The organism is Proteus myxofaciens ATCC 19692 (assembly GCF_001654855.1).
GTDB classification, from domain to species: Bacteria; Pseudomonadota; Gammaproteobacteria; order Enterobacterales; family Enterobacteriaceae; genus Proteus; species Proteus myxofaciens.
The window spans coordinates 1-82,340 of the sequence record NZ_LXEN01000155.1 but is presented as its reverse complement, the minus strand read 5'-3'; the positions used below and the strand labels follow the sequence as shown (position 1 = coordinate 82,340).

Annotated in this window: 73 protein-coding genes and 2 tRNA genes; 39 read left to right on the top strand and 36 right to left on the bottom strand. The window is 36.0% G+C overall.

Annotation, left to right across the window (positions count from 1 at the left end):
• The first annotated feature begins 209 nt into the window (after positions 1-209).
• Positions 210-767: an Ail/Lom family outer membrane beta-barrel protein gene (locus M983_RS15995; protein ID WP_066753312.1), complete on the top strand. Its 558-nt coding sequence runs from the start codon at positions 210-212 to the stop codon at positions 765-767.
• A gap of 499 nt (positions 768-1,266) precedes the next feature.
• On the opposite strand, the gene M983_RS15990 is transcribed toward M983_RS15995, so the two are convergent.
• Positions 1,267-2,886: a peptide ABC transporter substrate-binding protein gene (locus M983_RS15990; RefSeq protein ID WP_066753309.1), complete on the bottom strand. Its 1,620-nt coding sequence runs from the start codon at positions 2,884-2,886 to the stop codon at positions 1,267-1,269.
• A gap of 225 nt (positions 2,887-3,111) precedes the next feature.
• Here M983_RS15990 and tpx point away from each other — a divergent pair, with 225 nt between their 5' ends.
• Positions 3,112-3,615 (top strand): thiol peroxidase, encoded by a 504-nt coding sequence (gene tpx / locus M983_RS15985; protein ID WP_066753305.1) that lies wholly within the window; start codon positions 3,112-3,114, stop codon positions 3,613-3,615.
• A 57-nt stretch (positions 3,616-3,672) separates the two neighbouring features.
• Here the strand turns inward: tpx and tyrR are convergent, their stop codons facing one another.
• The 8 genes from tyrR to pspA all read right to left on the bottom strand — a co-directional run bounded on the left by tyrR (position 3,673) and on the right by pspA (position 10,404).
• On the bottom strand, positions 3,673-5,238 hold the full coding sequence (gene tyrR / locus M983_RS15980) for a transcriptional regulator TyrR (RefSeq protein ID WP_066753302.1): 1,566 nt from the start codon (positions 5,236-5,238) through the stop codon (positions 3,673-3,675).
• A gap of 164 nt (positions 5,239-5,402) precedes the next feature.
• Positions 5,403-5,819, bottom strand: a complete 417-nt coding sequence (locus tag M983_RS15975; RefSeq protein WP_083954621.1) for a hypothetical protein — start codon at positions 5,817-5,819, stop codon at positions 5,403-5,405.
• 482 nt (positions 5,820-6,301) lie between these two features.
• Positions 6,302-7,372, bottom strand: a complete 1,071-nt coding sequence (locus tag M983_RS15970) for a YcjF family protein (protein WP_066753299.1) — start codon at positions 7,370-7,372, stop codon at positions 6,302-6,304.
• Positions 7,369-8,763, bottom strand: a complete 1,395-nt coding sequence (locus tag M983_RS15965; RefSeq protein ID WP_066753296.1) for a YcjX family GTP-binding protein — start codon at positions 8,761-8,763, stop codon at positions 7,369-7,371. Before M983_RS15965 ends, M983_RS15970 begins: the two co-directional genes overlap by 4 nt.
• Positions 8,744-8,998, bottom strand: coding sequence for a peptide permease (locus M983_RS15960; RefSeq protein WP_066753290.1), 255 nt, complete (start codon positions 8,996-8,998; stop codon positions 8,744-8,746). Before M983_RS15960 ends, M983_RS15965 begins: the two co-directional genes overlap by 20 nt.
• A 114-nt stretch (positions 8,999-9,112) precedes the next feature.
• A complete protein-coding gene (pspC, locus tag M983_RS15955) occupies positions 9,113-9,463 on the bottom strand; it encodes an envelope stress response membrane protein PspC (RefSeq protein WP_066753287.1) in 351 nt (116 codons plus the stop codon).
• A 5-nt stretch (positions 9,464-9,468) separates the two neighbouring features.
• Positions 9,469-9,699: an envelope stress response membrane protein PspB gene (gene pspB, locus M983_RS15950; protein ID WP_066753284.1), complete on the bottom strand. Its 231-nt coding sequence runs from the start codon at positions 9,697-9,699 to the stop codon at positions 9,469-9,471.
• 36 nt (positions 9,700-9,735) lie between these two features.
• The gene (pspA, locus tag M983_RS15945; protein WP_066753275.1) at positions 9,736-10,404 is read right to left on the bottom strand and encodes a phage shock protein PspA; all 669 of its coding nucleotides are present in this window, start codon (positions 10,402-10,404) and stop codon (positions 9,736-9,738) included.
• A gap of 215 nt (positions 10,405-10,619) precedes the next feature.
• Between pspA and pspF the strand changes: the two genes are divergently transcribed.
• From pspF to gstA, 9 genes are all read left to right on the top strand, one after another.
• On the top strand, positions 10,620-11,630 hold the full coding sequence (pspF, locus tag M983_RS15940; RefSeq protein ID WP_066753272.1) for a phage shock protein operon transcriptional activator: 1,011 nt from the start codon (positions 10,620-10,622) through the stop codon (positions 11,628-11,630).
• Positions 11,631-11,890: 260 nt separating this feature from the next.
• Positions 11,891-13,576, top strand: coding sequence for an ABC transporter substrate-binding protein SapA (sapA, locus tag M983_RS15935; protein WP_066753269.1), 1,686 nt, complete (start codon positions 11,891-11,893; stop codon positions 13,574-13,576).
• Between the two features lie 3 nt (positions 13,577-13,579).
• Entirely contained in the window at positions 13,580-14,545 is a 966-nt protein-coding gene (gene sapB / locus M983_RS15930; protein ID WP_066753266.1) for a putrescine export ABC transporter permease SapB, read from the top strand.
• Positions 14,532-15,425 (top strand): putrescine export ABC transporter permease SapC, encoded by an 894-nt coding sequence (sapC, locus tag M983_RS15925; RefSeq protein WP_066753263.1) that lies wholly within the window; start codon positions 14,532-14,534, stop codon positions 15,423-15,425. The genes sapB and sapC overlap by 14 nt, the downstream gene beginning before the upstream one ends.
• On the top strand, positions 15,425-16,426 hold the full coding sequence (gene sapD, locus M983_RS15920; RefSeq protein ID WP_066753260.1) for a putrescine export ABC transporter ATP-binding protein SapD: 1,002 nt from the start codon (positions 15,425-15,427) through the stop codon (positions 16,424-16,426). The genes sapC and sapD overlap by 1 nt, the downstream gene beginning before the upstream one ends.
• Positions 16,416-17,225, top strand: a complete 810-nt coding sequence (gene sapF, locus M983_RS15915) for a putrescine export ABC transporter ATP-binding protein SapF (RefSeq protein ID WP_066753257.1) — start codon at positions 16,416-16,418, stop codon at positions 17,223-17,225. Before sapD ends, sapF begins: the two co-directional genes overlap by 11 nt.
• A gap of 193 nt (positions 17,226-17,418) precedes the next feature.
• Complete coding sequence (fabI, locus tag M983_RS15910; protein ID WP_066753254.1) at positions 17,419-18,207, top strand: enoyl-ACP reductase FabI; 789 nt, start codon at positions 17,419-17,421, stop codon at positions 18,205-18,207.
• A gap of 212 nt (positions 18,208-18,419) precedes the next feature.
• Positions 18,420-19,121: a DUF3592 domain-containing protein gene (locus M983_RS15905; protein ID WP_066753251.1), complete on the top strand. Its 702-nt coding sequence runs from the start codon at positions 18,420-18,422 to the stop codon at positions 19,119-19,121.
• Between the two features lie 204 nt (positions 19,122-19,325).
• Positions 19,326-19,937, top strand: coding sequence for a glutathione transferase GstA (gene gstA / locus M983_RS15900; protein ID WP_066753247.1), 612 nt, complete (start codon positions 19,326-19,328; stop codon positions 19,935-19,937).
• A 105-nt stretch (positions 19,938-20,042) separates the two neighbouring features.
• On the opposite strand, the gene pdxY is transcribed toward gstA, so the two are convergent.
• The 4 genes from pdxY to anmK all read right to left on the bottom strand — a co-directional run bounded on the left by pdxY (position 20,043) and on the right by anmK (position 24,251).
• Positions 20,043-20,912: a pyridoxal kinase PdxY gene (gene pdxY, locus M983_RS15895; RefSeq protein WP_066753243.1), complete on the bottom strand. Its 870-nt coding sequence runs from the start codon at positions 20,910-20,912 to the stop codon at positions 20,043-20,045.
• Between the two features lie 117 nt (positions 20,913-21,029).
• Positions 21,030-22,304: a tyrosine--tRNA ligase gene (gene tyrS / locus M983_RS15890; RefSeq protein WP_066753240.1), complete on the bottom strand. Its 1,275-nt coding sequence runs from the start codon at positions 22,302-22,304 to the stop codon at positions 21,030-21,032.
• Between the two features lie 138 nt (positions 22,305-22,442).
• Positions 22,443-23,096, bottom strand: a complete 654-nt coding sequence (gene pdxH / locus M983_RS15885; protein WP_066753236.1) for a pyridoxamine 5'-phosphate oxidase — start codon at positions 23,094-23,096, stop codon at positions 22,443-22,445.
• A gap of 42 nt (positions 23,097-23,138) precedes the next feature.
• On the bottom strand, positions 23,139-24,251 hold the full coding sequence (anmK, locus tag M983_RS15880; RefSeq protein ID WP_066753233.1) for an anhydro-N-acetylmuramic acid kinase: 1,113 nt from the start codon (positions 24,249-24,251) through the stop codon (positions 23,139-23,141).
• A gap of 216 nt (positions 24,252-24,467) precedes the next feature.
• Between anmK and M983_RS15875 the strand changes: the two genes are divergently transcribed.
• Complete coding sequence (locus tag M983_RS15875) at positions 24,468-24,935, top strand: outer membrane lipoprotein (protein WP_066753230.1); 468 nt, start codon at positions 24,468-24,470, stop codon at positions 24,933-24,935.
• Positions 24,936-25,149: 214 nt separating this feature from the next.
• Here M983_RS15875 and slyA read toward each other — a convergent pair whose 3' ends face one another.
• Together slyA and M983_RS15865 are read right to left on the bottom strand one after the other, a co-directional pair.
• Entirely contained in the window at positions 25,150-25,578 is a 429-nt protein-coding gene (gene slyA / locus M983_RS15870; protein WP_066753227.1) for a transcriptional regulator SlyA, read from the bottom strand.
• Between the two features lie 477 nt (positions 25,579-26,055).
• A complete protein-coding gene (locus M983_RS15865) occupies positions 26,056-26,295 on the bottom strand; it encodes a DUF1289 domain-containing protein (RefSeq protein WP_066753224.1) in 240 nt (79 codons plus the stop codon).
• A 184-nt stretch (positions 26,296-26,479) separates the two neighbouring features.
• On the opposite strand from M983_RS15865, the gene gloA reads away from it, so the two are divergent.
• Together gloA and rnt are read left to right on the top strand one after the other, a co-directional pair.
• Positions 26,480-26,887, top strand: a complete 408-nt coding sequence (gene gloA / locus M983_RS15860; RefSeq protein ID WP_066753221.1) for a lactoylglutathione lyase — start codon at positions 26,480-26,482, stop codon at positions 26,885-26,887.
• A gap of 97 nt (positions 26,888-26,984) precedes the next feature.
• The gene (rnt, locus tag M983_RS15855) at positions 26,985-27,623 is read left to right on the top strand and encodes a ribonuclease T (RefSeq protein WP_066753218.1); all 639 of its coding nucleotides are present in this window, start codon (positions 26,985-26,987) and stop codon (positions 27,621-27,623) included.
• Positions 27,624-27,714: 91 nt separating this feature from the next.
• Here the strand turns inward: rnt and M983_RS15850 are convergent, their stop codons facing one another.
• Entirely contained in the window at positions 27,715-28,053 is a 339-nt protein-coding gene (locus tag M983_RS15850; protein WP_066753216.1) for a Grx4 family monothiol glutaredoxin, read from the bottom strand.
• 737 nt (positions 28,054-28,790) lie between these two features.
• Positions 28,791-29,519 carry a hypothetical protein gene (locus M983_RS15845; protein WP_066753214.1) on the bottom strand — a complete coding sequence of 243 codons (729 nt, stop codon included), beginning with the start codon at positions 29,517-29,519 and terminating at the stop codon, positions 28,791-28,793.
• A gap of 188 nt (positions 29,520-29,707) precedes the next feature.
• On the opposite strand from M983_RS15845, the gene M983_RS15840 reads away from it, so the two are divergent.
• The 3 genes from M983_RS15840 to M983_RS15830 all read left to right on the top strand — a co-directional run bounded on the left by M983_RS15840 (position 29,708) and on the right by M983_RS15830 (position 31,197).
• On the top strand, positions 29,708-29,923 hold the full coding sequence (locus tag M983_RS15840; protein WP_066753212.1) for a hypothetical protein: 216 nt from the start codon (positions 29,708-29,710) through the stop codon (positions 29,921-29,923).
• Positions 29,924-29,945: 22 nt separating this feature from the next.
• On the top strand, positions 29,946-30,761 hold the full coding sequence (locus M983_RS15835) for a hypothetical protein (protein WP_066753208.1): 816 nt from the start codon (positions 29,946-29,948) through the stop codon (positions 30,759-30,761).
• Between the two features lie 232 nt (positions 30,762-30,993).
• Positions 30,994-31,197: a hypothetical protein gene (locus M983_RS15830; protein WP_066753204.1), complete on the top strand. Its 204-nt coding sequence runs from the start codon at positions 30,994-30,996 to the stop codon at positions 31,195-31,197.
• A gap of 611 nt (positions 31,198-31,808) precedes the next feature.
• On the opposite strand, the gene rlmF is transcribed toward M983_RS15830, so the two are convergent.
• Positions 31,809-32,774, bottom strand: a complete 966-nt coding sequence (rlmF, locus tag M983_RS15825) for a 23S rRNA (adenine(1618)-N(6))-methyltransferase RlmF (protein WP_167348694.1) — start codon at positions 32,772-32,774, stop codon at positions 31,809-31,811.
• Positions 32,775-33,122: 348 nt separating this feature from the next.
• Entirely contained in the window at positions 33,123-34,016 is an 894-nt protein-coding gene (locus M983_RS15820) for a LysR family transcriptional regulator (protein ID WP_210433257.1), read from the bottom strand.
• Between the two features lie 126 nt (positions 34,017-34,142).
• Here M983_RS15820 and M983_RS15815 point away from each other — a divergent pair, with 126 nt between their 5' ends.
• Together M983_RS15815 and M983_RS15810 are read left to right on the top strand one after the other, a co-directional pair.
• Positions 34,143-35,345 carry an MFS transporter gene (locus M983_RS15815; protein ID WP_066753195.1) on the top strand — a complete coding sequence of 401 codons (1,203 nt, stop codon included), beginning with the start codon at positions 34,143-34,145 and terminating at the stop codon, positions 35,343-35,345.
• A gap of 106 nt (positions 35,346-35,451) precedes the next feature.
• A complete protein-coding gene (locus M983_RS15810; protein ID WP_066753193.1) occupies positions 35,452-36,558 on the top strand; it encodes an alpha/beta hydrolase in 1,107 nt (368 codons plus the stop codon).
• A gap of 415 nt (positions 36,559-36,973) precedes the next feature.
• On the opposite strand, the gene M983_RS15805 is transcribed toward M983_RS15810, so the two are convergent.
• Positions 36,974-38,137 (bottom strand): pyridoxal-dependent decarboxylase, encoded by a 1,164-nt coding sequence (locus tag M983_RS15805; RefSeq protein WP_066753190.1) that lies wholly within the window; start codon positions 38,135-38,137, stop codon positions 36,974-36,976.
• Positions 38,138-38,942: 805 nt separating this feature from the next.
• On the opposite strand from M983_RS15805, the gene sodB reads away from it, so the two are divergent.
• A complete protein-coding gene (sodB, locus tag M983_RS15800; protein ID WP_066753187.1) occupies positions 38,943-39,521 on the top strand; it encodes a superoxide dismutase [Fe] in 579 nt (192 codons plus the stop codon).
• Between the two features lie 481 nt (positions 39,522-40,002).
• Positions 40,003-41,028, top strand: a complete 1,026-nt coding sequence (gene purR, locus M983_RS15795; protein ID WP_066753184.1) for an HTH-type transcriptional repressor PurR — start codon at positions 40,003-40,005, stop codon at positions 41,026-41,028.
• Positions 41,029-41,045: 17 nt separating this feature from the next.
• Here purR and punR read toward each other — a convergent pair whose 3' ends face one another.
• A complete protein-coding gene (gene punR / locus M983_RS15790) occupies positions 41,046-41,948 on the bottom strand; it encodes a DNA-binding transcriptional activator PunR (RefSeq protein WP_066753181.1) in 903 nt (300 codons plus the stop codon).
• A 118-nt stretch (positions 41,949-42,066) separates the two neighbouring features.
• Here punR and punC point away from each other — a divergent pair, with 118 nt between their 5' ends.
• Together punC and cfa are read left to right on the top strand one after the other, a co-directional pair.
• Positions 42,067-43,284, top strand: coding sequence for a purine nucleoside transporter PunC (punC, locus tag M983_RS15785; RefSeq protein ID WP_066753179.1), 1,218 nt, complete (start codon positions 42,067-42,069; stop codon positions 43,282-43,284).
• A 300-nt stretch (positions 43,285-43,584) separates the two neighbouring features.
• Positions 43,585-44,739, top strand: coding sequence for a cyclopropane fatty acyl phospholipid synthase (cfa, locus tag M983_RS15780; RefSeq protein WP_066753174.1), 1,155 nt, complete (start codon positions 43,585-43,587; stop codon positions 44,737-44,739).
• Between the two features lie 155 nt (positions 44,740-44,894).
• On the opposite strand, the gene M983_RS15775 is transcribed toward cfa, so the two are convergent.
• Entirely contained in the window at positions 44,895-45,542 is a 648-nt protein-coding gene (locus M983_RS15775; protein ID WP_066753171.1) for a riboflavin synthase, read from the bottom strand.
• Between the two features lie 306 nt (positions 45,543-45,848).
• Between M983_RS15775 and M983_RS15770 the strand changes: the two genes are divergently transcribed.
• The 4 genes from M983_RS15770 to pykF all read left to right on the top strand — a co-directional run bounded on the left by M983_RS15770 (position 45,849) and on the right by pykF (position 49,451).
• Positions 45,849-47,222 (top strand): MATE family efflux transporter, encoded by a 1,374-nt coding sequence (locus tag M983_RS15770; RefSeq protein ID WP_066753168.1) that lies wholly within the window; start codon positions 45,849-45,851, stop codon positions 47,220-47,222.
• Between the two features lie 156 nt (positions 47,223-47,378).
• Positions 47,379-47,455: transfer RNA gene (locus tag M983_RS15765), tRNA-Val, on the top strand.
• 36 nt (positions 47,456-47,491) lie between these two features.
• Positions 47,492-47,568, top strand: a tRNA-Val gene (locus tag M983_RS15760).
• Positions 47,569-48,038: 470 nt separating this feature from the next.
• The gene (pykF, locus tag M983_RS15755; protein WP_066753165.1) at positions 48,039-49,451 is read left to right on the top strand and encodes a pyruvate kinase PykF; all 1,413 of its coding nucleotides are present in this window, start codon (positions 48,039-48,041) and stop codon (positions 49,449-49,451) included.
• Positions 49,452-49,689: 238 nt separating this feature from the next.
• On the opposite strand, the gene gadC is transcribed toward pykF, so the two are convergent.
• Positions 49,690-51,237 (bottom strand): glutamate/gamma-aminobutyrate antiporter, encoded by a 1,548-nt coding sequence (gene gadC / locus M983_RS15750; protein WP_066753162.1) that lies wholly within the window; start codon positions 51,235-51,237, stop codon positions 49,690-49,692.
• A 102-nt stretch (positions 51,238-51,339) separates the two neighbouring features.
• On the bottom strand, positions 51,340-52,737 hold the full coding sequence (gene gad, locus M983_RS15745; RefSeq protein WP_066753159.1) for a glutamate decarboxylase: 1,398 nt from the start codon (positions 52,735-52,737) through the stop codon (positions 51,340-51,342).
• 581 nt (positions 52,738-53,318) lie between these two features.
• On the opposite strand from gad, the gene M983_RS15740 reads away from it, so the two are divergent.
• Both M983_RS15740 and M983_RS15735 read left to right on the top strand, forming a co-directional pair.
• Complete coding sequence (locus M983_RS15740; RefSeq protein ID WP_066753156.1) at positions 53,319-54,377, top strand: linear amide C-N hydrolase; 1,059 nt, start codon at positions 53,319-53,321, stop codon at positions 54,375-54,377.
• Between the two features lie 265 nt (positions 54,378-54,642).
• On the top strand, positions 54,643-54,882 hold the full coding sequence (locus tag M983_RS15735; protein ID WP_066753153.1) for an Lpp/OprI family alanine-zipper lipoprotein: 240 nt from the start codon (positions 54,643-54,645) through the stop codon (positions 54,880-54,882).
• A gap of 96 nt (positions 54,883-54,978) precedes the next feature.
• On the opposite strand, the gene M983_RS15730 is transcribed toward M983_RS15735, so the two are convergent.
• From M983_RS15730 to ydiJ, 11 genes are all read right to left on the bottom strand, one after another.
• Positions 54,979-55,698, bottom strand: a complete 720-nt coding sequence (locus tag M983_RS15730; RefSeq protein WP_066753150.1) for a hypothetical protein — start codon at positions 55,696-55,698, stop codon at positions 54,979-54,981.
• A 165-nt stretch (positions 55,699-55,863) separates the two neighbouring features.
• Positions 55,864-56,778 (bottom strand): L,D-transpeptidase family protein, encoded by a 915-nt coding sequence (locus tag M983_RS15725; protein WP_066753147.1) that lies wholly within the window; start codon positions 56,776-56,778, stop codon positions 55,864-55,866.
• A 116-nt stretch (positions 56,779-56,894) separates the two neighbouring features.
• A complete protein-coding gene (gene sufE / locus M983_RS15720; RefSeq protein WP_066753145.1) occupies positions 56,895-57,323 on the bottom strand; it encodes a cysteine desulfuration protein SufE in 429 nt (142 codons plus the stop codon).
• 21 nt (positions 57,324-57,344) lie between these two features.
• Positions 57,345-58,583, bottom strand: a complete 1,239-nt coding sequence (gene sufS, locus M983_RS15715; protein WP_066753142.1) for a cysteine desulfurase SufS — start codon at positions 58,581-58,583, stop codon at positions 57,345-57,347.
• Positions 58,584-58,593: 10 nt separating this feature from the next.
• Positions 58,594-59,901, bottom strand: coding sequence for a Fe-S cluster assembly protein SufD (sufD, locus tag M983_RS15710; RefSeq protein ID WP_066753139.1), 1,308 nt, complete (start codon positions 59,899-59,901; stop codon positions 58,594-58,596).
• Complete coding sequence (sufC, locus tag M983_RS15705; RefSeq protein ID WP_066753137.1) at positions 59,876-60,622, bottom strand: Fe-S cluster assembly ATPase SufC; 747 nt, start codon at positions 60,620-60,622, stop codon at positions 59,876-59,878. The genes sufD and sufC overlap by 26 nt, the downstream gene beginning before the upstream one ends.
• A 46-nt stretch (positions 60,623-60,668) precedes the next feature.
• Positions 60,669-62,174, bottom strand: a complete 1,506-nt coding sequence (gene sufB / locus M983_RS15700; RefSeq protein WP_066753134.1) for a Fe-S cluster assembly protein SufB — start codon at positions 62,172-62,174, stop codon at positions 60,669-60,671.
• 17 nt (positions 62,175-62,191) lie between these two features.
• Complete coding sequence (gene sufA, locus M983_RS15695; RefSeq protein WP_066753131.1) at positions 62,192-62,560, bottom strand: Fe-S cluster assembly scaffold SufA; 369 nt, start codon at positions 62,558-62,560, stop codon at positions 62,192-62,194.
• 365 nt (positions 62,561-62,925) lie between these two features.
• Positions 62,926-63,564 carry a hypothetical protein gene (locus M983_RS15690; protein WP_066753128.1) on the bottom strand — a complete coding sequence of 213 codons (639 nt, stop codon included), beginning with the start codon at positions 63,562-63,564 and terminating at the stop codon, positions 62,926-62,928.
• Positions 63,565-63,729: 165 nt separating this feature from the next.
• Positions 63,730-64,143 (bottom strand): hotdog fold thioesterase, encoded by a 414-nt coding sequence (locus M983_RS15685; RefSeq protein WP_066753125.1) that lies wholly within the window; start codon positions 64,141-64,143, stop codon positions 63,730-63,732.
• Positions 64,140-67,196 carry a D-2-hydroxyglutarate dehydrogenase YdiJ gene (ydiJ, locus tag M983_RS15680; RefSeq protein WP_066753122.1) on the bottom strand — a complete coding sequence of 1,019 codons (3,057 nt, stop codon included), beginning with the start codon at positions 67,194-67,196 and terminating at the stop codon, positions 64,140-64,142. The genes M983_RS15685 and ydiJ overlap by 4 nt, the downstream gene beginning before the upstream one ends.
• Before the next feature lie 213 nt (positions 67,197-67,409).
• Here ydiJ and ydiK point away from each other — a divergent pair, with 213 nt between their 5' ends.
• A complete protein-coding gene (gene ydiK, locus M983_RS15675; protein WP_066753119.1) occupies positions 67,410-68,522 on the top strand; it encodes an AI-2E family transporter YdiK in 1,113 nt (370 codons plus the stop codon).
• A 453-nt stretch (positions 68,523-68,975) separates the two neighbouring features.
• On the opposite strand, the gene ppsA is transcribed toward ydiK, so the two are convergent.
• Positions 68,976-71,348: a phosphoenolpyruvate synthase gene (ppsA, locus tag M983_RS15670; protein WP_066753116.1), complete on the bottom strand. Its 2,373-nt coding sequence runs from the start codon at positions 71,346-71,348 to the stop codon at positions 68,976-68,978.
• 214 nt (positions 71,349-71,562) lie between these two features.
• On the opposite strand from ppsA, the gene ppsR reads away from it, so the two are divergent.
• The 9 genes from ppsR (at position 71,563) to M983_RS15630 (ending at position 82,144) form a co-directional block, all read left to right on the top strand.
• Positions 71,563-72,429: a posphoenolpyruvate synthetase regulatory kinase/phosphorylase PpsR gene (gene ppsR, locus M983_RS15665; protein ID WP_066753113.1), complete on the top strand. Its 867-nt coding sequence runs from the start codon at positions 71,563-71,565 to the stop codon at positions 72,427-72,429.
• 121 nt (positions 72,430-72,550) lie between these two features.
• On the top strand, positions 72,551-73,600 hold the full coding sequence (locus tag M983_RS15660) for a 3-deoxy-7-phosphoheptulonate synthase (RefSeq protein ID WP_066753110.1): 1,050 nt from the start codon (positions 72,551-72,553) through the stop codon (positions 73,598-73,600).
• Between the two features lie 317 nt (positions 73,601-73,917).
• A complete protein-coding gene (hemP, locus tag M983_RS17175) occupies positions 73,918-74,100 on the top strand; it encodes a hemin uptake protein HemP (protein WP_074388192.1) in 183 nt (60 codons plus the stop codon).
• A gap of 81 nt (positions 74,101-74,181) precedes the next feature.
• A complete protein-coding gene (locus tag M983_RS15655; protein ID WP_066753108.1) occupies positions 74,182-76,326 on the top strand; it encodes a TonB-dependent receptor domain-containing protein in 2,145 nt (714 codons plus the stop codon).
• 72 nt (positions 76,327-76,398) lie between these two features.
• A complete protein-coding gene (locus M983_RS15650) occupies positions 76,399-78,426 on the top strand; it encodes a TonB-dependent hemoglobin/transferrin/lactoferrin family receptor (RefSeq protein ID WP_066753104.1) in 2,028 nt (675 codons plus the stop codon).
• Between the two features lie 42 nt (positions 78,427-78,468).
• Positions 78,469-79,518: a hemin-degrading factor gene (locus M983_RS15645; protein ID WP_066753101.1), complete on the top strand. Its 1,050-nt coding sequence runs from the start codon at positions 78,469-78,471 to the stop codon at positions 79,516-79,518.
• A gap of 15 nt (positions 79,519-79,533) precedes the next feature.
• A complete protein-coding gene (locus tag M983_RS15640; protein ID WP_066753098.1) occupies positions 79,534-80,349 on the top strand; it encodes a heme/hemin ABC transporter substrate-binding protein in 816 nt (271 codons plus the stop codon).
• Positions 80,349-81,353 (top strand): FecCD family ABC transporter permease, encoded by a 1,005-nt coding sequence (locus M983_RS15635; protein WP_066753095.1) that lies wholly within the window; start codon positions 80,349-80,351, stop codon positions 81,351-81,353. Before M983_RS15640 ends, M983_RS15635 begins: the two co-directional genes overlap by 1 nt.
• Positions 81,350-82,144 carry a heme ABC transporter ATP-binding protein gene (locus M983_RS15630; protein ID WP_066753093.1) on the top strand — a complete coding sequence of 265 codons (795 nt, stop codon included), beginning with the start codon at positions 81,350-81,352 and terminating at the stop codon, positions 82,142-82,144. The genes M983_RS15635 and M983_RS15630 overlap by 4 nt, the downstream gene beginning before the upstream one ends.
• Positions 82,145-82,340 lie beyond the last annotated feature (196 nt).

Below are 82,340 nucleotides of genomic sequence, written 5' to 3'. Positions count from 1 at the left end.
ATAAAAAGTATGAGCTATTATTTAAAATAAACAATAATTTTTATTTTTTTTACACATTTATTAACTTATAAAATAAACAATAAACTTTTTATTTATAGACAAAAATAAGTCAGCTAAGTATTTTTAAGAGTGATTTTAATTAATTCATATTGAAATAAACACTGTGTTTGATAAAAATGATTTCACCTTAAATAAACTAGAAATCTACAATGAAAAAATCCATTATTGCTATGTGTTTTATCCTTACTTGCCCTTCTACACTTTCTGCTTTTGAAAATACTCACACTTTTTATAGTGGCTATATCTACGGCAAAATCAAAGAAAATAAAGCTAATGGAGTTATTATTAGCTATCGTTACGAACCTGAAGAAAAATGGGGGCTATTGGCCTCTATACTTTATATGAAATCAGATTTTAAACAATTTATTGATGAATCACGTTTTAAAACACTGTCTATTCATAATCAAAAAAGTAAAATAACCGCTTTATTAATTGGACCCACCTACAGAGTTACACCTTATTTATCACTGTTTATACAAGCAGGTCCCAAAAAAATCAACTATAAAGAAAGTATTTATCATCCAGAAATAAATACAACAGATTCTACTTTTATTGAAAGTACCAATATGCTAGGTCAAGTCGGTATTGATTTTAATCCGCTAAAAAATATTGCTGTTAACTTGGGCTATTTTTATTCAAATACTACAGTACAACGACGTCATATTGAATTGAATAGTTTACAGTTGTCTATTGGTTATCGTTTTTAATAATTTAAATAAAAGTCTAGTATAATCATTAAAACTACTTAATAGAGAGAGAAATCTCATCGCCTTATATCTATTTATTTTTTAGAAACAATAGATATTAAAATACTTAACAAAAAGAACCAAATATACGATAAAAACAGACTAATTTTTTCAGCACTGCACAATTAGTCAAAACAATGTTGTTAAATTACATTAACATTATTTTTGCAATGTTTATTCCTTTTGAGTCTCCTTCTGTTTTCATAACAGAGGGATTTTTTTTATATATATATTTTATTAATGCATGTAACAGTTTGATACAACAAAAAAGATGCAAATGTCACCATTAAGCGATACCTTTAGAACAGAAATAATAAGCCCCCTTATAGGCATCATTTGCTACCCCCCTTTTTAAAGGGGTTCTTTTTTAGCATTTTCATACTTAAATAAAAAAACACTCAATTTACATTGAGTGCCCTATTATATTTTTTAATGTAGTGCTACATCTATAAATTAGCCGTCAATGTTTGATAATATAAAGCATATGGCTGTAGGCGACATCTTCAGGATTTTCAATAGGATAGCCCTTAAGCCAAGGCTTGATTAATCTTCCATTAGTATATTGATAAATGGGTGCAATAGGCGCATCTTCAGCAATCATTTGCTCAGCTCGATTATAAAGTCGATTTCTTTCATTACTCTCTAATGCCATTGCTGATTGTGCTAATATTTCATCATATTGTGAATTTTGATATTTAGAAATATTTCCAGCATGCTTAGACCCCAACAATGAAAGAAATGTTGATGGTTCATTATAGTCACCAATCCAAGATGCGCGGATAACGTCAAAATGTCCTGAATTACGGCTATCTATATATGTTTTCCATTCCTGATTTCGTAGTTCAACTTTTACACCTAATTTCTTTTTCCACATTGAAGCTACCGCAATGGCTATTTTTTGGTGATTTTCAGAGTTATTATATAAAAGTGATAACTTTAAGGGATTATGAGGCCCATAACCTGCTGCTGATAATAATATTTTAGCCTGCCCATCAAGCTCATCTTGGCTATATTCATCATACAGCGTAAGCTCAGGCGTAAAATTTGCCGTCACATCAGGTGTAAAACGATTTGCTGGTTTTTCACCTGTTCCTAATACTTTTTGTGTAATAATTTTTCTATCTATTGCCATCGCCAACGCTTTGCGTACTCGTAAATCTTTTGTTGGGCCTGATTGTGTATTAAAAGCATAATAATAAGTACCTAATTGCTCGGGTATATAGACTTCATTGGGTATCTCTTTCATTAGCTTCTTATACAGATTTTTAGGGAATGACTCTGTAATATCAATATCATTGGCTAAATAACGTTTTGTTGCTTGAGATTCATGATTAATAGGTACAAACGTCACCTTCGTTAAAATTGTATTTTTATGATCCCAATAATAAGGATTTGGCGTTAATACAATTTTTTCATTAACAACGCGTTCAGATAATTTAAATGCCCCATTACCTACTAAATTATCAACATTAACCCAATTTACACCATACTTTTCAACAATATGCTTAGGCACCGGATATAATGAAAAATTGGTTGTTAAACTTGGAAAAAATGAAACAGGCCGCTCTAACGTTATTTTCAATGTTTTTTGATTAATGACTTCAATACCTAATGCACTTGGTTTTAATTTTCCATCAATGATTTTTTGCGCATTTTCAATAGATGCTAATGAAGCATACCATGCAAAAGGCGATAAATTTTTAGGATCAACTAATCGTTGCCAGCTATAAACAAAATCGTCTGCCGTGACAGCGTCACCATTTGACCATTTTGCATTATCGCGTAACGTAAATACCCAAACACGATTATCCTCTGTATTCCAAGACTCTGCGACACCAGGAATAGGACGCCCATGGGCATCTTCAATCGTTAATCCTTCAAATAAATCTCTTTGCACCTGCGCTTCTGTTAAACCTACAGCTTTGATGGGATCTAATGAGGCTGGCTCATCTTTTAAATGCCGAACAACTTCTTGTTTTTTATCGAGTATCGTTCCTTGAGGTATCACTGCAGCATAAGGTTGCGCTATGAATAAGCCTTGAACGACAAGTGCACATGATATAACGAATGTTTTGCGCATGTCTGTTTCGTCCTGTAATCTATAAGAGAATAAACATAATAATTATAAGAGCCTAAAAGAAAGGCACAATCACAGATTGCAATTATTTTATGAAATTTTGCTTTTTTACTGAAACACTTAAAAATAGCCATAAAATTTAATAATGATTAAACGTTGAACAAAATGAATGATTAATCATTTAGTACAAATAATAGTTAGTCTGATAACAAATAGAGGAGAACTACAATGGCACATCAAGTCACATTACAAGGAAATCCAATCACCCTAGGTGGAAAATTTCTGACTGTTGGCGAAAAAGCACCTGCGTTTTCTTTAGTAGATAAAGATCTTAATGATGTTTCATTAGCTAAATTTGCGGGTAAGCGCAAAGTGCTAAATATTTTCCCAAGTGTTGATACTGGTGTTTGTGCAGCAAGTGTTCGCCAGTTTAACAAAGTCGCTAATGAATTGGATAATACTGTTGTTTTGTGTATTTCTGCTGATTTACCTTTTGCTCAAGCACGTTTTTGTGGTGCTGAAGGTTTAGATAATGTTGTTACACTATCTACAATGCGTGGTGCTCAATTCAAAGAAGATTATGGTGTTGCGATAACATCAGGCCCATTAGCGGGTCTTGCTAGCCGTGCAGTTATCGTTTTAGATGAAAATGATAATGTTATTTATACTCAGCTAGTTGATGAAATAACAACAGAGCCTAATTATGATGGTGCATTAAAAGCGCTAAAATAATAATAATATTGAAATAAAAACGGGCCTAATGCCCGTTTTTTATCAGTATGAACAAGATTAGCTTTCGCTGTCCTCGTTTTTCTTATTGGTTAAATTATACTCTCTCAACTTATTTGCAATCGCTGTATGTGATATTCCTAAACGTTTAGCTAATTTACGAGTACTAGGATAATCACGATATAAACGAGCTAAAATAGAAGCCTCAAAACGTTTTGTCATTTCATCCAAAGAACCTTCTAAAAGCTCTTCATCAAACAGCGTTTCTGCTTTCTGTTCTGGTAGTGTAATATCTTGCACACGTAAAGTATTACCTGTTAGTTGTGCCATTGCTTGATATATTGTATTGCGAAGCTGTCTTATATTACCAGGCCAGGTATACTGTGCTAAATAGGATGATAATTCCGGTGAGAAAAGTGGTTTTGTCACTTTCTGTTCATTGCAATATTGGCTAACAAAATAAGTAACTAATGGCATTATATCTGCCTTTCTATCACACAATGGTGGCAATGTTAATGTTAATACATTTAATCGATAATAAAGATCTTCTCTAAATAAACCTTTTTGTACTAATTCCCATAGATTCTTTTGAGTGGCACAAATAATTCGAATATCAACCTTAACTTCATGCTCTTCACCGACTCGACGAAAGGTACCATCGTTTAAGAAACGTAATAATTTAATTTGCATTTGTGGTGACATTTCACCAATTTCATCCAGTAAAACGGTGCCATTATTCGCTTGTTCAAAAAATCCTTTTTTGCCTTCAATTGCATTAGGATAAGCACCCGCTGCATAACCAAATAATTCATTTTCAACAACATCATCAGGTAAAGAAGCACAATTTAGACCAAGGAATGGATATCTTGAGCGATTACTGAGTAAATGACAGGCTTTAGCAAAAATATCTTTACCCGTACCCGTATCACCCACAAGCAATAATGGTGCATCCATTTTTGACATTTTCTTTGCTTGCTCAACAATTTGTTTCATTATAGCGCTAACAGCAATAATTTGATTAAATCCACTATCATCATGAGTAATTAAAGATGCATGCTCATGCAATATATCACTGTATTTCAATAAAACGAACGCACCCACACAATGATAATATTGTTCATCATCGACTAATTTGATAGGCACAATTTCCATATCAAATTTTTGTTTTTTAAATGTGAGTGGAATTATTTCAGCATGAGGATCTTTTTGTTCTAACCAACGATAAATATTAAAATTAGGAATTAATTGGTTAAATGATTTTTCGCTGTTATCATCCACCGGTATATCAAAAAGGTGGCGTGTCGCTGGATTTAATAGTTTAATATGGCCTTTGATATTAATAGAAAAGACGGGAACTGGAACAGACTCAAGCAAAGTCCACATTGCCTTGTGTTCTTGTTCTGAAGGCATAAATGTAACAGTACGTACATCTGTAACTCCATTAATTCGTCTTATCTCTGCCATTAATGGCTGGAATATATCGAAATCTATTTGTGAAAAATTCAAATATATTAAGCCGATAGGTAATATTTCTATTCCTCGTAAGTCGATATTTTTTAAAACAAGCAGATCTAATAATTCACGGGTTAACCCGATGCGATCTTCACAAGTGACTTCTAAACGCATTTTCAACCTTCTTAATACTGGTGACCCTGAACTAATTTTAGATATTATACATAAATATCAACTAAATAAAGAGTCTTGTCAGCAAAGGTTGACACTACTAGCATTTATTTTTGCACAAATGAATTAGCTTTCAAATTATACACAAAAATAAATTATAATTTTATTTATCTCCAAAAAGTGAACTTTAAAGGTTTAATTACTTTTTTTAGCTCAAAATCAATAAGATGTTCGATTTTTTTTATTAATGGCATCATTTCTTGTCTAATGACACTTTTAATTGTTTTACACCCATTTTCAAAACAGAATAAAAGGTAATCTAATGAATTGATTGCAGCTTCTTTCTTTTCTTTATCAGTCAAGCATACAAATAATTGTGATGTTTCTCTGATTAGTAATTGCTTCGCGTGATTTTGTTGATAATTTTGCTGATTTTTTTTAATTTCAGCAATAGTCTCATTTAAAATAGGAATAAAAGCACCTAGATGATTTACCAAATTTTGCTGATTAAAAGTGGAACAAACATAGAGTTTACGTCTTTGTTTAGTTAATTTTTTTATCGCTTTCACCTCTATTTTTTTCATGGTATGCTTTCCTTTATTATTAATAATTCATATACCTAATTATAGATAAGTATAAAAGTATTTTTATAATCTTACCGTTAGAATGTAAATAAAACATTTTTATAAAGTAAAATTAAACTAATTTTCCCACTTGAAGTATATATAATTAAAGTAGTATGCTTATGCTGTGTTTGATACTATTTATCATACTAAAATTAATATACATTTCTATCAAAAAACAATTTTTATTAATTTTTTGTTTTTTTAAATAATAAATTGGAATTATTATATTTTTTACAATACCTTATTTTATTGATTCTCTAAGGGTTAAGTCGATAATTTATATCTAAATAAACTTTTTTATTATTTAATAATATTAATTACCCACTTAAAAATAAATTCTATTTTCATAAATTAGTTTGTTTTATATAATTTTATTGTTTTTTTCGTCATTAAAAAAATAGCCATAGGTAATATCTATGACTATTTTTTGAAATTTTTTATTATTCTTTTCTCTTTCTATTTAGTGTATTTTTTAATTGACCTATAAGTTCTTTTCTAAAATCGCCTAATTTTGGTTTATCACCATCAATCCAGGGTAATGGCCTACAAAGTTCCATCGCTTTTATGCCTAACCTTGCCGTTAGTAATCCAGCACCAATACCTTGAGCCGCCCTTGTTGACAAGCGTGCTGCGATATCTTGTGAAAGCCAATCCATACCCACTTCCCTCACAAGCTCTGTTGCACCTGCAAAAGCAATATTAACTAGCACTAAGCGAAATAGTTTTAATCGACTGTAATATCCTAACTCGATACCATAAATTTGTGCAATCTCATTAATCAAACGAATATTACGCCAGCCGATAAAAGCCATATCAACCATAGCTAACGGACTCACTGCAATCATAAGTGTAGATTCTGCAGCTGAACGACTTATTTCGGCTCTTGCCTGTTTATCTAAAATAGGTTGAACTAATTGGCTATAAAGTTCTAAAACTTCTTTGTCATTATGAGTATCATGTAGCGTAGTTTGCCAATGAATAAAAGCAGGATGTTGTGGCATAATACCCGCTTGTTTAGCTAAGTTATCACAAAATGATTTTCCTTTGCCGATTCCATGACTATAGAGTAGCTCTTTTGCTTCATCCCGTTCATCAGCTCGTTGTCGTAAACGATAAATACGACGCCATTCTGTGATTACTGAGCCAAATCCCGCAATGACAATTAATCCACCAGCACTAGCAGCCCCCAAAGCTATCCAATCAGAATTTATCCAAGAATCATAAATCCATTGTCCAGTCTGAGCGATAACACTAACACCTAATATTGCTGTAGCTGTTTTTAATAAACTTTTCCATAAGCTTTTTTTCGGTTTTAAAATTGTTTGTACTTCGTTTTCTATACGCCCTTCAATCTCTACTTCATCAAGTTGTGGGTTATATGCAATAAACTGCTCATCTTCGTTAAAGTCGATACTTTTTTTAACGCTAATTTCTTCATTATTGTTATAGGTGACGTTGTCACTATATAGCGTTTCATTAAAATCGATTCTCGATTTAATGGGTTCACTCATTTTAGTTTATCCCCTAACAAAAATTCCATTACACTATCCATTCGTATATGAGGTATCGCATTGTCTCTTGAAATTTGTTGTGGTCTGAATGACTCAAAACTAAAACCTTGTTTTTGCCAAAAATCTGCTTTTGGTAATCGTTTAGGCACTTCTCCAGGAAAATAGACTAATGGTTTATTATCTGATAAACGATAACCTTTTAAAGCAGGAATTTTTTCGCCATGGCTGTCGACTATTCCACTTTCAGTCGCACAAATAGAAGCAAGCCCCATACAATCAATACTAATACCTTCAAATATCGCATTTTGTTTCGCTTCTTGAATAATTTGCTGAAGTAGTGACACTAAATTTTCATGTTGGTCAGCAGTAATATGATCAGCCTTTGTTGCAGCAAATAAGAGTTTATCAATACAAGGTGAAAATAAACGTCTCAATAGTGTTCTTTTACCATAATGAAAACTGTGCATTAATTGTGTCAATGCTTGTCGCATATCATTAAAGACTTCGGCGCCTTGATTGAGAGGCTGTAAGCAATCCACAAGAACGATTTGTCTATCAAACCCTTGAAAATGATCCCGATAAAATCCTTTAACAACATGTTGTCCATAATATTCATAACGTTGTTTTAACACGCCAATATTTGAACGTTTATCTGCATTTTTAAATTTGGCGAAATCGCTTGATGATAAATTCGGCCATGGAAAAAACTGCAATACTGGCGCACCTTCTAATTCGCCAGGTAATACAAAACGACCTGGTTGAATAAAATGAAGCCCTTCTTTCTTACAGGCTAATAAATATTCTGTATATGCAGCTGCTATATCTGCTAATAATGTTTCATCAACAGGCGCAAAAGGATCGCATTTTTTAACGAGCATTTGCCATTGTTGTTCAGGCGTTATTCGTTGCCGATTAATAGCATTCATTTGCTCAGACCATGCAAAATAGTCCTGCTCTAACATAGGTAAATCTAATAGCCATTCACCTGGATAATCGACAATTTCTAAATAAAGTGATGAAGTATCTTTAATAAAGCGACTTAGTGATTCATTAGAGCGATAACGAAGCTGTAGGCGAATTTCACTGACACCTTTAGTTGGCTGGGGCCACTGTGGTGGCATGTGGTAAAGCGATGCCATAGATTCGTCATAGGTAAAACGAGGAATATTTAAATGGTGCTGAGGAATCCGTTTTATGCCCAATAATTGTTTATTACGTGCAGCTGAAAATAAAGGCAAGCGCGCCCCACTGTGAATATTGATTAATTGATTAACCAATGAAGTAATAAAAGCCGTTTTACCGCTACGGCTTAATCCTGTTACAGCGAGACGCAGATGCCTATCTATTCCGCGGTTAATAAAAGCAGTTAATTCATTTTGTAGGCGTTTCATGTTTCTCCCAAGACACGTGACGCGATAGCTTATTTACACCCGCCTTGATAATAGGCTCAGCTATCAATAGAACCAACCAACGTAAAGGCTTACTGCTTATACGTTTTAAAATACCTCCCGTTATAGCGGCAGGTCCTAATAAAGTGAATAGCATAAAGCCGAATGTTAACCCTTTTTTGGCAATTTGGGTGAGATTATTTGTTTTTAAGGTTACTACAGCGGGAGTATTTTTCATTGCATTCTCCTCAATAACATCTGATTTTTAAATGTTCGTGCATAGAATTAATATGCGTTTTAAAGAAAGACGCCCCAAGAATGGAGCGTGTTATCAGATGAAATATCAAAAAAGTTACAGATCTCGAAAGCGTTTATTTAACTGATAAGTTGAAGATGTGATATAACGTTCAATTTGTTGTAAACGTTTTTCTTCTCGGATCAACTGGTTATCAACGCTACTTAAAATCTCTTTTAAATCTTCTTGTTGTTCATAATTTTGTAAATAGTTATCAGGAGCGGGCTCCATAAAGAAACTTAAAATAAAATAAGCAACAAGAGTAAAACCAAAAAAACCAGCAAAAAGAGCAATTACCGCAATAACTCTGACAAGCAGAACAGGAATATTAAAGTAATGGGCAAGCCCAGCGCATACACCACGGATCATGCCCTCTTGTGGCATACGATACAGTTGTTTATTTTGCATCGACACTATGATTGCCTCCAGTTAGGATGTTCTGCATCAAGTATTGATTCTAAGGTTTTGATGCGTTCTTGCATTTGCTGAGCTTTATCTACCAGCGCGCTCAGTCGCTGCATTTCTTGTTGGGTTAGCTGACCATTACTCACACCTTTTTTACCGCTATAGTGTAACCACAGCCAAATAGGCAGAACAAATAAGATAAAAATCGTCAGTGGTATTCCCAGAAATATATAGCCCATTACATATCCTTTATAAGGTAGTTATTACGTTTGCTGTTACTCTTTATTAGTATTAATTTTAGCTTTTAATGCAGCTAATTGCGCGCTAATTTCGTCATCCGCTTTTAATTCAGCAAACTGTTGCTCTAATGACTTTTCTTTTCCTAATCCGTAGCTTTGTGCTTCACCTTCCATATGGTCAATACGGCGTTCAAATTGTTCGAAACGCGCCATTGCTGCGTCCATTTTTCCACTATCTAACTGACGACGTACTTGACGTGATGAGTTAGCGGCTTGATGACGAACAACTAAAGATTGTTGTTTTGCACGCGTTTCTGTCAGTTTATTTTCTAATTCATTAATTTCACCTTTTAGACGTTCTAAGGTTTCATCAATAATAATTAATTCGTGCTTTAATGTGTCACAGACTGATGCTACACGTTGCTTCTCTATCAAAGCAGCTCTCGCTAAATCTTCTTTTTCTTTAACTAAAGCAAGCTCAGCTTTATCTTGCCAATCTTTTATCTGTTTTTCGGCTTGTTCGATACGACGTTCTAAGCCTCTTTTTTCCGCTAGAGTACGTGCTGATGTCGTACGAATTTCGACTAGCATGTCTTCCATTTCTTGGATCATCAAACGGATCATTTTTTCAGGATCTTCCGCTTTATCTAATAAAGAAGCGATATTGGCGTTAATAATGTCGGCAAAACGTGAAAATATACCCATGTTGTCATCCTTAATAGCTATGATAAATAGTATTGTTTAATTGTTTCATTAATTGCGTCACTTTTAATAACGCTGTCTACTGTAGTTAATACAATTTACGTGCCAACTTTTTCAATTACCATAACATACTAATAAATAAAGATTTATTAAATTAGTATATTTTTCGACCCACTGCTAGAATAGTAAAAAATACCTCAATATGGTGAATTTAACCAATGAATGAAAATACAGAAAATATAATCGGAATAGATAGCCAATTTATTGATGTATTAGAGCAAACATCTGCTCTTGCTCAATTGAAAAAGCCTGTCTTAATTATTGGTGAACGAGGGACAGGTAAAGAGCTGATTGCACATCGATTGCACTATCTTTCGCCTTGGTGGCAAGGGCCTTTTATTTCTATTAATTGTTCTGCGCTTAATGAAAACTTGCTAGATTCTGAGCTTTTTGGCCATGAAGCTGGTGCATTTACTGGTGCTAAAAATCGCCATCAAGGTCGCTTTGAGCGCGCTGATGGGGGGTCTTTATTTCTCGATGAACTTGCAACAGCACCTATGTTAGTGCAAGAAAAATTACTAAGAGTTATTGAGTATGGCCATTTAGAGCGTGTTGGTGGTAGTCAATCACTTCATGTTGATGTAAGACTTATCTGCGCAACCAATGCCGATTTACCTACTATGGCTGAAGAAGGTAAGTTTAGAGCTGATTTGCTAGATAGGCTCGCATTTGATGTTATTAAAATCCCACCTTTAAGAGAACGCCCTGCTGATATTATGTTATTAGCTGAAAACTTTGCTATCGCAATGTGTCAAGAATTAGGTCTTGCATTTTTTCCAGGATTTAGTGAAGAGGCTCAGCAAGTATTATTAGATTATTCATGGCCTGGCAATATTCGTGAGCTTAAAAATGTCGTTGAACGCTCTGTTTATCGCCATGGCACAAGTGATAGTGAACTTGATAATATTATTATTGATCCCTTTGCAAGATTGAAATCATCAACTGTAATAACGCCTATCACGAAAAAAGAGCCTAACTCAAATCACATTATACTTCCTAAGCTACCTTTAGATTTACGCCATTGGCAGAGTGAGACTGAAAAAGAGATAGTAGAACACGCATTAAAAGCAAGCCGCTATAACCAAAAATTAGCGGCTAAAAAATTATCATTAAGCTATGACCAATTACGTGGGTTGATTAAAAAACATGGTATTAGTGCGAATGAATAATTGAAGAGATAAATAATAGATAAAAAAAAGCCAGCACCCGAGCTGGCTAGTAAAAAAATACTGGAAGCAATGTGAGCAATGTCGTCCCTTCAAGCGGAAAACCTCTTACCGCTGAAGGACAATACGGATGATAATCCTTATCATTAGCATTTGTAAAGCGTTTTATTACGAATTTTCCTCAATATGTGTTTCCGCACTATTTTGGGATAGCTCGGTTTTTAAGTTACAATGAGCAAATCGTTCCTCGAAAAGATATTATTATGCGCCCTATTATACTTGCTAGTACTTTGTTATTAGCCGTTGTAAGCATGACTTGCTCTGCTGATATTACTCCAATGACGGAAGTGTTATCTGTTGAGCAAGAGCCAACACAAATTCAACAAAATGGTTTTGTCTATTGTGTTGATGGCAGCGTAAATACATTTAATCCACAACTTTCTAGTAGTGGACTCATTATCGATCCACTTGCAGCACAGCTTTACGATCGCCTATTAGATGTTGACCCTTATACTTATCGACTTATTCCTGAAATTGCAGCACGCTGGGAATCTCTTGATAATGGCGCAACTTATCGTTTCTATTTACGAAAAAATGTCCCATTTCAAAAGACAGATTGGTTTTCACCCACACGTAAGTTAACCGCTGATGATGTTATTTTTAGTTTTGAACGCATGTTTTCAAACGAAAATTCTTATCATCAAATTAACGGTGGCAAATATCCTTATTTCGATAGTTTAAGTCTTGCTGATAATATTAAGTCGATTAAAAAATTGGGACCGTATACCGTTGAATTTAGTTTAAAAGAACCTGACGCTTCTTTTTTATGGCATCTAGCCACTCATTACGCTCCTATTCTTTCGTATGAATATGCTCAATCATTAGAGGCAAAAGGGGAACAATCTCAAATTGACTGGAAGCCTGTTGGTACAGGACCTTTTTTATTAGATGAATATCAACCAGGTCAATTTGTTCGTTTATTTAGAAATAATGACTATTGGAAAGGTCAGCCTAAAATGCAACAAATCGTTATTGATACTGGTGCTGGTGGTACAGGACGTATTTCTAAATTATTAACCGGTGAATGCGATGTACTGGCTTATCCTGCTGCAAGCCAGTTAAAAGTCTTACGTGATGATCCACGTTTAAGATTAACACTGCGTTCAGGCATGAATATCGCCTATTTAGCGTTTAATACAAGTAAACAACCGCTCAATAACCTCAAAGTTCGCCAAGCCATTGCTTACGCAATAAATAATGAACGATTAATGGAATCAATTTATTATGGTACTGCGGAAACAGCGGCTTCTGTTTTACCTCGTGCATCATGGGCCTATGATAATCGAGCAAAGATTACAGAATATAATCCAGAAAAAGCCAAACAAATTCTTAAAGAGCTTGGCCTTGAAAATATGACATTAAGTCTGTGGGTTCCTAGTGCTCCTCAATCTTATAATCCTAGTCCATTAAAAATGGCTGAGTTAATCCAAGCTGATTTAGCTCAAGTCGGTATAAAAATGGATATACGTCCTATTGAAGGTCGTTATCAGGATACTAGTTTAATGGATAGAACGCATGATATGACGTTGTCAGGTTGGTCTACTGATAGTAACGATCCTGATAGCTTTTATAGACCTCTTTTTAGCTGTGCTGCAATTGGGTCTCAAACTAATTTAAGTCATTGGTGTCTTCCTTCTTTTGACACTGTTTTACAAAAAGCGCTTAATAGTCAACAACTCGCTTCACGCATGGATTACTATCACGAAGCTCAAGATATATTAGCGCAAGAGTTACCCGTATTACCATTAGCAAATTCTTTACGTATGCAGGCTTATCGTTATGATATTAAAGGACTTGTGTTAAGTACTTTTGGAAATGCTTCTTTTGCTGGCGTTTATAGAGAAACAGAAGTAGATGAGCACAGTCAACGTTATGAGGCTGAGAAATAACCCATGATAATCTATTCGATACGTCGATTACTTCTACTGCTAGTGACACTTTTCTTTTTGTCACTTATCAGTTTTAGCTTAAGCTACTACACGCCAAATGGGCCACTTAGTGGTGCCTCATTAGCTGATGCGTATCTTTTCTATACTCATAACTTACTTCATTTTGATTTTGGTATTTCCTCTATTAATGGCGAGCCCATTAAAGCACAATTAATTGAAGCATTTCCTGCTACGATGGAGCTTTGCTCTTTAGCCTTCTTTTTTGCGCTATTTATTGGTATTCCAGCGGGAATTATAGCTGCTGTTTGGCGAAATAAACCCGCAGATATCATTATTAGTCATTTTGCGTTATTAGGTTTTTCTATTCCTGTGTTTGGTTTAGCACTCTTATTAACCCTCTTTTTCTCTTTGAAATTAGGTTGGTTTCCTGTTTCTGGCCGTATTGATTTACTTTATAATCTACAAACTGTCACAGGGATTGCCCTAGTTGATGCTTGGCTATCTGATTCACCTTACCGTCATCAAATGATGATAAATGTATTGCAGCACTTAGTTTTACCAGTAGCAACCTTGGCTATTGCACCTATCACTGAGGTTATTCGTTTAATGCGAAATAGTACTGAAGAAATTATGTCGGAAAACTATGTAAAAGCAGCTGCAACGCGAGGTCTCTCACGTTTTACAATTATTCGACGCCATATTCTTCATAATGCTTTACCTCCAATTATCCCTAAATTAGGCTTACAGTTCTCAACAATGCTAACATTGACAATGGTGACTGAAATTGTGTTTAACTGGCCAGGCTTAGGCCGTTGGTTAGTCACGGCAATTCGCCAACAAGATTACTCAGCGATTTCTGCTGGTGTGATGTTAATAGGATCAATGGTCATTATTGTGAATGTGTTATCGGATATCGTTGGGGCTATGAGTAATCCAATGAAACACAAGGTGGGATATGCCTTTAGATAGCCAATTTTATAAAGAGAGAAAAACGCCTTCGCCAACTTATGTTATCTGGCAATGTTTTTCTAAAGATGTCATCTCCATGGTGGGCTTTTATGGCGTGCTTTTTCTCTTATTGCTCAGCATCGTTGGCCCTTATATCGCCCCTTATGCGCTTGACCAACAATTTTTTGGACATCAACTTACCCCACCATCTTGGTATCAAAATGGTAATGTTGATTTCTATTTCGGTACTGATGATTTAGGCCGTGACATTTTTAGCCGAATTCTCATTGGCACAAGTATGACCTTTGGTGGCGCATTTATTGTCACTTTTGCAGCAACATTAATGGGATTAATTATCGGCTGTTTTGCTGGTATGACTCACGGGCTTAAATCTGCTGTTCTAAATCATATATTAGATACACTACTTTCTATCCCTTCTCTGCTCTTAGCAATTATTGTCGTCGCTTTTGTTGGCGCTAGTTTAGAACATGCCATGATAGCGATTTGGCTTGCACTACTTCCTAGATTAGTCAGAATGATTTTCTCTGCTGTGCATGACGAATTAAATAAAGAGTATGTGATAGCCTCTCGTCTTGATGGTGCTTCTAATCTCTCTATTTTATGGTATACCGTACTTCCTAATATTACGCCGGTGTTAGTGTCTGAATTAACACGGGCCTTTTCTATAGCGATCCTTGATATTACTGCTTTGGGTTTTCTAAACTTAGGCGCTCAGTTACCTTCTCCTGAATGGGGAGCCATGTTAGGTGACTCACTCGAGCTAATTTATGTTGCACCTTGGACTGTATTAATTCCTGGTGCCACCATTATGATAAGTGTTTTATTGGTAAATCTATTAGGTGATGGTTTACAGCGTGCGATAAATGAGGGAGTTGAATAATGCCTTTATTAGATATACGCAACTTGACTATTGAGTTTATGACACCCGATGGTCCTGTTAAAGCCGTAGATCGTGTTTCTATAACATTAAATGAAAGTGAAGTGAGAGGCCTTGTTGGTGAATCTGGCTCTGGTAAAAGTCTTATCGCTAAAGCCATTTGTGGTGTCACAAAAGACAATATTAAAGTCACTGCGGATCGCTTTCGCTTTGATGATATCGATTTATTAAAACTCTCACCTAGAGCACGCCGTCGTGTAATTGGTCATAATGTCTCAATGATTTTCCAAGAACCACAATCGTGTCTTGATCCTGCAACTAAGATAGAACAACAACTTATTCAAGCCATCCCTGGTTGGACATTTAAAGGGCATTGGTGGCAACGCTTCCATTGGCGAAAACGTCGCGCAATTGAATTATTGCATCGTGTTGGTATTAAAGATCATAAAGATATTATGCGCAGCTACCCTTATGAATTAACAGAAGGTGAATGCCAGAAAGTAATGATAGCCATTGCAATTGCTAACCAACCTCGTTTATTGATTGCCGATGAACCAACAAATGCGATGGAACCAGCAACCCAAACACAAATATTTCGCTTACTAACTCGTCTTAACCAAAATAATAATATGACTATCTTACTCATTAGCCATGATTTGCAATGGATGAGTAAATTAGCCAATAAAATTACGGTGATGTATTGTGGTCAAACTGTAGAAACATCATCACCTGATGAATTATTAGTTACCCCTTATCACCCTTATACTCAGGCGCTAGTTCGCTCTATACCTGATTTTACGAACTCATTGCCTCATAAAAGCCGTTTAAATACATTACCTGGTGCTATTCCTTCTCTTGAACATTTACCGGTAGGTTGTCGTTTAGGGCCTCGCTGTCCTTATGCACAGCGTCAATGTATTGAAACACCTCGTTTACGCTTATTTAAAACCCATGCAGTAGCTTGTCACTTTCCATTAAATGTGGAGCCTACTGATGTTCGATAAACTGTTAGAAGTAAAAAATTTATCAAAAACATTTCGTTATCGAACAGGGCTATTTCGTCGTGAACAACTAGAAGCTGTTAAACCCATTAGTTTTTCATTAGAGCCTAAACAAACGCTTGCCATTATTGGTGCTAATGGTTCTGGTAAATCAACATTAGCAAGAATGCTATCTGGTGTTACAGAGCCAACAGGCGGTGATATTTTTATTGATGGCCATCAAGTTAGTTTTGGTGATTACTCTTATCGTAGTCAGCGGATTAGAATGATCTTTCAAGATCCCACAAATTCATTAAACCCTCGCCAGCGTATTGGTCAAACCCTTGATATGCCTTTGCGGCTAAATACGGATTTAAGCGCTGTTGAACGAGAAAAAAGAATTTATCAAACCTTACGCCAAGTCGGTCTTCTTCCTGAACATGCTAATTATTACCCACATATGTTTGCATCAGGGCAACGTCAACGTATAGCGCTAGCAAGAGCGTTAATTTTAGAACCGCAAGTTATCATTGCTGATGAGGCTATCGCCTCTTTAGATATGTCTTTGCGTTCACAAATGATTAACTTAATGCTGGAGCTTCAAGAGAAACATGATATTGCCTATATTTACGTTACCCAAAATTTAGGTATGACAAAACATATCAGCGATAAGATTATTGTCATGGATAAAGGTGAAGTGGTTGAACGTGGTAATACTGCTGAAGTATTAGCATCGCCCTTACACGAAGTAACACGACGGCTTGTTGCCAGCCATTTTGGTGAAGCATTAACAGCCGAAGCTTGGCGACAAGATTTAATCTAAATACAAATTAGTCATTAAAATGGATTATCTATAACTAGCAACTCCTCGGAGGTGCTAGGTAAATTAAGCAAATTTACAAATGTCGTGGTAGAATCAACCACGTTTATTAACAATAAGCGTGATAACTAAACAGAAAAACAAAACTGTGAATAATGTTATTATCGCGATTTACGAAAAAAACAAGGATACAGCTATGGGTTTTATGACCGGCAAACGCATTCTTATTACTGGTGTTGCTAGTAAATTATCAATTGCTTATGGTATTGCCAAAGCGATGCGTGACCAAGGTGCAGAGCTTGCATTTACTTACCAAAATGAAAAACTGAAACCACGCGTTGAAGAATTTGCAGCATCATTAGACTCAACTATCGTATTAGAATGTGATGTGTCAAAAGACGAAAGTATTGATGCAATGTATGCTGAGCTAGCAAAAACTTGGCCTAAATATGATGGTTTTGTTCACTCTATCGGTTTTGCCCCAGCTGACCAACTCGATGGTGACTATGTTAATGCAGTCACTCGTGAAGGATTTAAAATTGCCCATGACATCAGTGCATATAGCTTTGTAGCAATGGCTAAAGCTAGTCGTGAAATGCTAAATCCAAATGCTGCACTGTTAACTCTGACTTATTTAGGTGCTGAACGTGCAATCCCTAACTATAACGTTATGGGTCTGGCTAAAGCTTCTTTAGAAGCTAATGTTCGTTATATGGCAAATGCAATGGGTCCTGAAGGTATTCGTGTTAATGGTATCTCAGCAGGTCCTATCCGCACTTTAGCTGCATCTGGTATTAAAGATTTCCGTAAAATGTTAAGCCATTGTGAAGCGGTAACACCACTACGTCGCACTGTTACAACTGAAGATGTTGGTAATACAGCAGCATTCCTATGCTCTGATTTGTCTAGTGGTATTACAGGTGAAATTATTCATGTTGATGGTGGATTTAGCATCGCAGCAATGAATGAATTAGAATTGAAATAATATTCTGTAATAAGCCCTTTAAATCTTCATATTAAGGGGCTTATTTTATGTCAAGATAATATAAATTATTTTTTCTCGTTTTATTATTACTTTTACTCATATTATGAGATATTTAATAAATTAATTCTCAAATTTATTCTGTCAATTTTTAATTTATTTATATAGACTTCCATTAGTAAAATTAATTATTTTTATTTAAAATGGATATATAAATGAAACAATTGAAATTAGTACTTCCTATATTTATTGTAGTTGGTATTGCATTGCTAATAGGTTCAATCTTTTTATGGAAATCATCCCTCGAATTTACAAATAATGGTATTAAAACCACTGGAACAATTATTGATCTCGACGTAGGCGATTCAGATGGTGGGCGAGCTTTTTATCCGATTATCGTTTTTAATACATTAGAAGATAATTCAGCAGTAATGTTTAGATCGTCTTACGGTAGTAGTAGTTTTAGCAATGATATCGGGAATTCTATCGATATTATTTACCCAAAAGATAACCCAAAATCCGCCGTTATCAATAGTGCTTTCGGCTTATATGGTAGTGGTATATTTATATCAGGATTTGGTGTTCTTTTCCTACTTGCTGGTATTATTCCTCTTATCATAATGAAAATATCAAAAAATAAGGGTACACGTTTAATACGTGAAGGTTCGCCTATTACAGTTAAAATTAGCGAAGTCATTATTAATGACTCAATAAGCGTGAATGGAAGCAATCCTTTTCAAATTATTGCTGATAAACTTGATAAAGCAACCAATAGCATCACTCGATATAAAAGTAAAAATATCTTTTTTGATCCCACACCATATCTTACTGATGAGAATGTCACTGTATATATAGATAAAAATAACCCTAAAAAATATTATATGGATATTTCTTTCCTACCAACAATTAAAAAATAAAAAATTCTATATGCTTACTTAATTATTCCAGATATTAAGTAAGCAATTTTGTCTATTTCCCATACTCTTCACAGATTTACAAAAGCTTCTGTTATTTACTCTATTTCATTTGCTAATTTTTTATAACATCTTATTATCTAATACTAATGAAGACCATTTATGTCTTCATTATTACTACCATCTTAATTGATAGGGGGCTATTATATGAAATTGTACTACACGCCAGGTAGTTGCTCGCTTTCTCCTCACATTGTTTTACGTGAGACAGGCCTTGATTTTTCAATAGAGAAAATTGATTTACGAGCAAAAAAAACAGAATCAGGTAAAGATTTCCTTAGCATTAATCCTAAAGGCCAAGTTCCTGTTCTTCAATTAGATAATGGAGATATTTTGACTGAAGGTGTTGCTATTGTGCAATATTTGGCTGATTTAAAACCAGATAGAAACTTAATTGCTTCACCAAAGTCATTAGAACGTTACCACCAAATAGAATGGCTAAATTTCCTTGCAAGCGAAGTACATAAAGGCTATGGCCCTCTTTTCTCTTCTGATACACCAGAAAGCTATATTCCTGTTGTTAAAGAGAAACTTAAAAGTAAATTTAGCTATATTGATGGTGTATTAAGTAAACAAGACTATGTTTGCGGTAGCCATTTTACTGTTGCAGATGCTTATTTATTTACATTAAGCCAATGGGCTTCTCATGTTGGATTAGATATCACTGATCTTTCACATTTACAAAGCTACTTAAAACGTATTGCACAACGTCCTAATGTACATAGTGCATTGGTTGCTGAAGGCTTAATTAAAGAATAATTATCTTATTGTCATCACACTATCGTAATGTGCTATATATTAAAAAGCAGGTATAAAAAAACAGGCATATAAAGTGCCTGTTTTTATTTATAAAGAATTAACCGATTAGTCTAGCTGAGTTGCACAGAATTTATGGGTTGGATGCACCATTTGATCTTGAGCTGCAACTAATTGCAATTCATATTCATTCATCTCTTTCGTTTTTAGCATTACTTCATAAACGGCAGCTGCAACATGCTCTAACGCTTGTGGTAATTCAATACCTTTTAATAAGTCCACTAGCATTAAACCACTGGTTAAATCACCTACACCGACAGGCTGACGCTCTCCAAAATCAACTAATGGGCGACTAATATGCCAGCTATGTTCTGCGGTAACCAGCAACATTTCAAAGCGATCCTGACGATAACCTGCACGAGATAAGTGTTTTACTAATACAATTTTAGGCCCTTGCGAGCATAGTTTTCGTGCAGCTTTTACACACTCATCAACATTATGTAACGCTTTACCACCCGCTAATGTTTCAAGCTCTAGTAAATTTGGTGCAATAATATCACTGATAGGTAACGCTTCTTCACATAATACGCCAGAGACTTCAGGAGGAACAATACAGCCTTTTTCAGGGTGTCCCATTACTGGATCGCAAAAATACCATGCATTAGGATTAGCTTGTTTAACCTTTTTAACGATATCAACAATACGTAATCCTTGTTCAGCTGAACCTAAATATCCACTTAAGACTGCATCACATTGGCCGAGTTTACCGATTGCGGCAATACCGTCAACAATCTCAGTAATATGTTCAGCAGACATCACACATCCTGTCCACTTTTCAGGATATTGCGTGTGATTTGAAAATTGTACCGTATTTAATGGCCATACATTAACGCCCATACGATTCATAGGAAATTCAGCAGCACTATTACCAGCATGACCAAAAACAACGTGAGATTGAATAGAAAGTATATTTTTCATGACATAAACCGATTATTGTGAATACACACAACACCCAAGCTTTATCATCATAGGCGAGGTATATACAACTTTTGGAGATCAAAAAAGGGCAAACATAATGTTGCCCTTTTATATCAATTATTTCCAGATAACAAGGCAGTAGTGTTTTTTACCGCGACGTAAAATGGAGTAATGACCAAACAAGAAATCTTTTTCTTCAAAAACATATTCAGGATTGTCTTGTTTCTCACCATTGATAGAGACTGCATTAGAACCAATCATTGTACGTGCTTGACCACGAGATGGGACTAATTGTGCATTCACGAGAGCTTGTTGTAAGTCACTCCCTTTTTCTAATTCAATCGTTGGCATTCCATCTTGTGCGAGTTGCTCAAGATCAGCTTGAGTTAACTCAGAAATAGCGCCAGAGAATAAACTTTCTGTAATACGTTTTGCCGCAGTTAAACCTTCCTCACCGTGAACTAGGCCTGTGACTAATTCAGCTAATACACGCTGAGCACGAGGTGCTTGACCACTATTTTTATCTTCTTGTTCCAGTGCATTAATATCTTCAATGCTCATGAAGGTAAAGAATTTCAAGAAACGATAGACATCAGCATCTGCTGTGTTGATCCAAAATTGATAGAATTTATATGGGCTTGTTTTCTTAGGATCTAACCAAACAGCACCACCTTCTGTTTTACCAAATTTAGTCCCATCAGATTTGGTAATTAAAGGTACAGTCATACCAAAAACTTGTTTTTGGTTGAAACGACGAGTTAAATCAATTCCTGATGTAATATTACCCCATTGGTCAGAACCACCAATTTGTAATTCTACGCCATGATGAGTATTTAATGATGTAAAATCATACGCTTGTAACAGATTATAGGCGAATTCAGTAAATGAGATCCCAACATCATCACGGTTTAAACGCTGTTTCACCGCTTCTTTGTTGATCATTTGGTTCACAGAGAAGTGTTTACCGATATCACGCAGGAATGTTAGCACATCCATTTGACCAAACCAGTCATAGTTATTTGCTAATTCCGCACTGTTTTCACCACTGTCGAAATCTAAGAAAGGTGATACTTGTTTACGAATTTTTTCTACCCACTCGTGAACAGTATCTTGGGTATTCAGTTTGCGCTCGGTGGCTTTAAAACTAGGATCACCAATCAGACCCGTTGCACCACCCACCAACGCCACAGGCTTATGCCCGGCTAGTTGGAATCGTTTTAAACACAGCAAAGGAACCAAGTGCCCCAAGTGCAGACTATCAGCGGTAGGATCAAAACCACAATAGAGTGCGATAGAACCTTGCTCCAAACGCTCAACTAAAGCTGCCTCATCCGTTACCTGAGCAATTAGCCCACGCTCCTGCAATTGTGTAATTAGGTTCTTGCTAGACATCAATGACTCCATCAGTTTATTGTTTTTGTCTATTTTAAAATATATGTGAAACATAAGGGGTATAGCATAAAGCGCTCCCCTATTAAGTACCAGTAGAAAAAGCCCTTTTGTGCTAAATTATTCACACTCAATAAAGAACTAAGGTGCTAATCGCTCAATATCCCATCCATCTATCGATTTTTGATAAATAAAACGATCATGTAGACGGTTTTCTCTACCTTGCCAAAACTCAACAGAATCGAACGCAACACGAAATCCCCCCCAAAAACTAGGCAATGGGACTTCACCATTTTTAAATTTCTGTTTTAATTCTAAAAATTTGCTTTCTAATATACCTCTCGCTGAGATACGAGAAGATTGCTGGGAAGCCCAAGCCGCAATTTGACTATCTTTAGGGCGACTATGGAAATATTTAACCACTTCAAGAGGTGAAAGTTTTTCTGCTTTGCCAAGAAAACAGACTTGTCTCTCTAAAGGATACCAAGGGAATAACAGGCTAACATGAGGATTATGCTCAAGGTGAGATGCCTTACGACTTCCTAAGTTGGTATAGAAAACTAACCCTTTTTCATCAAAATGCTTAAGTAGCACAATGCGTTGATAAGGTTGTCCATTCTCATCAACAGTTGCAACACTCATTGCAGTCGGATCACTTAAACCTGCCTCACATGCTTGTTTTAGCCATTTTTCGAATAATGTGAGAGGTTCTTGCGTGAGTTCGTTGCGTCTTAAACCGCCTTTCATATATTCTCGACGTAAATCAGCAATATCAGTTAAATCAAGTTCGGTCATTTTTTATTCTCACGTTAAGAGGCTCTACTCAGCATACCACGCCTAACATGGATTTGTAGGGTAAATTGCCCCTAAAATTGTTTCTCTAGAAGCACCTGTTACTGAAGGTAAATTACCTGATTCATTAGCTATCGTACGAGCAGCAAGCCAAGCAAATGCTAGCGCTTCCATATCATCGCCACTTAACCCATATTTATCTGTAACAGTAACTTCACTACCAGGCAATAAAGAACCTAAACGTTGCATTATTTGTCCATTACGCGCACCACCACCACATACCAATAAACGCTCACATCCACCATTTAACTTTACTTGCTGTGCAATAGTGGTAGCAGTTAATTCAACTAATGTTGCTTGAACATCTTCTGGCAAAATAGAAGGGAATTTTGATAAATGCTGATTTAACCATTGTGTATTAAAATATTCACGCCCTGTACTTTTGGGTGCTGAACGTAAAAAGTAAGGATCAGTAAGCATTTGATTTAACAGCCCAGTATTCACTTTCCCTGTTGCAGCCCATGATCCATTATCATCATAAGGTGTTTTGTTATGTATCCAATTCCAGCTATCAAGCAACATATTGCCAGGCCCAGTATCGTAGCCTTTAACTGTTACGCCCGGAAATAATAACGAAATATTAGCGATACCACCGATATTAAGAATAACTCGCTTTTCAAGAGGATGACCTAATACCGCAAAGTGAAATGCAGGAACAAGAGGTGCACCTTGACCACCATAAGCAATATCTCTACGACGAAAATCACCCACCGTTGTAATCCCTGTTAGCGCAGCAATACGATGGTTATCACCTAGTTGCATTGTAAAAGGAAAAACGCCATCAGGTTCATGCCAAACAGTTTGTCCATGACAACCTATTGCAGTAATATCATCGGCGCTTAACTTCACTTTAGCTAATAACTCAATAACCGCTTTAGCGTATAATTCTCCTAATTGCGCATCTAACACACCTAATTCAGATAACGTTGTTGATTGCCCCTGGCAAATAGCTAAAATACGTTCTCGTAAGGATTGTGGATAAGGTAGAAAGTGATTTGTTTGTTGTGCAACAAATTTATTATTTATTGCGGCTAAAACAACATCAATTCCATCTAAACTTGTACCCGACATTATACCGATGTACCGCCCTGCTCTCATGGTGTTTTCCTTATAATCAAGATGATACAAATTTTAACATATAATGTTATATTATATTTTTAAGAAATCTCTTCTGTGTTTGCTTTCTCGTTTTACTATATAGTAAGCAAAATATTATTAATATCTGTATCGACATACGCAAAAAACACGCTATAACTGATACTAAGAACATTATTCAATCTAAGTCAATTTCTTGGATTTTCTTTAGGAGTAACTATGTTTAAGCATTTACTAATCGGCCTTTTTACCATGACGGCACTTGCAGGTTGTGTTAATACCGGTTCTTTATCCGGTGATACCTATACAGCAAGCCAAGCGAAACAAGCACAGACTGTTACTTATGGTACTATTGTTTCTGTTCGTGCAGTAAATATCCAAGCTGGTAGCGACGAGAATATTGTTGGTGCCATTGGCGGTGCTGTTCTTGGTGGCCTATTAGGTAACACTATTGGTGGTGGGACAGGCCGTAACTTAGCAACTGCTGCTGGTGCTATTGCAGGTGGTATGGCAGGACAACAAGCGCAAGGCGCATTAAATACAACAAAAGGTGTTCAGCTTGAGGTACGTTTAGACAGTGGCAGAACCGTTGCTGTTGTTCAAAAAGCAGATAATACCGTTTATAGCAAAGGACAACGTGTTTCCGTTATTGGTAGTGGTAATAACTTAACGGTATCTCCACGATAATCCCCAAAATAAATAAAGCAGGCGAGTATTTACTATCGCCTGTTTTATTTTTTAATAATCTTAATGACATTAATATGCAAAATACGCTTCACTTATCTATAAATTTTATATTTACATTATACGGATAAAGCCACAGAAAAATATAAAAAGTAAAAATAACAGGCTATTAGAGCATATTAAAATCAATTAACTTAAAGTATTATATTACACATAATTAATCATGTAGCCTATTTATGTTTTTTTCTAATTTTCTAATGATATTAATCAACCCTTCAACTTCATCCTGCTGAATATCACCTAATATTTCTTGCCGTGTTTTTTCAATAACTGTATAGACTTCATTAATAAAAGGTTCTGATTCTTTTGTTAATTTAATACGTTTTGCTCGACGATCATTTATACATGTATGGCGACATATCAATTTTTTTTCTTCTAACTGATCCAAGGTTCTTACTAAAGAAGGTTGCTCAATGCCAATCGCTTTAGCTAACTGTATTTGCGATTGCTCAGGAGGTAATTGGCTAATATTATACAATGTTACCCAATGAGTTTGAGTTAATTTCAATGGTTTGAGACGGTGATCAATTAATGCACGCCACAGTCTAACTAAACGTGCTAAATCAGCTCCTAATGTTGATTCCACATATCCCTCCTTAAATTCGCATTTTCAGCCTGTTTATAACCAAACTTAAATCTATGTACTTGATACAATTTGACTCACCTACTCTTTTATAATATCTCGCTTTAATCTTACTAATATTTAAAGTTACAACTTCATTTATTAGGTAGTTAATTATTTTATAAAATAGATAAATTATTTAATAAGGCTTAATATAATCTTTCTTATTTCTTAATTATGAAACACTATAAAGAATAACCTTGTTATAAAAACTAATCTATATTTTTTTACATAATAATCATTATTATTTTACAAAAAAACTGTTTTAAAAGAAAAATACATTAAAGTTCATCTAATTAGATGACATTTATAAAGGCAATAATTACAATTGATATTATTAAAATAATAATAAGGAAGTAATAAATAAATTAAATACAATAAGTAAAGATAATGGATAATAGTTAGATAAAATTTTTTTTAATTTTTAAATTATTTTTAACTTCAAAATAAATTTAATTGATTATTTTTTATCTCTATTTGTATCTCTGTTTTAGAAATTTTTCTTAAATAACGTTGGCGGCATAACCGTAGCGTATTTCTTTTTTCTTGTTGGTTCATCGTTGACCAATTAAAACGTTCTTGTCGATTACGAAAGCAACCCATACAATAACCTTGTGCATTCATTTCACAACGCCCAATACATGGACTAGGAATATCGAAAAATTCTAATTGTTCTAACATTTGATTATTCCTCCCTGCTTATTTGTTACTATAGAGTATAGTTAATAGAATTATCTTCTGCGTAACTGATAACTAACATCTGTTTGAGCACTAAAATTGAACTTTAGGGCTTTAACGCGTTATAGTATTAGACCGTCAGTTTTTTCTGTTGGGTTTAATGAGTCAAAAAATATAAGAGGTTTATATGCGAGTACTTCATACCATGATCCGTGTAGGCGATTTACAACGCTCTATCGATTTTTATACCCAAGTATTAGGTATGCAACTTCTGCGCACCAATGAAAATGAGGAATATAAATACTCGTTAGCTTTTGTTGGCTATGGTGATGAAAGCAGTGGCGCCGTCATTGAATTGACTTATAACTGGGGTGTTAATAGTTATGAGATGGGTACCGCTTTTGGTCATGTTGCATTAGGTGTTGATGATGTTGCAGCAACTTGTGAGGCAATTCGCCAAGCCGGTGGTAATGTCGTTCGAGATGCCGGTCCCGTAAAAGGCGGAACTACTATTATTGCCTTTGTTGAAGATCCAGATGGATACAAAATTGAATTAATCGAAAACAAAGATGCAAGCCACGCACTTGGTAACTAATTTTATTTAAATCAGAGAGGCAATTTTACGGCCTCTCTGATTTTTGATTATTGATTAATTTCTGATCTCTTACTTTAATCAGATAAGTATAAGTTTAATGCCTGATAAAAATAGCCCTAATGAGCTTTGTAACCGTTTTCGCGGTTATTACCCTGTTGTTATAGATGTTGAGACAGGTGGATTTAATGCAAAAACAGATGCGCTTCTTGAAATTGCCGCGATTACATTAAAAATGGATGAGCAAGGTTGGATACAACCTGATAATACCTTACATTTTCATGTTGACCCTTTTGAAGGCGCTAATTTAGAACCCTCAGCATTAGAATTTACCGGTATTGATCCTAAAAATCCGCTTCGTGGTGCCGTCAGTGAATATGAAGCACTTCATGCTATTTTTAAAATGGTAAGAAAAGGCATGAAAGAGACAAATTGTAATCGTGCCATTATCGTCGCTCATAATGCCACCTTTGATCATAGCTTTGTGATGGCAGCTGCTGAACGTTCTGGATTAAAACGCAATCCTTTTCATCCTTTTGCGACATTCGATACCGCAGCGCTCAGCGGTTTAGTATTAGGCCAAACTATTTTAGCAAAAGCCTGCATTACAGCGGGTATCCCTTTTGATAGTAAATTAGCTCACGGAGCTTTATACGACACTAATCGCACTTCTTTACTTTTTTGTGAATTAGTTAATCGCTGGAAAAAACTAGGTGGCTGGCCTTTACCTACCCCTTAATTAGCGTTTCTCTTTTTTTAACAAAAAAAGCCAGTTTTTATAAAACTGGCTTTTTATATCGACAAATAATTAATCGCAAAAATGGTATTAATTATTCTGCTTCATCGTCTCGGTATTTATCAGCAGTTTCTTTTAGTAACTTCTGTAACTCGCCACGTTGATACATTTCTAAAATAATATCGCATCCACCAACTAATTCACCATCTACCCATAATTGTGGGAATGTTGGCCAATGAGCATATTTTGGTAATTCAGAACGAATGTCTGGATTTTGTAGGATATCGACATAAGCAAAACGCTCACCACATGCTGAAATTGCTTGAACTGCCTGCGCAGAAAAACCACAATTTGGTAACTTAGGTGAACCTTTCATATATAAAATAATCGGGTTTTCTTTGATCTGGCGTTCAATTTTCTCAATAGTCGTCATTTATTACTTCCTTACAACCTTTTATATTCGATATGTTTTATGTTGGAAAAACATAGAAGAAGAATACCACTTTATTATAAAAAGCTCTATAGAAGTTAATTATAATTATAAATCAAGTGGTTACATTTTAATTACCATGCTATTTATGTGAAAATACACGTCAAAACATGACAACACAAGACAAATAAATCAATATATTACAGTTTTTAGTGAGTGTGTTTTATCTTACATCCCACACCCTGCTATACTCTCCAAAAACTAATTAGCAACATGAAGACTATTAGACGAGAGCCTGTTAGGACGCATATGACGGAAGATGTAGCGAGGGATTTATTTGAGAAATTGGAAAGATATCTTGATAAGACTAGCGCCACTACAAAGTTATGTAATTAAAAATTCAATTATACGCCTCCCAAAATAGAAAATTAATTTTAGGAGGTATTAATTATTTATCTTTACTTAATGGCATTACCTTATAGAGATATGTATTACCTTATGAAATTAAGAAAAATACCTCCTAATTTTTCTATTTTTCACTATTATTTTATTTTGAATATAATTTTTATTATAAAGTTTGAATAAAAACGTAATAATAAAAATATCGTTATTAGGGTATGCACATAATGCATAACGCTATGTTGCAAAAGGATTAGGCAAGGAGTTTATACCGCAACAAATTAAACCGAACACTGCGTCAAACGGACTATTCAGACGGGGATATTATCGTTTTTATATTACTATAATTTTACTTTATCATAGATATGGATGCAGCTATTTTCAAAAGATGTGCTTGGCTCCCACTCACCATCTATCAGTACAATATTTTTCATCCCAAATGCAGACATGCCATCAATTGAGTAGCTCCATCCTATACAGTTGATGCTGTGTGCTTTAATCATCTCTAGATGATTAAAAGCAATTTGTCCGTATATCGTAGACTCTTGATTAACATTGATTTTTTTAAAAAAGGCTGTTTCAGTTTCTATAAGCCCAGTAAGTATTTGGGTAAATCTTTCTCTATCATTCTTTTCTTTTGGAATAATGTCTTCATCAAACTGCTGTGTTGCCCCACCATGCCACCCCAATTGGCTGAACTTTGAAATGTATTTAGTTTTCCCTGCTGGGAAAATGTAATTTGCACAGGAGGAGAAGCAATAATCTTGAACCTGGACATCCCACTTTTTATCGAATACCAGTTCACCTAACTTCATACCAGGAACAATATCACCGCCACGACTGTTAATGACAAGAGTAGAAATATCTGAGTTGCTAGCCAAGGCGTGAACTTTTTCATATCCAGACTCACTAATATTACCAGAATAGAATATTTTATCACCTGATGTAAATATTTTTAGCTCATCTTCCTTTTTTATGGAAGAGTTTTTAGTGTTACAAGCCGATACTGCTATTGTCATTATAGCTATTGATAGAGGAATTAATTTTTTCGTCATGATTTTATACTCCATTTTACACTCCAGTTTATAAAAGAAGCCATTGTAATATAAAGCAATGCAATGATGAAAAAGTATTTAATAATATATTTAACTATTTAATTTAGTGTTAATAAACATTAATTAAATTGCTGTAATATAAATTAACTCAATGATGAAAAAGTATTTAATGATAGATTTTAACTATTTAACCAGGAGAGGCTATGAAAAAAATTATTATTTTGGGCGTTGTTTTTTTGTTATCAGGTTGTATTACACCAGAGCAACAATTTAATCAGGACCAGTCATACTGCGATAAGTTTGGCTACCAGAAAGGGACTGACAAATACGCAGATTGTCTTAAGGAATTTCACATGCAGCGCGATAAAATAGAACAACAAAGTGATAGTAGAATGATGGAAAACTTTATGTCTAATTGATATTGTTTTATAGGAGACAGCTATGGCATCAAAAAATATTCAGCTTGCGTTTATATTTAGTAACTGTTTACTCCTCGCTGGTTGTGATTCTGAAACGGAAAAGGATTTCGAACTGATATGTGGCGACGGGCACTCAATCAAACAACAGGAAGGGTTACAAGCAGACGAAATTTTAAAAGAGTACATCATCGGTGATAAGAAATCAGATTTAGAAAAATTAGTTCAAGTACAACACATGGATAATACAATTAGCTATGATGGTTATATCTCACATAGCGGTCTATTGAGAGTTAATCAACTGCTTTCTGAAAATCCGAACATAAAATTAATTAAAATAGACTCTCTTGGTGGTGTTACGTCACTGGGATTATGCTTCGGAGAACTGATTTATAAAAATAAATTGGATGTTGAAGTAAAAGACAGAGTTTACTCGTCAGCAGCTAACTATGTTTTTGTCGCGGGAAGAAATAAATACATAAGTAAAAATGCTTTGATTGGTTTTCATGGCGGAGAAGCTTCGACACAGTTTTACGACTTAGAAAAAAACAAAAATATTATGAGTGCAAACAGTATCACTGAGCCAGAGAATAATTCAATTAAAGAGTGGGAAAGTGAATTCTATAAAAAACTTGGTATTAATATAAGACTTATTACAGCTGGCCAAGAGACAGATTTTGCTAAACTAAATCAAGTTGGATGGACGTATACTTTGGATGCATTTGAGTATCTTGGGGTTAATGGAATAAAGCTTAATGATGGTGTTTGGGATATCAATACGAAATATAATGAGAATAAAAATCTCTTTATTATTGATAAGGATTATCTAATAAGAGATTAAGCTTATTATTTCTATTGCAATTGTGACGGCGAATATTTTTATACAAAACGTATGTTACCTGAGTCGGCGATAAAACCGCAAGATTTGCGGTCTATCTGCATTAAGTTACCAAGGTTCGCATAATCATCCATTATATTAAACGGGCGAGATAGTTAATTAGTACAGCCCGTTTAACAACAATCACAATTATTCCTCTTCCGCTTTCTGCGCTTCTTCCATTTCACGTATTCTCATGTTAGATAGCACAGTAAAAGATGGTTTTCTAGAAAAAGCGTCCAGCTACAAACGAAGACAAAACAAACACCAAGGCTCAAATAGTTCTCACGGTGTTCACTGTGTCGTTAGTCAATATGGTTTACTTGGCAAATGTCATCTTGTGAAATACGAAAATGACGGAGAGGATTTTATTGAAGGTGAGTACGCTATAGTTGGTTAATTTATTAGTTCTAATTTAGTAGTCAGCTTTGAGCGAAGATAGGACATTCACGGTCACTGCCACTTGTATTACCCAACCCCCACCTGATGTTCTCGCTGCTGATAGAGGATTACGAACAATTCTAAGCGCCAATAAATGGGGGCTGACTAAGCTGTTTGACCGTGAATTACTTCCGATCCTCTTCAAGTACGATGGATTTTAGTAGAAACGGATTTGATGAATAATGCCGCAGTGAGTACTGCGAGAATATGAGGCTGCTATTTCTGCCCGTCATTTAAAACAGGAGGGAGGAAAGGAGACTCATGGGATGTATATTCAAACAAGCTGCTCCTTGCGTCATTCCAAGCCTGAATGATTTCCTCCGAACCATGCATCTCCTTTAATGTGTTTATAATGTGGTCATATACCCTTATTCATTCAAACCGCAGCTTGAGCTCTATATATACCGGATTAAAATATCAATTAAGTAAGGTAAGTATTGTATTTTGAATAAATAACTTTTTTAAGATTTTTAGTATTAGAAGACATATTGAAAATAACGCAACATGCAGAAATTGAAAGGGAAATGCTAAGTTTTATCAGTGCCGATTAAATAATCGGCACCAGGGAAATTAACGCCAGCGTTCTGTCGCCCAGGCGACCTGCCGTTGTGCATCGTGGAAAGTCCAGGCGACGAAGCGACTGATTTTTTGCCCCTGCGCCATTTCAATGGTGCGGACTTCGGCCGCACCCACCAGCTTCAACGCGTGATAAATCGAAGGTAAGGTCGTATTTTTAGAAATCAACGAGGTGAACCACAGGCAGTTTTGCGCCAGGATAACGCTCTCCTCTACCATTTTACGCACAAAGGCTTCTTCACCGCCTTCACACCATAGCTCTTTATTTTTGCCACCAAAGTTCTGTACCGGCGTGTCGGCTACCTCGCCTTTACCCAGCTTGTGCAGTTTGCGACGGGTGCTGGCTTGCGCTTCCTGTTCAGAGCTGTGGAACGGTGGATTACACAGTATGGCATCAAATTTCTCTGCCACGCCGATGATGCCGTTCAAAATACATTCGGGGTGTTTTTGTAAACGCAGACGCACGCCGTTTCTCAGTGTCGGATTCATCTCCACGATCATTTTGGCCGAATTGAGCGATATCGGATTAATCTCCGAACCGGTAAAACGCCAGCCGTATTCACGCAGGCCAATAATCGGATAAATACAGTTGGCACCAACACCCACATCAAGGATCGCCACGCCTTTACCGCGAGGGAACTCACCGCCGTTGCTGGTCGCCAGCAGGTCGGCCAGATGGTGTAAATAGTCGGCACGCCCGGGGATCGGCGGGCACAGATAATCGGCGGGAATGTCCCAGTGTTCAATGCCATAAAAATGTTGCAGTAATGCACGGTTGAGCATTTTAACCGCCGCAGGATCGGCAAAATCTATCGAGATGTCGCCCCAAGCGTTCGGCTTGATGAACGGCTCCAGTGCAGGGCAACTAGCGATCAGTGCCGGGAAATCATAGCGTGAACGATGACGGTTACGCGGATGCAAGCCGCTTTTCTGCTGCAGGAAGGTTTTCTTTTTTTCCACCGTGAAAGGTTCTCTTAAAGGTATTTCTGACGCGTACGATACCATATACCATATAGGTTTCAAGTTGCAGCTAACAGCTCGGGATGAAACCGTATTAAGCCTGCATTCAGAGCTTATGCCAGAATGTCCTGCTCTTTATATATAACGCAATTCAAGATGCAGGAAGGCGGCAAGGGAAGATAAACAGGGAACATAAATCAGTATGTGACCCGACTGGCTGAGTGAGGCCAACGAACCTGCCCACATGTAAAATTTAAATGGCTGTTTTGAGCGAAAAACAGACGTATTGTTCATATAGTAAGTTTAACTATGATAATACAAAAAATATGGAATGATTATATTTTATCTTTATTTGCGATACTCCTTAGGTCGATACCTTATTGCTTCTACAAAAGCCATAAAAGCGGGAGAAGACTGGCGACGGTTTGGATAATACAGATGGAAACCTTCAAAGTAAGGGCTGTAATCTGTCAATACTGATTGTAGTTTACCTTGTGAAATATAAGGTTCTGCCAACGATTCTGGAATATAGGCTATTCCCATACCATCAAGAGCTGCATTTAATTGATGTAAAGTACTATTAAAAACGAGTTGCCCCTCTACCTTTATACTTGTTATATGGTCATCCTGATTAAATTCCCACGCATAAATAGAACCCGCAGCGCGATGTCGAATATTAATACATTGATGTTGAGATAAATCGTCAGGGGATTTAGGTTTTGGGTGTTGTTCAAAATAAGCAGGAGAGGCCACTGTAATTAAACGCCAATCAGGACCAATACGTACCGCTATCATATCTTTATTAATATCATCGCCAATGCGTATTCCCGCATCGAAACGTTCTTCAACGACGTTTGTAAAACCATAATCCACATACATCTCTAATGTGATATCAGGGTATTTTTGTAAAAAGTTATTCAACATGGGGCGAATATAAGTTTCTATTTGATCATCAGTACAACTTAGACGAATAGTCCCCCTAGGACTATCTCGTAACTCATTTAATGCGTTAAGCTCAATATTAATCTGTTCAAATAATGGGCTGATAGCATTCATTAATTGTGCACCGGCCTCTGTCACAGAAACATTTCGAGTTGTTCTTGTAAGAAGCCGAATTCCTAATCGCTCTTCTAAAAGCCGTATTGTATGGCTTAGAGCCGAGGGTGTTACATCGAGTCTTGCGGCTGCTTTCGTAAAACTTTGCTCTTGAGCAACGATAAGAAAAGCGTGCAAGTCATTCATTTTACTTTTTGCCATTAATGAATTTTTCTCACAAGTTTATGAAGATTACGCCTACTAATTAAATTATCACCTATATGCGATGATAATGTCTATTAAATATCGTAAACACAAAGGTGAATAGAACCGATGGATAATACAATTCTTCGAGAACAAAAATCTCCTGAAAGAGCGAACTGGAGTGCCGTTTTTGCCATGACACTTTGTGTTTTTGTATTGATAGCCTCTGAGTTTATGCCAGTGAGCTTATTAACACCTTTAGCCACTGATTTTCAGGTGACAGAGGGAATGGCAGGACAAGGTATTACAATTTCGGGTTTTTTTGCTGTTGTAACCAGCTTATTTATTTCTGTCCTTACTCGTCACTTAAATCGTAAAGCTTTATTACTAGGACTTACGCTATTGATGGGTGTTTCAGGGGCAATGATTGCTTTAGCTCCTAATTATTACATTTATATGGTGGGTAGAGCACTTATCGGTATTGTTGTGGGTGGCTTTTGGTCTATGTCTGCTGCAATAGCAATGCGTCTTGTACCAATAGAAGAGGTTTCTAAAGCATTGGCTATTTTTAATAGTGGTAATGCGTTAGCAACCGTTATTGCAGCACCATTAGGAGCATATTTAGGTGCAACTATTGGATGGCGAGGGGCTTTTTTGAGCCTAGTCCCTATCGCGATTATCACCATTATTTGGTTATGGATGAGCCTACCGACAATGCCGGCTGACTCAGATAACCATCAAAATAGATCACAAGTTTTCAATATTTTTAGCTTTTTTAAATATCGAGTCGTTACGTTAGGTATGCTCGCTATTGGGTTATTTTTTATGGGGCAATTTACCTTATTTACCTATGTGCGCCCTTTTCTTGAAACAGTAACAAAACTCGATATTTCGATGGTAACTTGTATCCTGTTATTGATTGGTATTGCTGGGTTTATTGGGACATTACTTATCAATCGTTTATTAAATAGAGGATTTTATCGCACACTTATCGTCATTCCACTATTGATGGCTAGCATTGGTGTGTCGCTAATTTTCTTCGGCCATTCTCTTTTTGCTGTGATTGCATTACTGAGTATTTGGGGATTTATTTCGACCGCAGCACCTGTTGGATGGTGGAGTTGGATACCTCGAATATTTTCAAATAACGCAGAAGTAGGAGGCGGTTTAATGGTTGCCGTTATCCAAATTTCTATTGCCTGTGGCGCTTCTGTGGGGGGCATATTATTTGATTTAGGAGGATATGAAAGTGCTTTTGCGGTGAGTGCTTTACTTCTGGTTATTGCCGCAACACTTGTTCAATTCACTGCGAGGGCTGAGAAAGAAAAATAATATGTTTAAATTTTATAAAGAAATAATTATTAGTCTTTAATATCCATTGGTTAAGTTATTCAATAAGCTTTCCTAAGAAAATGAAGAATAGAAGAGGATATATATTATGAATAATGAACGTCGAGCATTATTAAAATTAACGGGCGTAAGTATTGCCGCTGCAAGTATGACATCAATATTTACTGCTACAGCATTATCGCAATCAAAGACGATGATTAATCAACAATGGGATAAAACTTTTATGAAAAGCGATAAAGTTGAATATAAAAAGGTTACATTTAAAAATCGTTATGGTATAGCGTTGGTGAGTGATTTATATCAACCTAAAAATATAAGAGAACCATTAGCTGCGATTGTATTAAGTGGGCCATTTGGCGCGGTAAAAGAGCAATCTTCTGGGTTATATGCTCAAACATTAGCAGAACGTGGTTTCATCACATTGGCATTTGACTCTTCTTTTACGGGAGAAAGTAGTGGTGAACCTCGAAATGTTGCTTCTGCGGATATTAATACGGAAGATTTTAGTGCAGCTGTCGATTTTTTAGGACTACAGCCAAATGTGGATCGTGAGCGTATCGGTGTGTTAGCTATCTGTGGATTAAGTGGGATGGCTTTAACTGCTGCCGGTAGTGATCCACGTATTAAAGCTGTGGCTACCGCATCAATGTATGATATGTCTCGTAGTATCAGCCGTGGATATCAAGATAGTTATACTCTTGAAGAAAGACATAAGGTGATTGATTATCTTAGCCAGCAGCGTTGGAAAGATGCAGAAAATGGATACAATGCGCTCGGTTATCATGAAGTACCCTTTGATGAAAATGGTCATATTATTGAAGGTCAGCGTGTTTTACCTGAAGTATTACCGAAGAATGCACCACCTGTATTAGCAGCATTCTTTGATTATTATCGTACTACTCGAGGTTTTCATCCTCGTTCAATTAATTCGACTACAGCATGGACGGCAACAACACCGATATCTTTCTTTAATTTTCCTATGTATGCCAATATTGAAATGATATCACCAAGACCCATCTTGCTGATTGCAGGGGAAAATGCACATTCGCGTTACTATTCAGAAGATGTATATAAATTAGCATTAGAGCCTAAAGAATTATTAATTATTCCGAATGCTGATCATGTTGATTTATATGATAATTTAAATAAAATCCCCTTTGATAAAATTACAGCTTTCTTTCAACAGAACTTATAACATTTAATTATTCTTACTGATTAAATCATAATACCTATAAATAAAGTAAAAACATGTTTGTCATGGATTAAGAGTATTGGATGATTGTGGTTTATTATTAAATCCCACGAACGTCCTTTACTCTATAACTACACTTTTATATCACTTTTGTTTTAATACTTATAAACAGATTGAGATATATGTTAGTTCTGCTTTTGGCACAAAGCAGACTGCTGGCTCATATATAATTCAATGCTATAACAGCATAAGTTCTAATCTTGAGCCAATACAATTAATTATTAAATATAGTTTTGAATCAATAAGTTATATGTTTAATATTTTTTTAACAACCAACTAACTGATTATTGGATAAAGTATAAAAGCCCCTATAAAACATCCTGGGGCTAATCAAAATATGAAATATGGATAAAGCAATTTAAGAGATAGTTTGCTGCTGAGTCAATTTTAATGCCTTAGTGAAATCAGCCACAATCTCTTCGCACATTTTTCTATTTACATGTTCCATAACATAAATGTGCAAATAAACATTATTTTTTACAAGATGGTATTTGTTATCTATTTCATGTAAATACTCTGGCAACATTTTTTCTTCTAAAGAGATTAAAGGAATAACAATAGATAACCCAGCAGCCGCTCTAAAAGCAGAAGTGATCCCCATTGATTTAAACGATTTCATTAAATAATCACAATTATCAAATGAGTCTTTTACTATCTTTTTTAATCCCTCGTTACCAAGAGAACAAAGTCTTGAATAAACAATATCAGCCCTAAAACCATCACGACTACCATAAATCATAATATCTTTAATACCAGAAAGATAAGGAATTGAAGTGACATGATTTTTAAAATTATCAATAACATTTTTTCTAGCAATAAAGAGATTCCCTGGCATAGGTGTACCTAGTACTTTATGAGTACTAATCGTCATAGATGAGATTTTTTTATTATGAAATGAAAATGTCCTTGGATCTTGTTTTAATTCATTTTCATCTATAAAAGGAATTAACGCTCCACCTAAAGCTGCATCAAGATGAATATAATACTCACATGAGTATTCATCCATTATATTAGTACATTCTTCAATTGGATCAAACGCACTCGTCATCGTTGTGCCTGCTGTAAATACCGCCACTATATTTTCTTTCTTTTTTATTTTTTCTCTATAATCATTAATATCTATTTGGCCTGTTTCTAATGTATCGATAATGATGATTTTTTTAAATCCAAGTAAGCTTGCAAATTTATAAATGCTATAGTGTGCATCTTTTGAAAATATAAGTGTTGCATCTGGATAAAGTTGTCTTCCTATCCACATTCCTTGTAAGTTACCAATTGAAGAACCCCCACCAATATAGCCCCAACATTCATTAGAAGAAAGTCCTAGCCATTGAGCAAATAATTCAATTGCCGCTTTTTCTTCCCTCATTGTATTAGGTAAAGGGCATGCATCAGGTTCATAACAATCGCCTAAATTATTGGTAAGATAACTTAATTGTTGATAATGCTTTTTATCATTATATAAAGATTCTAAGGAAGATAAATTGACTTGTATACCCACGTAATTATTTATTTTATTCATCAATAAAAACCCTTCCAAATGAAATAAGTAGTTTTACTATAATTCACTATATTTATATTTTCAAAGAATTAATATTGATAATTTGAAGTGTGTGCACTTTCTAAAAATACTGACAAATAAAATAATAACATAAATTATAATAGTTAATTAAAATCAATGCGTTAATGTTATTTAACTGTTTTTATTTATTTTTTAACGTATGTATTTTGCTTAAAATAAATCAACTCAAGCATCAAAAGGTTTACTTTTAATAACAAAAAAACAAATAACATTAAGAAATGATTTTTAATTAATTTAGTTTACATGATAAATGAATGGAGTTTGTCAAAAAACAAAGAATCGATATATTATATTTTTATATAACATCTTACATACAACATCTTAGTAAGATATAATTTCTGTTTTATAAAATAATCTAAATAATATTAAAAATGTCACACTAATATTAATTTTTATATTTCCAGCAATATAAAATTGAGAATAACTCACATTCTATATTTGTAATTGTTAATAATTATCATTAACAAATACTATGCTAATTTTAAAGACTAGTTGTATAATCAAAAAATTAAAATGACAGCTAGGTAAATATTTTAATATTTGCTTTATCTTAATAAAAGGTTAGTTCATATTATTACTAATATCGATAAATACATTTCGCTGTTATTTTATCTATTTTTTGTTAAAATAATTAGCAAATAAGTAAAAATTGAGTTATGCATTTGCCTCATTTTGTTGATTCTATGATTTCAATAAAATGAATTTAGGCACAAAACCCGAAATAGATAGTATAAAGGAGTACGCAATGTCTTTCGAATTACCAAAATTACCCTATCCGTTAGATGCTCTAGAACCACACATCTCTAAAGAAACGCTAGAATACCACTACGGTAAACATCACCAAACCTATGTAACTAACTTAAATAACTTAGTAAAAGGTACTGATTTAGAAAATAAATCATTAGAAGAAATTATTAAATCTACAGATGGCGGTATTTTTAACAATGCGGCACAAGTCTGGAACCATACATTCTATTGGAACTGCTTAGCACCAAATGCAGGTGGTGCGCCAACAGGTAAAATCGCGGATGCAATCAATAGCACGTTTGGCTCTTTTGATGAGTTCAAAAAACAATTTAATGATGCAGCGGCTAAAAATTTCGGTTCAGGTTGGACTTGGCTTGTTAAGAAAACAGATGGCTCGCTAGCCATTGTTAATACATCAAATGCAGCAACACCTATTTCTGGTGATGACAAACCATTATTAACCGTTGATGTATGGGAACACGCTTATTATATCGATTATCGTAATGCTCGTGTAAAATACTTAGAAGAATTCTGGGCACTGGTTAATTGGGCATTTGTTGAAGCTAATTTTGCTTAATTAACTTAATTATTCTCAAAAATGAAAATTTATTTTTGATAACATAATAAAAAAGGGCGCTATTTGGCGCCCTTTTTTATATTTAGATATCCGCTTATTTAAGGATTAATCGAATATTTATAAAAAATGATTAGAAAAGCATCGTGGTAAATAAAACAATAACGACTAAAGCAGCAATTGCTGTACTTAAACCAAGTTTCAGATCCGTATCCATCTATTTTCCCTCAAAATGATTATAATACATTAAAATTAACCATAATCTTATCATGGTAATTATTATTGCATATCAAAATTTGCTAAAATAGCGATTAGTGCACAATTTATAACATTGATTAATACTTTCACTTTTGAGCTAGATCATACAAAATTCATAGCTAATCGCTAAATTATTGCCAGTGTTTGCCCTATGTAAGACTATACTGGCAGCTAAACCATAAAATTAAATAAAAGAGACCCATGAAGGTCAGGAGTTTTCCACACCATGGCAACAATTAAAGACGTGGCAAAACGCGCAGGCGTATCAACCACAACTGTTTCTCATGTGATCAACAAAACACGTTTTGTTGCTGAGAACACACGAGCTGCAGTTTGGACAGCTATTAAAGAATTAAATTATTCACCTAGTGCCGTTGCGCGTAGTTTAAAAGTCAATCATACCAAATCTATTGGCTTATTAGCCACGTCAAGTGAAGCCCCCTACTTTGCTGAAGTGATTGAAGCCGTTGAAAATAGTTGTTATAGCAAAGGGTACACCCTGATCTTATGTAATTCACATAATAATCTTGATAAGCAAAAAGCTTACCTTGCAATGCTTGCTCAAAAACGTGTTGACGGTTTGCTGGTGATGTGTTCTGAATACCCTGATCATCTTATCTCTTTATTAGAAGGATACCGCAATATTCCAATGGTTGTGATGGATTGGGGTAAAGCTCGCGGTGATTTCACGGATACCATTATCGATAATGCGTTTCACGGTGGCTACATCGCAGGGAAATATCTTATTGAACGAGGACATCGTGAAATTGGTATTATTCCAGGCCCTCTAGAACGTAATACAGGTGGCGGTCGCTTACAAGGTTTCTTAAAAGCAATGGAAGAAGCTAAAATCCTCGTAAAAGAAGAATGGATTGTACAAGGCGATTTTGAGCCTGAATCAGGTTATAAAGCGATGCACCAGATGTTAAGCCAAAAACATCGCCCAACTGCTGTTTTTTGTGGTGGTGATGTGATGGCTATGGGCGCTATTTGTGCTGCTGATGAGCTTGGCTTACGTGTACCTACTGATATTTCTATTGTCGGTTATGACAATATTCGTAATGCACGCTATTTTTCACCAGCATTAACTACAGTCCACCAACCTAAAGAGCGTTTAGGCCAAATGGCGCTGTCGATGTTGCTTGATAGAATAGTAAATAAACGAGAAGATGCTCAAACTATTGAAGTACATCCGCGATTAGTTGAACGTCGTTCTGTCGCTGATGGCCCATTTATTGATTATCGCCGTTAATAACTCTTTTTAGACCTCTATCGAAGCCACTCCTCATTTAAGGTTTGGCTATCACCAAGATAATTTAATAACCATGTTAAAGCGGGCGATTTACTTTTATCGACCCAAGTCAGGCAGCATGGGCTGTCTGGCAATGGCTGTGCAAGTTTTAGGGATACTAGTTTGCCTTGTTCAATTAATGATTCGGCTTTATGCCAAGGCACCATGCCTACACATAAGCCATCTAGGAGGCACTCTAGGCCAACATCCCATGTAGGCACAACCATTCTACGTTGATTATTTAAAGCCCAGGTATCGCGTTTAGGTAAGCTACGTGAGGTATCTTCTAAACATAGACTTGCAAAAGGACGCATTTCATCGTCAGTTAATGGATGCGTTGCTTGTGTTAGTGGGTGGTCAGCACGACAAACACAACGCCATGGCATAAATCCCATATCTTTAAAACTATAGCGCTCACCTATTGGTGAAGCTCTTGTGGCACCAATAGCCAAATCAACACGACCATTAACTAAAGAATCCCAAACACCATTAAACACTTCAGGATAGATGTATAGTTCAATATCCGGAAAATGACGATAAAAGTCGAGAATAAGTTGTTGTGTTCTTTTAGGTTTAACAATGCAATCTACTGCTATACTAAATTGTCCTCGCCAGCCATTAGAGACTTGCTGGCATAAATGGCGTGTGTCATTCATTTTTTTGATAACAGATCGGGCCTCTTTAATAAAAATTTTTCCCGCATCGGTTAATTCTACATCACGGTGACGACGTTCAAATAAAGGAACAGCAAGCCATTCCTCTAATTGTCTAACGGTATAACTAACAGCGGAGGGCACTCTGTGTAATTCTTGAGCAGCAGCACTAAAACTACCTGTTCTAGCGACTGCATCTACAACATCTAAAGAGTATTCTGACCACATAGAGTTTATTCCTTTGAAAATTTTTCACAGCATCAACCAAATATTCCCGTTTCACAAGCAATTTAGGTCTTAGTTACAATATATAAAATGTTTTACTTCACATATATAGAAAATTAAAATGAATTTAAATACTTCTAAACAATCGAATTCGTCCTTGGGCTTCATGGTATACCTTGCAGGCTTAAGTATGCTGGGTTACTTAGCTATCGATATGTATCTACCTGCTTTTGGTATGATGCAACGTGAACTTTCTATTAGTGAAGGTGCTATCAGTAATAGTCTAAGTATTTTTTTATTTGGCTTTGCTGTTGCTCAGCTACTTTGGGGGCCTCTATCCGATAAAATAGGACGTAAACCCGTATTACTTATCGGCTTAGGTCTATTTTCAATAGGCTGTCTCAGTATGCTTTGGGTAGATGGCGCAACAAGCTTATTAGCCATGCGCTTTTTACAAGCCTTTGGTGTATGTTCTGCAGCTGTAATCTGGCAAGCACTCGTTATCGACCGTTTTGATGAATCTAACGCACAACGTGTTTTTGCCTTAATCATGCCTTTGGTTGCTTTATCTCCTGCATTAGCCCCTTTAATTGGTGCGTCATTATTGCAACACGGTGGCTGGCGTATGATTTTTATCTTGCTGATGGTTGTTACCATTTTATGGATGTTACCAACATTAGCACTTAAAAATATCAAACAAAAAACGGTTTCTGGCATAGCTAAATCGAACGTTTCTTTTATGACTTTGTTAAAATCCCCTGTATATACAGGTAATGTTTTAATTTATGCCTCATGTAGTGCAGGTTTTTTTGCTTGGTTAGCTGGCTCCCCTATTATTCTTGAAAAAATGGGATATTCTCCACAGGATATTGGATTAAGTTATATTCCTCAAACTATTGCCTTTATGGTGGGTGGTTATGGCTGTCGTATTCTATTATCTAAAATGACAGGCAAAACATTATTACCTCTTCTTCTTATCGGCTATGCGCTGAGTATGACTGCGTTATTCATTGTTGCTAAATATACCCAACCCACGCTGACTACTATCTTAATTCCATTTTGTATTATGGCTGCAATGAATGGAGCTTCTTATCCTATCGCTGTTTCTAATGCCCTTTCGGCATATCCTGAAATCAGCGGCAAAGCTGCAGCTTTACAAAATGCGCTTCAATTGGGTCTTTGTAGCTTAGCCAGTTTTATTGTCTCAGTATTTATCAGCCAACAACCCCTTATTAATACTACGGCTATTATGGCGTTAACTTCTATTCCAATGGCTTTGGGATACTTCATTCAACGCAATAAAACCGTTATCAAGCACACAGTTCAAGCAACTGAATAAAGTTCCCGCTTTCTTTTAAGATTAATCCCAAAAAGGCCTTTTTTTTATAATGGCCTTTTTCTTTTATAGAGAAAAATAATTTACGTCTCTATACTTACTTGACGCTGTAATGGCATTTTTTAATTTTCTTTCGGATTTTAAGATATTTAAAAATTTATTAGTGAGTTATGTCAGATTAGTTATCTTATTTTTAATTACGCCTTTTTAGCGTAATTGGGCATAAATTTTTACTACGATAAGTCTGGATATTTCCCTTTCTTTGTTTTTCTTAAAACCCGCTTAGTTTACGCCGGAGAGTATATGAGTACATCTTGTGTAGAAGAAGGCCGAAAGACCTCCAATAATCCGTATCAACGGATTGCTACAGAACTGCTTGCACAAGCAGACATTACGATTAATGGCTCTGAACCATACGATATTCAGGTTCACAATAAAAACTTTTATAAAAGAGTATTACAGCAAGGTTCGTTAGGCCTCGGCGAAAGTTATATGGATGGCTGGTGGGATTGTGAACGCCTTGATATATTTTTTCATAAAGTTTTACGTGCAGGACTTGAAAATAAGTTACCCAACAATTTGCGGGATATTTTCAAAATAGCGACTGCGCGTTTGTTTAACCTGCAAACACAAAAAAGAGCATGGATGGTGGGTAAAGAGCATTATGACTTAGGTAATGATCTTTTCACTGCAATGCTTGATCCTAATATGCAATATTCTTGTGGTTATTGGAAAGATGCACAAACACTCGAAGAAGCTCAAGAAAATAAATTAGATCTGATTTGTCGCAAATTAGAACTAAAACCCGGAATGAGCTTATTAGATATTGGTTGTGGATGGGGTGGATTAGCTGCTTACGCTGCAAAAAATTATGGTGTCGCAGTAACTGGTGTCACTATTTCTGTAGAGCAACAAAAATTAGCGCAAGAACGTTGCCAAGGACTTGATGTTAATATTATCTTAGAAGATTACCGTGATTTACATGAGAAATTCGATCGTATCGTTTCTGTTGGTATGTTTGAACACGTTGGTCCTAAAAATTATGACACTTACTTTACTGTTGCACGTCGTAATTTGAAGGATGACGGTCTTTTTCTGTTACATACTATTGGCTCTAATCACGATAAAGTAAATGTCGATAGCTGGATAAGTAAATATATTTTCCCTAATGGTTGCCTCCCTTCTATTCAAAAAATTGCACAAACAATAGAAGGTAAGTTTGTCATGGAAGATTGGCATAATTTTGGTGCTGACTACGATAAAACGCTAATGGCATGGTATCAACGCTTTTTAGAGTGCTGGCCTAGTATCGAATCTAATTACACTGCGCGTTTTAAACGTATGTTTACATATTATCTTAATGCTTGTGCAGGTGCCTTTCGTGCAAGAGACATACAATTATGGCAAGTGATGTTAAGCCCTAAAGGGAGAATTGGTGGTTTACAAACACCACGCTAAGTTAGTTTTCTCAAATGACAAAAAGCCAGCTCACGAGTTTGAACTGGCTTTTTATTTGATAATAATCTGAAAATGACAATTTTGTTCTTTTTTCTTTCTCTTTTTAGAGAATAGCTAGACAACAAAATTATCTGACAGAGTCTAAATTATTTATTTTATTCTTGCTGACTTTCAACTTGCAGACTTGCTTGTAAGGCTTGCTGAGCCATAACTCGCTCAACAGTATCTACTATTGCCTGTGTTTGCGAATCAAGTTCAATATTCACTTTATCGCCAAGGCGTTTATACCCTAATGTTGTTCTATCACGTGTTTCTGGAATAAGATGAACACAAAAACGATTATTAACAACTTCACCAATTGTTAAGCTTATTCCATCAATCCCTACAAAACCTTTATGTAAAATATATTTCATCAATTCTTTATCGAACAGACGAAACCAAACTTGTAGATTATTTTCTGATTTTACAATTTTGGCAATTTCTGCTGTTGTTGCAATATGACCAGACATGACATGTCCGCCAATTTCATCACCATATTTAGCAGCTCGTTCAATATTAACAAAAGAACCCACTGTCAGTTCTCCTAAATTAGTTAAACGAAGCGTTTCTTTTACTAAATCAAAACTTATTTGATTATCGTTAATATGAGTAACGGTTAAACAGCAACCATTATTAGCAACAGATGCTCCTAATTCTAAATTTTTAGTTAGCTCTGGTGATAATTCAATAATATGAGTGCGAAAGTCACCTTTGTCTTCAATCGCAATAACCTGCCCTTTCCCTTGAACAATACCAGTAAACATCTTACATCTCCTTCGGTCGATAAAACGGGTTGATTCTTATTCAATAAATTGACGTTAGAATAACATAGCTCGTATTAATACAAAGTCACATTTAGCGTTTTTGTTTTCGGTGTATAATTACCGCTAAATATAATCTAATCATCATTAAAAAATTATCAAAATCCTGCGGTTAAACAGCATATCTTTCATTGATAATAAAACTGTTATCGATAAAATAAGCGCTCTTGAGAATTATTTTACGTCATTTTAACAATAAGACGTTCATTCTTTCCTTTACGTTTTCTATTAATAAATAAAGGTGTATGCGTGCAGAAGTACATAAAAGAAGCGCGTAGCTTACTTGCTCTTGGCATTCCGGTTATCATTGCTCAGTTCTCTCAAACTGCAATGGGTGTTGTTGATACCGTTATGGCGGGTGCTGTCAACGCCACAGAAATGTCTGCTGTTGCTGTAGGTACGTCAATTTGGTTGCCCACTATTTTATTTGGTCAAGGTCTATTAATGGCACTGACGCCTATCATTGCTCAATTAAATGGCTCAGGGCGACGACAACTTATAGCAAACCAAACACAACAAGGTTTCTGGCTAGCAACATTCTTATCAATATTAATTATTGCGGTTTTATATAGCAGTCGGTTTATTATTGAAAGCCAAGAACATATCGACCCTGAATTAGCAGAGAAAGCAGTTGGCTTTATTCACGCAATTATGTGGGGTGCACCTGGTTATCTTTATTACCAAGTATTAAGAAGTCAATGTGAAGGTTTATCAAAAACAAAACCTGGTATGATAATCGGTTTTCTTGGATTGATGATTAACATTCCTGTTAACTACGCATTTATTTACGGTAAGTTCGGTGCTCCACAATTAGGGGGTATTGGTTGTGGTGTTGCAACAGCATCTGTTTTCTGGGCTATGTTTTTAATGATGCGTTATTACGTTAGTAAAGCGCCTACACAACGTGATGTTCGTCCTAAAAAACGCTTTGTTTCACCTGACTTTTCTATCTTAAAGCGCATTACCTATTTAGGATTACCCATTGCGTTAGCACTATTTTTTGAAGTTACGCTATTTGCTATTGTGGCATTATTAGTCGCACCTTTAGGGGTCACTGCTGTTGCGAGTCATCAAATTGCTCTTAACTTCAGTTCGTTAATGTTTATGTTCCCATTATCTCTGGGAATAGCAGCAACTATTCGTGTTGGCTATAACTTAGGACAACGCTCAACAGAGCAAGCGCGGGTTTCAGCAATAACAGCATTAGCTGTCGGACTTATGCTAGCAAGCTGTACCGCAATATTCTCTATTATTTTCAGAGAAAAAATTGCAATAATGTATAACGACAATCTTGAAGTTGTTATTCTTGCTTCACATCTCATGTTATTTGCAGCGCTTTATCAGTTATCAGATTCCGTGCAAGTTATTGGCTCGGGTGTATTACGTGGATATAAAGATACGCGTTCTATCTTTTTTATTACCTTTACAGCATATTGGATAATCGGCTTACCATCAGGTTATATTTTAGGCCGAACTGATTATTTAGTAGAGGCGATGGGCCCCGCAGGATTTTGGATTGGCTTTATTCTTGGATTAACGGCATCTGCTATTATGATGGGATCGCGTATTTGGTGGATACAGCGCCAATCTGATGATGTTGTCTTATTACGTTCTGAGCGATAAAAAACAAAAGCTGTTATTATTTTGGCAAAGGAACGACACAAATATCAACAAATAGCTTTAAATACGAGCAATTGAATATAAATTTGTGTTTTTCCTCTTGCCAGAACAGCAACATACCGCTAATATTCGTCCCCGTTGTCACTCACAATAAAGTATGCGTCCATAGCTCAGTTGGTTAGAGCACCACCTTGACATGGTGGGGGTCGGTGGTTCGAGTCCACTTGGACGCACCATTTAATTGAGTTACAATTCAAACATATCTATATAGTGCGTCCGTAGCTCAGTTGGTTAGAGCACCACCTTGACATGGTGGGGGTCGGTGGTTCGAGTCCACTCGGACGCACCATTTCTCTTATACTTCCTTATTTTTTATTATTCATCCTCGTTATTGACCAGAACCCTCTTTACTCATTTTCATTGCGCAACAGAGTTGTTCAAAAAACAAACGAACAATATGTTATTTTGATCACATTCATTAAATTTTTCTATTTTAGATTTTATTCAGATAAATTAAGCACTATAATACAAACTGCAAAGTTGTTGAAAGGTTTCAGCTTATTGATTTACAGGCATCTTTAGAAAATAGAACATATGAAACGAGATGGACTATACTGTATAGTATCTGTTACCCTTTAAGACAAAACTTATTTGCAAAATAATGACAAGATTTTTTTGATGTTGCTAAATCATAACTGTGTTGCGCAACTTTACTGTTTAGCCGTTAACGCAACCTGTTATACCCTTTATGTGAAATTTATTTAATAGCGACATCAATCCCTATTCATCCATTACAAAAGAATCGTTAAATAGACTGCCATGAAAAAGACTAAAATTGTATGCACCATCGGACCTAAAACCGAATCGGAAGATAAACTGAATCAATTACTGGACGCTGGCATGAATGTTATGCGTCTTAACTTCTCTCACGGTGACTATGAAGAGCATGGCAACCGTATCAAGAATCTGCGTAATATCTGTGCTAAAACAGGCAAAAAAGCCGCTATTCTATTAGATACTAAAGGCCCAGAAATCCGTACCATCAAACTAGAAGGTGGTAACGATGTCTCTTTAGTTGCTGGCCAAACTTTTACGTTTACCACTGACTCTACTGTTGTTGGTAATAAAGATAAAGTTGCCGTGACTTATCCAGGCTTCGCTAAAGACTTAACAGTGGGTAACATTGTTTTAGTTGATGATGGCCTTATCGGAATGAAAGTTACCGCTGTTTCTGATACTGAAGTTGTTTGTGAAGTATTAAATAGTGGTGACTTAGGCGAGAACAAAGGTGTTAACTTACCTGGTGTTTCAATCGGCCTACCCGCTCTTGCAGAAAAAGATAAACAAGATTTAATTTTTGGTTGTGAACAAGGCGTTGACTTTGTTGCGGCTTCTTTCATTCGTAAACGTTCTGATGTTGAAGAAATGCGTGCTCATTTGAAAGCACACGGTGGCGAAAACATCCTTATCATCTCAAAAATTGAGAACCAAGAAGGCTTAAACAATTTCGATGAGATTTTAGAAGCATCTGACGGTATCATGGTTGCTCGTGGTGACTTAGGTGTTGAAATTCCTGTTGAAGAAGTTATCTTTGCACAGAAAATGATGATCAAAAAATGTAATGAAGCGCGTAAAATCGTTATCACTGCAACGCAAATGTTAGATTCAATGATCAAAAATCCACGCCCTACTCGAGCAGAAGCGGGTGATGTCGCAAATGCTATCTTAGATGGTACTGATGCGGTTATGCTTTCAGGCGAAAGTGCAAAAGGTAAATACCCTGTAGAAGCAGTAACAATTATGGCGACAATTTGTGAGCGTACTGATCGCATCATGAAATCACGCCTTGAAGCAAACCAATTAGGTGCAAAACTACGTGTAACAGAAGCTGTTTGTCGTGGTGCTGTTGAAATGGCTGAAAAATTAGAATCTCCATTAATTGTTGTTGCAACTTATGGTGGTAAGTCAGCTCGTTCAATCCGTAAATATTTCCCAACTGCTCCTATCTTAGCGTTAACCAATAACGAAGAAACTGCACGTCAGTTAATCTTAGTAAAAGGGGTAACAACTCAGTTAGTGAAAGAAATCGCTTCAACTGATGATTTCTACCGCATTGGTAAAGCTGCTGCATTAGCAAGTGGTTTAGCACACGCTGGTGATCGTGTTGTTATGGTAACGGGTGCATTAGTTGAAAGCGGAACAACCAATACTTCATCGGTTCACGTTCTGTAATAATTTCAATATATCATTCAGTTAAACGTCACTCTCTTGAGTGGCGTTTTTTTATATCTCTATTCCATATTTATATTTATTCCTTTTGATTTTATTGTTGGGTAGCCATCAAAAACATCACCCTATCTTTTATCTTATAAAAGAAAAAGCGCCATTTAAAATTGGCGCTTTTAGATGATAGAAAATCTATATTAATTCTGTCTTTACTATCAGTTACTTTATATTTTCAACCTTGTTTTTACTTATCGTTAGTGTGACTTTTGTCTTCCAACAATAAATAGTGCGTAGAACGAGCGCGAGGATGAATAAAGAAGTGTCCTGCTGGTGCATTGTGTGTTTTGATATGCACGCGAGTAACATTCGTTGTTTTACCTGTTTTACTGTGGCACATGTAAATAATAAAAGGTAAAGCAAAAATCACTAAGAAGCTCACGACAAGTAACGTCACATAGGTTGTCTCGCTACCCGGAGTAGGTAATGAACTTGGTGGAAAGAATGAAACTACAAAAGCAAGTATAGAAAGAATTAATCCAGCTAAAGCAACGGCAATTTTTACACCTTTGCCACCAGGAATTTGGAATTCGCGTTTTTTATCAGATTGCTTACGAACTAGTTGAATATAACCCGTAAACAACATGAAATAGCTACATAGATAGATAACCACAGTTAAGGCTAAGGCAATTAAGAATGACATATTACCGCCACCACCTGTGTTAGTCAGTACGATAATCGCAATCGTCGTAATCACTAATTGGCTGATAACTAAAGTAACTGGTACACCATTTTTATTCACTTTAGCAAATGCTTTCGGCAATATACCTTTTTCAGCAGCCACATACATACCGCGAGAAGGCCCTACTATCCAAGAAGCAATTTCTGCTAATACACCTAGTAACAGCAGTGCAGCAATAATACGAACAGCCCAATCTAACCCACTGCTAAAGTGTGAGACTAAGACATTAAATGTTTGTACTACACCAGCTGATAAGTTGATTTCACTATTAGGAATAACAGCGGCAACGGATAACCCACCGATAGAACTTAAGCAAATAGCGGCTATCATTAATAAGAACATAGCCAGTGGATAATCACGGCCAGGATTTTTCATCTCATTAACGTGCGTAGCTGACGCTTCTACACCCATATAACTCAAAATAAAAGCAACAAAAACAACTAAAGTGCCTATTTGACTGAAATCAGGAATAAACGTTTCTGCGCTCATTTCGATAGCTAAAGGCGCACCACTTGCTAAATAGCTTATTGCTAAGCAAACAAGAATAATTGCAGGTAATAAAATCCCAGCAAAGAAACCTAATTTAGCAATAGAAGCCGTATATTTTGTTCCACCAAATTGCGTAAAGGCTAATACCCACAGAATAATTAAAGCCGCTATCGTTTTAATAACTGGATTAGTATTTAACTCAGGCCAATTAAGAATATAAGATAGTGCACCTAGTACGAAATAGAGCATTGGAATAAAACCAATGGCGATTTGTAAATAACCAAATGAAATGGCTGCAAATCCCCACCTTTCACCTAAAGTATTTGAGACCCAGGCAAATATTCCCCCTTCTTGCCAACCTTCAACTGTCGCCATTTCTGCTGCACATAAGGCAACAGGAATAAACCACAAAAAACCACCCAATAGTAAGAAGAAAACCAAGCTAAAGCCTGACGTTGCAAATGTTGGGTATTCATAAACAGCCATCACCATAGAAGCTGTTATCGCAAAAAAGCCTAACAATGTAAGCTGTTTTGGAACGGGACTTTTCGTTGCTGTAACCATGTGTATACTCCTGGTATTTATCAGCAAAATAATAAATTTTTGATTAGAAATAAATTGAGGTTGAAATTAAAACACAATTTTCAACCTCAGTTAGAACAAGATTTAACTATGGTTAAAACCTGCACCATCTTCTTCAGATAATGGTTTTGTTACTGGATGTTTCTCGAAATAATCCAGTGTGCGCTTAAAGTCTTCAATTAATAATGCAGCAAGGTCTAAACTGACACCATGACGAACTAAAATACGTTGAATAACGAGATCTTCACGGTTTGCTGGCATTGAATATGCAGGAACTTGCCAACCACGACTGCGTAATTTATCCGCGATATCGTATAAAGAGTAATTACTTTTCACGCCATCTTTTAATTTCCAAGCAAGTGCAGGAATACCTTCCTTAGAGTCACCACTGAAAATCATTTCAAATGGCCCTAATTTCTCGATTTCACGCGCGAGGAATTGAGCGGTTGCGTAACACGCATTGTGGATTTTTGCATAACCTTCACGGCCTAAGCGTAAAAAGTTATAGTACTGAGCAATGATTTGTCCACCAGGACGAGAGAAGTTCAATGCAAAAGTAGGCATGTTACCGCCTAAGTAGTTAACATTGAAAATGAGCTCTTCTGGTAAATCTTTCGCTTCACGCCATACAACCCAACCTGCACCTAATGGCGCTAAACCGAATTTATGACCTGATGAGTTGATAGATTTAACGCGAGGTAAACGGAAGTCCCATTCAATATCAGGAGCACAGAACGGCGCTAAGAAACCGCCACTTGCGCCATCAACATGAATTGGGATATCGAGTCCTTTTTCTTTTTGTAGTTTATCAAGAGCGTCATGAACTGCTTTAACGGGTTCATATTGGCAAGTAAATGTCACACCGAGTGTTGGTACAACACCAATGGTGTTTTCATCTACACGTTTGATAACTTCTTCTGGACTCATGATCAAACGATCGCCTTCCAGTGGAATCTCTCTTAATTCTACATCAAAATAACGTGCAAATTTATGCCAGCAAACTTGAACAGGGCCACAAATTAAGTTTGGTTTATCAGTCGATTTACCTTCAGCAAGACGTTTTTTACGCCATTGCCATTTCAGTGCTAAACCACCTAGCATAGCAGCTTCTGAAGAACCTATTGTTGAACAGCCTAGAGTATTTAAAGCATCTGGTGAATGCCATAGATCAGCAAGCATGTGAACACAGCGATTTTCAATTTCTGCTGTTTGAGGATATTCATCTTTATCAATCATATTTTTATCGATAGAGAGATCCATCAAATCACGAATTTCATCATCAACCCAGGTTTGGCAGAATGTCGCTAAATTTTGTCTAGAGTTACCATCTAACATCAACTCATCACGTACAGCATCAAACACATTTCTTGGATTACTTTCCTTTTGCGGAAATTTGGTTTTTGGCAGTGAGCGCGATAAATCAACTGACGCATATACGTCATCAAGTTCACTATATTTGGAATTTAATGATTGTTTACTCATATTTAATACGTCCTTACTGACTATTGTTGTTTATTATTAATAAACTATTTCTTCTATTAAATATAGTTCTAATTACTTAACTTTTAAAATTATTTTTTAATAATGTAACAAACATAAAATGTTACAAAAAAAAATAGACATTATCATGATTTGGACTTATTAGAAAAGATGATTGAGCACAAAAAAATAACTATTACTCTAATATTAAACTTGAAAAACACACAAAAACACAAAATGTCAAAATAACAAATAATTTCAACTAGTTATATATACTTAGATAAGTAACTTTTAAATAACACCAATGAAATCAATGTAATAGAAAGGTTAACAAAATATAAAAAAATAACTTGAGATAAAATGAATAAAACTTCATTATTTTTATGGAAAGTTCAATATATACGCATTTATTTTCAACTGACATACTCAATTAAATGCCTTTTAAGTTCGTTCAACCTATTTATAGGTAGAAAAATATTTAATTAAATTTATAATTTATTTATGAGAAAATAGAGTTTAATCATCTAAAAATAAAGATACTTCCTATTTTAGATTGATTTCAAATAAACCAATAAGGACATGATATGCAAGAAAAACACGAACCAAATAATATTTTTGCCTGTACTACACTTGCCATTACCGACAGACATCATCGCGTTTATCATGGTAGAACTCTTGAATTTTCAATGGGCGAACCGCCTTCAAGTTTTTCTTATTATCCTAAAGAACATACCTTTCAACAAAAAGCACCTGATGGCTCTGCTGGCTTAAAATATGCCGTTAAATATCCTTTTATCGCAATTACGATGCCAAGTGATTTATCAGGCACAAAAGATGTGATACAAGGTGTCAATTCAAAAGGTTTATCATTTAGTTTAAATATGTTGCCTGATTCTGGATTAGACTCTCTGTCTACTGAAGATTATCCTCATTCAGTGCCAATTTCATCTATCGGTGAGTGGGCATTAGCACAATATGCGACAATTGAAGAACTCAAAAAAGTTATTCCTACTATACCGTTTTGGTCGCAAAAATTATTGGTACTTAAAGGTGCACCAAGTCCTTTTCATTATGCCTTTTATGATAAAACGGGTGCATGTATTGTAGTTGAAATTTCAGGCGGGAAATTACATATCTACGATAACCCAACATTCTGTATGACGAATGGCCCAATTTTCCCATGGCATTTAACCAATTTAAATAACTACACCAATCTTTCTAATATTGACGTTTCTTCAAGTACGTTAGGCAATATAAAGATTAAACAACCAGATAGCGGTATTGCACTCGCTTCTTTACCTAGCTCTGATACGTCTGTTGATCGCTTTATTCGCGCTGTTTATTACTCTACTTATTATCATAAAGTATCAGATCCTGATGAACAGCTAATCGAACTTTCCCATATTATGAATCGCTTTGATCGCCCTATCAATGCATCCATCGACCCTCTATTAGGCGACGGTATTTTGCCGGGCATTCACTCAAGTGAATATACTGTTTGGACGACACTTACCGACCTTGATAGAGGTATGTTATTTGTACGTGGATATAATAATCTTAATTATCAAAAATTCACAATTGATCAATTTAAAGATGAGCAAAAACCGGTCTTTATTGAGATCAATGTGTTTGAAAAGCTATAAGAGTCTATATTGTTAAAATAGAAAACAAGAAATAAAATGTTTTTCTATCAGACTTTTACGAATAAAAATCTTTTGTGAATTTGCTCGCATTTTTTGTGCTGATTATTTGCGTATTAGGTGTTATTTTTTCTATTGTTCGAAAGAGAAGTAAGGCAACAGACTTAAATAAATCCAACAATTTGTGATATCTGTGCCATACTTAATAGGCTAATAGCTTCAAAAAATGCTACTTGTTCTTTTAATCATAAAAATAGAGGTTGTCACTATGAAAGCAAAAATCGTATTAGGTGCAGTAATTCTGGCTTCTGGTTTACTAGCAGGTTGTTCTAGCAACAATAATGCACAACTAGATCAAATCTCTTCTGACGTAAACCGTCTGAATACTCAAGTACAACAACTAAGTAGCGATGTTCAATCTGCGCGTTCAGAAGCTAAATCTGCTTACGATGAAGCTACTCGCGCAAACCAGCGTTTAGATAACCAAGTTAAAACTTACAAAAAGTAAGATAGCAACTTAGCCAGTAAGCTAAATAAATTAGCTTTAAGCTAGTATTAATAACAAAGTCCCAGTCTATACAGATTGGGACTTTGGTTTTCAGTATCAATCCATATTATATTTTTTTAAATTTTCTATTAGGATTCGATTTTTTTCTAATATATAGTCAATTTTATTGGTAGCGTTCTGCGTTAATTCTTCAAGCTCTTTCTCATACTTCTGGCTTATTTTTTTTAGAAGAGGCATTACGTTTTCTTTATCTATCTTTTCAAAATCATTTTGCTGATTGGAAACAGACATTTTTTTAATTGTAAAATTTTCAGTAATAATTTCTTCTATTTGCGATTTTAATACAGCATTATTTGTAGATCCTATATTATTACTCATAGACGGTTCTGTTTTTTCGTAAGCCCGATATAATGCTGCCAACATTATATTAACCGACTGATCAGCATGACCATCAATAGGCGATAAAGACTTATCATTTTGATTTAACATTTCTTTTTTAATCAAATTAAATAGTTTATTGATATTTTTAGAAAGTATTTTATGTGTAACTCTAGCGCTGATTTTAGCGTTAGCATTAAGTTTATTTTCGTCTAATATTTCTGCTTCGTTATAGATTTTAGTTGTTGATATCCGTGTAATAAACTCTGCGCATATTTTATGTATATTTTCACGCTTGCGCATTTCACTTCCAACGAAAAAAGTTTTTATACTATTCTTCACTGAGGCTATCATGTTAGCCAATGTGCTATTATTATTTTTAACATTGTTAATATTTTGAATAGGACGACAAGTTGGAATGTCACTTACATTTTTCATAAATACTTTCCACTCTTATTTGTAAAATGTGTTCTATCAATAATAAAAATGAGAACAATGTTTTTATGTCAAAATACGTCTTTTATCTTAATAGGTTTTTTTTATATAAATAAGAAAAAAGGCGCAATAGCGCCTATTTTATAATTAGAGATAAAACTTTAGTAATCAATCAGCAGTTACATCAACCGGAATGCCTGAACGACGAGTAATTTCAGCATCAACTTTATTTTTATCCACCCTACCGCTTTCATACCATTGATTAAATTGCTTTGTAAACGTTAATGGCATTGTTTGTGGATCGTCATTTTCATTACGTGATAATGGCTGATGCACTTCAATAAATTGTCGCCCAGCCACTTCTGTAAATTTAATCGGTCGATTGATCACTTGTACTCGTGTTCCTTTAGGGACAATATTAAATAAAGTCTCAATATCATTAGGACGCAAACGAATACAACCAGAGCTGACTCTTAACCCAATACCAAAATCTGCATTAGTACCGTGAATAAGGTATTCACCACGGCTGTGTGCAAGCCTTAACGCATAGGCTCCCATTGGGTTATCAGGACCTGCTGGCACCACTGCTGGCAATGTAATGCCTTTAGCCGCGTAGTTTTTACGAATATTGGTTGTCGGTGTCCATGTTGGGTCTTTAATTAACTGTGATATTGAAGTCACCATTTCAGGCGTTTCTCGCCCTAACTGACCAATACCAATAGGATATACGCTAACCATACCGCCTTCTTTAGGATAATAATAAAGTCGTAATTCAGCGAGATTAATGACAATACCTTGGTGCACTGTCTCAGGTAAAATCATTTGGAGAGGAATTTCTAGCGTTTTTCCCGCTTCAGGAAGAAGTGGGTCAATATCAGGATTTGCTTCCATCATATTAAGAAGTCCTACCTGATATTCAGCAGCAATAGTTTCCAATGAACGTTTATCATCAGGAACTATATATGAAACATTTTCACCAATAATACGCTCACCATCTATCGGCAATGCATAATCATTTGCGTAAGATAAGTGGCTGCTCATCCCTAACAGCGATACTCCCAATAGGGTTAACCATTTATTCATTGTCGATCCCGTTGTGATAAATAAAGTAAACTGACTATTACAATGATAATACTGTCTTTATTATGATTATCATATAATCAGTCAGTTTAGAACATTAATACGAGATTAGGTAATATTTACGCGCCAGCAAAGGCGGAAATACGTTTAAGAAGCGTGGTTACCATCGCATGCAAACCTTGCGTTCGTGATGGCGTAAGATGACTTTCAAGCGCCAATGATGAGAAGTAGTGCTTAATATCTGTTGTTAATGCTTGCTCTACTGTTTTTCCTTGAAATAAGATAATCACTAATGCGACTAGTCCTTTCACTATCCCTGCGTCACTATCGCCGGCAAGAATAAGCTGTTTATTTTCATTAAGTTCAACCGCTATCCATACTTGGCTTTGGCAACCTTCAATAAAGTTTGATGATGTGTGTTCTTCATCCGTCATTGGCGGTAAACGCTCACCAAGCTCCATCATATAAAGATACCGCTGTTCCCAATCCTGACAACGCGAAAAATTACGTAATAACTTTGCTTCATCTGGCAAATTAGCAACTGCCATGAAATAACCTCTTTATTTTGTTTATCCTAATAACATTTCGATGCGTAATAGCGCATTGACTAAAGCATCGATATCTTCTTTGTTATTATACAATCCAAGTGAAGCTCGACACATAGCAGGAACTTGATAATAATCCATGATAGGCATAGCACAGTGATGCCCTGTGCGAATAGCAACACCATAGTTATCAAGAAATGCACCTACATCATAAGCATGATGCTTACCTAAGTTGAATGCTATCACACCTTGGCGTTCATCGTTACCGTAAAGGGTTAGGGATTTTACTTGGGCTAACTGTTCTTGTGCGTATTGCATTAGGCTATTTTCATATTGAGCAATATGTTCCATGCCTAATTCATTCAAGTAATCTAAAGCAGCACCTAATCCTATCATTCCGATAATATTAGGTGTTCCCGCTTCAAAACGCCATGGTGCATCAGCGTAAGTGATATCCCCATTAATATGGACATGTTTTATCATGGCACCGCCACCTTCCCAAGGTGGTAATTCATCAAGAATCGCTTTTTTACCAAATAACAGGCCAATACCAGTAGGACCATAAAGTTTATGTCCACTGCAAACGAAAAAGTCACAATCTAATTGCGATACATTGATAGATTGATGCATAGCACTTTGTGCACCATCAACCAAAATATGTATTTCACCACCTTTTTGCGCTGAATATTGGCGAACATCACGAATAATATCGGCGATAGGATTAACTGTACCCAGTACATTAGATTGATGTGTGATACTCAATAATTTAGTACGCTCATCAATAAGTTCTGGCAATTTAGTGAAGTCTAAACGACCATCAGCTAATAAAGGAATAACACGAACATTAAAACCATACTGTTTCGCTAACATATACCAAGGAACGATATTGGCATGATGTTCCATTTCAGTAATGATGATATTATCACCATCATTAAGAAAACGTTGACTATAAGTATTTGCGACGAGGTTAATACCTTCCGTTGTTCCTTTTACAAAGATAATTTCTTCTTCGCTTGTCGCACCTAAAAACGTAGCCGCTTTTTTACGAACATTTTCAACTAACGTTGTCGCATTTGCACTTAATGTGTGAATGCCGCGGTGAACCGCGGCATATTGTGTTAAGGCAAAATGTTTTTCATGTTCAATGACGCTGGCGGGTTTTTGAGCACTTGCTGCACTATCAAGATACACCAGTGGTTTTTCTTTCACTTGTTGAGACAAGATAGGAAAGTCTTCCCGTGCTTTTTCAATGAAATGCATCATATTGCCTGTTTTATACCTCAAGTAAGCGCTGATTAATCCTATCTAGAACGTGCTTTCTAATCACACTATTTTCTATTGATTCAGTTAATTCAGCAGCAAAAGCATGAATGATCATCTTACGCGCAGCATTGAGTGGAATACCACGAGAGCGAAGATAAAATAGCTGTTCTTCGTCAATACAACCCACTGTCGCACCATGGCTACATTTTACATCATCAGCATAAATTTCAAGCTGTGGCTTTGTATCGATTTGCGCTTTTTCACCTAATAACAGATTGTTATTGGTCATTTGACCATCTGTTTTTAATGCATTAGGCATTACAGTAATCATACCGTTGAAAACAGCTTTACCTGCATCCATTGCTATACTTTTATGTAATTGGCGACTTTGGCAATTTGCTTCACCATGTTCAAGCCAAGTTCTTGTATCAGCGATTTCTCCTGCTTTTGGCAGAACTACACTGTTCATTGAAAGTTCAGTATTTTCACCTTTCAATGCAGAACTTGTGTGATGACGGCTTAATTTACCACCCAGTAAGAAAGCATAGCTATGTACTCGAGCATCACGGCCAATCATCATGTCATTATGAGCAAAATGTTGGCTTATCTCGTTTTCAAAGCTTAATTTGATGTGCTTAAACGATGCGTTATCACCAATATTTGCAGTTAATCGAGCACCAGTAAAATGACGATTCTGGTTATTATTACTGATGTAATGCTCAATAACCTGCATTTGTGTATTCGCACCGATATCAAGGTGGAAACGGTAGTTTGCGCTATTAACTTCACTACCTTCATTACCTTGTGTGATATTGAGAATATACAGAGGTTTATCCGCAATAGTTCCTTTTTTAAGTGAGATAAGCAGTGGCTGTGGTGCTAGGCTTTCTACTAAATGAAGGAAAATTTCACCATTAATTGCTTCAGGTAATTCACTTTGGTTATCAAGCAATGTCACTTGATAAGGGCCAAAATCTTTTGAGCTTTCAGATGGTGAAAACGTACCATTAACCATGACAATACGATAGCAATCAAATGCTAAGGCTTGTTGCTCAACTAAGTCTTGTACATCAAAAGCAGCGAGCTGTTGATAGTGTTGGCTTAATGTCTCTTCAAGTGGCGTATAATGCCAATCTTCATGACGATAAACAGGAAAACCGACTTTCTCAACTTGTTGCCAATGGTGACGTGCATTGAGATTATTATCACCTTTACGTTGCTGATATAAAGATGAAAACATCTCTAGTGCTTGTTGATTACGTTTTTCTACTTGTTCTTGCTTTTCACGCTTTTCATTGAGGGTCAATAAGCCAGCCATAACCTTGTTCCTCCAATTTTTGCGCTAATGAGAAATCACCTGATTTAATGATTTTCCCCTGATAAAGCACATGCACAAAATCAGGTTTTACATAATCAAGAATACGCTGATAGTGTGTCACAACAATAAAGGCACGTTTGCCATCACGTAGGCTATTCACACCATTTGCGACAATTTTTAAAGCATCGATATCAAGACCTGAGTCTGTTTCATCTAAAATGCATAATTCTGGCTCTAGAGCTGCCATTTGTAGGATATCATTACGTTTTTTCTCACCACCAGAAAAACCAACGTTAACAGAGCGTGTTAACAAATCTTTAGGCATATCTAATAGTGCAATTTTATCTTCAATAAAATCTTCAAAATCAAAGCGATCTAATGGGCCTTGACCTCGGTATTCTCTTACTGAATTAACAGACGATTGTAAAAAGAATTGGTTACTGACTCCGGGTATTTCAACAGGATATTGAAATGCCATAAAGATACCTTCACCCGCTCTTTCTTCTGGTTCTAATTCAAGCAAGTCTTTATCTTTAAATGTGACAGAACCTTCTTCAACTTCATATTCTTCACGCCCTGCTAAAGTAGCAGAAAGTGTACTTTTACCTGATCCATTAGGGCCCATAATGGCATGAACTTCACCGGCTTTTACTTGCAAATCTAATCCCTTTAGGATCTCATTGCCTTCAACACTGACATGTAAATTTTTAATATCTAACATAATAATATATGCCTTCGGTATTTTATACCCAGAATTTGGTTAATACTTAACCGACGCTATGCTCTAAGCTGATTGCTAATAATTTTTGTGCTTCTACAGCAAATTCCAGCGGTAATTCTGAGAATACGTCTTTACAAAATCCATTTACAATCATTGAGATTGCATCATCTTCACTCAATCCACGTTGACGACAATAGAAGAGTTGATCTTCACCAATACGTGACGTTGTCGCTTCATGTTCAAGTTGAGCAGTATTATTCATCACTTCAACATAAGGGAATGTATGCGCGCCACATTCTGTGCCAATTAGCATAGAGTCACATTGTGTGTAATTACGTGCGTTTTTCGCCCCAGGAAGGACTTTCACTAAACCACGATAGCTATTTTGACTTTTACCCGCAGAAATACCTTTAGAGATAATGGTTGATTTGGTATTTTTGCCGATATGGATCATTTTAGTTCCCGTGTCAGCTTGTTGGTTGCCATTTGTTAAAGCAACAGAGAAAAACTCAGCGGTTGAATTATCCCCTTTTAAAATAACACTAGGGTATTTCCACGTAATCGCAGAGCCGGTCTCAGACTGAGTCCAAGACATTTTGGCGTTTTCCCCTTCACAAATCGCACGTTTGGTCACGAAGTTTAAGATGCCACCTTCACTGTCGCCACCGGCAAACCAGTTTTGAACCGTTGAATATTTCACTTCAGCATCTTTATGAATGATGACTTCCACAACGGCCGCATGAAGTTGATAGGTATCACGAACTGGCGCAGAACATCCTTCAATATAGCTTACATAACTACCTTCATCTGCGATTAAAATAGTCCGTTCAAATTGACCCGTTTGTGCCGCATTAATACGGAAATAGGTTGATAATTCCATAGGACAACGAACACCTTTAGGAATATAAACAAAGGTTCCATCCGACGCGACAGCGGCGTTTAATGCTGCAAAGTAGTTATCATGACTAGAAACAACCGTGCCTAAATATTGACGGACTAACTCTGGGTGTTCTTGAATGGCTTCGCTAAATGAACAGAAAATTATCCCATGTTGAGCTAGCTCTTCACGATAAGTTGTAGAAACAGAAACTGAGTCAAAAATTGCATCTACAGCAACAGATTGCCCTTCTCTTACAGGCACACCTAATTGATTAAATGCATCTTCAACTTCTTTTGTTAAATAATCTTGTGCTTCTTGTTGTTTTTCGCTGGATACTGCTTCATTCGTACCACCAGCACAGCTGCCATTTGCACAACATGAACCACAAGACGGTGCTGAGTAATAGCTATAATCTTGATAATCAAGAGATGGATACTCAGCTTTTAGCCAATGAGGCTCTTCCATTTGCAACCAATGGCGAAAAGCATCAAGTCGGAATTCAAGCATCCACTCTGGCTCATTTCTTTTTGCCGATATTGCACGAATGACCGTTTCATTTAACCCTTTTTCTAGGGTATCGGTTGAAATATCAGTATAAAAACCTTCTTTATAGTGATGATCACTCAGCCAGTCCTGAACTTCATCACCAATTTCAACATTGCTCTGAGACATAATCTGACTTCACTATGTTATACCCCGAAGCTCTCACCACATCCGCAGACATTTTGAGCTTTAGGATTATTAAATTTAAACATCTGATTAAGTCCTTCACGAACATAATCAACAACCAAACCATCAATGAACGGCATTGCTTTTAATGATACAAAAAGTTTTGCGCCATTATATTCATAGACAATATCGTCCTCAGCAGGCTCTGTAACAAGTTCAATAACATAGCCATAACCGGTACAACCAGAGGGTTTGATACTTAAGGAAAGTCCCTGACTTTCAGGGTTTTTCTCGACTAAGTGACAAATATGTTTTGCTGCACTATCTGTCAGCGTAACACCCTGCCAAGCAGTATCGTTTAGAGAAAAAGTTTCAACGTTATTTGCCATTGCTGACCTCATATCGAAAGGAGATAGATATCTTTCCTGACACTAATGGTAATGATAACCCCTACCACTTCAACCATGTCTTTTGAATGGATATTCTATAAATGTTTATTTTTTGTTCTATTTTTGCACTAAAATTGTTACAAAACAAGATTAATTTATTGTTAATAAAAGATTTTCACTTTTTTTACTGCAAAAATAAAACTTTTATAAATAATTTTTAATTCGCACAATCCGCACATAAGTTGCACTATAAATACATCTTATATTTATATGATGAAAATGTGGAGTAAAAAGCATAAAAATACTCTATTTATCTTTATGCTTCTAATTACAAGATAAGATATCACTTATTTTATGATAATCTCTTATTGGATTGTGTGCTCTATTTTTTCTTTATCAATACTGATGGTATCAATAAATTTATTAGTACATTCAATAGATTGATTAAATTTTTTCTCGTCTGAACTACTATTCATTGATCTTATAAATTGCAGTTGCCATACTCGTTTTATCTCTGTGTCGGCAATCAAGACGCCTTGATAACTGACATTCTCATTCGCTATTTTACCTTCGAAAAGAATATATCGTCCTGGATAATCTGAAATTGTTAATGGTTTTATTGAAGAGTTTATTTTATTCATACCACCGAGGGCCGCAATATTATCAATAATACCTTTTGCACCTGCATCTATGTCATAAGACATTATGGGGTTCATTTTAAAATAAACCAACCTTACCTCAGATAAATTACAAACAGGCTTTGATTTATATACAATCATTTCTGTTGTAATGTCCTGGACATTATCAGGTAACAATTCAAAATAACTTTCAGTCTCTTCACGATTCATTAGAAATGAAGTGGGATACGCAATATTAAACCCCATCATAGACTGCTTAGGATAATCTTGGGTTTTGTTTGCGTTATCAGATGATGTGTTATTATCACACGAAGTAAGAAGCAAACTACCCAGTAAAATAATTGCTGTTTTAAATTTAAAAGTCATCAATTTGAGTCTTATTCTAGCTTTATTGTAGGAGTAATGATTATCATTAAAAATAAAATGTAAATAAAGCGTAATCTACTCTTTTAGTTTTATTTTAAAAACGAAAACGCACAAAGGTGTTGTTTTACTTTGTGCGTTAAATATTGCGATTAAATCTATTAAAATTTAAGCAATTATTGCTGTCGTTAATCTTGCTATACAAATTTGACGTTCAGCATCATCAAAGATTTCGATATTCCATACTTGATGAGTGCGTCCTAAATGTACTGGTTTACATACACCTCTTACCACGCCTGATTTGGCAGCGCGAATATGATTAGCATTGATCTCTAAACCGACGACTTTTTGTTCACCTTCTGTACATAAATAACCCGCAATAGAACCTAATGATTCTGCTAATACGACGGAAGCACCGCCATGTAGAAGCCCAAAAGGTTGCTTAGTCCGATTATCAACAGGCATGGTTCCTTCGATATAATCATCACCTAAACAGGTTAATTCAATACCAAGATGACCAACCATATTTTCTTTACCTATATGATTAAGCGTTTTAAGGTTAGCTTCTCGTTTCCATATCATGAAATTATCTCCAATAATGCCTGTAAAGGATGTTTAAGTTCTATTTTATCAATCCGTTTTACCTGGCTACGACAAGAATATCCTGTACTTAAGCAATGTGTCGTTGGCAATTTTTTCAGTATATTTCCCCATGATAGCTGGTAAATACCTAAAGAGTTTTCATAATTGTTACTCTCATGCCCATAAGTACCTGCCATACCACAACATCCTGTGCTAATAAAATCGAGTTGTTGCCCATAACGTTTAAAAATAGTTTGCCATTGTTTCATGCTTTGCGGTAATGCGGTCACTTCAGTACAATGTCCCAAAAGGTACCATTTTTCGTTTTTCTTACAGATGCTTATAGGATTATTTTCTAATGTACTTAACCACTCATGAACAAGTTGAACGTTAAAACTGCCTCTACTTTCACCTAAAATTTCGCGATATTCGTCGCGGTAACAAAGGACTAAAGCGGGATCAACACCTACCATCGGGATATTTAATTTAGCAATACGATTAAGCATCGTAGCCGTTTTCTGTGCTGTTTGACTAAATCGTTGTAAAAAACCTTTAATATGTTGTGCTTTTCCATTAGGTGAAAAAGGGAGTAACACGGGCTTAAAACCCACTTTTTCAACAAGTTTGACAAAATCTACAACGACTTTAGCTTCGTAGTAGCTGGTGAAAGGATCTTGAACCACCAGCACATACTGTTTTCTTTGTGTTTCTGGTAACCTTTCTAAATCTTCAAGCGTCATTTCTAACGCATGATGGCCTGCAAGTTGTTGCTTTAATGTAGGTGATGATAATAACGGCAAATCCACCATCCCTATTGTGTGCTTACTTAATGATTGCACAATAGGTTGTTTCATAAAGAAATTAAAAAATCGTGGCGCCTTTGCCATCAAAGGTGTAGTTAGCTCAACGTTTGCCACAATATGATCTTTTAAAGGACGTAAATAACGCTGATGATAAAGCGCTGTAAATTTAGCTCTAAAAGAAGGTACATCAATTTTAATTGGGCATTGGGTTGAACACGCCTTGCATGCTAAACAACCATTCATCGCCTCTTTCACTTCATGTGAAAAATCATACTCACCTCGATTAGCTTTCCACGTATTACGTGTTTTTTCAATCAATCCACGTAGGCTTGGTTTATTATTTGCAAGATGAGACGTAAGCTGTTTTGGCTCTACACCTTGTTCAGCGAGTAAACGTAGCCATTCTCTGACTAACGTCGCCCGACCTTTTGGTGAATGAATACGTTGACCACTTATTTTCATTGAAGGACACATTGGGCTTTTAACATCAAAATTAAAGCATAAACCGTTACCATTACATTCTAATGCGCCACGGAAATCTTGACGTACTGATAAAGGTATTGTTCTATCAAAGGTGCCTCGCTTAATAGCATCAACTTGTTTCATCGGTTCGTTATTATCTAATGGCGAACAAATTTTACCTGGATTAAGCCTATTTCGAGGATCGAACACCGTTTTTATTTGACGGAGTTCATGATAGAGTCTTTCACCAAAAAATTCGGGGCTATATTGCGCTCTAAAGCCCTTTCCATGTTCACCCCATAGTAGACCTCCATATTTTGCTGTTAAGGCAACAATGTCATCAGAAATCGATTTCATAAGGAGTTCTTGCTCTGGTGAGCACATATCAAGCGCAGGTCTTACATGTAATACTCCTGCATCAACATGACCGAACATGCCATAATTAAGTTGGTGACTATCCAGTAATGCCCTAAATTCGGTGATATAGTCAGCAAGATTTTCAGGTGGTACACAGGTATCTTCGACAAAAGGAATAGGTTTTGCTTGCCCTTTTGCATTACCTAGCAAACCTACCGCCTTTTTACGCATTGCATAAATACGGTTAATATCAGCAAGCTCATCACAAATTTGATAACCGATCACACCACCTTGGGTATTTTCCATTAAATTATCTAAGCGTTGGCAAAGTGACTTCACTTGAGACGAGATTAAATCCTCATCGTCACCGGCGAATTCAACAATATTAAGCCCCTGCATATCTTTATTAGGTACATCTTTAATTAATGCATCGACTGAATGCCAAACAATATCTTCACGAGCAAGATTTAAAACTTTTGAATCTACAGTTTCAACAGAGAGCGCATTCGCTTTCACTAAAAATGGCGCATTACGTAATGCTGAATCAAAAGAATCATATTTTACATTGATAAGACAACGTTGCTTAGGAATGGGAGTAATATCAAGCGTAGCTTCTGTAATAAAGGCAAGCGTACCTTCAGAGCCTGTTAAAATTCGTGTCAAATCAAACACCTGCATATCATCACTAAAAACATGACGTAAATCGTAGCCTGTTAAAAAGCGATTTAATTTAGGAAATTTTTCTAGAATTAGGTTTCGCTGTGCTTTACAACGAGATAGCACTGTATTGTAGATTTTACCCGTCGTTGAGGATTGTTTAGCGATATCTTCAGCTAACGCCACATTCATCGCACGCGTTTCAAGTTGTTCTCCGCCTAATAATACGGCATTCACGCCTAGTACATGATCAGAAGTTTTGCCATAAACCATAGAACCCTGACCAGATGCATCTGTATTTATCATTCCACCTAATGTAGCGCGATTACTGGTGGATAGCTCTGGTGCGAAAAAAAAGCCATAAGGTTTTAAAAAAAGATTTAATTCGTCTTTTATCACACCAGCTTCTACTTTTACCCAACGTTCTTTTGGGTTTATTTCAATAATCCGCTTCATATAACGTGATAAATCAACCACAATGCCGTCGGTTAAAGCCTGCCCATTTGTGCCTGTACCTCCACCTCTTGGCGTTAAAGAAAGTGAGTGAAAACGAGGTTCTTCAACGAGACGTGCTATAATGGTGACATCTGCCGTAGAACGAGGAAATACAACAGCCTGAGGTAATAATTGATAAATACTATTATCCGTTGCCATTGTTAGCCTATCGGAATAGCGACTCGAAATATCACCTGTAAATCCGTTTTCTTTAAGTATTTTTAAAAATTCGGTTGTGAGTTTGCTTATTTGCGGTGCTTGCGATATACGTGGGATCATTTGTTATAACTCTTTTATCTCATTGTCCACATTGCTTAATTTTAAATATATTAATCTGCGCTAATAGGTAAAAAGTCTCGTGATACTTTCAGACCGATGCCTGTTCACCTTATCATACAATTCTGGCAAATTGCGTGGTGATATAAACAACATGATATTGCAATGTCGATTTATCTGGTTCTAGCATTTTTATTCGTGTAGGGATTTAAAATCATGGAAAAACCCCAAGTTCATACAGATATACCTAAAATTCTATTTACTGTTATTTTTATTTCTTTTCTTATTATCGCTAGTTTTTGGATCTTAACCCCATTTATTGTGGGTTTTATCTGGGCTGGAATGATTGTTGTCGCAACATGGCCTTTATTACTCATTTTTGAGAAAAAAGTAAAACATCGCTGGTTATCGACAACGATAATGATGATTTTAATATTATTGGTCTTTGTTATTCCTATTATTCTATTAGTCAGTAGTGTTATTGATAATAGTGCGCCATTAATTGAATTAGCGAAATCGCCATCAGATATTAAACCGCCTCAATTATTGTGGCTAAATGATGTCCCGCTTGTAGGAACTAAACTTTATGACGCATGGCACTCTGTTTTAGCATCAGGTGGCAATTCATTAATGGCGAAAATACAGCCTTATATTGGACAAGCTGCTAATTGGTTCTTTGCTCAAGCGCTGAATATTGGTCGTTTTGCACTTCATTTAACTGTAATGTTGTTATTTTCTGGCTTACTTTTCTTACAAGGTGAAAAAATTGTTGCCTGGTTACGTCACTTAGCAGTGCGTTTAGGCGGCCAACGTGGTGATGCTGCCCTCCTCCTAGCCTCCTTATCTATTCGTGCTGTTGCACTTGGTGTCGTACTCACCGCATTAATTCAAGCTATTGTCGGCGGTGTTGGATTAGCGGTTTCTGGTGTACCTTATGCAACATTATTAACGGTCTTAATGTTTATTTGTTGTTTAGCGCAAATAGGTCCCTTACTTGTCCTTGTTCCTTCCGTTCTTTGGTTATTTTGGACCGGAGATACCACTTGGGGCATTGTTATGGTTATTTGGGGTGGCGTTGTTGCAACAATGGACGGTGTATTACGCCCTTATTTAATCAAAATGGGTGCAGATCTTCCTATGGTATTAATTCTTACTGGCGTTATTGGTGGAATTTTAACTTTGGGGATGATTGGCTTATTTATAGGTCCTGTTGTTTTAGCTGTTGCAAATAGTTTATTAAACGCATGGATTAATGAAATGCCAAAACCTGATCCTGATTTATCAGAAACAATAGAGTTTATGAATAAGAATTTCATCGACAAAAAATAAATAATAAAAGCGCATATAAGTATCTACACTTAGATGCGCTTTTATTAATGTCCAAACGTTAATGAAAATTATCAATATACGAGTTATTTATTATAAATATAAATTAATTTTTACAAAATGAAACAAAATACATTATTTTAAATCTGTTTGTTACCAGCAAGTTATATTCAAATCCAAATAAAGTTTTATTCTTTTTATTGAGATAATTCTTAGTGAATAATTAACCTATTTCTCTTAATATAAACATCAACGAAACGATTGTTTCATCGGATTAATGATTTGGCCTAATTTAATATTTATATATAAGGCGAGATCATCGAATATAAAATATTGCTGTGTGTAGTCTTTGCCTGTCAGCCCATGATAGGCTTTTTTTTTATCTATTATTCATATAATCAAAAAAAGCTCACTTTAATTTGTGAGCTTTTTATTATCAATAAAAAATATAATTTTTTATTGTGCTAATTTCACCCAAGTTTTAATTACGGTATCTGGGTTTAATGATAAACTATCAATTCCTTCTTCCATTAGCCATTGTGCAAAATCTTCATGATCAGAAGGACCTTGACCACAAATACCAACATATTTACCGTTACGTTTAGCTGATTGTATCGCCATTGACAATAATGCTTTTACTGCATCATTACGCTCATCAAATAACGTAGAAACAACGCCTGAATCCCTATCTAGTCCTAATGTTAACTGTGTCATATCATTGGAACCAATCGAGAAACCATCAAAATGCACTAAGAATTGATCAGCAAGTAAAGCATTGGATGGAATTTCACACATCATAATCACTTTTAAGCCATTCTCACCACGCTTCAAGCCATTGACTGCGAGCTCATCAATAACCTCTTCAGCTTGGCGAACAGTGCGCACAAAGGGGATCATCACTTCAACATTATCTAATCCCATATCATTACGAACACGTTTAATTGCTTCACACTCTAAAGCAAAACAATGGCGGAAATCATCAGAAACATAACGTCCTGCACCGCGGAAACCTAACATTGGGTTTTCTTCGTCAGGTTCATAGATAGAACCCCCTACTAAATTAGCGTATTCATTCGATTTAAAATCGGACAAACGCACAATAACACGCTTAGGCCAGAATGCAGCCGCTAATGTGGCAATGCCTTCTGTTAATTTGCCAATATAATATTCAACAGGTGATTCATAACCCGCAATCATTCCATCAATTTCTGACTTTAATGCTTCTGATTGTGCTTCATACTCTAATAATGCCCTGGGATGTACACCAATCATACGGTTAATAATAAATTCTAAGCGAGCAAGCCCTACACCATCATTAGGTAATCCTGCAAAATCAAATGCACGATCAGGATTGCCGACATTCATCATGATTTTAAGACCAAGTTCTGGCATGTTATCGATTGCGGAGCTCTGAATAGAAAAATCTAATTTTCCATCATAAACAAAACCGGTATCACCTTCAGCACATGAAACCGTCACTATTTGACCATCTTTAATGCATTCTGTAGCATCACCACAACCAACTACAGCAGGAATACCTAACTCACGCGCGATAATTGCAGCATGGCACGTTCTTCCTCCGCGATTAGTCACAATTGCAGAGGCTTTTTTCATGATAGGCTCCCAATCAGGGTCTGTCATATCAGTAACTAACACATCACCTGCTTGAATTTTATCCATCTCACTAAGATTATGAATAATTTTTACAGCACCAGAACCAATACGATGACCAATAGCGCGGCCTTCAATAATCACAGAGCCTGTTTCATTTAATTGGTAACGCTCCATAACTTGCTGATTAGAACGCACTGTTTCAGGACGTGCTTGAACGATATATAAACGCCCATTATGTCCATCTTTTGCCCACTCAATATCCATAGGGCGACCATAATGACGTTCAATTAATATCGCCTGTTTAGCCAGTTCTTGAATTTCGTTGTCAGTTAAAGAGAAACGATTGCGCAGTGCTTCTGGTACATCCTCAATACGGACCTGTTTACCGTGTTCTGTGCTATCAGCGTAAACCATACGAATTTTTTTAGAACCCAAATTACGGCGAACAATTGAGGGTAAGCCTTTATCTAATGTTGGTTTGTGGACATAAAATTCATCAGGATTTACCGCACCTTGAACAACCATCTCACCTAAACCATAAGCTGATGTAATAAAGACTACTTGGTCAAAGCCTGATTCAGTATCGATAGTAAACATCACACCAGAAGAAGCTAAATCAGAGCGAACCATACGCTGTACACCTGCCGATAAAGCCACACCACGATGATCATAACCTTGGTGAACACGATAAGAGATAGCCCTATCATTAAACAATGAAGCAAATACGTGTTTAATAGCAACAAGAATGGCTTCAATGCCTTGGACATTTAAAAATGTTTCTTGCTGACCAGCAAAAGAGGCATCTGGCATGTCTTCTGCTGTCGCAGATGAACGTACAGCAAAAGAAGCCGCCAATTCACCTTCGCTTAAGGTTTGGTAAGCCTCGCGAATATCTTTTTCAAACTGTGCTGTAAAAGGTGTATCAATCACCCATTGGCGTATTTGATTACCCGCTTTTGCTAATTGATGGACATCATCAACATCAACGCTATCAAGCAATTCATAAATACGCTGATTGATACCGCTCTGTTCCAGAAAATCATTAAACGCTTGCGCTGTGGTCGCAAATCCATTGGGAACACTCACACCGAGTTCCGATAAATTTGTAATCATTTCACCTAGGGAAGCATTTTTCCCACCAACACGATCAACGTCGTTCATACCTAATTGGTTATACCAAAGTACATTGCACGGGGTGAGGCTATTGCTGGACATTGAGAACAATCCTTTTTTAAACAATTATGAGAGAGAAAAAAAGAAAACCCGCTGTCAAAACGACAACTAAAATAAGCGTATCACAATGTTATTGTGAATATAGAAAGGTGAATCGATCAACCAAAAAACTTTATTTTTTTATCCTTTATAATTAGTGAAAATGCTTTAGATAATATGGTTTCTTTTGCTAATTCAGCTAAAAAAGGTGTACATGATGATATTAAGCTTGAATTCAATTAATTGTGATAATAATGAACCCATTGATAGGACTGTTTTTTTTATCTCTGATGGTACAGCAATAACAGCTGAAGTGTTAGGGCATGCGGTTTTATCACAATTTCCGCTAAAAATGAAAAGTTATACTTTACCTTTTGTCTCTACAGTAGAAAGAGCTGAAGAAATAAAACAAAAAATTACTGAGATTTATAAAAAAAGTGGAGCAAAACCTTTGGTGTTTTATTCTATTATAAGCCCTGAAGTAAAAGAAATAATAAAAAGCAGTGACGGTTTTTGTCAGGATATAGTGCAATCATTAGTCTCACCGCTTGAAAAAGAGATGAATATTACAGCTTCTCCTAAATTAAATAAAACATACGGTTTAACAGAAAAAAATCTTAGTAAATATGATGCTCGTATTGCGGCAATTGAATACACACTCTCTCATGATGATGGAATTTCTTTACGAAATCTCGACCAAGCACAAGTTATTTTAATTGGTGTTTCTCGCTGTGGTAAAACGCCCACTAGTTTATATTTAGCCATGCAATTTGGTATTCAAGCTGCCAACTATCCTTTTACTGCTGATGATATGGATTTCTTAAAGCTACCTCCTGAATTAAAAGAATATCAGCATAAATTATTCGGTTTAACTATCGCGCCTGAGCGCCTTGCTGCTATTCGTAGTGAAAGAAGAGAAAATAGTCGTTATGCATCTATTCGCCAATGTCGAATCGAATTAGCTGAGGTTGAAGCGCTATTTAGAAAAAATAATATCCCTTATCTCAATACAACAAATTACTCTGTTGAAGAAATATCAACTAAGGTAATTGATTCTATGGGATTAACAAGAAGGATGTTTTAAATACAAAAGATATTATTTTTATTCTCTATTCATTGATAACGCTGTTGAAATTAGCTGAATTTCGTTTATTGTGATCTTAATCACGGGTAGATCTTACCTTGTATTTTTATTGAGAAAAATTATGTTAAAAACAGACGAACTTCGGACAAAGGCGTTAGATAGTCTGGTCACACCGGAAACACTGGCGATAGAGTTTCCTATCTCTCAAGAGATAAGCAACAATATCACATCAGCCCGTCAACGGATTGAAGCCATTCTTTCAGGTGAAGATAAACGTCTTCTTGTTATTGTAGGCCCATGTTCAATTCATGACCCCAAAGCGGCAAAAGAGTACGCAACTAAGCTCAATCAACTAAAAACACATTATCAAGATCGCTTAGAAATTGTTATGCGTGCTTATTTTGAAAAGCCTCGCACTGTTGTAGGCTGGAAAGGCTTAATTTCCGATCCCTTCCTTGATAACTCTTGTAATATTAATGAAGGAATTCGCATTGCAAGAAAACTACTTATTGAAATCAATCAACTTGGTTTACCCACTGCCACTGAATTTCTTGATATGGTGACAGGGCAATATATTGCAGATTTAATTAGTTGGGGAGCGATAGGCGCAAGAACAACAGAAAGCCAAGTCCACCGTGAAATGGCATCAGCCCTCTCTTGTCCTGTTGGTTTTAAAAATGGTACTGATGGCAATACCCGTATTGCTATTGATGCAATACGCGCAGCAAGAGTCAGTCATACCTTTTTATCACCAGATAAACATGGTCAGATGACAATTTATCAAACCAGCGGTAACCCTTATGGCCATATTATTTTGCGTGGTGGTAAAAAACCTAATTATCACGCAAGTGATATTGCTGATGCGATTGATGCGTTAAAACAGTTGGATTTGCCAGAACATTTGGTTATCGATTTTAGTCATGGCAACTGTGAAAAAATTCATCGTCGTCAACTCGAAGTTGCTAGAAATATTGGTGAACAAATCAAAGATGGATCACAAGCGATAGTCGGTGTTATGGCTGAAAGCTTTTTACAAGAAGGCACACAAAAAGTCGTCCCCAATAAATCACTTAACTATGGTCAATCTATTACAGACCCTTGCTTAAGCTGGGAAGATACTGAACAACTTCTTGAGTTACTCGCTCAAGCTGTTGATAGCAGATTTAAGTAATATAACATCTTCTATATTTGTTTTAAAAATAGTAAGGAGAGTGAAAGTTCTCCTTATTATTCATGTAAGGTATAACATTATATCTTATCGCTTTTTGATCTCTTCAATTTTGTATTGCCCCTTTCCTTTTTTTTACTCCCTCTGACTTTATTTATAATTTTAATAAATAAAACTGTTCTAAATTTCAACCGTTCCTGACTAGTTATTCACATTATGATCTGAATTTACATTTTTGAGTTAAAAAAAGCTTGTTTAAAGAAATTTGTTAACGATAATGATTATCATAACTATAACCCTTATCAACTCTATATATAGTAATGAATAAAAAGACTAATAATTTAGATATATCTTCATTAAAACGGGAAACAGACTCTCCAATAATTCACTCAATAAATAGTTTGGAATTATTGGGTAAAGATGGCGTGGTTTACATTCAACATAACGGAGAGTTATACCAGCTACGTCAAACAAAAGCAGGAAAATTAATTCTGACTAAATAGTCACTCTTTAACAATCAATTGCAAGCCACCAACTTTTCAGTTAGGCAGCCAGCACAATAACTCCATATACAAGGACTTTCTATGGATATTTATGGTATGTGTATGCTGAAAAAACAATTCAAATATTCTGGTATAGCAACCGCGTTTTGCCTGTTATATCCCTCTATTGCCTCTGCACACACTGAACATAGTACGGAAACACTCACCGTTATTGGTCATCAAGCACAAATCGCAACACCTGATTTTCATACAACGATAGAGAGTACAACGCCAGAAGCACAAACCAGCGCAACAGCAGGTGCATTACTCAAAAATGTTACAGGCGTGACGGTATCGGGTACGGGTATCGCAAACGGTAGCAATATCTTAATGCGTGGTTATGACCAAAAAGGCGTAAAAATTATTGTCGATGGCATCCACCAGCCTCTTGAAAACACAATGAATAATTTAGGTGGATTATTTATAGAATCTTCTTTAATTAAACGTGTCGATGTTAAGCATGGCTCCTCTTCAATACGTTATGGCGAAGGTGCTATGGGCGGTGTCGTCTCATTTAATACTCTTGATCCTCAATCTATTTTAGTCGGTGACAATAAATTAGGTGCAAAATTATTCAGTGCTGTTTCTACCGCTGATAGACATTTTACTTATGGTGGTGTCATTGCGGGTAAACATGATATTGCAGAGGGTTTATTGGCTTATAGTCAGCGTCAGCGAGGTGCTATACGCCTCGCTGATGGTAATGATATGGATAATAATGAGCATATAAAGAATTACTTTATCAAAGCCTATCTTTACCCAACAGAAAATCAAACCTTTATCTTTGCGGGTCGCCATTACGATAATGAAGGTGAACAACGCCAAGTATTACATCGTATGGGTGGCTATGGTAGATATGAAAGCAATCAAATGGCGCGTAGCACACAACAAAAAAATTACTCAATAACGCACCATTTAGCACCAGAATCTCATCGCTGGTTAGACTTAACGACATACCTCTATTATTCACAATTTAAAATTAATCAAACTTATCTTACTGATAATTCATCATCAGGCAAAGTTGGCCTAGAAGAAAAACGCACTCAATCTACTTATGGGTTAAAAAGCGAAAATCATTTTACGTTTCATTTATTTAATGACTTACTCAGCCAATCTGGATTTTTTGGCGTTGAGGGTTACGAACAAAAAATGATATCTGATGACAACGCCAAGAATTTTCCATTGGCTACGATGCGTTATGGCGCAACTTGGGTACAAAGCACAATCAGCACACCCTTATTACCACTCTCGTTAAGTGGTGGTGCTCGTTATCATTATTATAAAAATAATCCTAATGATGAATTAGATGAATTCTTTAATAAGAAAACGACTATTCAAGCATTAAAACACGCAACTGATTATCAAGGCATTACAGAAAATATTGCCCTAACCTTTACGCCAACTAATTGGTTACAGCTTTATTCTTCTTATTCAACGGCATTACGTGCACCGACACTTTCTGAAATGTTTAATGATTCATTCCATTTTAAAGCTTTTATGTGGAAGGCGCACTGGGTCCCTAATCCTCATTTAAAACCAGAAAGAAATAGTACATGGGAGTATGGTACTCGCCTTTCATTTAATAATTTATTAACATCTAACGACAATTTAGTGCTTAAAGCTGCCTATTTTGATACTACATCAAAAGATTATATTACTTACGGTCCTTGGCATACAAAAACAATTGCAGGCCTAATAAATCTACAAGCCTTTAACATACCTAAAGCATTAATTGAAGGTATCGATATGAGTTTGCGTTATACCCACCCTTGGCTTTCAGTAGGATTAAATTACAACCGCACTAAAACGTTGGAATTAACGACATTTGAAACAATTTCCCCTGTTCGCCCTGAAACGTTAACCGCATTTGTTCATATTCCTGTAGCAACAACGCCATTTTCCTTGGGCTGGTCAGCACAATTTGCTAGCAAAACAGCAAATAAAGGAACTCATGTTGGAAAAGCAAAACATGTTAAAGGAAAGCAAACTAACCGCTTACAAGAACTTATTCAGCAATATCCTGGTTATGGTATTCACGATTTTTCAATAAGTTATCAATCACAAAAAAATAAAGATATTCAAGCCGCTTTGGTGCTCTCTAATGCGTTTAATTATGAGTATTACTCAGCAATGGGCGTACCACAAGAAGGCAGAAATATCAAAATGTCTATGAGCTATCGCTGGTAGATGAGGAGCAATGATTTATATAACAAAGGGCTACCTAAATGTAGCCCATTAAAATAATGGAGATTTACCTGCATGTCTCAGTCATCCATATTAATCAAATTTAGTTTTCTAGCTTTAGCCGTTTCTTCGGCTTGTGCTGTTGCACAAGAAAAGGCAGAGACTGAAAATGAGAAAAAAACAGAGGTTCTTACTGTTTATGCAACGGGTAATGAGCGAGATAGCTTTACACTCCCAATGATGTCCACAGTGATTAAAAATAATACTGCATGGTCAGAAACAGCAGGAAGTGCTTCTGAATTACTACGTCATGTACCTGGTGTTTCTATTTCGGGTGCAGGTCGTACTAATGGTGAAACTGTCAGCATGCGCGGATATGGAAAAAATGGAATACTCACTTTAGTTGATGGAGTACGTCAAGGAACTGACACGGGTCATATCGATAGTATTTTTATTGACCCTTCGCTTATTCGCCAAGTTGAAGTTGTTCGTGGTCCTTCAGCGCTTTTATATGGCAGTGGTGCTTTAGGTGGTGTTATTGCCTACGATACGGTTGATGGCAGTGATTTATTACGTAAAGGTCAACGTGGTGGTGTACGTGTATTTGGCTTAGGTAATACCGCACAACATAGCCAAGGCTTTGGTATGACTGCATTTGGCAAACAAGATAATCTTGATGGACTTGTTGCATTCTCAGCAAGAGACAAAGGCAATACTCGTTATGGTGGCGGTTATCAAGCTGACAATGATGAAACTATCTTCAATTTGTTATCTAAAGGCCGTTGGCTTATCGATGATAACAATACGTTAAGTGGTCAATTACGTTACTACCACAACAACGCTAATCAGCCCAAAAATCCACAAGCCGCTGATAATCCATCTGCATCTAATGTACAAACTGATCGTACGACGACGCAAAAAGATGCACAGTTAACGTATCAATTTAATCCATCAGATTTACAATGGGTGAATTTAAAAACACAAGTGTATTATAGCGAAGTCGATATTAATGCAAAAACCGTGAAAAATGGTTTTGAAGGCCGTGAACAAAAGACATACGGCTTAAAAGTTGAAAATCGCTCTCGTTTAGGTATGAATAGTTTTGCCTCTCACGGCTTTACTTATGGTGGTGAAGTTTATAAGCAAAAACAATCACCAAGTCAAAATACAGAAAGCTTTCCGCAAGCCGATATTCGCTTTATGTCTGGTTGGCTACAAGATGAGGTCACATTGCGTGATTTGCCAGTATCACTCATCTTAGGTACGCGTTTTGATAAATATAAAAGTCAAAACGATCATTATGATGATATTACTGCCGATAAATGGTCATCCAAAGGCGCTATTAGCATCACTCCAACTGATTGGTCAATGCTATATACCTCTTATTCTCAAGCATTCAGAGCACCAACTCTGGGTGAAATGTATAACGATTCAAAACATTTTGATGCTCCCTTCCCTGGTGCACCAACAAACTACTGGCGCCCTAACCCAAATTTAAAACCTGAAACCAATTCAACAACCGAATATGGATTTGGTTTTCAATTCGACGACTTATTATCTAGTAATGATAATCTGAAAATTAAAGCAGCCCATTTCAATACGCGTGCAAAAGATTATATTGATGCAGATGTTGCAATGTTTCAGGGATATACACAATCAACGAATATTCCAAGAGCAACTATTTGGGGATGGGATATTTCTATGAGTTATGAATCTAATCTATTTAATTGGGATTTAGCGTATAACCATACCAAAGGTAAAGATAACGCAACAAATGCCTCAATAACGTCTGTAGAACCCGATACTTTAACAAGTCGCTTAGATATTCCTGTACCAAGTACTGATTTTTCTGTGGGTTGGTTGGCTCAATTCACAAAACACACTGATTTTACAAAACATGACCGCTTTAATCGCCCGGTTAATCGCCAACAAGCGGGTTATGGCGTGAATGATTTTTATGTTCGCTATGAAGGTAATGCTTCATTAAAAGGACTAACAACATCTGTTGTTCTCAGTAATGCTTTTGATAAAACTTATTACTCTTCAGCAGGTATTCCTCAAGAAGGCCGCAACGCAAAAGTACTAGTTAGTTATCAATGGTAATAATAAGTAAATTAATATATGAACGATATAATAGGAGTTTCTGTGAATACATCTCTTTATGAGAGCTACCTGCAAGCCAAAGCCGATAAAAAAGCGTCATATGCACGTGATTTAGCAACTTACCTCAATGTGAGTGAAGCTGAACTGACACATGCTCGTGTTGGTCATGATGCAAAACGCTTACGCAACGATGTTCGCGAGATATTAACAGCACTCAGTACTGTTGGTGAAGTAAAAGCCATTACGCGTAATGATATCGCTGTTCATGAACATCTTGGTGAAGTTAAAAATGCTCGATTTAATGATCATGCGGGCCTTATTCTTAACCCTCGTGAGCTTGATCTACGCTTCTTTTTCTCTTATTGGACATCCGTGTTCGCACTAACAGAAGAATCTTCAAGAGGTGTTCGTCACAGCATTCAATTCTTTGATATGCATGGAGATGCACTTCATAAAATTTATGCCACTGATAACACAAATATGCAAGAATGGGATTCTATTATTCAATCATTCTTATCAGAAGATAATCCTGCCTTAGAAATCAATGTTGCAGAGCCTTTCACCGACAAACCTGTGAGTGATGAACTCGCACAACAAATTGAACAACAATGGCGTTCAATGACGGATGTTCACCAATTCTTTAAATTATTAAAAGACAATAATCTTAGTCGTCAACAAGCATTTAAAGCGGTTAGTGATGATTTAGCTTATCAAGTTGATAATAATGCATTAAAAACATTATTAGAAACTGCTCAACAAGCCAAAAACGAAATTATGATTTTTGTTGGTAGTCGTGGATGTGTTCAGATATTCACAGGAACAATTGATAAACTGGTTCCTCATCAATTTGAAAACAGCGAACAAATTTGGATTAATGTTTTTAATCCTAAATTTACACTTCATCTTATTGAAAGTGAAATAGCAGAGAGTTGGGTAACACGCAAACCAACTGAAGATGGTTTTGTGACTAGCCTTGAAATTTTCGATAAAAAAGGTCAACAAATTGCTCAGCTGTATGGTCAACGAACAGAAGGTACAGCAGAGCAGCAGCAATGGCGTGAACAAGTTAATACTCTCGCCAAAATTGCATAATCGGAGAATGATGTAATGAAAAAATGGCTTCTTTTGACTCTGTGCAGCATGATGACTTTTATCACGTCAGCAAATGAACGCATTGTCACGATTGGTGGTGATATCACAGAGATTGTTTTTGCACTAGGTGCGGGTAATGAGGTTGTTGCCAGAGATAGTACAAGCTTAATTCCTGAACAAGTAAAAGCACTACCCGATGTGGGTTATATGCGGATGTTAAACCCTGAAGGTGTCCTTTCTGTCAAACCCACGCTTATCATTGCGAGTGAACTAGCAAAACCCTCTTTAGCATTAAAACGCATAAAAGAAGCGGGAGTGCGGGTAAAAACACTCACAGGGAAACACTCATTAGAAGCCATTAATGAAAAAATAGATGTTATCTCGATACTATTAAATAAGCCGAAAGAAGGTGCGCAATTAAAAGAGGAAGTGACGCAATCTATTGCCAAAGTCTCCACCAGTCCTATTGATAAAAAAATTATTTATATCATGAGCCATGGTGGTGCCATTCACATGGCTGCTGGCCAAAATACAGCAGCAGACACAATTATCACCTTAGTTGGTGGTAAAAATGCAATGCAAGGCTTTACCGGCTATAGACCTCTTTCTCAAGAAGGTGTGATTGCAAGCCAACCTGATATTTTATTAGTGACAACCGAAGGCCTTAAATCCATTGGTGGAATTGAAAAAGTATGGAATTTCCCTGGCATAAAATACACGCCAGCAGGAAAAAATAAACGCTACGTTGTTGTTAATGATATGGGGTTACTAGGCTTTACGCTTTCAACGCCTGATGTTATGTATCAAATTCGTCAAGCATTGGAGCAATGATGTTTCGTTCCCGTTCACATTGGGTAAGTCTTCTTACCCTTTTTATTTTGCTTGTTATCGTCACATTAGTGTCAGTTAATAGCGGTGCATTAGCACTTTCATTCCATACACTTTGGTACCGTTCATTTGATGATATGGAATGGCAAATTTGGCTTGATATTCGCTTACCTAGAGTCTTATTAGCTATTCTTGTTGGTGGTGCTTTAGCTATTTCAGGTGCCATAATGCAAGGGCTTTTTAGAAATTCGCTTGCTGACCCTGGATTATTAGGAATTAGCAGTGGCGCGGCATTAATGGTTGCTGTTGTGATTATTCTGCCCTTTTCTTTCAGCCCTGCTTTTGCCTTTTATAGTCATATTATTGCTGCATTTGTAGGTGGCTTAATTGTTGCGATGATTATTTTTTCTTTGCATCAATTTAGCGATGGTAATTTAGCAAGATTATTACTCGCAGGAATTGCTATTAATGCCTTGTGTATGTCTTTTATCGGGGTATTAAGCTATATCAGCACAGATCAACAACTTCGTCAGTTTTCACTTTGGATGATGGGATCTTTAAGTCAGATTGATTGGAAAACATTAGCTATAGCAACAGTGATTATTATTCCTGTTAGTATACTTGCCTGCTGGCAAAGCCATAAATTAAACCTTTTACAATTAGGTGATGAAGAAGCACATTATTTAGGCCTTAATGTGAGAAGAACCAAATTTATCTTATTACTTCTAAGTGCCATATTAATAGGCTGTGCCGTTGCCTTAAGTGGTGTGATTGGTTTTATAGGATTGGTTATTCCGCATCTTATCCGTATGCGAATAGGCAGTAACCATGTTTGGTTATTACCGGCCTCTATTTTAGGTGGCGCAACCCTGTTATTAGCAGCAGATACTTTTTCAAGAACTTTAGTTTCTCCTGCTGAAATACCTGTTGGTTTAATTACAGGTCTTATTGGTGGCCCTTATTTCCTTTGGCTTATTTTACGACAACCAACAGGACGGATGTCATGATAACAGCACAGCAAAAACCATTACTTTATGGAAATAATCTTACCTATAAAATTAGCGAAAAAGTCATTATTAATGATGTTTCTATTGCCCTTAATTCTGGCGAATTAGTGACAATCATTGGCCCCAATGGAGCAGGTAAATCTTCCTTATTACGCTTATTAACTGGTTATACGACACCGACTCAAGGTGAGTGCTATTTTAAAGACAAACTATATTCTCAGTGGAATAGCCAAAAATTAGCTAAAAATCGTGCCGTAATGCGTCAAAATAGCCAATTGTCATTTTCGTTTTCTGTTGAAGATGTTGTGGCGATGGGAAGAACACCTCATGGACAACAAAATAAGCAAATAGCAATAGAAACCGCCTTACTTCTTACCGACTGTATAAAACTAAAAGATAGAGATTTTCGACAATTATCGGGTGGTGAGCAACAACGTGTTCAGCTTGCTAGAGTACTTGCACAATTATGGCATCCACAAGCTGAAAAATCTGCGCTATTTCTCGATGAGCCGACATCTGCATTGGATCTTTATCACCAACAACAAAGTTTACGTTTGCTAAAAAAGTTAACAAAAACACAAGATCTTATGGTGTGCTGTGTACTTCATGATCTTAACCTTGCCGCCCTTTATGCTGATAGAATTTTACTTTTGCACCAAGGAAAATTGGTTTGTGAAGGAACACCCGCTAATGTATTGACAACTGAAAATATTGAAAAATGGTATGGTGCTGATGTCAATGTTAATCAACATCCTGAGCATTCGCAGCCTCAAGTTTTCTTAAAACCATAAACAATTGTTATTAACAATCATATGTTTTTCATTTAAACATTGCTGTTGTTAAGAGCCTTATAATTATTGATTAAGCCACAATTTAGACATCTATCTAGATTGTGGCTTAATTATTTTCTCATTTGTAACTATTTAGTTAAAAATCAACCCACGTAGTACCACTAAAAAACATTAATTTATCTAATTAATAATTTAT

What these genes read in the sequence shown, in the direction of transcription:
- gad (WP_066753159.1), bottom strand. Translation starts at nt 52,737, where the DNA reads ATGAGTAAACAATCATTAAATTCCAAATATAGTGAACTTGATGACGTA.
- sufE (WP_066753145.1), bottom strand. Translation starts at nt 57,323, where the DNA reads ATGGCAGTTGCTAATTTGCCAGATGAAGCAAAGTTATTACGTAATTTT.
- M983_RS15735 (WP_066753153.1), top strand. Translation starts at nt 54,643, where the DNA reads ATGAAAGCAAAAATCGTATTAGGTGCAGTAATTCTGGCTTCTGGTTTA.
- M983_RS15990 (WP_066753309.1), bottom strand. Translation starts at nt 2,886, where the DNA reads ATGCGCAAAACATTCGTTATATCATGTGCACTTGTCGTTCAAGGCTTA.
- ppsA (WP_066753116.1), bottom strand. Translation starts at nt 71,348, where the DNA reads ATGTCCAGCAATAGCCTCACCCCGTGCAATGTACTTTGGTATAACCAA.
- M983_RS15730 (WP_066753150.1), bottom strand. Translation starts at nt 55,698, where the DNA reads ATGAAAAATGTAAGTGACATTCCAACTTGTCGTCCTATTCAAAATATT.
- tyrR (WP_066753302.1), bottom strand. Translation starts at nt 5,238, where the DNA reads ATGCGTTTAGAAGTCACTTGTGAAGATCGCATCGGGTTAACCCGTGAA.
- M983_RS15965 (WP_066753296.1), bottom strand. Translation starts at nt 8,763, where the DNA reads ATGAAACGCCTACAAAATGAATTAACTGCTTTTATTAACCGCGGAATA.
- sufC (WP_066753137.1), bottom strand. Translation starts at nt 60,622, where the DNA reads ATGTTAGATATTAAAAATTTACATGTCAGTGTTGAAGGCAATGAGATC.
- hemP (WP_074388192.1), top strand. Translation starts at nt 73,918, where the DNA reads ATGAATAAAAAGACTAATAATTTAGATATATCTTCATTAAAACGGGAA.
- tyrS (WP_066753240.1), bottom strand. Translation starts at nt 22,304, where the DNA reads ATGTCTAGCAAGAACCTAATTACACAATTGCAGGAGCGTGGGCTAATT.
- M983_RS15775 (WP_066753171.1), bottom strand. Translation starts at nt 45,542, where the DNA reads ATGTTTACTGGTATTGTTCAAGGGAAAGGGCAGGTTATTGCGATTGAA.
- pspF (WP_066753272.1), top strand. Translation starts at nt 10,620, where the DNA reads ATGAATGAAAATACAGAAAATATAATCGGAATAGATAGCCAATTTATT.
- gadC (WP_066753162.1), bottom strand. Translation starts at nt 51,237, where the DNA reads ATGGTTACAGCAACGAAAAGTCCCGTTCCAAAACAGCTTACATTGTTA.
- M983_RS15650 (WP_066753104.1), top strand. Translation starts at nt 76,399, where the DNA reads ATGTCTCAGTCATCCATATTAATCAAATTTAGTTTTCTAGCTTTAGCC.
- sapF (WP_066753257.1), top strand. Translation starts at nt 16,416, where the DNA reads ATGTTCGATAAACTGTTAGAAGTAAAAAATTTATCAAAAACATTTCGT.
- sufS (WP_066753142.1), bottom strand. Translation starts at nt 58,583, where the DNA reads ATGATGCATTTCATTGAAAAAGCACGGGAAGACTTTCCTATCTTGTCT.
- anmK (WP_066753233.1), bottom strand. Translation starts at nt 24,251, where the DNA reads ATGAGAGCAGGGCGGTACATCGGTATAATGTCGGGTACAAGTTTAGAT.
- M983_RS15655 (WP_066753108.1), top strand. Translation starts at nt 74,182, where the DNA reads ATGGATATTTATGGTATGTGTATGCTGAAAAAACAATTCAAATATTCT.
- sapB (WP_066753266.1), top strand. Translation starts at nt 13,580, where the DNA reads ATGATAATCTATTCGATACGTCGATTACTTCTACTGCTAGTGACACTT.
- ydiJ (WP_066753122.1), bottom strand. Translation starts at nt 67,196, where the DNA reads ATGATCCCACGTATATCGCAAGCACCGCAAATAAGCAAACTCACAACC.
- M983_RS15995 (WP_066753312.1), top strand. Translation starts at nt 210, where the DNA reads ATGAAAAAATCCATTATTGCTATGTGTTTTATCCTTACTTGCCCTTCT.
- sodB (WP_066753187.1), top strand. Translation starts at nt 38,943, where the DNA reads ATGTCTTTCGAATTACCAAAATTACCCTATCCGTTAGATGCTCTAGAA.
- sapD (WP_066753260.1), top strand. Translation starts at nt 15,425, where the DNA reads ATGCCTTTATTAGATATACGCAACTTGACTATTGAGTTTATGACACCC.
- M983_RS15975 (WP_083954621.1), bottom strand. Translation starts at nt 5,819, where the DNA reads ATGAAAAAAATAGAGGTGAAAGCGATAAAAAAATTAACTAAACAAAGA.
- pdxY (WP_066753243.1), bottom strand. Translation starts at nt 20,912, where the DNA reads ATGAAAAATATACTTTCTATTCAATCTCACGTTGTTTTTGGTCATGCT.
- M983_RS15725 (WP_066753147.1), bottom strand. Translation starts at nt 56,778, where the DNA reads ATGAATAAATGGTTAACCCTATTGGGAGTATCGCTGTTAGGGATGAGC.
- sapC (WP_066753263.1), top strand. Translation starts at nt 14,532, where the DNA reads ATGCCTTTAGATAGCCAATTTTATAAAGAGAGAAAAACGCCTTCGCCA.
- fabI (WP_066753254.1), top strand. Translation starts at nt 17,419, where the DNA reads ATGGGTTTTATGACCGGCAAACGCATTCTTATTACTGGTGTTGCTAGT.
- M983_RS15630 (WP_066753093.1), top strand. Translation starts at nt 81,350, where the DNA reads ATGATAACAGCACAGCAAAAACCATTACTTTATGGAAATAATCTTACC.
- M983_RS15835 (WP_066753208.1), top strand. Translation starts at nt 29,946, where the DNA reads ATGGCATCAAAAAATATTCAGCTTGCGTTTATATTTAGTAACTGTTTA.
- M983_RS15960 (WP_066753290.1), bottom strand. Translation starts at nt 8,998, where the DNA reads ATGAAAAATACTCCCGCTGTAGTAACCTTAAAAACAAATAATCTCACC.
- punC (WP_066753179.1), top strand. Translation starts at nt 42,067, where the DNA reads ATGAATTTAAATACTTCTAAACAATCGAATTCGTCCTTGGGCTTCATG.
- M983_RS15685 (WP_066753125.1), bottom strand. Translation starts at nt 64,143, where the DNA reads ATGATATGGAAACGAGAAGCTAACCTTAAAACGCTTAATCATATAGGT.
- tpx (WP_066753305.1), top strand. Translation starts at nt 3,112, where the DNA reads ATGGCACATCAAGTCACATTACAAGGAAATCCAATCACCCTAGGTGGA.
- sufD (WP_066753139.1), bottom strand. Translation starts at nt 59,901, where the DNA reads ATGGCTGGCTTATTGACCCTCAATGAAAAGCGTGAAAAGCAAGAACAA.
- M983_RS15815 (WP_066753195.1), top strand. Translation starts at nt 34,143, where the DNA reads ATGGATAATACAATTCTTCGAGAACAAAAATCTCCTGAAAGAGCGAAC.
- sapA (WP_066753269.1), top strand. Translation starts at nt 11,891, where the DNA reads ATGCGCCCTATTATACTTGCTAGTACTTTGTTATTAGCCGTTGTAAGC.
- M983_RS15865 (WP_066753224.1), bottom strand. Translation starts at nt 26,295, where the DNA reads ATGTTAGAACAATTAGAATTTTTCGATATTCCTAGTCCATGTATTGGG.
- M983_RS15905 (WP_066753251.1), top strand. Translation starts at nt 18,420, where the DNA reads ATGAAACAATTGAAATTAGTACTTCCTATATTTATTGTAGTTGGTATT.
- M983_RS15830 (WP_066753204.1), top strand. Translation starts at nt 30,994, where the DNA reads ATGTTAGATAGCACAGTAAAAGATGGTTTTCTAGAAAAAGCGTCCAGC.
- M983_RS15810 (WP_066753193.1), top strand. Translation starts at nt 35,452, where the DNA reads ATGAATAATGAACGTCGAGCATTATTAAAATTAACGGGCGTAAGTATT.
- cfa (WP_066753174.1), top strand. Translation starts at nt 43,585, where the DNA reads ATGAGTACATCTTGTGTAGAAGAAGGCCGAAAGACCTCCAATAATCCG.
- M983_RS15640 (WP_066753098.1), top strand. Translation starts at nt 79,534, where the DNA reads ATGAAAAAATGGCTTCTTTTGACTCTGTGCAGCATGATGACTTTTATC.
- M983_RS15850 (WP_066753216.1), bottom strand. Translation starts at nt 28,053, where the DNA reads ATGACGACTATTGAGAAAATTGAACGCCAGATCAAAGAAAACCCGATT.
- rnt (WP_066753218.1), top strand. Translation starts at nt 26,985, where the DNA reads ATGCCTGATAAAAATAGCCCTAATGAGCTTTGTAACCGTTTTCGCGGT.
- ydiK (WP_066753119.1), top strand. Translation starts at nt 67,410, where the DNA reads ATGGAAAAACCCCAAGTTCATACAGATATACCTAAAATTCTATTTACT.
- ppsR (WP_066753113.1), top strand. Translation starts at nt 71,563, where the DNA reads ATGATATTAAGCTTGAATTCAATTAATTGTGATAATAATGAACCCATT.
- pspA (WP_066753275.1), bottom strand. Translation starts at nt 10,404, where the DNA reads ATGGGTATATTTTCACGTTTTGCCGACATTATTAACGCCAATATCGCT.
- gstA (WP_066753247.1), top strand. Translation starts at nt 19,326, where the DNA reads ATGAAATTGTACTACACGCCAGGTAGTTGCTCGCTTTCTCCTCACATT.
- M983_RS15970 (WP_066753299.1), bottom strand. Translation starts at nt 7,372, where the DNA reads ATGAGTGAACCCATTAAATCGAGAATCGATTTTAATGAAACGCTATAT.
- purR (WP_066753184.1), top strand. Translation starts at nt 40,003, where the DNA reads ATGGCAACAATTAAAGACGTGGCAAAACGCGCAGGCGTATCAACCACA.
- pykF (WP_066753165.1), top strand. Translation starts at nt 48,039, where the DNA reads ATGAAAAAGACTAAAATTGTATGCACCATCGGACCTAAAACCGAATCG.
- M983_RS15820 (WP_210433257.1), bottom strand. Translation starts at nt 34,016, where the DNA reads ATGAATGACTTGCACGCTTTTCTTATCGTTGCTCAAGAGCAAAGTTTT.
- pdxH (WP_066753236.1), bottom strand. Translation starts at nt 23,096, where the DNA reads ATGACCGAACTTGATTTAACTGATATTGCTGATTTACGTCGAGAATAT.
- pspB (WP_066753284.1), bottom strand. Translation starts at nt 9,699, where the DNA reads ATGGGCTATATATTTCTGGGAATACCACTGACGATTTTTATCTTATTT.
- gloA (WP_066753221.1), top strand. Translation starts at nt 26,480, where the DNA reads ATGCGAGTACTTCATACCATGATCCGTGTAGGCGATTTACAACGCTCT.
- M983_RS15840 (WP_066753212.1), top strand. Translation starts at nt 29,708, where the DNA reads ATGAAAAAAATTATTATTTTGGGCGTTGTTTTTTTGTTATCAGGTTGT.
- sufB (WP_066753134.1), bottom strand. Translation starts at nt 62,174, where the DNA reads ATGTCTCAGAGCAATGTTGAAATTGGTGATGAAGTTCAGGACTGGCTG.
- punR (WP_066753181.1), bottom strand. Translation starts at nt 41,948, where the DNA reads ATGTGGTCAGAATACTCTTTAGATGTTGTAGATGCAGTCGCTAGAACA.
- M983_RS15805 (WP_066753190.1), bottom strand. Translation starts at nt 38,137, where the DNA reads ATGAATAAAATAAATAATTACGTGGGTATACAAGTCAATTTATCTTCC.
- pspC (WP_066753287.1), bottom strand. Translation starts at nt 9,463, where the DNA reads ATGCAAAATAAACAACTGTATCGTATGCCACAAGAGGGCATGATCCGT.
- M983_RS15740 (WP_066753156.1), top strand. Translation starts at nt 53,319, where the DNA reads ATGCAAGAAAAACACGAACCAAATAATATTTTTGCCTGTACTACACTT.
- sufA (WP_066753131.1), bottom strand. Translation starts at nt 62,560, where the DNA reads ATGGCAAATAACGTTGAAACTTTTTCTCTAAACGATACTGCTTGGCAG.
- M983_RS15635 (WP_066753095.1), top strand. Translation starts at nt 80,349, where the DNA reads ATGTTTCGTTCCCGTTCACATTGGGTAAGTCTTCTTACCCTTTTTATT.
- M983_RS15660 (WP_066753110.1), top strand. Translation starts at nt 72,551, where the DNA reads ATGTTAAAAACAGACGAACTTCGGACAAAGGCGTTAGATAGTCTGGTC.
- M983_RS15845 (WP_066753214.1), bottom strand. Translation starts at nt 29,519, where the DNA reads ATGGAGTATAAAATCATGACGAAAAAATTAATTCCTCTATCAATAGCT.
- M983_RS15875 (WP_066753230.1), top strand. Translation starts at nt 24,468, where the DNA reads ATGTTTAAGCATTTACTAATCGGCCTTTTTACCATGACGGCACTTGCA.
- M983_RS15690 (WP_066753128.1), bottom strand. Translation starts at nt 63,564, where the DNA reads ATGACTTTTAAATTTAAAACAGCAATTATTTTACTGGGTAGTTTGCTT.